This is a genomic window from Pseudomonas sp. R4-39-08, from assembly GCF_003852275.1.
GTDB lineage: Bacteria > Pseudomonadota > Gammaproteobacteria > Pseudomonadales > Pseudomonadaceae > Aquipseudomonas.
Genome location: NZ_CP027733.1, coordinates 3,142,678 through 3,250,792 on the forward strand (window position 1 = coordinate 3,142,678; position 108,115 = coordinate 3,250,792).

The window sequence follows — 108,115 nt, forward strand, 5'->3', positions numbered from 1 at the left end:
AAGCCAGGTTGAGGCTGATGTCGCCCAGGCTAAAAACGCGGCCATCGCCACTGAGGCTGGCGCTGGTCAGGCCGAGCCGTTCTCCGGCGATCAATGTACCGGCACTGTTGAGCAGCGCTTGGTCTGCGTTGATCGACACTTGCTTGCTCGACGAGATCAGGCCCGCACTGTTGTCCAACTGCCCGGTACTGTTGACGCTCAGCAACTGGTCGGCACGAATGGCACCCGAGCGGTTAAGCAACTGCGCCAGGTTCAGGGCTAACGACTGCCCCTCTACGCCCTGGTTGCTCCCTTGGGTCTGCTGGTTATCCAACTGTCCTGCATCGACCGTCAAGGTGCCCCCGGCACGCAGCAGGCCGCCGACGTTATCGAGGTGACCGCTGCCGATGTCCAGCCGCGCGTTCCCCAGGCTCTGCAGCTGGCCGCCGCGATTGCTCAGGCCGCCAGCGGTTAGCAGCAGGCTCTTTTCACTGCTGAGTACACCGGCGTCGAGGTTATCGACCTGCGCGGCATGGATCGCCACGTCGCCTTTACTGCCGATAAAGCCGGCGTTGTTGTTCAGGTTGCCGGAGCGCAGCGTGATACCGGCCTGCCCGAGGATGCCATTGGCGCTGCCCGAGTCAGTATTGGTCAACGTTTGCCCATGGGTGTCGAGTGTGATCGCACCGCTACCCTGGATAAGCCCGGCCTGGTTCTTGAGCTCACCACTGCGCAGGTCCACGGTGCCGCTGCCGATAATGGCGCCGCGCTGGTTTGACAGGCCTTGCCCGGCACTGTCGAGCAACAAGGCCGCGCCACTGATCAACCCATCGTCGTTATTCAGGCCCAGGCTGGTAATTGTCACGCCTTGCCGGGCCTGCACCACACCGCCGATGTTATCGAACGCGCCCTGGCTCACCGTCAGCACCAGCGGCCCGCCGACCGAACCCACGGTGCCCTGCCGGTTACGCAATGCGTCGGCGCTGACACTGAGTGCGCCGATGGCCGCCAGCGTGCCGTGGTCATTGTTCACCTGCCCGCCGGACAGCGTGAGGCTGTCGCCCGCAGTGATCTTGCCTTGCGCGTTGAGCAACTGCCCGGTACTCAACTGTGCGCCCTTGGCTGCGGCCAGCGTGCCTGCACTGTTGTCCAACAGCGTATGCGCGGTGACCTCGAGGTTGCCGGCCACCGCCGCCTGAACCGCGCCGCCTTGATTAAGCAAGCGATCAGCCGTCAGGCTGATATCACTGTCACTGGTCACTGTGGCGCCCGTGTTGTCCAGCAGGCCCATGGTGTTGATGCGCAACGTGCCCGCGCCGGTCTGCAGGATGTTCCCCTGCCGATTGGACAGTTGGTTGGTGTCGATTTGAATCTGCCGGGCTACGGTGGTGGCGCCGTCCAGTACCGCGTCGGCAACGGTGACTTGCAGTAGACCATTGCTCTGCAGGCTGCCTTGGGCACCTGTCAGCGCCTGGCCCTGAAGGGTCAGGCTGCCCGTGCCGGCATGCTCGATCCTGCCCTTGGCATTGGACAGGCGCGCCGCCGAAAGGCGTACGTCGGTCGCATTGCTGGCGATGCGTCCTTCGGTGTTATCCAGGCTGTCGGACACAGCAATCACCGTGGCGCCCTTGCCGACCTGGACGATTTCGCCTCGGCGGTTGGACAGGCTGCCGGCGGCCAATTGCACACCTTCGGTGTTGATTTTGGCACTGTCGGTGGTCAGGGTTTGTCGCACCGCTGTGCTCAACGTCCCTGTCGCGTCCAACGCTGCACCGCTTAAGTCAGCGCCGCCCGTGCGGGCAGTGAGCATGACATTGTGCGCAGCGGTCTTACTCGCATTGAGGTCAAGGTTCTCGGCGCTCAACTGCAGATCCCCGGCAGCAATCGCCGAGCCTTGGTGCTTGAGCGTCTGGCTGGCGCTGACGCGCAGTGCGCCATTGCCACTGACCGCGCCGTCAGTTGCCACACCTGCGCCCAATATCGACTTGCTGGCGTTGTCGATGGTTTGGGCAGTCAGGGTCAAGTCCTGCTGCGCAGCCACCACCCCTTGGTTGTTGATATCGCCACGACTGGACAGCGTCGCGGCGCCCTTGCTGTACAGCGAACCGCTGTTATCGATGCCCAGCTGGCTGTCCACCTGCAGGTTCTGACTGCTGCTGATTTGCCCGCTGTTGCCCAGGCGCCCGTCGGCGCTGATGACCACATCTCCGGCACTCGAACCTATTTGCCCGGCATTGCGCACGCCCAGGCCGGCTTCGGTACCCACCAACTTGATTTTGCCGGCATACATGCCACCCAGCTGCGCCACGTCAATGGCGACCTGGGGCTTATCGCCGGAACCGTTGATGACCGTCGCCTGGGTATTGTCGGCATTGACCTGGTTGGCGCCACTGGTCACCCGCAGGTCCTTGGCCCAGATACCGGCATTGACCTCGACCGAGCGTGCGATGACATCGGTAAAGTCGGTCTGCGATGCGTCCAGGCCCTTGCCGGAGATAACCACCTTGCCGCTTTCAACGCGGTAGCCTTGCAATTGGCCGTCCTGCAGCTGCGCACTGCCGCTGGTCAAGGTGGCACGGTTAGCGTTGATAAAACCACAGCCGTCACAGGCGATGCCCGACGGGTTGGCGATCACCACCTGGGCTCGGTCACCGGCGACTTCGATGTAACCACGCAATTGGCTGGGGTTGCTGCTGTTGACCTCATTAAGGATCACCCGCGCCGTACCGCCGGCCAAATGCGCATTGCCCTCGATCCAGCCACCCAGCTGAGTTTGGGTATTGGTGCGCGCATTGTTGAGGATCGCGCCTTGGGCATTAACGTCGAACTGGCTGTAGGTGTTACGTGACACCCCTTCCGCACTCGGGGCCTGAATGTTGACTTGGGGCACACCGTTTGCGGCGTTGATAATCACCGGTTGCTGGCCGGGCGCAGCGCCACGGTCAGCCACAATATCGCCCCAGGCCAGCGGCGAGGCCAATGTGATCAAGCCCAACGCCGCCATCAATGAGAACCGCAGGGGACGCAGTGTCAGCACAGTGTTCAAGACGACAGGGGCGACACCGATCCCGGTGCCTGAGTTTTTTTTGCTGCCCAGCACGTTTTCGGCCACTACCATCAGCAGGCCACGGGCTTTGTTAAAAACGATCCTGTAGAGGTGTTTGTTCATGACGATCCCTGTGTCTTGAAAGCTCTAAAATGCCGCAAGTACTACGATTGGCGGGCAACGGCCGCGATCGGCCACTTCAAGCGCGCCAGAGCAGCACCTTGAAACCGCTTGATCCGTAACCCGCGCTCGTTGCCCCGGTGATACAGAGCGCTGAACCGGTTGTCGGCAAACAAATGGCGCTGCACTAAGCGTGCAAGGCGGGCGCTGTGACCAAAAGGCGCCACCCAGTCCAGGAACCACAGTCGCTCGCCGCTGTTCCAGTCGTGCGCAGGCAGGCTGATGGCAGGATTTTGCACATAGCGCTGCTCGGCCTCGACGCTGAACCAACACCAGGCGGCGTAAAACACCGGGCGCCCCGATTCGTAGCCGATGATGAACTGGCGGTTGGCAATAGCTGGCAACAGCAGCGCGTTCAGGGTGTGCAGCGGCACATCGCGATGGCTCGCCGAATGCATCCACAGCCATACGGCGGCACCCAGCGCCTGGGCCTCGTTCCATGGCTTTTCGCTGAACGCCGGCGCGATCAGCTCAAGGTTATCGAGTTGCATGGCAAACCCTCACATCGACCACGTCAGGCTGAAACCTGCCGTGGTACTGGCAGTCTCGAAGCCCTTGGGTTTGCTGATCGGTTGACCGACAAACACGTCGTAAGACACTTGCCGGTAGCCACCGCGCAACCCCACCACGTACCCGGCCAGATGATCACCAATGAGGTATTGGCTTGAAGGCCCGCCCACCTTGCCGTAGTCAACACCCAGGTAGGTTTCCTGCCCGGAGTTGCCCAGCGCTAGGCCGAGGTCGTTACGCACCAGCCAACCACGGTCGGCCGACAAAATGTTTTCACCGTCAAACCCGCGCACGCTGTAGCGCCCGCCGATCGAGAAACGATCCTGCGGCACCAACGCCGTGCGGTTCCACTGCGCACGCCAGGCCGCGGTGTAACGCAAGCGCTGCGTGGCAAGGCCAAACGGTACGGAAAATTGCGCGTCGGCGTTGATGATCTGCGAACGCGAGGTCCCTTCGTCAAACGCCTCCTCAGGCGCAGCGATTGCGTTGCGCGCACCTGTGCCCCGGCGATAGCTGGTGCCCAGATCGAGCGTGGCGGTACCGATGAACTCCCGATGACTCAGCCCCAGCGCCCAGCCTGCCATGCGTCGGCGCTGAATTTCGATCTCGGTATCGTCGATATAGTTTTGCGAAGTGCGCGTCCAGCCACTGAGCTTGAGCGTGGTTTTGCGCACGGCATCGCGATACAGCAAGCGAGACGCGCTGATCTCATTGTTTTTGCTTTCTCCGGTGTACTTGTAAGTCTGGTTGGCCCCAGCGACCGTCTGGTGATAGTCATACTCGCTGGACGTGACGCCAAACAGCCAATAACCGTAGGGGACAGAGTAGTGCAAGGTATGGCCCTTGGAACCACGATTACCCGCGTCCCCCCGCCCAAGTCGTGGTTGAAGCTGGCGTAGAACAAATCGTTCAGGCTCAGCAGGTTGTCCAACGACACCGAAGCCGAACCCAGGTATTTACCTGTGGCGTCGGTTCCCGAATCATCTACCGACACGCTCAAACGCACGGGAAGTGCCTGTTTCCATGCGATAACCAAGTCACTGTCGCCCGGCTTTGCGTCCATCCCCTGGGCCGCGGCGATTTGGATATCCGCCTCAGCCGTGGGCACGCGTTTGAAGTTTTCCAACGCTTGCTCAAGATCACGCAGGTTCAGCAGGTCACCTGTTTTGGCAGGCACCGCGTTCCAGGCATTGGCTCGGGTAGAGGTGCCTTCGGCGAAGCGGATGGAATGAATGCGCCCCGGAATCAGGGTCAGTTGCAGCACACCGCTGTTTAAATCCTGAGGCGGTGCAAGCACGCGTGTCGTGACAAACCCGCGCTCGATGATTGCATTCTGGATTCGCTTCATCGTCAGGTTGATGCCTTGGGCACCCAGACATTGACCGGTGGCCGGGTCATTTTTGGGATCGGCGCTGCGCAGTGCCCATTGAAAATCTTCAGCCAACTCGCCGTTCAAGACGACCTGACGAATCAGGAAACAGGGGGATTCGCGCTTCTCGAGCAAAACCCCGGCGGAGGATGAGGGCGGCGCCTCAAGGCGCACATCCGGCGACGGCTCAAGTTGCTCGCGCAACGCTCGCTCGCGGTCCTGCTGCAATAGCAACTGTTGGGCAGGTGCGGGAGGGTCAGCGGCCTGCACGCCGAAACTGCTGATCAAACCGAACAACAATACGGCCACCGAATGAAGGGACGGTGGCAGTTTTCTAACAGGCAAGTACAACGTACCGAAACGGGCCAGGTACTCCTTAGGCCGGAAACATACTTTCATTTCGCATCCCTGTGAAATCTTCCTGCGGGTGCAGCATGCACCAGAACGGCACGTGATCTGCGAGAATTGCCTCTGACAGGCAACTCTCCTATGAACAACTGTTGCTCATTAAAGTTCAAGGGCGCGTGAGAAATTTCCTACACTTAAGTTCCCCCCGGTTTCTTAGACCCCTCTAAGAGACTACTCTTGGCCGGTGAGCGACCGTCGCTCTGATTAGCCATCCTTGTCTTTCCACACGTGGAGGACTTGTTATGAACATCATCGCTACCTGCGGCCGTCAGCCCTGGAACAAAGGAAAACTAGTCGGGCAGAAAGCCGCACTCCGACTGAGAGATATCTGGGCCATCCGAGTAAGGCTTCAAATTGCGGAAAGAACCCGGGATCTGGCTCTCTTCGATCTGGCCATCGACAGTAAGCTTCGAGCCTGCGACTTAACCAAGCTCCGCGTGCGCGATGTCGCCAATGGCGAACACGTATCATCACGAGCCATGGTGATGCAGCAGAAAACGCAGCGACCAGTGCAGTTTGAGATCACTGAGCAAACACGGTCAGCTCTCGTGGCATGGATACATCAGGCACAACTACGCAGCGAGGACTGCCTTTTTCCTAGTCGGCTACATACCTCAGACCATCTATCCACTCGTCAATACGCTCGTATCGTCAAAGGCTGGGTGAAAGCCGTAGGCCTTGATCCAGCCATGTATGGCACTCACACAATGAGACGTACGAAGGCATCACTAATCTATCGCAGAACGAAGAACCTACGGGCGGTTCAGTTGCTGCTCGGCCATACGAAGCTGGAGAGCACTGTTCGATATCTGGGGATTGAGGTCGATGACGCCCTGGAGATGGCGGAACAGACTGAGGTTTGATCATGCATAGCGACGGTCGAAGTCAGACCGTCGCTAACCGGCCAATTGATGCCTGTCGTGAACGACCGTTTAACCCCACGCCTGACTGGATTGCAAACTGCTGACACGCGTAGATTCTGTTTTCGATTCGTTTAATGCCGTCGTTGCCAGACCATGAGCAGAGAGGAAACAACCGCTCGAAAACTCGAACCGTAGACTCGAGGGCCAGTGGGTAGTCGGAGTCATATTCCTGCAACCATCAAATCCAGATTCTGCACCGCCGCTCCAGCGGCTCCCTTCCCAAGATTGTCAAATACCGCAGCCAACAAAACCTGCCCCGTCTCATCATTTTCAAACACCATCAATCGCAAACTATCAGTCCCGTTAAGCGCCTGAGGATCAAGGTGCGTCAACCCTTTAGCCTCCTGCATCGACATCACCTGTACATGGTCCGCATCGATGTAGTGCTGCATAAGACACGCATGCAACCGCACCGCATCCACGCCCGACGCCAACAACCGAAGTTGCAACGGTATGGTCAGCACGATCCCCTGCCGAAAAGCCCCATAGGCCGGCACAAACATCGGCCGCTCCATCAGACCGCTTTGCTGCTGAATCTCCGGAATATGTTTGTGTGCCAGCCCCAGACCATAAACCTGAAAAGACGGCGCCTGTGATGCGCCTTCTCCCTCATGCTCTTGCACTCCGACGCGCCCTTTTCCTGAATAGCCCGACACAGCATGAATGCTCGTCGGGAGGTCCCTGGGCAGCAGCCCGGCCTCCAGCAATGGGCGCAGCAGCCCTATCGCCCCCGTGGGATAGCAACCGGGATTGCTGACCCGCCGCGCCGTGGCGATGCGTTGGGCCTGCTGCGAGTTCATCTCCGCAAAACCATAGGTCCAGTCTGGATGAGTGCGGTGCGCCGAACTCGCATCGATCACCCGAACGGCGGGGTTTTCGATGCTCACTACAGCGTCGCGGGCGGCTTGATCGGGCAAGCAGAGAATCGCGATGTCGCAGGCGTTGATGATTTCGGCGCGACGTTGCGGATCCTTGCGGTGTTCGGGGCTGAGCGTGATGAGCCGCAGATCGGTCCGGTCGCTTAGACGTTGATGGATTTGCAACCCGGTTGTGCCTTGGTCGCCGTCGATGAATATAAGGGGACTTGCCATGGAATGCTCTCGGACATAGGAATCAGGAGTTCCAATCTTCAGTGCGGGGGCAAGATAGGAAAAGTTGAATTTACTAACGATGAAATTCAGTTTTTCTGAACAAGGAATGACTCATGCGCGAAATCAGCCTGGACCGTCTGCGCACGTTGGTGGCCATTGCCGACCTGGGTTCGTTTGCCGAGGCGGCCCGTGTGCTACACCTCGCACCACCTACGGTCAGTTTGCATATCGCCGACCTGGAGTCACGGGTTGGCGGCAAGCTGTTGTCGCGCACGCGTGGGCGCGTTCAGCCTTCGGCGATTGGGGAAACACTGGTGGAACGCGCGCGGCGCCTGTTGGCAGATGCAGAGCAGGCGCTTGAGGACGTGGAGCGTCAGGTGCAGGGCTTGGCCGGGCGTGTGCGGCTGGGTGCCTCCACAGGGGCTATCGCACAGTTGATGCCGCAAGCTTTGGAGACGTTGAGCCAGCGTCATCCCGCTATCGATGTGCAGGTCACGGTGCTCACGTCACAGGAAACTTTGAAGAAGCTTGCCGAGGGCTCTTTGGAGATCGGTCTGGTCGCGCTGCCACAGACCCCGGTGAAGGAATTGCGGATCGAGCCATGGCGGCGGGACCCGGTCATGGCCTTCTTGCCGGCACGCTGGGAATGCCCGGATGTCGTGACCCCCGGTTGGCTGGCAGCTCAGCCATTGATTCTGAATGACAACACTACTCGGCTTTCGCGCTTGATCTCGGAGTGGTTCGCCAGTGATGGACGGCAGCCCACGCCGCGTATTCAACTGAACTACAACGATGCGATCAAAAGCCTAGTGGCGGCCGGTTATGGTGCGACGTTGTTGCCGCATGAAGCCTCCACGCCATTGCCCGATATCAGGATCGTCATGCGGCCATTACAGCCCTTATTGTGGCGTCAACTCGGTATTGCCCACCGTGGTGGGGGCGTCGAGCGGCCGACGCAACATGTGCTGGATGTGTTGTGGGGGTTAAGTGCGGGCTAGTGCGATGTTGTCAGAGAAAGGCCGCTTTCGACCCAAAGCTGCCGGTCAGATCCCGTGGATGTCGGACAAATAGCCCAAACGCCTACGCATTCCCAGGCTGATATTTGAGAGGGTAAACTGAGCACTTTGCCATCTGTGTGGTACCGATATGGACATCAATCTACTGACCGAATCCATGCTTGGCCACTGGCGTGCTCCCTCTGGTGTCTGGCAATGCGAATTCCAGTTCGGCAGCCGATTGATTTACGTCCAGCACCACAATGACGAGCCACCTTACGCCAGGCTCGCCGCTGCGCAACGCGCGGTCAAGGCTACGTGGGATGATTTGCCCCAGGCACTGGCGTTTGCCGAACAGCACTGTAAAGCACAGATGCCCGAACTGATGCGGTTGTACGAAACCCACATGCCGTGGGAATCTCCGTTGTTCGTGTACTCGATCCACTTCGATCTCGACAAACCTTACCCTAGCTATACCATTTCCAAGAACCCTGACTTCGATTGGGATCGCATCCTGATCGACGAAGATGAACTGTGCCAGGAACACAGTGTTTGCATGGAGCAATATGAGCCAAAGGATAACTTTTGGGTTTACGTCAGGCGCGTGGGGTTTCAGCAATTCGAGCTTGGGATTAGCTTGGCAATCAACTATGTATAACCCCCCAGCCCCCGAATCACCGCTGATTAAGTAGACACTGGAGAGCGTCCGCTTCTGGCCGAAAGCGGCCAATCGCGAAGGCAGCTATCGGCCCGGAGCGGTCACTCCGCCCGCTGGCCCCTGGGCCACTCCTTCTTAAACATGTCCGTCGTCTGGACAAAATCGACGAAACGCTTGTTAGCGAAGGAAAGGTATTCGTTCGCCCGCCAGCACAAACTGAAACTCATGATTTGTGGGGGGTTGAAAGGCACGCCCAGAATGCCCGGCTCGCGCTCCTGAACAGAGCGCAATAAGGTGGAAATCCCCATACCATCGGCAGTGGCCTTGATGACGAGTGACACGAAGTTGCTTTGCAGTGCAATCCGGTAATTTGCGCTCCCCGCACCGCAGAAAGCGTCGAGTAAATGGCGTTGTAGGAATGTCTGGTCGAACACCACCATGGGCTCATCCTGCAAGTGTCGGGCTTCTAGAAAGGGTTCCTGGGCTAACGGGTTGTGTTCGTTCATGCATAGCACCATCTCGTCTGTTCCCAGTAGTACTGAGTCCCAACTCGATTGCACTCGCCGCGACTCCAACATCGCGACGTCGATGTCGCGGTCTTCAAGGCGCTGGCTGATGTCATCGGCGCTGCCTTCCAGCACGGTCATCACAATGCCCGGATAGTGGATCCGAAATGCGCTGAGCACCTCGGGGATATAGTTGAGACCGAACATCGGGGGCACGCCTACGCGGATCTCGCCGCTCTGCAATTGCATCATGTCGCGCAGCTCTTGCCGCGCCATGTCCAGCTCCAGTAACGCTACTTGCACACGTGTCAGAAAGCTTTGCCCTTCAGCGGTCACGGTGATTTTCCGGCCAGCGCGATTGAAGAGAGTGACACCCAGCTCCTCCTCCATCCGGCTTACCGCCATGCTCAGAGCAGGTTGCGCGATGTGCAGGCTCTCTGCAGCGTTGGTGAAGCTGCCTTGCCGGGCCACTTCGACGCAGCATCTAAGGGCTTTCAGGTTCATGGCAGATACGCTCGTGGTGGAAGTCACAGAATAACCATCTGTGATGAAAGTCATCACATCTTAATATTATTCGTGATGAATGTGAGTTACTAACATGCGCGCCAGTGACCGTGGTCCGCGCCTCTTGCGTGGCCCGAATATCGAGGCCGTCATGCTCAAGCTTCTTGTGTCCCCCTTACAACGCTGCTTGCTGGCGTGCTCGGCGGTGGTCTTGCCAGCCTGATTGGCTGGCCACTGCCTTGGGTGATTGGATCGTTGGCAATGGTGATGGTCGTGCGCTGCTGCGGTTGGTTGTTGCCAGAGATTCCCCATGGCCGTAAAGCAGGACAACTGATCGTCGCTACGGCAATCGGTTGCCACTTCACCTTGAGCGTCATGCACGAGGTGCTTTCAAATCTGGGGGTTGTGACAGTGGCAATTGCGCTCACTTTGGTGCTGGCATCGCTGGGTATCGTCATCCTGTGCCGTTGGGGCGTGCCTTATTCGACGGCTTACTTCGCACTGATGCCTGCCAATTCAACAGAGATGATCCACTTGGCACGCCAACGAGGCGCAGATGCCGGCTTTGTAGCGGCAGCGCATAGCGTCCGGCTGTTATTGATTCTGCTCGGCGTCCCGTTAGCCGCATCGTTTGCTGCACCTCACGCGGTGCAGGCTATTGCCCTGCCTGTAGTGTGGGGATGGCTATTGGCCGTTCTGCCATTGGGATTGGTCGCAGCATTGCTGTTCAAGCGTTTCGATTTGCCTAACCCCTGGACCTTTGGCCCATTTCTAGTGTGTGCCGTAGTTGTCCCAAGCGCCGATCTGCACATGAGCATGCCAGGTTGGCTAAGTGCCTGTGGGCAATTGATGGTTGGGTGCGCGCTTGCGATCAATTTTGATCGCGCATTCTTCCGTCGGGCACCGGCTTTCTTGTGCAAAATAATGTCGTTGCTCGCGGGTTCTGTGATAGCGACGGGGGCGGTCGCGTGGGTGCTTGGATGGCTGCTGGGCGTTTCTTGGCTTTCACTGGGACTCGGCATGATGCCTGGTAGCGCGCCCGAGATGAGCCTCACGGCTGAGGCGTTGAACCTGGCCGTCACGCTCGTGACGGCGATGCAGATCATCCGAATGATTTTGATACAAGCGGCCACGTTGCCCCTGTATAGGTGGATGGCTGCTCGCTTAAAAACCGGGCTGGTTAAAAATGCAGGTAGGCCCGAATGACCGATTCTGGCCGTTAGTGGACACTCAGATTCCTCAGTCTTGAACACAACCCCCCGCCCAATCTAAAAGACGCATACCAATAACAGCTCTCGAATTCCCCGAGGAAAAGGTAGGCTTGCGGATGCAATCCGAAAAATTGCGAAAGCAATAACCAAATCCCACCCAATAAAAAACCCCGCAGACGTAAATCTACGGGGTTTTCAAGAGTGGAGGCCGAGGTCGGAATCGAACCGGCGTAGGCGGATTTGCAATCCGTTAACGAGCCTCTATTTCATTGGGCGTCTACGACGGAGTGGCCGTATTTGCTGGGGTTGTGGCAAACATGCTGTATGCCCATACATAGATATATGGGACATCCAGTGTCCCAGGATTGTCCCACGCCATCCAGACGCCCACCCTCCCTAGCATCCAGCCGACGAACACCACTCCCCAAACCTGTCACACCTCGATTACTGTACGCACATACAGTATTTGAGATTTTGCTATGGACGTTGACATGTGCACCGACGACTGGCTTGGCTGCCCTACACCTTTGCAGATGTACAAGCACCAGTGCTCAATCCTCGTGGATGAGCTGATAGAAACCCAGCGGATGTTGCGCAGAGCTCGGGAGAATATTGCCGGTCTCGTCCATATGAATGAGCTGCTGGCCGACGGCAAATCCCAGGCAGAAGAGTCGCTCAAGGCAGCGATGGCAGAAATGGACCACCTGAAGGAACGAGCCTCCTTTGCTTCCGTGCAAAGCGTGCAGATTGTTACGGGCCAGCGCGACCACCTATTCCGGGAGAACCAGCGATTGCTGCTGGAGTTGGCTGTACTCAAGGGGCCACAGCCCTGACGTACGCCTGGCACGCCCGCAGCGCGATCACGGCGTTATCCCCGTCGTCGGTGATGGCGATAATTCGTTGCGCATGCGCTGGGTCAAGTTGGGCTCGACGGGCTGCATGAACCACGCCGGCGGCGCCGGGGGCGGAAGGCACGTCGCAGCCACTGGCTGTGTCCGTGGCGTCGAGAAGGACTGACAGCCGGACATCAGCAGTGGCAAGGCGATCGCGCAGAGCAGCTTGGTTACGTTGGGCATCGGAGAGTTCCTTGGAATGTTGTTGGTCCTGGCCGGCGAGCTGCTGCTCCAGGGCCAGGCGCTTGTCCTGCTCGGCTCGGGCCTGGGCGGCGGCGGCATTGCTGATCGCGGTCAAGTCGTCCTCGTGCAGGCCGGCCTGCTCGGCGAGCACCTTGCCCATCCGCCAGTCCTGCACCTGCCAGGCCGCACCAAAGCCGATGGCAAGCGCCAGCACGAATGCCAGCCCCAGGCCGATCAGCTTCTGGACGGGGGTCATCACGGCACATCCTTGAAGAAAATGTGGTGGCCGAGGCGCAGGGTCTCCTTGGCGACCGCCGCCCAGGCCGGTGGCTTCGGCATGGTCGTGGCGTAGTAATGCGTGGCGCCGCCGGTGGGATCTGGCAACGCACCGGACATCACCTGGTCAGCAGCTTGCTGCGCCTGGGCGAACTGCGCGGCTGGGATCGGCTTGGCGCCGCTGAGGTATGCGTAGTTCGGGTCGTTCTGGTTCCAGCAGCTGAACTGCCAGGGCTTCAGGCATACGCCGGCGTAGCCCTCCCCCCACCATGACTTGGCCTTGCCGTCGAACACACGGTTGCGGATAGTCCAGGCCACGGCGATCTGTCCGTCCAGGCCTTCGCCGCGGGCCTCCCCCCATAGTGTACGGGCCAGGATGTCCTGGTCTTTATCGAATGTGTTCATGCTTTCCTCCAGGCAATAAAAAACCCGCTCTGAGCGGGTGGCGGTGTTCGGCAGAAACCTAAGACGCTGATGGAGGGCTGAGCCGATTTATGGTTGCGCGGGCGGCTGTGCGCGCATCTTTGATATCGTCCGGGATCGGTTTGCCATCCTCAAGAAGGGAGAAAGCGTGCCAGTTGGTCTCATTCAGGTATGCCCAAGCTTGCTCGAGGTTAACTTCATCAACTACATCTTGCTCCGTCTTGATCGGTTCAAGTTTTGTCCAGTCCACCATCTTATTTCCCCTCCTGAGCTTCTGGCAGTTCGACCATGGGAAGTGTGGGCGCCGAGGTGTCAGGGAATGTGATCGGCCCATTCCTCGCATCGATCACGATTGGCTCTATTGGATTTCGATATTTGTCAGGGCTATCTGCTTGCACTGGGAGGCGCAAAGTTAAATGAATCGCCTGCCCTCTACGCTCAACGTAATCAACAAACCAATCGCTAGCAATTGCTGAAGACGGTAGCCTAAACCCTACTTTTAGAGGAGCAAAGTCGTAGCTATCTCCATTTAACGTCAAAACATCACCATTTACGGAACCTGAAACAGTATCGCTTGTTAGAAACGGCATCAGTTTAATCTTCATTTCCATTGACTCCATATAGTGATTCTGGGATTGAAAGATTGAGCAGTGCCCCCGTTTCTTATTGCCAAAGTAACCGACGTCGCAGTATCAGCAAATCCTGACACAATACCGTAATGATCATAACTGTTGCTTGGCTGAGCGAGTCCAGCTACGCATGCTTTAGCCAGATCCGGCCCGACAGAAACTGGCAAATTATAGCGCACCACTGTAGAGGTGTTGGCCGGCACGTTTCCGGAAGCCCCTAAACTACCACTTATTAACTGCAGGCCATTTAGAAACTTGCAGATATCCAGGCCCGAAACTGTTGTTCTTGATAACAACCCTCCGCCAGCGGGATCTAACAAAGCAGAGGCGCTATCAAACTTTGTTCCAAGCAGTGTGTATATTTCTGATGTCATCGAGTTAATCTTCACACCAGTGCTTCGGGTGGTATCTCCACCGACACCTGTTGGCGCTGTTCCTAAATTGATCTCTTGCCTTGCCATTGTGAAGCCCCCTATTGAATAGTCTTGCCGACCATAACGGTTAAACCCGTAGCAACTGTGTTACCGCTGTTTGTTATAAGTCCGATTTTTAACAGTCTTGCAGGATAATCCCACATCGCCGCTATTTCTCGGGTACCTACGCCAGAAGTGCCGGCGATAGCAGACATTACGAAATTATTAATCATGAAATATTCATCTTCTTCAAGATTAAATGGCGCGCTGAAATAGGTAATTGATAGTCCCTGCCCCGTTTGACCGCTTCCGGTATAGGTCCAAGTATTGCTAGACCTAACAAAGATAGCTGGCGGCGATGCAGAATCGAAGATCGGGCTTGCGGCTGCGCTCCAAAACCGAGCACCGTATGTAGCGAGTGGTTGAGTTACAAAGTTTGCGACAAACCAGCGACCAGCAGGCTGAATGGTGTAATCGTTGAACCGTCGAACCCTAAATCCCGTCCAACCTCCAGGCGCCCCCAATATCTCAAGGTTGCTCATCCCGATGATGCCGCTGGCGCTATTGGGGCGAATGAATACAAGAGGCTGCTCTTGAGTGGTAATTGCAGCAGGAAACAGGGTCAGTGAGGACGCACCACTTGATTCATTGGCGACGTAGGCGCCCTTGTACAAGGTAGACATCCGAGTGAACTCAGAATCAACTACCGTACGATTATCGTCACCGGCGGTAAAAAGAAACCCATAGGAATCAGCCATTACTTAAACCTCACCACTACCAGTCTCTGCTGAAAACTCGTAAGCGCAGAGTTGCCGTAGGGGTCACCCCGTATAGTCCTCCACACCCTAACAACCCCATTTAGAATCTCAGGCTCAACTTGTGCGTTATTGAATGTGCCCACAGCGCCGATTGGTGTTGGGAAAGCCGCAGAATTTTGAGGGGTTATTCCGGCGACAGCTATATCCATGTATTTAGCAGCGCCCCAAGTAGAAGGAGAGATTACAGCCGTATAAACAACTCGCATTGTGAAAGACGTTTCATCCAGCTGTATCCTGCCGGCGGCGTCCCACACTCGCATTCCAGAACTCATTCGGTGAGATCTCCGATTTGTACGCGTTTGACGTTATTTACGTCCCAGAAACGCAAAGACCGATTCGTCATGATCGATCGACCTTGACCAGGGACGACGCCGTTAATCTCGAAGGTGCCGTCCTTGTTTAGGATCCATCCCTGTTGGCCTGCGATGTAGTTCGTCGAGCTGATGTAAGCCCCGATCTTCTGGTTCGTAACCGTCCCGTCCTCGATGAACGCGGCCTTAATGAACGTCTGCCCGCCCTGTACAGCGAACGGCACCGTCCCGGCCTGGCCGATGGCAAACCTGTCGGCGTCGATGATGAACTGCGATTGCAGGCCCCCCGGACCGTTCTCCAGGCCGAGACCGATACCGGCGTACTTGTAGAGGCCGGTGGCGGATTCGTACTGCATCCGCACCGACCAGTTCGCCGTGATCTTGCCGTTCACCGTCTGGATGGCGGTCGTGTTGGTTTGGATCGCCAGCGTGTTGCCGCCCACCGACGTTTTTACCGTCTCGATGCTGGACGACAGAGCGCCGTCGGCATTGATGCGCGCGGTTTGCTCGGCGGCCACTGCGGCGGCGGTATTCGCAACACTCACCTCCACCACATCCGTGCGCTGGCCCTGCACCAGGTCGCCCTCGATCAGGGCGGACTGAGTAGACCAGACACCGACGTAGCTGGCCTCCGAGCCCATCAGGGCGCTGTCATCACCCTGGAGTGGCGGGTTGACCTGCAGGTAAATGCCGTCTACCCGCTGCGCCGTGGTGGTGACTTTGCCGTCGAGCGTTGTCACCGATGCCTTGAGGGTGCTGAGCCCGGTGGCCGTGGCGGTCACGCCGGTGACAGGATCGTTCACAGTAGCCTTCACCGCATTGAGCTGCGAAGCCTGGGCGGTGATGTCTTGGCCGTGCTGCGCGATCGTCGCCGAGTTCTGCTGAACCTGGGTCACCAGCGCGTTCACCGTCTGCACCACTGTGCCGATGTCCGTCCAGTAGGTCGCGTTCGGCGGCGGGTTGTTCGCCGGCACCGGGCCATTGGCCTGGTACAGGTGCTGCCCCACGCGCACGATGTCGTTGAGCACATATGCTTTCGTCGGCACGTATTCGAGCGCATCCACCACCTGGTCAATCAGTAGCTCCAGCTCGTCCTTGGCTGCCTCAATGCGACCGTTGACAGAGCCAGGGCCGTTACCGTCGATCAGGTTGATACGATCCTTCAGCAACTGACCCAGCGACGTCTCGCCTATCTGCCCCTTGATCTGCTCGAGGATAGCCCCAGCGTCCGAGCTGGACTGGCCCATGACCCCATTGACCACGGGATAGAACGGCCCGATGTTGCCGGTGCGGTCCACCAGGCGCGCCCAGAAGAACAGCGTTGCTCCCGCCAGCAACGATTGCATGCGGTAGTCGGCCTGCGGATATGCCAGGTCCGCCAACTTCGTTGCCGCCGGCAGGCTGTTCGCCGGGCCATACCACAGCTCGGTGCGCTGGGTGTCTTCGGCGCCAGCAGGGAAGCCCCACTTGATACTGATCCCGAACAGTTCGCTTTTGGTAGTGAGCGACGAAACCGCCGGCGGCAGACCGACCTTCCCTTGAAGGTTGGTAAGGATGGAGTTCTTCCACACCGACGAGATGTCGAAAGAACTTACCGCGCGCACGCGCGCCAAGTAGGCGCCCGAGTAGATGCCGGTGACGTCCACGCTCGTCGAACCCGTGCGCTGCACCTTTATCCAGTTCCCGTTGTCCTTGCGCCACTCGACGTCGTACGCGACGGCACCGGTAACGGCTGGCCACGAGATGTTCATGGTGCTGATGGCCAGGCCCTGGTCGATCGATACGTTCGATGTGACTGTGACACTGGCAGGCGCCGGAACTACCGTGATCGGAATCACGCTGATCGGGCGTTCTTCCAGGCGTGCGCCGGTGTCGATGCTGGGGAACTTGCTTGGCTCGTACTGCAAGGCGCTGATGTCGTAATCGCCCCCGGGCGTCCGTGCGGTCCTCATTACTCTATATAGAGGGATTGCCAGGTCGTCAGCGTCGATTGCCCACTGAAGCTGTGCTGCAGGCGCTTCGCTGTAGGCGACGGTGACAGTTACGTTCCGGCCACTCACGCTCTCCACGGTGCGCCCTTCTGCCCGCCCGCCGGGGAGGTTGATCACCAGCCGGTCGCCGGTCTTGGCCATGGTGTCGCGGTCCAAGGTAATGACCTTCCCCGCCGCCGCCGCGATGCGCCCGCCGATCTCCCGGCCCGCCAACAGCGAGTCGGCGACGGGAATAATGAAGCCTGGCAGAGGAATGCGGCCTTCCATGCCGGTCCTGAAGCTGATGGTGCGGTCCTGGTTGTTGCTCAGCACCAGCCACTTGGCGCGGCGCTGGGCTTCTGATGCCCGAGTGCAACCGATGGCGCTGATCTCCGTCGGCTTGTCGCCCAGTCGGCGCTGGAGCGGCAGGTCTGAATAAACCGTGACATCGGTGTCGTAGTTGTTCAGCGGGTTGTCGTAGCTGACCAAACAGCGAGTGAAGCGGGTCTTCGCCGATGCGCTGCCGTAGGAAATTTTGCCGTCGATGACGTTGGAACGGGTGAAGACATAGTCGATGTCCTGCGACCTGGGCATATCAGCCTGCATGACCAACTGGCCCTGGGCCCAGTAAGTCATGCCGCGGTAGATGCCGGCGATGTCGCGCAGCAGGGACCAGGCATCGGCCTTGCCTTGCAGGTTCATGTCGCACAGGAAGCGAGGCTCAACGCCGTCGGCACCGTTCGATACCAACTGATCGCAATACTGCGCGATTCGGTAAAGCTCCCACTTATCAACCATCCACGGCTTAATACGGCGGCCCAGGCCGAACCGGTCCTGAGTGCAGATGCCGTAAGTGATCCAGGCCGGGTTATTGGTCCAGGCTTCCTTCATCGTGCCGTCCCATGCGCCGGAGTACGTGCGGGCCACCGGGTCATAGTTGCTCGGCACCTGCCAGCGGCGGGCCTTGCACTTCACGGTAACGGCCGGGATGTTGGTGAACTGCTCGGCGTCGAACTCGACGAACAGCAGAGCGGTGTTCGGGTAGCGCAGCTTTGCGTCGATCACTTGGGTGTAGCCGGCGATGAAGAGGCTGTCTGCGATCTTATCGGTGTTCTGCGAGTTTGGCGTGAGGCGGCGGACGCGGATCAGCCAGCCGCTGGTAGCTGGTGGCAGATCAATACGCAGAGACCGCTCGTAGCGGGTGGTGGTCTTGCCGTCCATGGCGCCCACCAGAACTTCCTGATATGCGCCGCCGTCGGTAGCCACGTCTACCGCATACTCGATACGGTAGCCATTGATGTTGTTTTCGGCGTCCTGGCTCGCCAGTCGCGGCGTGGCCAGGCGGATGCGGGCCGCTGACAGTTGCAGGTTGGTCAGCGACTGAACCCACGGCGTGCCGCTGCGCAGCTCAATATTCAGCGAGGTCTCGTTGTCGACCGATGGGATACCAGGGATGTAGGTCTGCTCGACGGAGCCCGGCCGCCAGTCCCACTTCACGTTGGTGAAGTTGAAATTGCCGCTGGCATCCTGAATCGGAGTGTTGTCGAGGAAGATGTCGCGCGCGGTGGGCGTGCCGTCAAATTCACCCTCGCCTACGGCGATCAGGATCTTGGCCACGTTGGTCGAGCGCAGGCTGTCGGGCGCCTCTACTGGTGACTTTGGCTTGCTCTCGCCACCCTTTGCACCGCGAATATCCAGCTTTTGTGCTGCGCCCATACTTTCCTCCAGGCAATAAAAAACCGGCTCATGGCCGGCTTGTTTGGTGCGTTGCGTCTACGTTTTGTCCTCTGCATAAATCGACGCCGAGATGATTGCACCGCCCCACCGGCGCTCGCCTATGCAGATCGGGACGGGGTTGCCGCTGGCGGTGGTGTTCTTCGCTGAGCCGAACGCGTAGCTGGGCATGTTTTCTGGAGATGCGCTTTGCTTGAGGCCTGCCGCCTGCGGGCTGAGCATCTGCACAACGCCGCCGGCGGTCAGCGCAATGCCGGTTGCCAGCGTGGAGCCGCCGGTGAAATATGAGGCCGCAATGAGAACGACACCGATAATTGTCTGTAGCAGGCCGGCGCGCTTTGCTCCCTCCACTACCGGAACAATACGAACTTCCTTGGTTCCGCCCATCCCAAAAGCGTCAGATCCGACGTTTTTTCGGTTGCGGAAGATGGCGAAGCGCAGCCCGAGCCGATCAAGGCGACGGATCTCGGCTTCGAACCCGTCTATGGTGGCCTTCAGCGCTCGGAATACCTCCCAGGTGTCACCCGAGCCAACCTGGCGTCGGTGAAGCCTCCCGAACTTCTGAGCCAGCGAGCCGGACAGCTTAATGGTGGTCATCGGCGAGTAAACGATGGCGCTCATCGGGCCTCCTTGTGTCGAAGAATTAAACGGGTGCGCTGCAGCCAGGGCCCGCCGTAGACGATTACCTCTGACGGCCGGCCATACAGGTGGTGTAGAACGAAAGGCCCAGGTCCGAAAATGCCTGATTCCTCGCCAGGCAGCGTCGGATCAGTCCCCAGGTAGATCCCTGCATGGTTCGGGTGAGCTGTGCGGCCGACCTCCATCACGACCATGTCGCCGCGCTGAGGGCTGTCGACCTGCTCGAAGCCGGCGGCGGCGTAGTTCGCCTCGTACAGGCTGGTGCTGTCTGCGTTCTCCCACCAGCCATCGGCGCGCTGGAAGGCTTCGAATTGCAACCCCCACTCGCGCTGATACCAGGTAGCGCAGACTGACCAGCAATCCCAAACACCATGAACAAACGGGCGCTTTAGCAGCGGCGTGCTGCCGGTTGGCGCGATAGTCCTGAGATCTCCTTCCGGCCAGCTTAGTATGTGCCAGGGCAGCTCTGTGGCCTCGCACATCGCCAGATCACGCGAAGACGGCCTGCTGGTTGCGTCCGGGTGGGAGTGCACGATGCCGATCACCTGGCCGGCGTCTTCCGCTGCAGCGTAGTCCTCTGGATCAAGCCTGAACTCTTCGTTTGGCTCCGTGGCGATGTTCCGGCACGGGAAATACTTTTGCGCCCGGCCCACATCCAGTACCAGCCCGCAGCACTCTTTCGGGTACTCGCCGGCCGCATGCGCCTGGATGGCAGCAATGATGTGTTTGCGCATGGTCAGCTCCGAGCGATCAAAGAAACGGCGGGGAATCCGCCGAATGGCAAAGGGTTGCCATCGCCAAAACGGGGGATACAGCCCTTGCCCAAAGTGGCGTCGCACACATCCAGTTCAGGGTTGTCGGTAACGACCCCGTCCTTGGTGACGTAGGGCCCTGTGTAGCCGCAGTTGGGACCTCGGTAACCACCTGTGAGGCACCAGTGGCACAGCGTCGTCATCTGCCGCCCGATCGTCTCGCCGCCGACGTCGCCCGGGCTGGCCAAGTCCCAGCTGACCGTCTCGCCGTCCTCATTGGTCTTCTGGTCGACATACCAAACCTCGATCGATTCCTGAGTGGGGTCGGCCGTGGGGTTGCCGCCTTCGAAGTTCAGCGCGTCGAGAAACTCGGCCAGGGTATTGCGAATGGTCAGCTTGAACTCGAGCAGATCCTCAAAGGCCAAGCAGAGCGCGGTGATTCGCCCGTTGACGTTGCCGACCGACAACTTCGGCCGTACTGCGGTGCCGTCTCCGTTCGCCTCGCTGCCCTCGTACTGCATGGGCCAGGCGCCGTACTCTTCGCCCTTCCACCAGATCGACTTGGCCGGCAGCTGGTCAGCATTGCCGCCGGCGGCGATCAGTTCGGCAGGCGTATGCGGGATCGCATGACCGTGGAAGCGCAGAACATCGGCGCCGTAATCACTGCCGTCCAGCTCGAACAGCATGACTTCGTTGCCAGGCTCAAGAGTCTGGATAGCGTTGATCAGCAACATGGATTGACCTTTACGGGTGGAAGGCGCGCTCGAACGTCGCCGTCACTTTGAATACGCCACCACCCATAGGGGTTGGGGTTGGGTTTTTGCAGGTGAACAGGCCGAGCTGGCCCAGTGGCGTGGTCCACAAGAAGGCCTTCGCACCCTGATGCCGGTCGAAGAACTCCATTATCTTGAGCGCCGTGAATGTGGTACCGGTGTGCGTGACGGGGTAGGCATCTTCTTTGTTGTTTGGCCCGTCCCCGACCGTTTGCTTATATCCCCCCCGAATCGAGATTCTCGGGTCCTATATTCAAGTGTCGGGGCCTCCCCGTGCTGGGTGGCCCAGGTGAACGTTTCAATCGCCATTATTACCTCCCGTTGATGGCTCGCCAGATAGCCCCGCCAGGCTGAACGCCGCGCGCAATGGCTGCCTCAGCTTCCGCTTTGGTGGCCTGCTGGATGTTCCGACCGGCCTGCGTGGTGTCTTCCTGTGTCGCGTTTCCGCCCTCGCCAGCCGTTTGCACGGAGACCGAGACGGGGAAGTTGTAGGTGTTGCCACCGCCTCCTCCACCACCGCCACCACCGCCCAGCGCACGGACACCAAGCTCACCGCCGGCCGTTCTGGTTAGCGGCATGATTGCCTCCGGCCCAGCCTCGGCGAAGATGCCAGCGCCCTTCGCGAACGCGAACATCTGCGGCTTATCGTGCACCTGGTTGCTGAAGCTGGACAGGCTTGGCGAGTCGTAAACACCGCCCTTGGCGTTGGCGGTTATCGCGCCGCCGATGCTGGAGCCGAAGCTGCCAGCGCCGGTCGCCGCGCCGCCACCGAGGTACGCGCCCAGCGCACTACCTGCGATGCTCGAAAGCAAACCAGACGCTGCCTGCCGGGTGGCAATGCGTGCCATGTCGGCGATGATCGACTTGGTGAAGTCCGAGAACGAGAACTTGCCGGTGGTGGCGAAGTTGGCGACCGCATCTTCCATGGAGCTGAAGGCGTTGGTGAACAAGCTGCGAGTCTGCCCGGCCACATCCCGAGCCGAGTCCAAGTAGTTACTGAACGCAGAGGTCGCCCCGTTCCGCCAGTCGCTCTGGGCCACAGACATCTGCTCGTAGTTGCTCAGCGTGGTCTGCGTCAGGTCGCGCTCGCTGCGATTGATCGCCTCAAGCTTGGCCTGGTACTCATCTGCACTCATGTTGCGGGAAGCGTCGGCTTTGTCGCGTGCCAGATCCAGGCGTTGCTGGTTGGCGCGGTCTGAAATACCGTTCAGGTCACCGTTGATGGCGTTCTGGCGGTCACTCTGGCCCACACCTTCCGCTGCCCGGCTACCGGCGCGTTGCAACGCCGCGTTCTGTTGATCAAGCGCATCGGTGTACGACTTGATGGCTAGTTCCTGCTTCTTGAGCCGTCCCTGCTCATTGGTGGCGATCACTGCTAGTTCGCTGTCCGATTCCTGTTGAGCCTTGACCATCCCCTGCCGCGCATCGGCAATCTTCTGGTCGATCTGGATGCTTTGCGCCGCCGTCGTGGACTTCTTGCCCTTCGCCGCTTCCAGTGCGTCAATCTCAGCCTGGTATGCCGCCGTGACATCGTCCTTTTCCTGATTGATCAGGGCTGAGCGTTGCTTCGCATAGTCCGACAGCGATACCACGCCGGCTTTCTGCTGAGCCTCCAGTTCCTTCTGGGTATTCCGGTATTCATTGACGATGTCGGACAGGTTGTTTTTGGCGTTGTTGAAGCTGGTCAGGTCGACTTGAGAGCTGGCGGCCTTGGGGTCTTTGTTTTTGTCGTTGAGCCCTTTCAGCAAGGTGTCGTAAGCACCTCCTGAGAACTTTTTACCGTCAAAATCGACGCCATCCAGAAGTTTGGACTTTTGGCCCGTCCTCTCAGCGTTCTCGTAAAGCGTTCTGAATTTGTCGTTGAGCTTGTCCAGCCCCGCTGAGCGCTTGTTTAGAGGGTTAATCTCATCGAGCTGCGCATCCAGTTCTTTTTGGACCTTGATAGCTTTCTGGTTTGCGTCGGTGTTCTCGCCAGTGATGATTGCCAGATTGGCACTGGCTGCCTGCCTGGCCTTCAGGCTCGCGAGTTTCTTCTCCAGCGCCTCAGTGGAGTCGTCATGCTCGCCGGTACCCAAGCCTAGCGCAGTATTGAGCGAGCTCAGCCCGCTGGAGACTGCGCCGGCGAATCCGCCACCCTTGCGGGTATCCAGCACGCGCTGGGTAATCTCGATCTGCTTTGCGAGGTCTGGGAAAGCTTCCGACCTAATATATGAGTAAGCGCGTTTCGTAGCTTCACCGACGTCGTCCCAGTCTCGCTCAATATCGGATAGAGACCCGCGATAGGCCTTGAGTCGCTCTAACGCCGCCTCATTCAAATTGCCACTCAGGACATCAAGCGCGCGCTGATGATCGCCCTGGTCATCAATCCCCTTGATCACCTGGTACTGATCGAGGGTCAGTAGCCCATACTGGCTGCTGATCTTGCCCGCAGCCTCAGTAGCTGTATCACCGGCAGTGGCGAATGACTTTGCTAGCTCTGCAGCGCTCTGCCCCGTGATCTCGCTGATCGCTGCTGCAGCCTCAGCCAGGTTGCGCATCTGTGTACCACTGGTGGCGGCCCCCGAAGCAAGCGACACAACCGCTTCACGCGCGCCGGATAGATTTCCAGTGATTCGCCCGGCGCCGTCGGCCATATCCTTCAAGCTGGCAATTGTCTGGCCGGCGCCGTTGGTTCCGCCATTAATTGCGGCATTGAACTCGCGAGCCTGCTTCATTGCATCAAAATAGGCGTAGCCAAGCGACCCAAGAACGGCCACCAGCAGGCCGGCTGGAATTATCATCCCCGCCAGACTTCGCGCTGATTCGCCGGCACCAGCACCCAATTGTGCAATGGCTCGCGCACCGCTCCCCAGATCGCCCGACTGCAGGGCGTTGGCAAGCTGCATTACGTTCTCTTGGGCCTGGCGAGTGCCGAGCTTCAATTTGTCGAACGCAGTCTCCGTCGCGGTCAGCCCGGCACGGTCCTTACCGATCTTGGCCAGGGCATCCTGGTATCGTTCGGCATCTATCTGACCTGTTTTGTGCAGGTCGTTTAGCGCTTTCTCTTGGGTCTCTAACTTCGCTAGCTTGGCGGTCACCGGGTCAATCCCGTTGACGGTGCGTTTCAGCGCCTCAATCTGGCGGTTTTCGGCATCAATCAGCTTCTGTTTCTGCGCCAACTCCTTGGCTTCGGCCTTCTCTATTTTGTCGTAGGCCTTGCCCAGCTGATCTTGATACTTTGCCTGATCTTCGATAGTGACCAAGCCGCCTTTACGAGCGCGCTCCAACAAACCCTCTGCCCGCACTAAGGATTCAATGCTGTCGATATTGCCCGTCATCGCCTTGTCGAGTTGGCTGATAACGGTGATCTCTGCGGCGGCGCTTTCAGTCGCTTTGCGGTTTGCACCGGACCTGCGATCTATCGCGGCAGTGGACTTATCGACGCCCTGAGCTACCTCATTTTCTGCCTGAGTGATCTTCTTGCCCGTGCTGGCCAAGCCTTCACTAGTCTTGCCTAGGTCGTCGATCGCCTTCTGTGCACCTTCTGCCGAGTCGACCAATTTATCCAGGTCGTCAGCGGCCTTCGCTGCTTGTGAGGACTCGACTGCAATGCCCAGGGAGGCGAAGTTGGTGCTCATTAGTTTTCTCCGGGCAATAAAAAACCCGCCGGAACGGGTTTGTGAAGGTGTTTATTTAGTGCTGATTAAAATATCCGAAAGCCACAACAGCTATTCCCAACAACAAAACGAGAATAGTTCGGTGGCTTCTCATGGGCCCATACACAGCGTCGTGCGCAGCCTTTGCTTCAGCGTCAGTGATTGGCGTCAGATCGCTTCCGCAGTGCTTGCACTTGGACGCCTGCATTTTTACAAACTCTGAGCAGCTAGGGCACGCCCTCTCCCCGCTAGAGTTAACAAGAAGCCCATTTTTAATAGACGATGATTTTCCCGGGGATGGCTTGATTATTATGTAAATGACCATTCCAAGAACAGGAAAGAAAATCCCCACCAAAAACCCTTCGAAAGCCGACCTGTTCTTCGCGTGTGCCGCCACGGCCGTGAGTCCGGCAACAATGAGCCAACCCAAAACGATAACCTGTGACATATCAACTTCTCCTTAGATACTTAGAAGCTGCTCGGCTGCACGGCTATCGACCCACCACCAGCAGGAAGGAAAACCCTGAATTTCTTTTGCTGGCCCTGCTTCAAAACTACTGATGTTTCCATCCGTTCGGGGTTCGCTGCGCAAAGTGCTGAACCATCCAATGCGGCGCCTAACAACCACTCACCGGAAGGCACCTGGAAGACAGCCTTCTCGCCGGTGTCCAGCTTTGCCACGGGAGCACCATTTAGGAAGATGGTCGCGAAGCAGCCGCCGCCGAGAAACCCTGTGTCTCTCGTCACGATTAGCGAACTACCACCAGACACTGGCTTTTGGTAACCGCTTACCCTTTCGGATGGCGCTGGGCGAGCCTTGTCGGACGGAACCGGTGAAGTCGCACAACCAGCCAGCAACGCTACCGCCAGAGCACCTACGAATAATTTCATGTCGTTCCCTCGTTGAGTTATCGCGGGACTTTATCACCAACGAGACAGCAACACGAAAGCCCCGCATGTGCGGGGCCGACCTACAGCAGGTCTAATTTAAGCTGCGTGCCCAGGCTGAGCCATGGGAAATCGAACGCCCTTCCCATCGCTACGCTCGATCAGCATCTGTAGCGATTGAATGGTGTAGTGAGCGCCCTCGAGGTGATGCTTGAGTGCTTGCACCTCAAACCGGCATGCCTCCAGGTCATGCCCCTGCTTCTCAAGCTCGGAAATAGCCCTGAGGGCTGGAGAAACACTATCACCGCCGAACAGCATTTGAGGCGTGAGCATCATGTTGCCCCGCCCCTGCATCTCGGTCATTGTCCGCTGGACATATGCCGGAGACTCTTGGAGCCAACGCTGTGCGGACCACTTCACCTTGTCGGACGGCGAGATTTCTCTTCCGATCCATTCACCTTCCAGCGCGTAAGCCACTACAAAATTACAGGCGTCCGACAAATTCTCAGCCGGAATGAGCGCAGTGCGCTGCACATTGAAGCGCGAGCGAAGCCTACTCTTCATGGTGTGCTTGAAACTGCGCTGGAGTGAATGAGGAATTGGGGATGCCTTCTGGTCAATTACGCGATCAAGAACGTGTTCGCCGCTGGTGCCAATCACGGCCCCGACGAGATCCCCAACAATAGTTTCAGGGTTCATGCCCAGGCGCTTCGCCATATCATTGAAGGCATCAATGTAGCCTTCCTTGATAGAGGCGGCCGATTTTCCGGTGAAACCCATCACCAAGAACATGAAACCGTCCTTGGTCATTTCAAAAGCTTCGTAGGTGTTGCCGCGATGCTCAAATTGAACCGACGAAAAGTTGTCGGTTAAAAATTGATCAGAGCACTCCAGCGCTCGGACCTTCGCGAGAACGTGGTTATGAAGCTTTCCAAAGGCGAGAGCTACCTGGTGTGTCGTTGTGAAGGCCTTGCCATCTCTAGCCTCTACGAATTTGCGCATGTCAACAACTGTGGTAACATTCATCCCGTGATCTCCGTCGAAAGTTTTCACATCACAAGCCCTTCCGCCTGCCAGCGTTGGGGCTTTTTCATGCCTGCTGTTTTTCATGGTTCTGTTCCTGCTCAAGGGATTTTCTCAGCCGGAATACGATTTCGCCGCTGAGGCTGCGGCCGTTTTCAGCGGCCCTCATCTCAAGCGTCTCTCGCATTTCGCACAGCATTCGCACAGCGGTAGTGATTTTCAGGGCTTTCATAACGCCTCCTTGTTTGCGTTTTGTGAGTCTAATGCGTTTTGTGCGTCAGTCAAACAAATTTTGCTTTTTGTGCGTTTGTAGTACGCTTGCGCAATACAAGGTGGAACCATGACTGAAGAATTTGCGAACAACCTGATCTACCTCCGGGGCCTGAACAACCTTACGCAGCAAGAGCTCGGCGATGCCGTGGGCGTTTCTCCGTCTCAGATTTCCAGATACGAGGCGGGAGTTGCGAGGCCGCGCAAAACCGTGATGGCCAAGCTCGCTTCTGTACTTGGCGTATCGCCTCCCGAGGACCTAGAAAAGCCTATGTCCCGCGATCACTTCCCGGACACCACTCCACGGGACGATGACGTTGAACTCCTATTCGAAGTGACATTTAAGAAGCTTGGGCCGATCAGGTGCTCTCTTCACTTCACAAGAGACCAGCATAAAAAGATTACGCTGGATTACGCCCCTTTGAGCGAGGCCGAGAGAAACCAGTACCTCGGCAAGTTCATGATCAAGGCGCTGGTGAGTGCTGCGGAATCAGAAGGAAACCTCGAGCTTCTAGGAGATCCAGACGACGCAATTACTAACGCTTCGGCGCGTTTCTTCGCGCCCAAGGACTATTTGGATGAAATCCGCGACACGCCTCTTTATGACGCTTTTTCGGGCACATCCGAGGAGAAGAGCAAATAGGGCGAATCCAGTTATCACGATGATCGTGACAGCCGAATTGAATGACCAAGCCCGGACTGCCGGGCTTTTTCATGCCCCGATCCTGTCCAGGCATCCAGCGTGGATGGAATGCCAGTAACCGAGCACAGCCGCGCCGTAGTAGCGTTGCGCCTTCACGCAAGGATTTCCCAGTCCTACGCCTGCAAGCCCAAGGACTGGGATAGCGCCAATATCGGCGCGTTTATGACCTGGAGGTCAATGTGAGCAACTCAGCCCAAGATGCAATTAATTATACAGGCTCATCGATAATGACTCTGAGCTGCATAGTCTCTGGCCTTGCCAGTCAATTGAAAGCGGCACAGGGGACGGGAGCTGTTGAAGCCGCACAGGCCTACGCATTAAAAATCGCGGATTCCTATCCGACTGCAAAAGACGTAGCGCCTGATCGAAAAGCAATCGCAGCCTTCTTCAACTCCCACAAATAGGCCCGAGGCCAATCGTTTCTTCGATCCTTGAAAGCCGACGTTCAATCAGGTCGGCTTTCTCATGAGCATCCGCAGCAAGCTCATCTGGTAAACCAATGCCAATGCCAGCGAACCGGCCAGCATCAATAATGACTTCGCCGTTGATTCGGGGCTTACGGTCACTTACTTCAAAAGGCTGATTCATACACTGCTCCTGCGGCCATGCCGCGTCATGGTTGTTTTGCATTTCGGTGCCTGAGGATCAGGCGCCCCTCGCACTCTCCCGCTGCTCAGCCATCACCTGCAAGGCTTCAGCCTCCATCCGCCGGAAGTCGCTGAAAATGGTTTGTCGCTGACTGATCGGTACGCCACACATCCGAATCACACCGGAGAGAACGCTGTAGTCCATACCTGTTGCGCCGCACGCGCCTGTGCGCCACTGGGTGCTCATGGCTTCGAAGACTTTGAAGGCGTCCCAGTTATCGGGCCAGATGCCGACCTCCTTGTCGGGGATGTCCTGGCGAGACAATCCGAAGGCCATCAGATCAGCATCTGACGGCCCTGGCTCATACAGCGCGCGTGAGGCGCTTAGGAGTTTCCCAGGCGGGCCTCGCTGAAGGCTTCGGCGTACGCGTTCAGCACCGCCTTCGGCGCCGAGTTGATCGAATTGACGAGGATGCGCACGTTTTCAGGCGTGAACTTTTCCTCGATGTCCCAGCCGACGACCACGTCGAGAAGCTGATCGGCTTGCAGTTCGATCTGGGCGGCAGTGAACGCCTTAAGGTCCATATCGCCGACCAGCTTGCTCAGCTCGTCGTGTCGCTCGTTCCAGGTGGTATACAGCTCGGCCAACGCCGTTCGGTCCAGATACTTGAACTCGAACTCCACTTTTTCCGCGTTGTAACCCGCCCGCTGGATCATGACCGGCGCCTTGAAAGTCGGCTTTTGGATCAGCTTGAACTTGGCCATGGGTTACACCACTGCCGCGTAACGGGTTGGGCGACCGGTCAGAGCGATGCTGATAACACGGGTCATCAGGTTGTTGCGGGACATGGTCGGCGTCGAGGTGATCGACACATAGCCGTTGTAGATGATGCTGCTGCCGCCGGGCAGATTCAGGCGCAACAGACGGGCCTGCTTGTCGTCGTCAGCGGCCTCGCAGACCTCTACGTAGGGTTTGGAAGGATCATCGGCGACTGTGATGGTCAGCGTGATCGGGTTCTTGGTTGTTGGCATCTGACGATCATCGTCGTCGGCCAGGAAGCCAAAGGTCAGAAACTGCTGGTCGCCGCCGCTGGAATTCAGCTCGGTGATTTGCGAAATCTCAGTGAAACCCGTCACCTCACGCACCGAGCCAATGCCCGAGCCGGCCGGATACTGCTGGACGTTGAGGGTATTCACGTTTTCCAGCGCGAAAGTGCCGCTGGCGATCTCGCCGACACGAACACCACGCCCTTCAAGGCGAGTCCAGCCGGAGTTGACGGCGATGACATCGCCTTCGGCCAGGCCATGCGCTGCCGCGGTAGCGACGGCTGGATTGGCGTTCGTCAAGGTAGTGAATGGGATCGCGGGGCCGTAGGTGGCTGCAATCTCGAAGGTGGCGCCGTTGGGCATTTGGATGCCGGCCATGGGTGTTTCCTCTTTTCAGAAATGACAAAACCCGCACAGAGGCGGGTTTCAGGGTTTGCCCAACGGGCGTAATCAGATGGCGATGTCTGCTCGGTATTCGAACGAAACCGGCACGGTGAAAGTCGGTGGATCGGGGATGCCCGGGCCAGGGTCGACCGGTGACATCGTGACGACGGTGATGCCGGCCTTCGTGTCTCTCGCGTAAAGCGGAAACAGCGCGGTCAACTCAACCACAAGTGGGTTCGTCTTGGTCTTGCCGGTATTGGCCGGAGCCACAATGCTGACCTGGTAGACGCCGATGAATGCGCGGTGGTCGCCGGCAAGCGTGCTGCTTGCGGTGTCGCCTGGGAGCATGAACGCCCGCAGATAGGCCTCGCCGTCCGCCGGATCGTACTGAGTGTTTTCGAACACGACCTTGATGGGCTCTGCCCGCGCCTTGCTCCAGGCAAGTAACTTGGCCTCGTAGATCGACGCGATAATTGCGTGGCTCATACCTGGTTGTTCCTTGTGGCTTCGTCGACGATCTGCTGGAAGCGGGCCAGGGTGATCCGGACCATCCCGCCCGGCGCCTGGGTCGAATGCCCATACTCCAGCGGGATGCCATACGGAAGATTGTTCACGATGTAGGCTGTCTCGCCAGCCGTAAGTGCCTGGACCTGTAGTCGCAGCTTGGCCAGCGTCACACCACCAACCGGGTCGACTTGGTCAAGCGTGCCCTCCGCCGGCGTGCCGATGGAAAACTGCCAGTTCCCCCGAAACCGCCCGCCGACGTAGTCCCTGCCCGCGACCAGGCCGTTCACATTGAAGTTCTGGTCACGTTCGGTCTTGGTCAGGGGTTTGGCGTACTTCACGCCGCGCCGCAGCTTACCGGCCTTCGTGAAGTTTGATTCGTTGAGGTTGATCAGCGTGTTGCGCACGGCGACCTTGAAGTCATAGTCATCGGCGGCCCGGGTGTTCGCCTGGCGGTGCGCAACGTTCGCCGCCCAGATCTCTGTATTGCCCACAGGAGACATGCGGATGACGCTGCTGCCGATCTCGATAACGATCTCTCGGATGGTTGCGTCAATACCAGACTGGGCGCGCTCAGCGAAGTCGCGAATGTTCTCGGCAAAGCTGCCGTTCATGCTCGCGTACTTGTTCGCCATGTCATTTCCTCAGTTGCGCCGTCCACGTTGCATCAGCAGGGTCCGCAGACACGTTCATCACCCGCAGCCCGTTGACGATATCGCCAATGGCTGGGACAGCGGCTACCGCTGTCGGCACACCGTCCTCAGATATGAACAGCTCGTTTTGCAGCACAAGCAGCTTCTTGTCAGTGGTCTGGATGAGGGAGCCGTCGATTTCCTTGGACAGGTAGCTGCCCAAGACACCGCGCCCCACGTACGTGACGGTGGTCTCGGGCGTTTCGCCGCCCAGGTCAGGGTCATACTCGCCCGCAACCTTGCGCACGCCCGTGACGGGTTTAACCGCGTCGGCCAGACCATCGGGATCGTCGAACGCCTCGGCCAGTTCGGCTTGGATCTCTTCGCGCATGCCCATGATCAGATCCTTTTCAGCATCATCACGCCGGAGCGCTTGATCCAAGGCTCCAGCAAAGCCAGGGCGAAGTTCACACCAGCCGACTGATCGGTGGAACCGGAGACGTATGTCTTGCTCACTGACGTGCCGGACTGAGCCGAGACCGTCTTGCTCTGCACTTCCTTCTGGGTGGCCGTATACAGCTTGCCCGCCGCTGCTTCTTTGGCGACTTGGGCGCCGGCTGTTTTGATCTCGGCAGGGACCGGATCGGTAACAGCCCGCTTAATCTTGGCCGTGAGCCAGGCATTGGCCATGGTCACAGCAAGGACCGGATCACCGGTGCCGGCCCAGTCGGGACCGAGCTGGGCGTCAACATCGGCGACGGTGATGTAATCGGTCATGTGCTTGTCCTTATTCCGCTGGCACCAGGGCCTGCAGGTCTTCTTTCTTGGCGGACGGGCCGAAGGCAATGCCCTTCTCGGTCAGCCACTCTTTCAGCTCGGGGACCTTCATTTTCAGAGGGTCGGTTTCAGGGGCTCCCTTCTCGGCCTCCAGAGCCGCCGCGATTTCCTCGGCTGTGCTGCGAGACGCATACCCAGCTGGAGGGTAGTTGCTCGCCTTGTAACCGGACGCGATGAACTCTTCGACAGTTGGGCCGTCTTCGCGCAGGCCAGAGCCTGGAGTTGGAGATTGCTGTTCCTGCGCCTGCTTGACCAGTCGGTTGATCTGGGCAAGCGTCAGTTGCTCACCTGGCTTGATTTCGTCGTTTTCCATGATGTTCTCCCATCATCGCGAGGGCCGAAGCCCTCGCTTATCGGTCAGGCGCCTTTGATTTTCAGGAATGCGATAGGGACGTTTTTACGATCCACGACGCGGTTCCAGTTGGCGGCCTTGCGTAGGTCGGCGAGCAGCGGGGAAAACTCATCAACGGTCGTGTCCGCGCCGGTGCGGCCGCGCAGGTTCGCCCGATTGGTGATGTCGTCGCCGGTGAACTGGTAGCCGAACGGGTGCAGGATCCAGGTCTTGCGCTCCCACAAGGTCTCAACGCCGCCGCCATTGCCGGCCCGCGCCTGGCGCTCGATCTCGACCGGCATTTCTGGGTCGCCTTCGCCATAGCCGAACGCACCAGCACCGAACAGCACGGCGGTGGTGGTGATCGTCGCCGGGTCACCAGCGCTGATGGCCGGCATGGAGTCATCGACGATGACACGCTGGCCCATGAACGTCGGGATCGTCAGGTTGCCCTGGCTGTCCTTGATGTAGTCAATGTCGTCAGCGTCGACCATCTGCTTGTAGGCGAGGGAATGAACCGCGATTGCAGACAGCTGGCCGAAGGCATCGCCCAGGGTAAACACGGCGGAAGTGAAGGCTTTGCGCGACCAGAGCGCTGCGCTGCCATCGAAGACCATGTCGCCGCTGTCGTTGGCTACGTTGTCGGCGAGCACACCCACAGCGGACGCAATCACGCGACGCTGCCACTGGCGCTGCCAGTAGGTGCCGAATCGATTGCGGATGCGCTGCATCGGATCGGAGCCCGAAAGCTCAACTACCAAATCCGAGGCCGAATAGCCCTGGTTCAGGTAGCTGATGCGAGCCTTCTGCAGGCCAGAACCCAGCTTATTCGGCGAAGCCATGTCCGCCGGATCATCGTTCGATGCGTTTGGCTCAACCGATGCGTCAAGATCGCGCCAGAACGGAATCTGGATTTCCTGGCCGCCGGTCTTGGCTTTGGTGTCCAGCATCTCGTTGCGTACAACAACGCCGGATTCAAAAAACGCGGTTTTCTCCGGGGTGTTCTCTGCCTGGTAATCGGCATAGACCTCGGGGATTACTGCGTCGGAAAGGCGAGTAGTCGCCATAGTGTGTTACTCCTGTGTGGTGGCGTCGCGCAGTTGGCGATATTTCGCCGGATCCGCGTTGTAGAGTGCGGTGCGCTCGGTTTCGGTCATGTCGGAAAACTTCTTCGTGGCCTTGCCACCTTGATCGCCGGTCGGACCGGCACCCTGAGCCCTTGGCCACAGGTGTGTTGCTGTTTCACGCAGCGATTCCGCCCATTCGAGCGGCGACAGCGGGGTTTTCCCGTCCTTCCCGTAAACGACCTCGCCGTCACGGTCGGTGGCAATCGCCTCGCCGTCTTCACTGAGTTTGAAAGTGCCCCGGGCGCGCAGGATGATGTCCTCGGCAGCCTCGGGGAGTGCGCCGGCCTTGATGGCAGCAGCGCGGATGGAGTCGGCCAGCACCTTGTCGCTGTACTTGGCTGCAAATTGTTCGGCCTTATCGGCACGGGCCTTCTCGGCTGCCAGCTTGGTGTCGTAGTCGGTGCGCAGGCGCTCGGTACGGCGGGTGATGACCTCGTCCAGCTTGCCCTCGGCAATCAGCTTGGTCTCTTCATCCTGGCCAACCTTGGTCAGCAGACCTTTCACTGCGGCGATGTCCAGGCCTTCGAACTGGGATTTGAAGCCGTCCAGCTCGGTTTTGGTGGTCCGGAGCGAGCCAAGCAGCTCGGTGTTTTTGTTCTTGAGGCCCAGGGTCGCAGACTCGACAGCTGCAGCGATGGCGGCCTGAACTGCCGGGTCTTCAAGATCAATCTGGTTTTCGTCTGCCACTTGGTGCACCCCTTGGGTTTGGTCGGCCCGCTTTGCAGGCAATAAAAAACCGCCCATTGGGCGGTTTGGTGTGAATTCTGTGTTTTATCGGACTATCGAGAGCCCGCGCATGACAAGGTAATCGGCGAGCTGCGTCCTGCTCGGCGCGTATGGCGGCGGCCGCATGCGAAAGCCTGGCTTATCGCGGTTGAGCCGCGTGCGCCGGCCATTCGGCTCAGTGCAATGCGTTGGCTCTTCAATCTGGAAGCCTTCACCGGCTGCGTACAGCTCGACCGCCAGCCGGACTTGGCCCCATTCAAGCTCAAAGGGCACGAACGTCTCGGACAGCGTCTGGTATTCGATTTTGCAGTCGCGCCGGGGCCAGGCCATTGCCTGCTCAGGATTGGCCTTACGCCCTTTCCACTGGCGACCGTTGATGTCGGCCGCAGCGCGTAGCAGCAGTTCGACCTGGTCAACCTCAGCTTCAGGTATCCGGAACCCGTAGTAGTCGCGGTAGAAGGTCAGCTTCTCCAGCGGCACGAAGCTATTCGCGTCTGGCCTGCCCTTCCCGTCCTCAACGATGATGTGCATGTGCTATCTCAACCCGGTGGAGCGCCGAGTGTAACGCCTGCTCGGGTGAACATGTCAGGCTCCGCGTCCTTCAGCTGCGCCAAGGTCAGCGGCTTGAACGACTTATCGAGTTGCAGCTTGGCGAACTTCTCCGGCGTCAGCCCGCCATCGCGGAACAACTTGCCTCGGACCGGCCCGAGGGCGTGATCTTGGAAGCTCGCCGGTTGCGTTGCCAGCCACTCGTAATAGTTCAGCCCCGCCTCGACCTGCGCCCCGCCGTTGTCGCCCACCGAGGCGCGCGTTGCGTCCTTGGCAAACATCTCCGAAAGCCTGGTAGTCGGCACTGTGGTTGACCGGCATTTGATGTGCGCCGGCGGCAGCGGGCCTTTACCCAGGTCGAAGCGCATTCCATCCAGGCCCTTGCACTGCTGCGAGGTCTTGCGATCGAGCGTCGACACCCAGCGGTAGCCCAACACCACGTCACTGTTGGCCTTCAGTGTCTCCATTCGCGCCGTGGTGGCCACATGCTGGATTGCCGTCTGCACAACGGCAGCAGCGTTGCGATTGCTCACGGCCAGTATGCCGTCCGTGTAGTTCTGCGCTGCGGTACCGCGAATCGCCTGGATGATCTGGGCGTTGGTCTGGCCTTGACCGAAGCCAAGGCGGATGGTGTTCGTGACGCGCATCGTCTCGGTGCGTGTCCAGCCGCTGACGAAGCTCTTGAGCAGCTTGCCGCCGTCGATCCCCTTCACCTGCAGCGGATAGGAGAACACCGCCGCGCGGATCACCGCGTTGCTCGGCACCACGGCGTCGATGGACAGCGCATTGCTCAGGCTGTTGGCCTCGAAGGTCGACTCATACAGCGCGATATCGACTAGATCGGCCTGCACCAGGTCGCCGTAGGCCTTGTAGATGTCCAGCAGCTTGCCGTCCACCCGTGCCAGGAACTGCTCAAGGCGATCCCGGCTGTAGGTGGTCAGCTCTTTGCGGGTCAACTGCTCCCGCACAACAGTGTCGATCTGGCGCAGGTACTTCTCGAACTTCTTGACCTCGCCGGCCTTAAGCCGCTCCAGCATTACCGAGTGGCGCGTCGTCTGCTCCAGCAGTTGACTGTCCGCCTGCACCAGGTTTGTCGATGGCATCGTCTTTGTCCAAGTTGATGCCGGCCGACTCGCGTTCATCGCTGATCAGTTCGGCTTCGTCTTCGTATGGGCGTTCCGGCAGCTTACCGGTGGTGAGGTACTGCCAGTAGGTGTCGGCGCTGATCGTGCCGGCCATCACGCCTTTGAGCAGCTCGGCAAGCACCTGGGCGTCGACGACTGGGGTCACGAATTCGGGATTCACCTTGAATGTGACCTGCTTGGGGTCGTAGCCCTTCCAATCAGCTGCGTAACGCAGGCCTTGCTCTACCGCCTCGGCCACAGTGATGACGATGCTGTGCAATGTGGCGTGCTGGTCGTTCTGGCGTGTTTTACGCGCCTCGCCCGACTCGGTGCCGGCCACGTCCATGACTTTGGCGCCGGCCTCAAGCGCGGCGTTCTTCTGGTCGTCCATGGCCTTGCGATTGGCTTCAATGCCGGTGCCCTTGAACTCCAGATATTCAGCCTTGCCATTCGGACCAAGGTCCCAGGCCGCCGAAGGGCCGGTGACGCTCAGTTCCACTGCCTGATCCAGGCCGGAAACCCACGGCTGCGGGTGACTGGTCTGGTGGAGCGAGCTGAAGTAGTCAGCACTGATCTGATAGGACTTCAACGCGGCCCGCGCCATGGTCAGCAGCGGCACCTCGTCGACGTCCGGTGAATTGTCGGTCGAGCCGCAGTAGATTACGGGCAAATAGGCCAGACCTTTGACGAGACGGTTGTTGGTACCGGTAGTGCCCAGCGGCCGTTCATCGTCGATCAGTTCGCCAGCCTCGTTGCGCACGGCCGTGTAGCAGACCTCGCCCTGCATGAAGAACTCACGGAACACCGTGTCGCAGTCATGGCTATATCGGTCTCCGCCCTTCTTGCGGAATTCGCGGAACACCGAGAGGACCAGGTCTTGCCGGCCGCCTTGGTCAGCAGTGTCCCAGTTGATCGCGTTGCGCGTCGCGTAGGTCGAGAAGTACGGCTCGCCGCTATCGTCGATGTTCACCACCAGCGGCACCCTTCCGTGGGAGATAGCCTGACGCACCATGCGGAAGAACAGCTGCTTCAGGCCGAAGCCGTCAGAGGTGGCGTTATCCTCCAATCCCTTCAGCCCGGCAGGCAGTTCGATCTCCGGTATAAGCCGCGAGACCAATCCCATCATCGACCGCAACGAGTCGCGCACCCAATGCTCGTATTGAGCCCGGTTCGTGTAGTTTTCGTAGAGATACTTGTTGCCCGCGCCTTCGAGCTTTTCCGCCTCGACAATGCCGCTCGGCTTTGGCAGATTGCGCTCGTTGCGCTTCACCGCGCACTCACCCTCAAGCGCGTCGTCCATCATCTCCCACTCGGCGATGTGCGCGTCGTAGTCGGGGTTTGTCGATTGCACTGGCATCAGGCCAAGCCTCCAATTCGGCGTGTTCCGCCTGTGCGTTTGATGCACGGCCACTCAACGTCGATGCAATAGCCGATCGCTGTGGTGATGTGCTGGTAGTCGTTCTTCTGGTCTTCCTGAAAGGTCGAGCCCATTTGAAGCTGAACCGTACTCAAGCCCTTATGGCACCAGGGGGCGGTGACAGGGTTGATGAACAAGCTGGTTTCGCCTGAGGCAGTCAGGATCTTCGCCCGGACGGCGTTCTGCCGGTCCTTGATGGACGGGTGCGCTGGCTTGACCTTGCGCGTGTACGTCCAGCCATTAGCCTTGAGCACGCCCTCGATGTCGGTGTAGTCAGACGCGTGGCCGTGCTTCTCGCCCGCCTTGCCTGCCGGGTCGCCGTAGATCAGGACGTGTTTGTTCTTGTGATCCTTGAACTTGTCCACGAACTCAGCAGCCGACTGCTTCGATACCGCACTGATCAGCACGATCTCATCCAGCAGATAGAGGTCTTTGCCATCGTTGCGCCGGACACCGATCGCAGATGATAGAGGCGTGAAGTTCTGGTCATGCATCCACATCAGCTGCTCATGCGGCTCAATGGCTGCGCTCGTGGTGTTCGCCTTGCTGTAGTCCTCGTAGATCCGGCCCGACGCCGTTTCGAACGAAGCTTCGAATTCCTGCTTGAACTGCTTGGCCGACATGGCCCGCTTCATCGCGTCCATTACGTCAGCCGGAAGAATCTCGGCCGATTTCCAATGGAACACGCGGAAGTTCGGGTCATTGCCCGACTCCGCCTGCATGCACAGGTCGTAATAGTGGTTCAGGCCGTCCGGTACGCCGAGCAGCCAGCACCAGGCCCGGTAATCCGGCATGGTCGGGTTGACGGTATTGAGCGCCGGGAGAATGTTTGCCTCCCAGGCATCCGGCTTGATGTCGGCGAACTCGTCGATGCCGCCACCAGTCCACGGAATACCCTCGATCCGCTGCGGCTTGTCCAGGCCGATTACGTGAATCTCGCTACCGTTGTCCAGGTAGATGATCAGGTCCGACTCGGACGGCCGGCGGCTGTGCATGCAGCACAGTGTGAAGGCCTTGAGGTCATCCCAGAAGATCTTCTTGGCCTGGGCGTGCGTTGGTGCGGCGGCAAAGTACATGCCGGTGTACGCCGATGCCTGCTTCACCACGAAGCGCTTGAAACGCTCAGTCTTGCCGCTACGTCGACCAGCCGGCACCAATGGAAAACGAATGCCTTCCGACACGGCTGCCACCAGGGCGAGCTGCACCGGGTGATCCTTGAGCGGGTACCAACGAGACAACTGGCGATCCAGCATCAGGTTGCCGGTGTTCGCGATCATGACGGCAGCCTCGCGATCAAATCGGCCAGCAGTTGGGCGTTTGAGTTGCCGCCGCCCTTCTCTATCATCTTGAGCTCAGCCTTACGCTTCTCGATCTCAAGCCGTTTGATTTCTTCATCCAGCGATTTGTCAGGCTCAACGCGGCGATTGACGTAGACATCCCCGGTTTCCTTGGCTGCTTGCTCAATGATCTGAGTGGCAAGCGCCATATTCTTCATTGTCTCGGCCTTTTCGGCCATGCGGCCCAAGGCTCGGAGGCGATACGCGCGGTTTGCGATCGGTATCTCCGCTGTGTCTTCGCGGAAACGCTTTCGGGTATCGTGGAAAAGTGTCTGCCACTTAACGGCAAGCCCTTTGCCTGCCGCCTTGGTAGGGTTGTGCGTCTCAACCTGCTGGCGAGTCACGACGACCCCATACTCATTCTTGACGGCCTCCACCACCTGGGACGGTGTGTCAAAGCACGCCAGCGCCTGAACGATGAAGCTCTTCACCTCATTTTTCAGGTTCGCCATAGATTCTCATCCGTCTAGAGCCTGTCAAGAATCAGGCCAGCTTGAGCAGACAGGTTCCGCAAGCCCTCGATATGTTCAATTTCCCCACCTCGGCGGGTTTGTTTGCAGCATCCACCAACGCTTGAACGTCAGGGCTCGCGCCGTAGCGGCGGACCACACCGACGAACTCTTCGACGTCATGGCCACGCATCTCCAGCTTGGGCGCCCCCTCCTTGCTGAAGGCTGGCTGCCCGTACTTATCCATGGCGTGAGCGATGTGATACAGCTCATGCTCAACCAGCGCGCAAAAGTCGGTGTCGCTGCACTGGGCGCAGTAGTCAGCCGCCAGCGTGATGATGAAGCCCGGCACATCACCGAACCAATCACGCATCTGCTGCTCCATCCGGGCTTTCTGCCAGCCACCCGCGCGGAACGCTACCTGCTCGGCTTGGCCAAGGACAGTGCGCCCCTGCTTGTTGAAGCTCGACGACGCCCACATGATCCGGATGTCTGCATCCAGTAGATGGGCGTGGTCTTCGTTGTGAATGGTGCCGGTGTCGGCAAGGATCTCGGCTTGTAGCCAATCCCATACCTCAGGCGCAGGAACAAGGCGGATGCCGAAGTCGATCAGGTCGGATAGCTCAAGCAGTGACGCCGGGGGCATTGGTCTTTGCATCAGCCATACCCTCGTCAATAATCATCGTGCGGATCGTGCCGCCGGTGCTGGTGTCGCGCTTGGAAGCCATCTCCACCGCCTGAAAAGCAGTTGCGCCCATGTCCATTGCGGTGATGGCGTTGTCCGAACCGCTACCGATTGCGTATTCGTGGTCTACCGGGTATTTGAACAGTCGGCCCTCAGTCCAGATGATCTCTGTCACCCGTCCATCGTGTACGACTATCACCTGAGCATCACACTCCCCTTCAATCTTCGCACCAAAGAAGGCATCCATCAGGTTCAGAATGTCAGAGGTCGAACCAGAGCCGAAGAACACATGCCCATCGCGCTCGCGCTTCTTGTCTGCGCAGTCAGTGATGATCCTTCCATCGCATGTTCGGCGGGAGTCATAGGCGATCACGCCGTCTTTGTAGGCAATGGTCGTCATACGGTTACCATCTGATGTGTTTGTGCATGGGCATGCCCGTGGAGCAATCCAACGAGCAGGCCCTGGGGCAAACCGGCTGTCTTGGCGGCATCCACGGCGTCGGCAATAGCCTTGTCGAGTGCGCTTATCGCGGCGTTGATGTCCAAGCTCATTGGCAGCGCGTGGCGCAGGCGCGTTACGTTACTCACGATGCCTCCATGGTCAAAACGGTGATCTCACCCCATACAGGGTGGAAGTCGACATGCTCGCCATCGGATGACTTGATGGGCTGGTCGGCGACAACAGCGACACCGGCCTTCGTGTCGCACCAGATCACATGCGTGACGGGCTGGCCGTCGATGATCACTTCCCGGCGGCCCCGGCCATCATCCCAGTAGTGGACGTGTTCGCCTGATTGGTCGCTCATCACGCCGCCTCGTAGGTGGCCGCGAAGATGTCAGGCTTACATGGATAACGCTCACCCTGCACGCCAGTGATAACCCAGTCGCCAGGGCAGACGATGTGACCGCCTTCCAAGGTTTCGATCCAGCCGTGCACATGCATTTGCCGACCGCAGTGCTTGCACCCGCTCACACCGGCAACATCTGGATGCCGAAAGTAGCGAACGACCTTTCCTTCGAATTGCTTGTATTCGTCGTATTTGTCCAAGTCTGTACTGGAGGGTTTGGCGATGCCGATCGGATCATGATCCAGTGGGTGATCGCCATTCTTGAACCACTGGTCCGCTTCAATCACTACAGGTTTCTTACGAAATTTCATGGCGACTCCAGTCTCGCGCCACGATTTGGCGCATTCGAAAACGTGGCGCGGATTACTGCTTCCGGCGCTCTATACCTTCAGGCGCTTTCGGGCAGCTCATGCAGTGCTCGCAGTTCAGCGCTCGGCATAGCCAGGCCTTCACCCGCAACCAGCAGGTGACCATGAACATGTGCCGTACACCGGCCATGCAGAGTGCGACATGGAAAGTCACTCCAGCACTGGTCGGGCCGAAGAAGATGTTCTGGCTGCGGGTCATCACGACGAACCCGCTGATGGCAATGACCGAATAGATCAGCTTGCCCAGGATGCCGTCTCTCACCTTCCCGCTCAGTACGCACCAGGCAGCCCATAGGGCGATCAGGCCGCAGGCGATGGAGTTGATCAGTTCAAGATTCATGGTGGATTGCCTCCCCCGAACCGCTGGCGGATAAGAGCCCAGAGGTCAGCGGCTTTGATGGCTCGGTTGATTGCTGCCAGGAGCGAGCCGCCAAACGTGCCCAGCAAGAAGCCAATGCCGGCAACGATCTTCGGCTCAGTGACATTCAGGTAGGCGCTGACCATGCTCGTCAGATACAGCGAGCAGGCCACCCCAGTGACCAAGAACACCATCCAGGCGCGCCAGTCGGACAAGTCATCCTTGTGCCACCAGCTGGCAACAACGGCCCCAATCAGGCCCGCAATCAACAATTCGAACCTGTCGATCTTGTCGAGCAGGCGCTGTAGATACTCCATGCGCTCTACTCCGTGGGGCATGTTTGGGAATTGAATCAGCTCACACAGCACTCCCAGCTCGGGGCAATGGGTGTGGTGGAGCCGAAAACGAAAAGGCCTCGATCAATGCCGAGGCCTCAATAGGCCCTCAATGAGAACCCTTGATTGGCTGGCGAGAGTGGGATCGAACCACTGACCGATCGGTTAACAGCCGATTGCACTACCGCTGTGCTACTCGCCAATGTGGTGCCGCCACGAGGATTCGAACCCCGGGCCATTCGCTTACAAGGCGACTGCTCTACCACTGGAGCTATGGCGGCGAATTTAAGATAATAAAAAACCCGGCGCTCGGCCGGGCTTATGGTTTCGTGTGCGTTTCGCGTTACTTGTGCACTATGGGGAAAGTACCTCAAAAACCCCAACATGACAACATCTTTATGCCGCCACCTCTTCTTTTTCTGAGTGAATGACCTGCCATACCGGCTGCTGAACACGAATATCCACTTCTTCAATGGCGTCTCGCAGGAAATTCCACGCTTCTTTCCAGTCCCGATCCCATACCTTGGGCTCGATGTGGACGCCGTAAAGCGCATGCATGCCTTCAGCGATACGAGCGGGCCCCCACTGAGCGCCGTCGTGAGCCTCGACCTTGTAAGACTGCAGGGCCAAGGTGACAAGGCAATGCACCTTCGCCTCCTTGGCTTCGGTCAGGGTCGAAAAGTCCACGCAGTTCCAGATCAACTTCTCAGCGTTCAGGACGTGGGCCAGCGTCATGCATGGGTGATAGAGGTAGTGCCCAAACTGCTGCTCTTGAAATGGCAGAGTGCCGATGGCGCGGAGCACCTTGCCGATCGTGGCCAGGTGTGCGGCACGGGCCGTGGACTTGCCAGCCGAAGTGCGCCGGGTTTCGCTGATGCTGATCCGCTGTCCAGGCACGGAGAAGCGTCCGGCCTCCTCCCCTTTCTCGCTGCCCATGGCCGGGAACTGGGCGTCTCGCTTTCCAATGCGCCCCCCGGTCTTCACCGGTGCCGACTCAGCCCTGTCGATAGCCACAGCGCTGATCGACGCGTTAGATTCGTGTTGTGCTTCGGTCCATACCTGCCTTGCGTTGATCAGTTTCATGCCGCGCCCCCCTTTTTCAGTTCTCTGGTCTTTGCCCGGTATTCGGCGGTCATCGCCTTCAGCTCATCCACGGTGTACTTCTTGGGCTCATGAGGACTTTCCAGCCATTCCACGGCCTCGACGCCGATCTTCTTGATCAGCCCCGGCCGATAACCCAGCAGGTTTCCGGACTTGCCCATGTTGCAATTGCGATTGCACTGCAAGTGCACGTTGAGGGGTTCGAAGCGGAGCTCTGGGGCGGCAGCAGTCGTCCTGTAGTGCCCGGCGCAGTACTGAACGTCTGCGGTGGTCCCGCAGCTAATGCAGGGCTGGCCCGCGTCACGCGCCCGTACCCAGGCGTTGAATGCGTGCTGCGTGTCCTTGAGGTGGTCCGCCCTACTCTTCAGCTTCTCCTTGCGGACCTTGATCTCCCGGCGCCCCAGCTGGTCAAGAGCCTTCAAGGCTTTATCCAGATTCGCTTTGCTCTTGGTCGCGTCAGAAATCGCGCACGGGATGCTGCATACCGCCTGCCCCATCCGCGAAGGGATGAATGAGGCCCCGCACGCCTCGACGCGGCATTTCTTCGGCTTGGCCGGCTTACGTTCGATGGTCATAACCCCGGCCCCATCATGTGCTGGGCGAGAATGACCCAGGCCACCGGTGGAAGTACCGCGCATATGGCCGTCATCCAAAACCCTTTAACGAGAGCGATACCACACACCCAAGCAGTACCTCCAATCAGAAACACCATTGCCTCTCCGGTCTTCATACGGCCTCCTTGGCTTTCTGCTGCTCATGGGTGAAGTCGCCGCGCAGCGGAATCAGGCAGGAAGGTCCACACCAGCTAAAATTTACAGACTCAACTTCTCCAGAGAACTGGCACAGCGCTTTCAAACTGTCTGCCGCAACCCGAACTGGAAATTTGTCCATCACTGGACAGTCAACCTCAACCACCTCAACGCAACGGCCAATGTTTTCGGAACACTCGGGGAAGCTTTTAACGATCATCGCCAGGTCACCCGGCTTGAAGTTATGGCTCATGCGGCCTCCTGGCTAAGCAGGTCAGAGAAGTACCCGCCCTGCGGCTCAAAGCGCGCGACGATGCGGTCGGTGTACTGGACGCCCTGGGCGCGGTTGAACAGGCTGGTCACCGGGAAGCCGTCCGGCCCGAACAGGTGGCACTCGCCCATCATGTCCAGCTTCGTCTCGTACGGGAGGTGACGCATCACCCGGTACCACTCAGCCTGGAACCCAGCGTCCTCGTTCAGAAGGATCTGCACGCCTATGTGCAGCTTGCAGTACTTGCGAGCCTCCCCGGCGTCACCGATCTGTGTCATCTCGGCGATGCGCTTGTACATCGCGAACCATAAACGGTTCTGGTCCAGGGTGCGGTCCTTGCCAGGGCGAAGACTCACCACCACGAAGTGCTTGTCCTCGAACATCCTGGACATGCGCGTGATCGCCTCGGTGAGCATGGAGCGGCAGTTGACGCTGATCTTGTCGGTCATTGGGTAACCCCCGCATAAATCGCCATCCAAACCGCCACGGTCAACCCGATCAGGATCGAGGACAGAAGAACGAGGAGCGCGCAGTAGGCGAAGCGTTTAAGGGTTTTTGATACCGTCATGACTGCTCCTCCACGTCGCGGCACTCTTCGCAATAGGCAAGGCGCCCGGCATTTGTCAGGTAGTAACCCGATACGGTGCCCATGCGTTCGCTGCCGAGCTCCAGATAGCCAAACTCTTCCATCTCCACGGCAAGCTTGGATTTGGTCTGGTAAGGGAGACGGTTCTCAACTTCAGCCGCAAACACCTTTTCCAGCATGTTGAACACGCTCTTTGCCATACCGGTCATGACTGCTCTCCCTTGCCCATGGCGTCATCTACGGCGGCGTCCAGGACTTCTAGGCGAGGGGCTTCTCCCACAGCACGATCTGGGGCCAGTTGAGTCCACCGGGTTACGCTGATCTCAGGATCTTCTGCGCTTTCACGGCTTCGCAGCCACCGATATCTCTCGGCGTCATTACGCAGCGCCTCGTTCTCAGCCTTGAGCTCAGCATTCACCCGCGCGTAGGCTTCGTAGCCGGTGCGCAGGCCGGCGACTTCGGCGCGGAGCTGGTCGCGCTCACGCTCTGCCTTGCAGCACTGTTCGGTCGCGTCGACAAAAAACGTCCTCAACTGAGAGCCCGCATTGCGCAGTTCGTCGTTCTCGGCGATCAGGGCCAGGACTGCTGCGGGGTTGGCTGCGGCGATGAAATCGGCGTTGGCATACTGCTCGCCTTGCCTCATCCACTCAGCCCCGGTTGTCATAACGATCTGTTGCTGGCTTGAGCCGTTCGTGAATTGAACGGCGGGCCCGCCTTTGATTACGCCATGCTTCAAGTGGGTCCAGTCGCCCTGTGTTGCAGCTTCGGCCAGCCGCTTCAGTTCGGTGTAATTCATAGAGTGCACCCCGCATGCAGCTCGCGCTTAACGGCCAGATATGCTTCATGAGCCTTTTCCGGGGAATCGAAATAGCCGATAGCTCGCTTCTTTCCACCGTGGCTGATCTGGGCTTTCCACTTCTTTTCATTTTTCGCCCAGCTCACCCCAAGGAACCCCGAGGTGTTGTTTCGCTGTGGCCTGCGCTGGTTTTCGCAATTGCCCTTGCGGTTGACGTCGCGAAGATTGGCGATGCGGTTGTCGTCTTTGTTGCCGTTGATATGGTCAAGCTCGTTCGCAGGCCATTCGCCGTAATGGTGAAGCCAGGCAAGCCGATGGGCTTGGTAGCCAGCGCCAGCAATGCGGATAGATCGATATCCCGCCGAAGTGATGAACCCTGCAATCTCCCCGACAGATACGCCCCAGGATGGCTTTTCAATCCACTTGAACGAACCGGTCAGCGGTTCATAACTGAGCAATGATCGCACCGTCTCGACGGAAACTTCGTTTCTGTAAATTCGTTCGCTCATGGCTTCACCTTCAGGCCGACGGCTTCGATGGCTCGCGCGCAGGTTCGAATGGTGCTGTTTCGGCACCCGTGCCATTTCCGGTCATCATCTGGAGCCATGGTGTGCAGCTCAGGCAGCTCAATCACCAGCGCCTCGCGCGATGCCTTCCAACCCTTCTGGAAATAGAACCAGGCGGACGACTTCATCTGTGCATACTCGTGCTGGGCGTACAGCTCGCTTCCGTAGGTGTTCAGTTCGGGTATGAAGTGAACGCCTTGCGCCGCATCCACTTGCCCCCACTCGCGCTCAAACTCTTCACGCATCTTGTCGCTCATGTCCGTTGCTCCGCTGCGTCTGCGATCAATGCCATGCGCTCAAAGCGCTCAGCGGCCTGACTGGCGAGATTGGCCATGTCCGCCTCATCCACCACTGGCATGCACACGAAACGGATTCCGTGCTTGACCATGGTGTTAGCCATCTCAAGGGATTGGTGTAGCTGTGCTGGGTTTGCTCGTTTCATGCTGCCGCCCTCTGAGATTTGCGGAACTCCTGCCGATCTAAGAACCATTTCAGGCCGCGCTCGCAGGTTGATATTTCTCGGGTAATTGCTAATCGCTCTGAATTTGCTTCTTCGTGCGTGGAGCGAAGAACCTTCTCCATGTCGGACCGATCAGCCTGTTTGAGAAAAAACTCTTCAATGATGTGTCCGACCGGTCGAACCCAATCCATATCATCCGACTGCACCGCGGCCCTTATCAGGCCCCAAGCGGCAAGCCCTACATGGTCAAGAACGAGGCAGTGAAGGTCTGAAGGCGAAATATTGCTGTGCCAGCCGTTGGTGCCGCGGGCGTACATCCCGCAGTTGATAAGACTTTCCATGTCGGACTCAGGCTTGCCGCAAAGGAAAACTACCTCGCGACCTGTGCGCGCCATGACTGCATCTGCTTTGTGAACCTCTTCCTCAGTTGGCCAGTCGCCCTTCACTTCCACATAAATCCCGACATTCGGAAGCCAGAAGTCGGGTAAATAAAACCCGTCATCCACACGAATCAGGTCAGGCTCATAGAGGTAGAAAATGTCTGCCGCCTCAAGCACTCGCGCCCAAAGCAACTCCGTGTACGACCTAAGGCGATAACCTTGGTGGTGATAAACCGCTCTGCGCTCTCTCATCAGAAATTCACCTTCACGACGTTGTCTTGGCGGGCGTGGTTGGCCAGCGGCAGGAATCGGGACTTGGCGCCCTGGAAGGCTGTCGGCACAGTGCCGATCTCGCCATCACGGTTCTTGCGGATGATGATTTCGCCAATACCCTTGTCCTGGGTGTTTGGGTGGTAAACCTCATCGCGGTACACGAACATGACGATGTCGGCGTCCTGCTCGATAGCGCCGGACTCGCGCAGGTCGCTGAGTACCGGGCGCTTGTCTGGTCGGCCTTCACAGCCGCGGTTGAGCTGGGAAAGGATGATCACCGGGCAATCAAGCTCCCGGGCCAGGAGCTTGATCTGGCGAGACATGGCGGTAACATCCTCGGTCCTGCCCTTCCCTTCGCCCTCTACCAAGCCCAGATAGTCGATCACCACCAGGCCCAGCGAGCCCATGCGGTGCGACTGGCGACGGGAAATCGAACGGATGCGCGGCATAGTCATCACCGGGACGTCCGACACGGCAATCGGCGCGTCACGTAGGCGCATGACCGCCATGTTCAGCTCGGTGGCGTGATCATTGCTGCACTCACCAGTCTTCAGCGATGGGAGAGGAATCCCGCCTACGGCTGCAAGCAGACGATCCATCAGCTGGGTCTTGCTCATTTCCAGGCTGATGACTAGCACCGGTTTTTTCTGATTGATCGCCACGTCGGCGGCGATGTTCATGGCCAGGGTGGTCTTGCCCATCGCTGGCCGGCCGGCCACAACGACCATCTGACCGGACTTGAGCCCCTGCGTGTACGTATCCAGATCTGGAATGCCGGTACCCAGGCCGTCGATCACGATCCCGGCCGCGAACTTGTCCAGGCGATGCTGGAGAACTTCAACGTGCTCGATCAGGATGTCGCCGATCATCTGGCACTCGCCATCACTGCCAGTGCTGTCCAGACCAAGAACGATGGATTGAGCAAGGGAAATCTTGTCCTCGATGCTCGCCTCCTCGTGGGCAATCTCGTTGATGCGTGCGGCGGCGGCAGACATCAGGCGACACACGGCACGCTGACGAATGATCTTGGCGTAGACCTGAGCATTAGCAACGCTGGGCGTACTGGCCTGGATTTCGGCGGCGTAGGCAGCTACACGAACACCGCTCGACAGTTCGGCGCGGCGATCATGAAGCGTTACCACGTCAACCGGCTGGCCGTCTGCGTGCATTTCAAGGATCAGACGGTACAGCTCAGCGTTGTCTTCCCATGCGAAGGCATCGGCAGACAGGTCGTCGCTCAGTACGTCGATCAGGTGCGGCTGGCAGAGCATGGCGCCGATCACGCCGTGTTCCGCCTCGAGGCTATGGAGGTCCATCATTGGGCGGCCTCCGAGACTTCGCGGAAAACGGCCCGACTGACAAGTGATTCAAGTCGCGGCGCAACGTTGGCACCACGGAAGAACACCTGACTGCGGTTGTTCGCCTTCTGGAAGAACGTGAGCCAGAAGCCCTGGCCGCTCTGGTGCAGCGGTGACTCGTTCCAGCGTTCGGCGATCATGCTGCGCAGAACTCTATCGCTCGCCACGGTGACGGCCGGCAGATTCGGACAGATCTTGTGGTACAGATCGATGATCTTGTCCACCGGAACGCCGGCCTCGGAAGCGCCGCTTGGGTTCTTCTTGAACTCGCGGCCCAGCCAGTTGACCAGGAAGCGGCGCCAGTCCTTCTTCGGCTTGCTCCCGCTGGCCCAGGCGGCTGCACGCTTAATCTCGGCTTCAACGTCAATCGGTGAGTAGGCTTCTGCCCACTTGGTGATCAGGGTGGCGTCGACTTCAAAATCTTCGCCATCAAACGAAACCAGCGGTGCCGTTTTTTCGGTTCTGATTTCAGGGTGAGTAGGTTCCGCCCCTTGGGGGGCAGTAATCTGTTTCGTAGAAACAGTTACTAGGGGTTCTTTCTTTGTATAGAGAAGGGAGTCGTCGGATTTGGTCTGTCTCGCAATGCTGACGACTCGGCTTGAATGGTCTGAGTCGGACGATATGGTCTGAGTCGGACATTCTTTTTTTGTGTCGTAGAAGATCCATTCAGAAGGCTCGCTGATACCGATATCGCCACGCGCTCCGCCAACCCGATACAGGATGCGGCGCTTCAATAGGTGGCTGATGGCCTTGGAAGCCACGTCAGGATGAATGTTGGTCGCCTTGGATATCTCGGTAGCCTGGATGCGTGCTTCGGCCACCTGATAGCCTATGGTGGCTCTGGCAACGTACAGCGCAACCTTCAGTTCGCGCCCAGGCAGATCGACAACCATCAAGGCCTCGATGAGCTTGTTTTCCATCCGGGTGAAACCCCCGGTGATTTTGAGAGGAATGACATTGCTCATGGGCGGACGCCTTTCGACGAAGCCAGGAATGCTTGTAGTTGATCAAGACATTCACGCACGAGCTGATTCTTGGAGGGCTTGGAGTACTGGAAGCGAATCTGCTTCGCGGCGCTCATTGCGGCGTCGAGATGGAAATTACTGCGCGCCACGTTTTCAGATATAGAAAAACGTGGCGCGGGATCATTCAGGGCCTGTACATCAATATTAGAGGTGTGCATAATCGGCTCCAGACTGAAACGATATTTGCAAGCGCTGTGAAAAAGCCGGGATCGCACCCCGGCTTTTTTGTGCCTGCGATTTGGGGTTATGGGTTGAGGTCTTCATCAGGCCCTCCTTTTTCAGTCCCTATTCCGGGCTTCGGCGGGTCACGCCTTGTTGTTGGTAGATGCCGGATCTTCCCGGCGCCTTTTGGCCTGGTCTTCTCGAAAAAACGCTCCGCTCCAAGCTTTGCGGCGTATTCGTCAGGCGTCATGCCTGCTGCTTCCGCCAACCGTTCAAGCTTTTCGTAGAGGCGCCCATCGATCCCGTGGCAGATCGTGGTTTCAGGCACATAGCCTCCTTCAGGGCCTTCAGGCCTGCATGTGTTTACCGGTAGCATTCGGTTCAACGATGCTTTCCAACTTCTCCTCGACGCACATGCGCACGAACACAGCTAGCTGCAACTTGTGCAGCCTGGCCACGGCCTTTAACGCTTCGTAGGTTTCATCGTCGTAGCGGGATTTGATCTCCCGGTCTTTCAGGTGGCGCGTGTCGTCGTATGCCATTGGTGAGGCTCCTTGGTTGTTCGAAAGGGTTAAGCGGCTGATTTTTTTGGGTGCGCCTCGGCGAGCAGCCAGGCGGGTTCGAATGGCTTGCCGTTGGCAGCAGCCAGTTCTGCAATCTTTTTGGCGTATTGGGTTTCGCCGGTGTACTCGGTGCGCGGCAGCGCGTCGGCAACAAGCCACTTGTAGATAGCGCGCGGGGTCTTCCCGCAGGCCAAGGCCACAGACGGAACACCACCAGCATCGTCAATCGATTTCTTGAGCGGCCGCATATGGCCTCCGAGTCAAATATGAACTTACGGTACATCTTATGTCGGAACTGAAAGTACATGCAAGCGCGTGAGAACATGAACCCATGGTTCAAATAGAAGAAATCCGCAATTCTTTCGTAGCGCGCTTAAAGCAGTCCCTCGCCGAGGCCGGGATTCCTGAGTGGGGGGCGGGCGTGCGTCTCGCCAAAATGGCGAAGGTGACCCCAAAGGCATGTAGCAAGTGGCTCAACGGCGAATCGATGCCTGGCGGCGCGAAGATGCTCGCCTTGGCCTCGGCGCTTAATGTGAGGGTCGAGTGGCTGGAATACGGGCGTGGTGGAATGCGCGAGTCAGAGCCGACGATTGGTGAAGACCCCACTCCCCCGCGAAGCTTCGATCTGAACGATGAGCCTGGCTACACGGGCGTGCTGCAACTGACTGCGCGTGGCTCAACCGGCGACGGGGACGACAACCCGCACGTCGAGATCCGTGGCGTCATGGCGTTCAAATCGGCATGGCTGCGCGCAAACAACCTCAACCAGAAGCACCTGGACGTGATCTATGCCAGCGGCAACAGCATGGAGCCGACCATCAACGACGGCGACGTGCTGCTGGTGGACGAGTCGAGAGTGGAGCCGAAGGACGGCCAGATCTTCGCCATGCAGAGCGAGTCAAAAGGCACGATCGTAAAGCGCCTGGTGAAGTCGGACTTTGAAGGGTGGATTATTCGTAGCGACAACCCGGACAAGACGCGCTATGGCGATGAGACGCTGCGTGATGGGGAGATAAACGAAGTTCGCATTATTGGACGCGTGGTTTGGCGCGGCGGGATGCTTTAACCACAGGATTTTAGCCGGTCATTCAAGGACGCCCATGTCGGAAGAAACCGCAACACCTCACAAATATTCCGTATCAACTGCTGACTTCGTCAGATTTCTTCAGGCAAAGACTGCGGATTCGCCATGCCCTGGGTGCCAGAGCAATGTATGGACGGTCGTTGGATCTGCCTCAAATGGCATGTCTTACCGTTTGGTGACCAATTTGCGTGACGGACCTCAAGCCACACACTTTTCCACATTAGCAATTTATTGCAATGAATGTGGATACATACGTACGCATTGGGCTAGAAAGGTTCGAGAGTGGGTGGACGAAAATCCGCAGCAAGCAGAGATAGAGTTCGAAGAGGCGCCTGAAGATGACAGTGAGTAGATTTCAGTCGCCAGAAGACCTTAGAGGGCATTTCGACCAAGTCGTCTTATTCAATAGGCCTGTCCTGGCAGATGAAGAGACGCCTACAGACAATCAAAAAAACTTGAGCGATACTCGCTACATGAATGACATCACACGCGAAGAGCTCAGCCAAAACCTGTCCGCTATTGAAGAGCGGATGGATAAGCGCATCGACAGAATGGAGCGCTCGGAGGAACGACGCTCTGATGATTTTCGCAAGGAGCTTGCGCTTCGTGACACGCAGCTACAGCGCGAGCTCGATATTCGACAGGAGGCATTCAGGGCCGAGCAGGCAGCTCGAGACGCGGCCCTATCTGAAAAATTCGCTGGTTTTTTTGCGGCCCAGACAGAGCGCGACAAGGCGCTTGAGAAAATATCAGAATCTAGGTTTGAGCGAATAGAAAAAGATATTAGCAGTATCAAGGCGGATACAAAAAAGGTGGGAGAAGACGTTAATGGCATCAAAGTGACCATGGGCAAATACCTTGGTGGCGCCATCGTTATCGGCGCTATAGCCTCTGCACTGCTTGGTGTGGCGCTAAAGTTTGTCTTCTCCTTGGCTAGCTGACTTTTACATCCGCCTTAAGCCCGGCTCCACAGCCGGGCTTCTTGTTTCTGCCCTCCTGCTATTCTTTCGGCTCCCATTCTCGGAGCCTTTCAATGCCTGCACCCTACTCCCTTCCCGATATGCTCGAACGCATCTATGAGAACCAGCTCGCCCTAGAGGCAGCCATCATGGAACTGTCGATGTGGACCGTTAGCCAAGGCGGCACCCAGGCTGACGAGAATGTTCGGGGCGCCCTGGAGACGCTTGGCGAGAATGCCGGGCACATCAAGCAGGCGCTGGCCAGGTTAAAAGCCCAAGGCTCGGACTGACATATCGCACCATCCAAGCGGCCCGCCACTGAGCGGGCTTTTTTTTGCCTACGATAAAAATATGTACTTTTGGTACTTGACCAATATGAACCATTGGTACATATTCACTCCATCGAGTCACCCAACAGGGACTCGCCAGGGCCTCACAGCCCGCTCCATTACGGAGTCGCTCTTTACACAACCTGACGTGACCCAACGACGTACCGGCAACCCCGGTGGTGAGAAAGCTAAACCGTCGTCCATGCAGCCTCTGGTAGCTGCCGTACTCCCTCATGTGAGTACGCGAAACCACGCTTCCAAACCGGAACAGCATCGAACACGAAATGTGCGACGCCGGTGAGAGACGACTCGGAAGTGTTGCGTGGTGGAGAAGAAACACCCACAGATTTACTGATGCCGCTTCTACGAGGCGGCATTGGAAATCAACGGAGGAAGTGAAATGCCGAAGTACATGCTCGACTACATCCGGCTTTGCCGGGAGTGCAGCCTGGATCCGCGCACGATCGCAAACATGATCAGCATCGTGATTCCAGCTCTGCAGCGTGAGGCAGCAGGACTGCGCAGCGCGGTGAGCGAATTTGCCGGGGAATTCCCTGAGCTTGAGCACGACGCCGTACTTCTGGAATCGGCCATACGCGCCGGGCTCCAGCGCTGCACACCGCAGCCACATCAGCAAGAGCTGTTCGCAGCATGACGGACCTTTTCACTGATGCCCATCCAGAGCGGTGGGCATCGGGAAGACAACCCGGAGCATGACCATGCGAATCAACGTGTATAGCCAGGAGCTGACCAGTGAAGTGGTCGAGATCCAAAAACAATCCAACACGGGACTGACCTACAGCGCAGTGCAGATGATCTTGCACAGCAGCGAACGCCTTCACCACCCGCCAGAGGACGACGACCGTAGCGCCGTGACCTTCTGGCTTCCCAAGTCGAAGGCGCGCCGTGATGAGCTTGCGGCGACCTTCGAGCGGATGGCAATGCTGGTCCGCATAGCGCCATCCGAAACCGGCCTCGACTGAACAACCAGCGCCACGACAGCATGTCGTTAACTGCCCGATCCCTTGTGAGACGACGACCGGCACGAAAGTGAACGAGTGCGGAGGATCAAGGCCGCATCGGAGTGTGAACTGAGTACCGCCAGCCAGCGTGAGAGCAAAGGCAGACAAACGTCATGCAGCTCACACCCCAATGCGGAAGAAACTGCGGCCTATAACCGCCCACCTGCATCAAATCGCCTGACCGAGGGTGCACTTAAGTCAGGAGGAACTGGAGACGGCCGTGGAACTCGGCGCCGGAGACGTAACCGGTAACCCAAGGAAACCGTGGGCAACGGAACCAGCCAGAGCGTTACGGGGCAAATTTATCATTTCTTTATCTCCCCCGACCAGTTGACACGACCATGTGGGTGCCGCCAATGCGGATAAGCCTGTGTGAATCGACGATCTGGTGCGTGATCTGGCAACCCATTCCATAGGTGTCCACTGCCTTTCCAGTGAGCGAACAACAGGAGCTACCGCCATGAAGTAGATCAACGATTCACCTGCGTGGCGTTGCAAGCCTGAAGGCTTCGCCCATCACCCTAACAGGCAGCGGAAAGCAGGGTCGTCGATGTCACCGCGCATCAGCCGAAAGGTAGGCCCAACCAAAACGAAGACGAACACCGCAGGCGAGTCCGAGGGCATAGCTGGCCAGACTCGACACATCCCGGGCAGTGCCGGGCGCCTGCACCCTTCCCCACCTCTATTACGTCAGCACTCACCCCGCGCCCATCGGCAACCAGCGGGAGGCATGAGTGTTGACGAATACAGGTGAACCAAACAATTGGAGTCGACCATGAAAGCCGGCAACCGAATCCGAGTCGCTACGTACTGCTTTGGCCATCAATCAGGATTCGAAGACTTTACGGTCGAGGAATTCCGCTACTGCCTGGGCATATTCATGTCCCCGCAGCACAGGGAGGCCGGTCACTTCACGCCGCTCTCCGAACTTTTCGAACCTGGGCCTGATTCGCGCCGGGAGTACATCTCAAACTACGGCGAATACCACTCTGGAATGGTTCAGGGATGGTCTGATCTGCCCGCCTAACCGGGCGAACCAACGAATGGAGAGAGTTATGCCTGAGCAACGAGCGCCGTATCCACGGCAGGCGGGCAACGCCGATCAAATGAATTTGCCCGATGGCAAGACCTGCGGCGACTGCGTGCATTGCAAACGCTGCACCGCGATGTTCGGCCATATCCCAGCTGACGAGTCTTGCGACTGGAGCCCTTCGCGCTTTCGTGAAGCTGTCCCGGTCGCAGTCTCCGCCTAACCCCAAACACTGGAGGTCGCCATGAGCGCAACAGTTGAAGTGAGTTGCGCATGGTGCGCCGAAACGTTCACGGCACGAACTGCCGACCGAAAGCGAGGATGGGGCAAGTTTTGCTCCAAGTCGTGCAAGTCCAGTAAGCAGAAGTACGGCGCTACCAAAGCCTTTTGGGAAAAAGCCAACCCAGGCAATAAGCGCAGCAACATCGCCAAGTACGGTGAGCGCCTGTTGCGCGACAGCGGCGGATGCATCGACGACGACGTTGATATTTCCGATATGGACTGGGGCGCCAGCGATGGCGGCGGCTACGAAACCTATATCTGAACCTGGAGGCGACCATGAACGCAGCATTGAAGATATGCCAGGAGCGTTACGACGCTCAGTTGCCGCCTCCAGTGAGCGAGTCGGCGGTGGAGATTGCCCGCAGTGAGTGGCTGTACAACTCCACCGAGCAGCTGGTGCGGTTCGGCAGTGATGTCCTGTTCCAGCGCCACATGCGCAAATCGCAGGGTGTCACCATGCAGCAATTCGCCACGGCGGTGGATGAGCATGTGAACAGCCGGCTGGCTGATTGCGAGATCTCTTCTTCAGCCCTGGGCTGGCTGCTCATTTCGGCGAGCTACTGCGACCCGGATAAGAACGCTATCGCGGAGTTGCTCGGGCGCAGCGACCACGCCTTCGGCAAGCTTGGAGAAATTGCAGAGGGCCTACTGCGGCCGCTTGCTGACGACGCACTGGCCGCCCAGGCCGAGGATGACGAACTATGAACGCATCAGTCGCCCTGGCCCGCCTGGGCCTGGAAGTCGCGAAGATGTCCCGCTCCTGCACACCCGTGCCCGACCGGACCTTCGCCATGGGGATGATCGAAATGGCGGAGTTCGCCGAGATGATCGATACCCGAACCGCCAACCGCTACCGAGATGCGCTGGACGCCAAGTTCGTCGAGCGCAATACGCAGCTCAAGGAGGCGTCATGACCATCATCGCCGTATCATTCAAAGGTATCGCCGAGGCCCTGAGAAATCAGGGTTTCTTGTTTCTGGTAGACGTGAAATGGATCGAGCAGCCTTGCAAGTGTGCGGGCCGCTGGACTTGCAAGGTGAGCGTATGAACATTGATTGGAGCAAGGCGCCCGAGTGGGCGGATGCGCACGGTCTGCACGAAACTGGATTTGGCATCAAGGAGTTCTGGCTCGGCAAAACGCAACACCAAAACCTTGAACATGCGAAGTCATTCCCATATGGCGGCGGCGACCGTTCTTGCGCCTCGTTCCACAATTCGCGGCGCGAGTCTTTCAGTTACGTGACTCCTCGCCCTGCGCCATGGCCCGGTGAAGGCCTGCCGCCTGTTGGGACGGTGTGTGAGCACAAGCGCGTACATGAGTGGCAGAAGGTCGAGATCTTCGCGGTAAAGCCAAACTACAACGGCAGCCATACCGCGCTATTCACCTACGAGAATGGATGCTGGTGCGGCTGTGCCGAGCCAACGCTTTTCCGCCCCATCCGCACGCCCGAGCAGATCGCCGATGACGAGCGAAAAGCCGCAACTAAAGAGATGGCGAAACTTTTCAATGTGCCGCGCGACGGCTCGGCCGCGACAATATGGATTGTTGTTAACACCCTGTACGAAGCCGGCTACCGCAAGCAGGTGTAACCGTGACCTCCTACCAAAGAGCCAAGCGCTACTGCTTCTGGCGCGGGTCTGCCATAGCACTCGCATTCTTTACTTTCGTGATGTTGCTCGGCGCGCTCGCTGATCGAATTGCACCAGCTTTCTAAGCCACGGAGTATCTATGGCTCCCGCTCAAGAAAGACTGCTTGAACTTTTTAATTACGACCCCGAGACCGGGTCTTTCACTAGAAAGATTCAGGTCTCTAACCAGCCACCCGGAACAATAGTTGGTCACCCGCACGGACACCGCTACTTGGGGGTAAGCGTGGACGGAAAGCGATATTACTGCCATCGACTCGCTTGGCTCTATATGACTGGAAGCTTCCCGCCGCATGAGATTGACCACATAAATGGCAACGGTGAAGACAATCGGTGGGAAAATTTAAGGGTTGCTGATAGGCAGCAGAACTTAATGAACCGGAAGCACAAGCTCCCGCGATCTGGCGTTAAAGGTGTGCATCGTTTTTGGAATGACAGCGCTTGGTATGCCCAGGTTGGATACAAAGGAAAAACCTACAATTTAGGAACCTTCCGGTGCCTTGATGAAGCTGCTGAAGCAGTGAAGCAAGGCCGCGAAAAGCTACACGGCGAATTCTGCAACAACGACACCCTCCCGCACCAATAACCAACACCTTCAATCGCTGCGAGCATCGCGGCAAGGAACTCTCATGAACGAATGGATTGCATGCAGCGAACGGCTTCCAGAGCTTAATCAAGTGGTTGTCATGCTGAATACAGAAAGCTGGATGAACACCGGCAGTATCGACTGGCATTGCAATTGGCATGGCGCCGGCTACCTCTGTGAGTTCGGCCACCAGTATTGGACGATCTTCGGAGAGTCCAGGGCGATGAGCCTTGACGCTGTCACACACTGGATGCCGATTCCAGAATCGCCAGCCCAATAACCCCCTTCACAGCGCCCCTCTCCGGTGGCGCGGAGAGATAGTCATGTCCGATAAAAACATGCAGATCTGGAATCGCGTCGAGAAGACCGACACCCGTTACACCAAAGACGCCAAGGTCGGCGGCCAGCAGATCACCAGCCTGAACGGTACTGCGATGATCATGAAGGCCACGGAGATTTTCGGGCCGGTGGGCATTGGGTTTGGCTGGACGGTGCTGGAAGAACGCTTCGATAAGGGCGCCGAGATATTCGTCGGTGAAGGAGATAAGCGCGCCACGCTGGGGTTTGAGCTGAACCACACCGTGAAGATCCGCTTCTGGATCAAGCAGGACGGCGAACGCGGCGAGTTCGAGCAGTATGGCTGCACACCGTACCTCTACAAGAGCAAGTACGGCACAACGACCGATGGCGAGGCCCCGAAGAAGTCTCTGACCGACGCCATCAAGAAGTCCCTGTCGATGCTTGGGTTCAGTGCCGACGTGTTCCTGGGGATGTTCGACGACAAGGACTACGTAAACGCCCTGGCGGACGAGCAGGCCATCGAGCAGGCCGAAGACAAGGTCGCTGAGGAAGAACGCCAAAGGCTGGAGCGCCTGGAATACATCTCATCAGTCATTGAGTCCCTGAAAACAGCCAAGACCCCCAAGGAACTCAAGTCGTTCCATGACGTGGCCGTGCGCCGCCTGACGCTGCGCAACGACAACAAGGCCGTTACCCGGATTGTGCGCGAGTACGACGAGCAGAAAGCCCGATTCGAACAGGAGTCAGCAGCATGACCACGCTCTACACCATTGCCGAACAGTTCAAAGAACTGGCCGTCCTGGCCGAGACCGCCGACGAAGACCTGGCCGTCGCCCTGCGCGACACCATGGAAGGCATCGAAGGCGAGTTTCAGGAGAAGGGCAAGGCCATCGCCATGATCACCCTGAACATTGACGGCGACCTTGAGGCTATTCAGTCGCAGATTGACCGGCTCACCGAGCGCAAACGGATCATCAACAACCGCAAGGAAAGCCTCAAGGAGTACCTGCGCACGAACATGGACGCGGCCGGGATCACCAAGATCACCCACCCCCTGTTCACCATCACCTGCGGCAAGGGCAAGCCTATCGTGGTCATCGACGATGAAAAGGCCATCCCTGACGACTTCGTCAACGTAAAAGTAACCAGCGCACCGGACAAGGCAGCCATCGCCAAGGCTTTGAAGGATGGCCAGGAAGTCCCCGGCGCCCACTCTGAGATCGGCAAAAGCTCGATCAGCATCAAGTGAGGTCATCATGATCAGCATCCTACAGAACGAAGTAGAACGCCTTCGCGGCGCCTCGGACGAACTGGCTGCCCAGGTCGCCCAGTTTCTGGCGGCCGGCGGCGTCATCGAAGAAGGCCCATCCAGCGGCTATATCCCGAAGCCAATCACCTACAGCACTCAGATGCCGCCCGCCCCGAAAGCGTTTGTCCGGCGCCGGGTTGAAGCTGAGGCCCTTCCACTCGACAGGGACGACCTCCGCACCCAGGCCCGCCTCAAGCTGGTTGAGCAGATACGCCAGCTCGGCGTCACGCACACCCAGACCGAAGTCGCCGCCGCTCTGGGCGTAAGTCGGCGGCTGATCTACAACCACGCCGCCAGGCACGACATCACCTTCAAGGCGCCAACCCGAGGCGGTGCACGCAACCTCTTGCGCAAAGAAGTCGACGAAGGGCGAGACGCTAAGCTCGCTGAAAGGATTCGTGCCTTTCTTGAGTTGGGCATATCCCGGCGACAGTGCTGCGGGAAAATGGAAATCGGCAACAAGGCATTCGAGCGGATCATCGCCGCCCACGGCATCGACTACCCCAAAGCGCGCCAGGGCAGCACTTCATGCGATTCATAGCCCGCACCCAGCAACGCAAACGTCAAACCTGGCTCGCACTGCCGGCCAGCGGAATAGAAGAGGTAGGCCATGGCAGCCGCGCAGAAAGAACGATCGGCAAAGACTGCGGCGAGGCGAAAGACTCGCGGCGAGGCGAAAGACTCGCGGCGAGGAAGAATTGCGACTCCACACCATGGCCGGCACCCGCCAAGCCTTGGCTGACCTGATGGCGTGGCACGGCATCGAGGAACAGGGCGAGGCCATTACGCTGATGATTCACCACTTGCACAGCCTTGGCCCAACAGGATCAGCGCAGTTCCTCGCTCCGCCGCGACACAGTTATGAAATACCAGAAAACGTGTCGGCAAAACTTCAACTCGCCTACGCCCGCGAATCGCTGCGAATCTGCCACGACGAATAACCCACCCTACTCGCTGCATCCGGTAACCGGAGGGCGGCGCTTACCCGGAGTAACCCCATGACCAAGCAAGCACAGCAAACAGTACTCGCCGCAGAACTCCCTGAGCGCGGCCAACCTCTGGCCGGCGGTGTATTCGTCACCCGCTACTGGCTCAACGGCGTAGAGCGCGCCCTGATCCTGCTACCTGATGAGCTAAGCGGCCCTTGGGGCGAGTACGGCGTGAAAATCGAAGGCGCCGACAGCTACAGCGACGGCGAGGCGAATACCAGAGCTATGGCTGAGGCCGGCAGTGTGATTGCTATCAAGGCTCTGGAGTTGGGCGGGCACATCCCGTCCTGCCTGGAGGGGCAGCTGGTGATGGCAGCCAAGGCTGATGGCCTGGTGGAAATGAACGAAGAGCGATACCACCACCTGAGCACGCAGCGCTCCGCCAACCACGCCTACTCCATGGCCTTTGAAGATGGCTGGCTCAACCACAACGTCAAGCTCCTCGAGCGGCTCGCGCGCCCTGTCCGCCGTATTTACGTCACTTCCTGAGGATTGGATATGCCTGAAGAGCAATGGCGGCCGATATTGGACTGGCCCGGATACGAGGTCAGCGATCACGGACGGGTAAGGCGCGGACCTCACATAAAGAGCCACTACTTCGACAGGAAGGGGTATCCAAAGGTGAAGCTGTGGAACAGGCAGGTCTCCAAAGGCTTTCTGGTCCATCGCCTGGTCGCCATGCACTTTATCGGGCCGGTACCGGAAGGGAATATCTGTCGCCATCTGGACGGCGACAAAACCAACGGCCACGTTGGCAATCTCGCCTATGGCACGCCAATCCAGAACGAGGCTGACAAGAAGCTCCACGGAACTGACGGAACAGGTGAGCGACATCCGGCAGCCAAACTGACCGAGGCCCAAGTCGTCGAGATCAGGTCTCTGTTCAAGCCGCACAGCCGCGAGTTTGGTGGCGTCGTCCTGGCCAGGCGGTACGGTGTAACCCAGGCCCTGATCAGCGCGATTGTTTGCCGCCGGATCTGGAAGCACGTCGCATAGCAGCCAACAGCTACTTCGGCCTGCTCAGCCAGGCCAGCCACAGCGAGAGAGACCGGGCAGCACTCGCCCGTGTCGTTTTGAAGCGCGGCAATAGCGTCAACGCGGCGATGACGAAGACCTACCAGAAGAAATAACCAGAACCCATATCAACGAATCACGCCAGCCGGCGAGGATCCCCTATGCCTACTCACAACATCGTCAGCATGAGCGGCGGTAAAGACAGCACGGCTACGCTGCTGGTCGCCCGCGAGCTAGAGGTGCCGAACCTCAGCGCTGTAGTGGCTGACACCGGGCATGAGCATCCAGAGACGTACGACTATCTCCGCTACCTGGGCGAAGCCACGGGCATCCCCATCCGGTGGGTGAAGGCAGATTTCTCCAGGCAGATCGCCGGCAAGCGCAAGTTCATCGAGACCAAGTGGCGCGAAAAAGGTGTAGCGGAATCGGTGGTGCTGGGCGCCCTGGAAGTCCTTCACCCGACTGGCAACCCGTTCTTGGACCTGTGCCTGTGGAAAGGCCGATTCCCCAGCACCAAAGCGCGCTTCTGCACCGACGAGCTCAAGCGCAATCCAATCATCGAGCAGGTATACCTGCCGCTCATGGACGGCGAGAACATGCTGCTGTCCTGGCAAGGCGTTCGAGCTGATGAATCGCCGGCCCGCAGGTACCTTGCAGAGTGCGATGAGGTTGGAGGCGGCCTGTTCAACTATCGGCCAATCTTGAAGTGGACGGTTGATTCTGTCTTCGAGGCCCACCGAGCCGCCGGCATCAAGCCGAACCCGCTGTACTTGCAAGGCTGCAATCGTGTTGGCTGCATGCCCTGCATCATGTGCGCGAAAGACGAGCTCCGACAGATCGCGGCCAGGTGGCCAGAGGAAGTTGACCGGGTGCGTGAGTGGGAGCGACTGGTGAGCATCGCCAGCAAGCGCGGCGCGGCTACGTTCTTCGCCACCGTCACCGACCCCACCGTCCGGTCAGATGACAAGGTCAGCGCTGTCACGCACGGAATTGACAGGATCGTCGACTGGAGCAACACCGCTCGCGGCGGCCGCCAGTTCGACATGGTCGACCTGATCGCCCGTACCGACAGCCAGAACAGCTGCTCTTCAGCCTACGGGCTATGCGAATAACTCTCCCACTCCACCGCCCGGGCATGGCCCGGCAAGGACTCCCCGTGATCGACCTGTTCTGGCGCCTTGTCGCCAAGCTGCTTGCGCGCCCGGCGGTTGCCGCCTGGCTCATCGCCCGCGCCCAGCGCACCCCGTACCTGCACATCATGTCCGCCGACGGCACCGAGATGTACATGGGCCGCTGGTGGCTGTTCAACCCCTACTCCCGCGAAACGCACAAGCCCGCGCTGTGGTGGTGCCCGTGGTCGTTCCGCGTGCACCACATCATGCGGCCCGACGAAGACCGGGATCTGCACGACCATCCATGGAATGCACGGACGATCATTCTCGAGGGCTGGTACACCGAACAGCGCTTGCTCGACAGCGAAGACCCGGTGTTGTCCGGCCTGAACGTTCCAGCCGGAGCCCAGGCCACCGAATACATCGACCGGCACGCCGGCGACACCGCTCGGCTCAACCACGGCGAATACCACCGCATCGACGAGCTATCGCCCGGCGGCGTCTATACCCTCTTCATCACCAGCAAATGGCGCGGTGACTGGGGCTTTCTGGTCAACGGCGTGAAGGTGCCATGGCGCACCTACACCGGCACAGACAATTGAGGTTTTGAGTATGAGCAAGGTAATTCAAACGGTTGAAGAACTGGACGCCGTACTGCACTGGCGCCGAAAGCACGCCCAGGCAATCAGGGCGCTCGACGCAGGGAAAGATCGCGAGGCGGCCCTGCAACAGCGCCTGACCGCAGCGGATGAGCGGGCGGACGTGCTGATTACCGCACTCTCCCGCGTTCAGTTCCGGTGCCAGTCGTTCGCAGAGAGCGACTTAGCAATGGCTGTCGAGTCGGTCGAAGCAGTACTGAGCATCGCTGACGCCGCACTCAAGCCAGCAGAGGGTGGTGGCGATGCCTGCGAACACAGCGAAGGCAACAAACGTGGCTGCCCGGAGTGCGGCGAGGTATTCAAGCCATGACTCAACTCCCCGCCTACTGCTGGTGCCTGCTGGCACTGGCACAACTGATTTGATGAGGTGATTTATGCGTGAGTTAACCAAAAACGAATGGGGTTTGATCGCCGGCCTGGTCGCAAAGGAATACCAAAACGCGAACCGGGCCCAGTTGCGTGCAAGGACTCCGATTGCCAATGAGAAGGCCGGTGTCCGCGTTGAAATGATCGGGCGTTTATTGTTCGCCCTCGGATCGGAGCAGAAGAAGCCATGACCGCCAACCAAACGATTGACGGCGTGCCGCGTGAGGCAGCCGCTGCGCTCGAGAAGGCACGCGATGTACTACGAGCGATCATCATCGACAAGGCGGCTGGCGTTCACTACGCATCAGCCCAGTCCGCATGCCACCAGATCAACCACGTTCTTGAGTTGCGCGCCCTGCTGGATGCCAAGCCGGATTATCCCGAGTGCAGCGGTAACCCTGCGAGCTGCCCGGAAAATGAAGGCTTTGGCTGCTGCAAAGACATTCCATCTACGCCGGCCCCGTACGGATGGCACGTTGTATGGGCGGACTCTGGAGATAGCTATTTGTTCACGCAAGCAGAAAGGCGAATTGAAATTCTGCGGCTTGACACTGACGTTCGAGTCATCCCGCTCTACGCCGAGCAGCCCGCGCCGTTCCAGTCCCGCGTTGAGCCGTGGATGCTGGAGTGCTTTGGCGAAGTGATTGCCGCAGATCGCCAGGAGCGAAATCACCGTTTCCTGGAGGAAGCGCTTGAGGTGGTTCAGGCTTTCGGCTGTACCGCAAACGAGGCGAACCAGCTGGTTGACTACGTCTATGGCCGCCATGCCGGCGAGCCTTCGCAGGAAGTCGGCGGCGTAATGGTCACCCTGGCGGCCCTGTGCCTGGCCGGCGACCTGGACATGCATGCCGCTGGCGAGGCTGAGCTGGCCCGTATCTGGACCAAGGTCGATCAGATCCGCGCTAAGCAAGCTGCCAAACCAGCGATGTCTCCTCTGCCCGGCGCGTATCCTGATCGCGAGCAGCCCGCGCCGGTAGCGGCGGCACCCATCAATTACGGCGCGCTCGATCCGGTGGAGCGGCTGGCTGTGTGTCGGGGTAATACGGAGCCGGCAGCGTTAACGCCTGCGACGTTCGAGAAGGATCGCATCAAAGGCATGATTGAGACGGTTGGTGGCGAGTACGCAGTCATGATCGATCAGGCTAACAGGCACTACGGCTGGACCTTCAAGAAACATCCTGATGGGCAGTGGGTATCCGGACGCCTGGCTACAGAAGCGGAAATGAACGGCGCCCGCGCGCACGCCCAGATCACAAACCAGCTGTAACCCCTCCCCCTTCAAAGTCAGCCGCTATAGCGGCAAGGATCCCGGCATGCCCAAAACATTGCAGGATGAGTTCGAGGCCGACTACTGCGAGCACTCTCACCGCCTCCCAGCCCTGGTCAAAAACTGCCGCCTCTCAAACGGCAGCTACGGTGACCCGTGCATCGCCAAGGCGTGGCACTGGTTCAAGCGCTCCCGCGAGATGTTGGTGGTGGACCTGCCCGCCGTCGAGGCCTGGGACAACGACGGGCGACTCGACCGTGAGAAGGACGACACCGCCGATTGCGCCATGGGCCTGGTACCGGTCATCGATGTGCGCATTGCAATGACTGCCGCCGGCATAACCATCAAAGCAACAGCCTAACCCCAATCCCCCTACATGCCTGCCGGTGAGCGGCGGGCGCACGCCTGGAAGATAATTATGACCATCACCGCCCCGGTCATCCGGTACCACGGCGCCAAGTTCCGGCTTGCGCCGTGGGTGTTGCAACACTTCCCACCGCATACCTGCTACGTCGAGTCGTTCGGCGGCGCCGCAGGCGTACTGATGCAAAAGCCTCGATCGTATGCCGAGGTATACAACGACCTCGACGGCGACATCGTTAACCTTTTCCGAGTGTTGCAGGATCAGGATTCGCGATCAGGGCTTGTCGAGCGACTTGTGTTCACGCCCTACTCCCGCGAAGAGTTCGAACTGTCCTGGGAGCCGAGCGCCGAGCCGATCGAGCGTGCAAGGCGGACCATCATCAGGGCGCAAATGGGGTTCGGCTCCGCCGGCGCCACCAAGGGCGTGACCGGATTCCGCATCGACACCAAGCGCCAATACGGCGCAGCCCAGTCACTCTGGGCCTCCTATCCGGAGCAACTTGCCGAGGTTGGCCAGAGGCTGAGCGGCGTGTTGATCGAAAATAGACCCGCAATCGAGGTGATCAATGCGCATGACGGGCCGCAGACACTGCACTACGTCGACCCGCCATACGTGCACGACACCAGGTACAAGGGTGCGTCGAGCGGACGCTACTACAGGCACGAGATGGATGACGCAGCACATCGCGAACTGCTCGAGGCTTTGCTCGATCTAGAAGGAATGGTCGTGCTTTCGGGATACCCCAGCGACCTCTACGCGGAGCTGTTGCCAGGCTGGGCCAGCTACAGCACATCCGCCCGCATCAGCGCAGGGCGCGGCACCGCAAACCGAACCGAATGCATCTGGCTGAATCCAGCCTGCGTCGATCGCGTAAGCCAGATCGGTCTGGATCTCTGCGAAAGAGCATAACCCCAACCCACCTTCTGCCGCCCAGCGCGGCAAGGACACCCAAACAAACTATAAGCGCGCCAAGTTCATTGCTGCGCCAGGAGCCTGCTATGGAGCAAGAAATAATCCACATCCCGGAACTTGCAAAGCTGCTGGGCCGGTCTGAGTCATCAATCCGCAGCGCGCGCCAGGCCGGCGCATATTGGCTGCCACCCTTCTTCAAGCAAGGAAGCCGGATCTGCTGGAGGGTCAGCACGGTGCGCCGGTTTCTGCAGGAATGCGAGGAAGGCCGGCATTCGCCAGCTCGACCTGGGCGTAAGCGTCAGACACCGCCGACACTCGCCCGTGTCGGTTAACCGAGCTTGTCGGCCAGCGTATCGGGGCATAAATGGGTGTATCGCTTGAGCATGCTCATGGTTTTATGCCCAGTAATGCTGGCCGCCTCCATGATCGAAAGCCCCTTCTCAAACAATCGTGATGTGCCTTCATGGCGCAGGTCGTGGAAGTGGAGGTCCTGCACCTTAGCGGCCCTGCATGCGCGGAGGAAATACTGGCTGACAGAGTGCGGCGCTAGGGAGAACACCTGGCCATCGATGCGCGCTGGCAACGACTCAAGCAGCGCGCGGGCCCGGATCGACAGCGGCACAAGTCGGCGACTGCCGTTCTTGGTATCTTCCAGCAACGCATGCTTGCCCTTGATGTCGGCACGCCGGAGCGTTAGCAGTTCGCCACGACGCATTGCTGTCTCTACGGCAATCTCGATGATCACCGGCATTTCCGCATGGATTTCGCCTGCAGCCTTGATGACGGCCTTCAGCTCTGCGGCCGTCGGCCGGCGATCACGCTCCCTGCTACCCTTGGGCATGCGAAGTTTTGCAACAGGATTGCTCAACCCCTCTATCCCCCAGTCCTTGATTGCGACGGTGTACAGGTGGCTGATGAGGGCCAGCGACAGCCGAATGGTATTTGTTGACGCGCCGGCGGCCAGTCGCGCATCGCGGTACTCGGCCAGGTCAGACGACCGCAGTTCGGCCATAGATTTGCTGCCGTACTTGCTGTCGGACCACGTCTTTATCCGGGTCAGCTCCTGGCGGGCACCCTTCTTCTGCGCAGATACTTCCCGCGCATAGCGCTCCAACGCCTTCGCAACAGTGGTGGCTTCAGCCTCCCTGGTATCGACGAAGCGCTTGCGCGACATATCCCCCTCGATTTCAGAAGCCCACCGCTGCGCCTCCGCCTTCGTGTCAAACGAAGCAGAAAGTGCCGGGTATCCTTTTTTGCGGATCTTGGTCCGCCATGTCCCATTGGGACGCTGCTCGATAGTCGCCATGCAGCGGATTTTGCCGATGGTCCTTGGGACATGCAAATTATCTCAGTGTCCCAGGATTGTCCCAATTGCCAGACCGAGCAAAATCCGCAGGCATAAAAAAAGCCCCGCAACCTAATGGCTGCGGGGCTTTTAAGAGTGGAGGCCGAGGTCGGAATCGAACCGGCGTAGGCGGATTTGCAATCCGCTGCATAACCATTTTGCTACTCGGCCTCAAACGATCAATGCCTGTGTTGCTGGCATTCATCGCATACAAACTTGAGTGGGCTACGTGAAGCGCGCCTCTACTCTAACTCATTGAATACATTGAAGTTTTTAATGCTTCATTGCGTTCGATGGGCGCCATTATGTACTCATTTGCTTTTGCCTGCAACCCCTTGATTTCAAAAATATTTCGCATTGGCATCAAGGGGCTGCGTGCCTGCCCTACTCCTGGATGCGTTGCTCTTGGTACTGCGGGTCGGCTTTGATCTGGGCGTCGGTGAATGGCAGTGGGCGCAGCTTTTTCTCGGAGAATGCCTGGGTCTGGTCCTTGGAGTAGTTTGACTCAGGGTTGCTGGACTCGGAGAACGCCAGTACGCCGACCGCCTGGGGCCCTTTGTCGTCGAAGGTGACGATTTGCAAATAGCTGGTGCCGCTGACGACTTCGCGTTTGCCGTCGGCGCGGGGTACGGTTTGCATGGCGTTGTAGGTGCCCAACTCCTGCGGGCCGCCGTGGATCGGGGTTTGGCCGGAGACTTGGATGTCGCCCCAGCGGCTGACGCCGAGTTTGTCTACTGCGGTGCTCGAGGCCAGCATGGCTTCGCGCAGGGCTTTGGCCACGGGTGCGCGGTCGATGGCCAGGCCGCTGGGGGTGGTCAGCGGGTGGGCCGGGTCGAAGGCGACACGCCAGGCATCGGGTATTTGCTGCAGGTGTTCCACCAGGTTGATGAAGTGCACCAGGCCCAGGCCGCTGTCGAGGTTGGCGCGTTGGTCCCAGTTTTTCAGGCTGGTGCACAGCGGCTCAAGCGCGGCAGCATCGTTGCCCAGGTGTTTGGCGCAGAACTGCAGCAGGTCGGGCATGACTTGCCCGGCGAGGTACACCTCGTTGTCCATGACCATGTTTTGCAGGGCGCTGACGGTGATGGGTTGTTTCTCCAGGGATTGCAGGCGTTGCAGGGCGAATCGGGCGCGGGGGCCGAGGCCGATGTTGTCCTGGCTGATCACCGGGGAGAAGCCGGTAAGCGGCGCCTTGGGGTTGGCCATCCACGCGGAGTCGTTGGAATGCTGCACATAGTCCGTGCGTTGCAGTTGCGGCAATTGGGCGGCGGCGAAAATGCCGGCCTGGGCGGCCCGTGGGTCAATGTCCCAGGCGCAGGCGCTGCGGCTGCCGTCGAGCATGATCATTTGCAGGCCGGCGCGCGGGTCGCTGCATTGCGCCAGTTTGGCAGCGCTGACGTTGGGCACCACCGACAGGTTCATGTACAGGCTCTGGCCCTGATCATCGGCGGCCAGGGTGTTGACCCAGGGGATGCCTTGCAGGGTGTGCACCGAAGTTTGCAACTCCGCGAGGCTGCCGGCGCGGTTCATGGCGTACCACTGCTGCAGCACGCGGTCGTTGCCGAGGTTGGCGTCGCGCAGACTGAAGGCATAATGGTTGTCCCAATCCAGCTTGCCGGGCCACTGCACCACCGGGCCGAATTGTGAACTGTAGACCGTATGGGTGACGTCCTTGACGCTGCCATCGGCCTGCTTGATCTGCAGCGTCAGCGTGGTTTTATCCAGGGGCACGGACTTGCCATCGAGCAGGTAGCGCGTGGAGTCCTTGGGGTCGAGCGTCAGGCGATACAGGGTGAAATGCTTGGAGGTGTCCACCGTATGGGTCCAGGCCACGTGCTGGTTGAAGCCGATGTTCACCACCGGCAACCCAGGCAGCGCCGCGCCCATCACATCCAGTTGGCCGGGGATCGTCAGGTGCATCTCGTAAAAACGCATGCCGCCCACCCACGGGAAATGCGGGTTGGCCAGCAACATGCCACGCCCATTGAAGGAACGGTCGCGGCCCACCGCCACGGCATTACTGCCCCGGTCAAGGGTGAAGCGCTGTTGATTGGCAGCGGCCACTTCGAATGCCTTGGCGTCGGGCTGCACGGCGGCGGTGGCCTGGGGTGGCGTCGCGCCCACCAAGGCTTCGGCGAATTGGCCGACACCGCCTTCTACCAGCAGCCTACGGGTCAACTTGATCAGGTCTTCCTTGACCAGCGGCCGCACCCACGCCGCCTGACACTGCGCCGGCGCGCCCTGCTCTTTCAGATAACGGTTGTAACCGGCCACATAGCCTTCGATACGTTGGCGGATCTGCGGCGTTTGCGCCTTCCAGAACGCCTCCACCGCGTCGGGTGTGTTGAGCCAGGTAAAGAACACATCGCTGGCCAGGTTGTTGCGTTCCTCCAGGGTTGCCTGCTCGGGGCCGAAGAACCGGGCGCGCTGGCCGTTCACCGTGATCACTTCATTGGCCAGCAGGCACAGGTTGTCCTGGGCATACGCATAGCCGATGCCGAAACCCAGGCCGCGCTCATCATTGGCGCGGATATGCGGCACGCCGTAGGTGGTACGCCGAATCTCTGTGGACGCCTGCACCACCGGCTCCCGCGCCGATGCCGCCAGGCTCATTCCCAGCAACAGCCCTGCCACGCATACCCTGGACAACCCGTTGAAAATAATCACGCCGACTCCACAGTCAAATTGAACACCCTCGGTAGGGACAACTCCCCCACCGTAAGGACGCAGCCAACCGAAAATAATTTAATGGCGTGGGCGGTTTATTCCGGGCGCTCGCACTGTGACAAACCCGATACCGACAAAATTTCTACATCCTGCACTTCATGATTTTGCGCGTTCGTTCGTCTTATTGAATAAGAGCACCATCATTTTCCTGATCAGGCTCTGATAAGGAGTTTTTGCATGTACAACCCGCAAGTGCCCACGGATGGACATTCATCGACCGCCGAGGCCAATGTCGGCAACACCCCCCATGGGTTCGGCAAAACGCCCGAACAGCAGGGCAACCAGCGTATTCGCCATTTGCTCAAGTGCTTCGGTCTGCGCACCAGCCTGATCCGACTGAAGGTCATCGACGCCCTGCTCACCGCTGCCGGCAACCAGCGCACCCTCGGCGTGCGCGGTGTGCACAGCCATTTGCTGGAGCTGGGCATCCCGTTGTCGTTTCTCAGCGTGCGCGAGGTTCTCAAGCGCCTGTGCAGCGAGGGCGTGATCACCCTCAATGCCGACAAGAGCTACAGCCTCCATGAAGAGGCCGCCAAAGTGCTCGAGGGACGCGCCTGAATCACGCGCGCATCAGAAGTTTGGCTTGACCTTGCGACGCATGACGCCGTTGATCACGACCACCACCACGGCGATCGCAATGGCCAGGTACTGGAAGGTTTTTTCGCTGATGGCGCCAATGTTCTGCAGGTAGGACAGGCCGAACATCGAGGCCAGGACGGCCAGGGCAATCAGAATCGAGTATTTCAAGCGTTGTTTCTGGGTCATGACGAGTTCCTGAACCTTAAAGAATGTATCCAGTGTGTATCGCCGCAGATGCCAAGCACATACCCGAAAACGGGGATGGACGCAGGGCGGCAAGGTCTCATGTTACAGGCGATGAAAAGCTTTGGCTCGTTCCGCGCCCGATTGACCTTGTGAGTCCCTGGAGGATTGCCCAAATGCTGCGTCGCATCACCCTGCTGATTCCCTTGCTGATCATGTTGACCCTGAGCGGCTGTTTCTTTTTCCCACGAGGTGGCGGCGGCTGGCATGACCATCGCTACGGCGGTGGCCCAGGCTACGAGCACCGCTGAATGAACGAGCGTCTCGCTGCCAGCGAGACGCTCACCCTGGAAAAACCGCTACCCGCCATGCACCCAGCGCTGATGCAGCCACCGCGCCAACGTATCCAGCGCAAACCCCAGCAGCCCGATCAGCAACACCATCGCCATAAGTTCCGAATACGCCAGCCGGTCACGGGTATCGAGGATGTAATACCCAAGCCCCGCACTGACCCCAAGCATCTCGCACGGCACCAGCACAATCCACAGAATGCCGATGGCCAGGCGCACGCCCGTCAACACATGCCCCACCACGCCCGGAATGATCACCCGTCGCAACGTCTCCCAGCGCGTCGCGCTCAAGCTCTTGCTCAATTGCAGCCAGCGCGGGTCGAGCTGGCGCACGCCCGCCGCCGTGTTGAGCATGATCGGCCACACGGCGGCGAACGCCAGCAGGAAATAGATCGGTTGGTCCCCTACCCCCATCAGCATCACCACGATGGGCATCCAGGACAAGGGCGAGATCATCCGCAAAAACTGGAAGGCCGGCGTGGTCGCCGCCTCCAGGTTGCGTGAACTGCCCACCAGCAGACCCAGCGGAACTCCAACCAGCAAGGCCAGGAACAGCCCGACGAAGATGCGCTTGAGGCTCACCGCGATGTGCACATACAGCTCACCGCGCCCGAGCAATTCCCACAGGCTGCTGAAGGTCGCCGCCAGGGAAAAGCGCGCCGACAGGCCGTCCGCCACGCCAAACAGTTCTACCCCCAGCCACCACAACACCAACAATCCGGCCAGGCCGCCGAACCCGAGCAACCAGCCCGGCCACGCGCCGGTTTTTCCGTTGTTCAAACGCCAATCTCCTCATGCCGCGCGTAACCGTCGGGCAAGCCGAAAGTCTGCATGCCGCCGACGGCCTCGATGGCGTTGCGCACAAAGCGGTCGTCCACCAAGTCTTTGGCGACAAAGGCCGGGTCGAGGTCGGCGAGAAATCGCTTGTCGCCTTCGATCAAGGTGTCTTTGAGGCGGCGCACCAGTTCTTCGGTGTAGCTGGGGAACGGGTAAGGTTGGAAGTCGATGCGGTGCTCGTCCCAGTTGGCGTGCTGGATCGCGCCATCGGCCAGGTACCCGGCGCGATCGGCGGCGGCAGGCGCGAGCACCTTGCTCAACACCGGTTCGGCATGCGGCGTGTAGCGGTTCGGGCCGTCCTTGGACAGCAGCTTCACCGCCTCTTCGCGATGGTCACGGGTCCAGACCTGGGCCTTGACGATGGCGTTCACCACTTTCTGCGACCATTCAGGGCGGTTGGTCAGGTCATGCTCGTGCATGAACACCACGCAGCAGGCATGGTTGCGCCATATGTCGCCGGTAAAGCGCTGCACCCGGCCGACCTTGAGGTTCTCGGCCAGGGCGTTGAATGGCTCGGCGACGATGTAACCGTCGATGCGCTTGCTGGCCAATGCCGGCGGCATGTCCGACGGCGGCAGCACGATCAGGTTGACTTCATTGGCGCCAATCGCACCGCCCGCCGCGCGTGCCACCGGCGTCAGCCCGTTATCGCGGAACAACTGCTGCACCACCACGTTATGAATCGAATACCAGAACGGAATCGCCACCGACTTGCCGCCCAGCTGCTTCACGTCGGTGATCCCCGGCGCCACGGTCAGGCCCGAACCACCAACGTGGTTCCATGCCACCACTTTGGCCGGCACCTTGCTGCCGTAGCGCGCCCACACGGTCATCGGCGACAACAGGTGAATCACGTTGACCTGGCCCGAGATGAACGCTTCGATCACCTGGGCCCAGCTGCGCAGCAACACCGGGCGTTCAGCCTTGATGCCTTCGGCTTCGAACAGCCCATTATTGTGCGCGACCAACAGCGGCGTGGCGTCGGTGATCGGCAGGTAGCCGATGCGCACCGGCGCGTCGGGCTCACTGGCGGCGCGCGCCTGCAGGCTGCTCAGCAACGGCAAGGCGCCAGCGGCACTGAGCACCGCCGAGAGTTTGAGAAAGTCGCGACGCGAGTGGGTCAGGTCATCCAGACACATGGCTAAGCTCCAGCAGATCAAGGGGGTTGGGTTGAGGGCGGCTCGCCTGCCGCAGGGTTTTAAGAATGTCGATGCGCAGCGCGCCAATGGCTTCGACCTGGTCCTCACGCGGTTGCGGCAAGTCGATTTGCCACTCGCCCAAGGTGCGCGCAGGGCGGTTCCCCAGCAGCAGGATGCGGTCAGACAGCAGCAAGGCTTCGTCGATGTCGTGGGTGATCAGCACTGCCGCCGAGCCCTGTTCGCGATTGACCTTGAGCAGCAGGTGCTGCATGTCCGCGCGGGTCACTTCGTCGAGGGCGCCGAAGGGCTCGTCCAGCAGTAACACCTGTGGCTGGCGGGCCAGGCAGCGGGCCAATGCGGTGCGCTGGGCCATGCCGCCGGACAGCTGCGCGGGAAATTGGTGGCGGGCGTGTTCCAGGCCGACAGCGGCGATCGCATGGTCCACACGCTGGCGGCGCTCTTCATTGCCCAGGTGCGGTTGCCGGGCGAAATCCAGGCCGAAGGCGACGTTCTTTTCCAGGTTCAGCCACGGCAGCAGGCTCGGGTCCTGAAACGCCACCGCCACCCGAGGATGCGGGCCGTTCAAAGGCTCACCCAGCACGCGTACGCTGCCGCCCTGGGGCGCCTGCAAACCGGCCAGCACACGTAACAGACTGGACTTGCCCACGCCGCTGGGGCCGAGGATCGACACCACTTCGCCAGGCTGCAACTGCAGGTCGAAGCCTTCCAACACCGGGCCACTGGCATACCCCAGGCAAACGCCCTGCGCCGTCAATACCGCGAGGCTCATAGGTTGGCCTGGCGGTGCAGCTCGGTGCGCAGCTGCACCAGGCTGGGCGTGACGATGGGCACAAACGCCGATTCCCGCCAGCGCCGGGCAAAGCCGCTGCCGTGGGCGGTGAGGTAGGCCTTGCCGCCGCTGGCCTGCAATTCCAGCTGCACAGCGCTGGCGGCGGTTTCCGCCAGGGCGATGCGCAATTTGAACAACGGCACCGGTTCAGCGGCGAATCGCCCGGCCAGCAGGCCGTTCTTGAGTTCGTTGCCCAAGTGATCGAGGGTCACGCGCAGCGCTTCGAGTTCTTCGCGCAGCACGGTGCGCGAAGCGCCCAAATGATGAGCCACCTCCGCCAGGGAGCGGCGCGCCAGCCCGATCGACAGGCCGCATTGCAAACCCAGGAACGCCGGGCGCACGGCGGGCAGGAACTGGCGCGCGTCCTCATGCAATAACCAGTCGCGGCTCAGCTCCACGCCTTCCAGGCCGAGGGCGGCGGTATTGCTCGACTGCAGCCCGAGCAACTCCAGGTCACGAGAGCGCAGCAAGCCGGCCACCGAATCCGGAATCGCCAGGATAAACGGCGCGCCGCCAGCCGCGTGTTCAACGGCCGCTGCGGCGACGAAGCCGCTCTTGCGCAGGTTGGTCACCCAATGCAGGCGACCATTGAGGGTCCAGCCGTGATCGTTGGGTTCGGCGCTGATCTGCAGCGTCTCGATGCCGGACAGGAACTTCATCGCATTCGACAGCCCGGTGGCGCCGGCCAGCTTGCCGCTGAGCAAGTCCGGCAGCAGTTGCTCGCGCAGCGGCGCGTTGGGGCTCTGCAGCAGGTATTCGATAAACGAGCGTTGGCCCCAGCAAACGAACGCGGCCGCCAGGGAATGGCTGGCGATATTGGCGATGGCCTCCACGGCCCCGGCCACGTCGCCGCCCAGGCCACCCAGGGCTTTGGGCACGCCAACGCGCAACACATTGGCCTCTGCCAGCCGTGGCAGCACTTCCTGTGGATCGCAACTGCCCACGTCCAGGGCCTGCGCTTGAACATCGAGCCAACGGCTCAAGATTGGGTCAAGCATGTACGTTTCTCCTTGTTCCTACAGGTGGACCATCGCCGGTTCAGCTTGCCGGTTTTTCCCAACGGTATTGCGCCAGCTCCGGGTTCAGCGGCGTGCGCGCAAACACATTAGCGAAATTGCACAGCGTGGCCAGGCTGACGCCCAGGATCACTTCCAGCGCATGCCCGTCGCTGTAGCCGGCGGCGCGGAACGCGTCATAGCCTGCATCGCTGACATCGCCACGGGTAGCGATCACTTCGCGGGTGAACGCGGCGAGTGTCTCATAGCGTGCATTGGGCAATTCGCCGCGCTGGCGCAGCGCGTCAATCACGTCTTCGGGCAGTTTGGCTTTGTTACGCGCGACGGCGGTGTGCCCGGCCACGCAAAAATCGCAACCATGCTGGGTGGCAGCGATCAGTTGCACCACTTCGCGGTCAGCCAGGCTCAGTTCCGACTTGGCATTCAGGCCGGAAACGGTGATGTAGGTTTCCAACGCGGCCGGAGCATTGGCCAGCACGGCGAGCAGATTGGGAATGAACCCTGAGCCTTTCAGCGCGTTTTCCAGAAAGGGCCTGGCAGCTTGCGGCGCGGTTTCAGGGGTGAGCAGCGGTACGCGGGACATGGAGTGGTCTCCTCATGGGTGAATGACTCCAGTCTGTTGGTTATAAAAAAACCGCTCAATAGGCTAAAGTAGCGATTACTTGCTCTAGAGTCTTTTCATTAGATGAATTCGTCCAGCGCACTCGTCGATTGGTTATTAGACAGCCTCGAACTCAACACTAGTCTGTTCCATGTCGGCCGCTATTGTGGCGACTGGCATGCGAGTACCCATGGCCTGGCCAGGGCGAGTTTTCATCTGATTGTGCAAGGCGAATGCTGGCTGCACATCCACGGCCAGCCGGCGCAGTACCTGAACAACGGCGATGCGGTATTCCTGCTGCGCGACTTGGAATATCTGCTGTCCGGTGCAGACACCGCAGCGGGCGCGCAGGAATGCCCGCGCCGCCCGATGCTGGCGCTCGACAACAACGCCACGGACGGTGTGGGCCTGGTCTGCGGCTTCTTTCATTTCCAGTCCGGGCTGTCGGCGATGATCGTCGACAACCTGCCCGCCTGGATCATCCTGCGCGCCGGCGACCCGTCGTTGACTGCCGCGCGCAATCTGTTCGAACTGATCCTGCAAGAGTGCGAGCGCCAGCCGGCGCCCTCCTCGGCCCTGCTCGAACGCCTCTGTCATTTGCTGTTTCTATATGTGCTGCGCCAACAAGTGCTCGACAACGCCGAATTGGGCGGCCTGGCGGCACTCGCTCGGCACCCGGCATTTTCCAATTTGTTGGAACAGCTGATTGCACGCCCGGCCGAAAACTGGACGCTGGAGAGCATGGCCGCCTGCACCGGGCTGTCACGCTCGGCGTTTTTCAAACGCTTCAATGAACTGTGCGGACAATCACCCGGCCAGGTGTTGTTGATGATGCGCATGCGCCACGCCTGCCAGTTGTTCAAGGCGGACCAGACCGTGGCGGATGTATCGCTGGCGGTGGGCTATCAATCAGTGGCAGCGTTTACCCGCGCCTTCCATAAAGTCACCGGGCAACAACCGGGCGCCTACCGCCGCGCGCAAAGCTAGCGCCGCAAGCCATTGCTCGGCGCGGCGCACAGCTGCACCAGCCAATCGACAAACACGCGCACCCGCAGGGACAGCTGACGATGCGGCGGGTACAGCGCAGTCAGCGCCATGGTCGGCACCGCCACTTGCGGCAATACCTCCACCAACGTGCCCTCGGCCAGTTGCTCCATGGCGTGATAATGCGGCGCCTGGATCAGCCCGTAGCCGGCTTCACAGGCGGCGAAATACCCATCGGAGCTGTTTACCGCGACCAGCTTCGCCAAGTTGACCGTGCGCAGTTCGGTGCCGAGCTGGAATTCAAGGCCAAAGCGCTTGCCGCTGGCGCTGGAGACGTACTCGATCATCTGATGCCGGGCCAGGTCGTCCAGGCTGGTGGGCACACCCATGCGCTGCAGGTACGCGGGGCTGGCCAGGGTCAACTGGTCCATCATCGCCAGCGGTCGCGCCACCAGCGATTCGTCCAACGCCAGGCCACCGCGCAGCACGCAATCGACCCCTTCGCGGATCAAGTCCACCGGGCGATCATTGAGTCCGATATCCAGCTCGATCTGCGGGTACAGCGCGGTGAACGTCGGCAGCGCCGGAATCACGATCAGACGGCCAATGCCCGACGGCATATCGATGCTCAGCCTGCCTCGCGGGTTTTGCCGGCGCGAGGAAAACACCGCCTCGGTTTCCTCCAGGTCCGTGAGCAACTGCACGCAGCGCTCGTAGTACGCCGCACCGTCGAGGGTCGGGTTGACCTGGCGCGTGGTGCGTTGCAGCAGTTGCACACCGAGGTGTGCCTCCAGTTGCTTGATCAGCACGGTCACCGAGGCGCGCGGCAGTTGCAGGCTGTCCGCCGCCTTGGCGAACCCGCCCAACTCCACAATCCGGGTGAAAACGCGCATGGCATTGAAACGGTCCACGGTGAGCCTCTGAGGATTATTAAGAATTTCCAAATAGTGATAGTGCTTTTAGCCGGTTTATCCAGGTTTTGTCGAGGGCGACAATAGGCGCCTTCATCCAAGGAGCTGAACCATGCGCACTCGTCAACTCGGTAAGAACGGCCCACACGTCTCCGCCATCGGCCTCGGCTGCATGGGCATGAGCGACTTCTATACCCCCGGCCTCGACACCACGCAAGCCATCGCCACCCTGCACCGCGCCCTTGAACTGGGGGTCAACTTCCTCGATACCGCCGACATGTACGGCCCCCACACCAACGAACAGTTGATCGGCAGGGCCATCGCCGGCAAGCGCGATCAGGTGTTCCTGGCCAGCAAGTTCGGCATCCTGCGCGATCCGGCGAACCCGGCGCTGCGCGGTGTGAATGGGCGCCCCGAGTACGTTCGCACGTCCATCGACGGCACGCTGCAACGCCTGGGCATTGAAACCCTGGACCTGTACTACCAGCACCGCATCGATCCCGAGGTGGCCATCGAAGAAACCGTCGGCGCCATGGCCGAGTTGGTGCAACAGGGCAAGGTGCGCTACCTGGGCCTGAGCGAAGCGTCTGCCGCCACGTTGGAACGGGCGCATAAGGTCCACCCCATCAGCGCCTTGCAAAGCGAATACTCACTGTGGAGCCGCGAGCAGGAAGACAACGGCTGCCTCGCCGCCTGCCAACGGCTGGGCATCGCCTTCGTGCCTTACAGCCCGTTGGGCCGGGGCTTTCTGACCGGCGCACTGAAAAGCCCGGAAGATTTCGGCGCTGACGACTACCGGCGATTCAACCCGCGTTTCCAGGGCGAGAATTTTTCGAAAAACCTGCAACTGGTCAAACAGGTGCAGGCGCTGGCGGCGGATAAAGGCATCACGGCGGGCCAACTGGCGCTGGCCTGGGTATTGGCGCAGGGCGACTACATCGTACCGATCCCAGGCACCAAGCAGCGCAAATACCTGGAAGAGAACGTGGCGGCCGTGTCGATCAGCCTGACGCCGACCGAAGTGTCGGCGCTGGCAGCGATCTTCCCGGCGCACGCAACCGCCGGCATGCGTTACCCCGAGGACGTGATGTCGATGCTCAATATCTGACCTGGCGGCGCCGCTCGACGGCGTCGGCACTTTCTTACACACACCTACCTAAAGCTCCTACCGTCCAAGCCGATAGCCCTACGAAGCTCTAACAAAGCCGCGCCGACAATAACGCTTCGTAAGGACGATCCCATGCCCCCACTGCGCTCCATCCAAGCTCGCTATACCCTGTTCCTGGTGCTGTTCGTCCTGGTGTTATTGGTGTTGACTGTCGTGGGTATCGGCCAGTTGGTCGCGCCCAAGCTGCAATACACCGAAGAACAGGTGGTACTCAATCGCATCGGCGAAGTGGCCGAACAGATCCAGGGCGAACTGAACAAGGTTCAGGCCCAGCAACGCACCATCACTCAAACGATTCCGCTGCTCGACAGCGACGCCATCGACAAGGTCCTGCCCGGCCTGGTGGATCAGTACGGCGAGCTGAAAGTATTCGGCGGCGGTATCTGGCCGCTGCCCAACCAGCGCACGCCTGGGCGTAACAAACACAGCACGTTCTGGCACCGTGACGCCTCGGGCAAGTTGGCGGTCAACACCTTCTGGAACAGTGACCCCGCGCCCAACTATTACGACCAGAGCTGGTACAAGGGCGGCCTCGCCTCGCCCCGTGGCCAATGCGCCTGGGCCGCCGCCTACAAGGACGACGCCAGTCAGGAGCCGCGCACCAACTGCGCCATGGCGATCCAGCGTGACGGCGCCGCCTATGGCGTGGCGACCATCGACGTGACCCTGGGCTTCTTCAATGACCTGGTGGCCAGCAAGGAAAAAGACATCAGCGGGCAAATGCTGATCGTCGAAGGCGACGGCAAGATCATCAGCAACAGCTCGCGCATCAGCAGCCCGGTGGTGTTGAAGAACATCAGCGAACTGACCGGCACCTCGGCCTTTGCCGCCCAGGTCAGCAAAGCCCTGGCCCATCGTGACCAGGCCTTGCAACGCAGCGAGTTTGACAACCAGGGCGTGGCCAGCACGTTCTACATGCGTCCGATCGAGGGCACCCCGTGGTTCCTGGCGACCGCCCTGCCCACCTCGCTGATCACCGCCCAGCGCAATGACGTGCTCGGCAGCCTGGCGTTGCTGCAAATCCCGATGGTGATCCTGCTGGTGCTGCTCGCGGCGTATGCCATTCGCCAGTTGGTACAGCGCATGAAAGCGCTCAAGGGCAATATCGACGCGCTGTCCGCCGGCGACGCCGACCTCACGCGGCGCATCACCATCCGCGCCGAAGACGAACTGGGCGCCATCGGTCACTCGGTGAACCACTTTATCGTCTACCTGCAAAACATGATCGGCGAAGTGACCCAGGCCACCGGCGCCATGGCCTCGGGCCTTGCGCAGCTGCAGCAGACCTCCGCGCACACCAACCAGATCCTGGTGCGCCACGCTTCAGAAACCGACCAGACGGTGACCGCCATCACCGAAATGAGCTCCACCGCCGACACCGTCGCGCAAAACGCCGCTGAAACCGCAGCGTTCACCCAGCGCGCCAACGAACACGCCGATCGTTCCCGGGTGGTGGTGGGCGAAGCGTCCACCAGTGTCAGCGCCTTGATCGGTGAAGTCGCCAGCGCGACCCACACCGTTGAGAACATGCGCCAGGACGCCGCACGTATCACCGAAACCCTCGGCGTGATCGGCGCCATCGCCGGTCAGACCAACCTGTTGGCGCTCAACGCCGCAATTGAAGCGGCGCGGGCCGGCGAACAAGGCCGCGGTTTTGCCGTGGTGGCCGATGAAGTGCGCGCACTCGCCGCACGCACCCAGGCCAGCACGTCGCAGATCAACGAGATGCTGGCGCGCTTGACCACCGGCGTAAGCTCATCGGTCACCGCCATGGAAAACACCCAGGCCAGCTGCCAGTCGGCGGCGGATGCCACCGCGCGGGTGAACAGCGGGCTCGATGAAATGGCCGGTTCGGTCAGCCATATCAACAACCTCAGCACCCAGATCGCGACGGCCGCCGAGCAACAGAGCGCGGTGACCGAAGAGATCAACCGCAGCATGGTACAGATCCGACATATGGTAGAAGAGCTGGTCGAAAGCGGCCATGCCACTGAAACCAATACCCACAGCCTGCTGGAAGCGAATGGCCGAGTGATTGCCTTGATGGGGCGCTTCAAAGTGCGTTGATCCACGCCTGAATACTCCCGTGCAAAGCGCGGGAGTCGGACTATTCTCACAGCTCCTGGTTTAAAACCCGCCACACAGGAGGTGTGTCATGCACGCTATCGAGCATCCGATCCGCGTGGAGCGAATCAGCCAGGAACGGTTCATCCACGCCCCGGTCGAGGCCGTCTACGACTACGTGACCCAACCCGACCGCTGGCACGAATGGCACCCCACCTCCCTCAGCGCCGACACCGGCACCCACGGCTCCCTGCCGACCGGTGCGCGTTTTACCGAAATCATCGACCTGCTGGGTATCCGCGTGCCGCTGAGCTACCGCGTACACATTGCGCGCTGCCCCTTTGAGTTCATGACCGTGTTCACCTCAGTGGTGGTCGACGGTTCCCTGCATTATTGCCTACAGACACAGCCTGGCGGCACGCTGTTTACGCGGGTACTGACCTATGAGACCGAACTGCAACTGATGACCTTGCATGAGCGCATGATCGAGCTCTCGCGTATCGCGCTGGACCGGCTCAAGCATCGGTTGGAACACGCCAGCGGCTCGACGCAGTAACCCTGCAGCGGGTGTGTTAATCCCCCGTTAATCCCCCCCAAACAGCATTCGGAGCATCTTTTCCCGGAGTTGATGCCCATGCCTTCCATCCGTGACTTATGCGTCGCCGGCCTGCTTACCGCCAGCGCCGCGCCTGTGTTCGCCGCCACCTACGGCCCTGAACTCCAAGGCTTCCAATACCCCTACCCGGTTGAACGCTTCAACTTCGAGTCCCAAGGTAAAAGCCTGCAGATGGGCTATATGGACGTCCCGGCCAAAGGTAAAGCCAACGGCCGCAGCGTGGTGCTGATGCACGGCAAGAACTTCTGCGGCGCCACTTGGGAAGACTCGATCAAAGCCTTGAGCGACGCGGGTTACCGGGTGATCGCGCCGGACCAGATCGGCTTTTGCACCTCCAGCAAGCCTGAGCACTACCAGTACAGCTTCCAGCAACTGGCGCTCAACACCCACCAGTTACTGGAAAAGCTCGGCATTCAAAAAGCCACGCTGCTCGGCCACTCCACCGGCGGTATGCTCGCCACGCGCTATGCCTTGATGTACCCCGAACAAACCGAACAACTGGCACTGGTCAACCCGATCGGCCTGGAAGACTGGAAGGCCTTGGGCGTGCCCCACCAAAGCGTTGACCAGTGGTATCAGCGCGAGCTGAAACTGAACGCCGACGGCGTGCGCAAGTACGAGCGCGACACCTATTACGTGGGCCGCTGGAAGCCCGAATACGAGCGATGGGTGGACATGCTCGTCGGCCTCAACCAAGGACCGGGGCATACCCTGGTGGCCTGGAACTCGGCATTGATTTACGACATGATCTTCACCCAACCGGTGTACTACGAGTTCAAGGACGTGCAAGCGCCCACCCTGCTGCTGATCGGCACCAGCGACACCACCGCCATCGGCAAAGACCTGGCGCCACCGGACGTGAAGGCCAGGGTCGGCAACTACCAGGTGCTGGGCAAGCAGGTGGCCAAGCTGATTCCCCATGCGACCTTGGTGGAGTTCGACGGCTTGGGCCATGCGCCGCAGATGGAAGAACCGGCGCGGTTTCATCAAGCGCTGTTGCAGGGTTTGAAGGCCCTTTAACCTGAGTGAGGCACGCGTGCATGTCGCTACAGATCGCAGTCATTGATGATTGGCAGCAGGTGGCCAGCAGCGTGGTGGATTGGTCGGTGCTGGCGCCCTTGGGCCAGGTGCATTTTCTTCATGACTACCCCGACGATACCGCCACGATGGCCGTGCGTTTGCAGGCGTTCGACGTTATTTGCGTGATGCGCGAGCGCTCCCTCTTCGACCAGGCCTTACTGCAAGGGCTGCCCAGGCTCAAATTGCTGGTGACCGGTGGCATGCGCAACGCCGCCATCGACATCGCCGCCGCCAAGGCATTGGGTATCCAGGTGTGCGGCACCGACAGCTATAAGCAGGCCGCGCCGGAGCTGACCTGGGCGCTGATCATGGCCTCGACACGCAACCTGCTGGCCGAGGCCAATTCCCTGCGCGCAGGCGGTTGGCAAGTCGGCCTGGGCGGCGATCTGTATGGCAAGACCCTGGGCATCCTCGGGCTGGGCAGCATCGGGCAAAAAGTCGCACAGTTCGCCCAGGTCTTCGGCATGCGCGTGATTGCCTGGAGCGAAAACCTCACGCCGCAACGGGCGGCTGAGTCCGGCGTGACCTGGGTGAGCAAGCGCGAGCTGTTCGAACAGGCTGACATTCTGACCATTCACCTGGTACTCAGCGAGCGTAGTCGCGGCCTGGTCGATGCGCAGGCGTTGAGCTGGATGAAACCCACTGCCCGGCTGGTGAACACGGCACGCGGGCCGATTGTGGATGAACAGGCGCTGGTTGAGGCATTGAGCAGCGGGCGACTGGCCGGCGCGGCGCTGGACGTATATAGCCAAGAGCCACTACCGCTTGAACATCCCTTCCGCTCCCTGCCGAATGTGCTGGCAACGCCCCATGTCGGTTATGTGAGCGAACAGAACTACCGGCAGTTCTATCAGCAGATGATCGAAGACATCCAGGCCTGGACGAACGGCGTGCCCATTCGGGTGCTCGGCTGACGCACCATTTCAGTGCAGGCGCCCACTTGTGGCGAGGGAGCTTGCTCCCGCTGGGGCACGCAGCGCCCCCAAAATAAGGGAGCGCTACGCACTCCAGCGGGAGCAAGCTCCCTCGCCACACTGTTTAAGCCTGCTTAATCTTATAAGTTTTTGTCCTACAATTTCCCCGAATAAACCCTGCAGGCGCTGGAATCTGTCCTAGACTGATGACCGATGGGTCCGTTCCAAAACAAAAACCCCGCAAAAAATCGAAACTTTCGAACTCTGCCGCAGGTCCAGTTTTAGGTAAGGCGAACATATCCGGTTCAGGCCGCATGCCCGCCCATCCAAACTATTTCAGCTAACCGTGCAACTGGCATACGCCTTGCCAGTTTGTATTGCGCTTGTGCGCCTGGCCGCAGGATGCGGTCAATCGGAGCTGATGGCAGCGGGCCATTAGCCGACCAACGAAACAAGGGGAGTGCATTATGATCAGTGCCGCAGTAGTAACTCAGGGAGAGCGTTTTAGTCAGCCGGCAGGGGGGCCTACATCGTTGGCCGACCTGCCCAACACTGTGCGGCCGATCGTGAGTAAGAACCCGAATCGAAAGAAAGTGCTGTTTGTCACCTCCGAGTTTGCCGACTTGGTGAAGACCGGTGGCCTGGGCGACGTCTCCGCCGCCCTGCCCCGCGCCATGGCGCACCTGCACGATGTGCGGGTGCTGATTCCCGGTTACCCGCAGGTGATGGAGAGCGACAACCCGATCCATATCGTCGGTGAGCTGGGCGGCCACGCGGCACTGCCACCGTGCAAGATCGGGCGCATGGACCTCAAGGACGGCCTGGTCATCTATGTACTGATCTGCCCTGAGCTGTACGAGCGTGAAGGCACGCCCTACGGCGCCAACAATGGCCGCGACTGGCCGGACAACCACATCCGCTTCGCCCGCCTGGGCCTGGCCGCCGCCGACATGGCCGCCAACCTGGCGCAGATTCACTGGTGCCCGGACCTGGTGCACGCCCACGACTGGCCCGCTGGCCTGGCCCCGGCGTATATGCACTGGCGTGGTTCACGCACACCGACCCTGTTCACCATTCATAACCTCGCCTACCAGGGCGTGGTGAGCCTGGGCTGCACCCCCGAACTGGGTATTCCGCCCCATGCCCTGCAACAGGAAGGCATGGAGTTCTACGGCAAGATGTCGTTCCTCAAGGCCGGCATGGCTTATTCCAGCCACATCACCACGGTCAGCGCCACCTATGCCGAGGAAATCACCACGCCGGAATTCGGCTGTGGCCTCGATGGCTTCCTGGCCAGTAAAACCCAGCAAGGCCTGCTCAGCGGGATTCCCAACGGCATTGACGAAAGCTGGGAAACGTCGACCGACCCCCATCTGACCCATAATTTCAATATTGGTGACTGGGAAGGCAAGGCCATCAACGCCGCCCAAGTGCGCGAGCTGTTCGGCCTGCATGATTCCACCGGCCCGTTGTTCGCCGTGGTGTCGCGCCTGGTCTACCAGAAAGGCCTGGACCTCACCGAAGCGGTCGCCAGCTTCATCGTTGAAAACGGTGGCCAGATCGCGATCATCGGGCGTGGCGAGCCGGAAGAAGAACAGGCCATGCGTGAGCTGGCGCTGCGCTTCCCGGGCCAGGTTGGCGTGCGCATCGGCTTCAACGAGACCGACGCCCGCCGCATGTTCGCCGGCAGCGACTTCCTGCTGATGCCATCGCGCTATGAGCCCTGCGGCCTGAGCCAGATGTATGCCCAGCGTTTCGGCTCGTTGCCGGTAGCGCGCAACACTGGCGGCCTGGCCGACACTATTGAAGACGGCGTCACCGGATTCCTGTTCAACGAATCCACCGTCGACAGCTACAAAGCAGCCCTGGAGCGCGCGTTCAAAGTGTTTTCGTTCCCAGGCCTGCTCAACGCCATGCGCAGCCGCGCCATGACCCAACCCTTCAACTGGTCACAGGCGGTGGAACCCTACGCCGAGCTGTACGAACAACTGGTGGTTAAAGCACTGGGGAAATCGACTAAATAATCAAGAGAGGTCTTCATAGATGCCGTTACGGACTCTGGAAACCTGGCCCCACGGCGCACTGATGCTGGACGCGCAACACACGCGTTTTGCCTTGTGGGCGCCAGACGCGTTTTATGTCAGCGTTGAATTGCAGGACGGGAAATCCATCGCCATGTTGCCCCAGGCAAATGGCTGGTTCGAAGTAGAAGTGGCCTGCCCTGCCGGAACGCTTTACCGCTTCAATATCGACGGCGAACGGGATGTTCCCGACCCCGCCTCCAGGGCCCAGGCGCTGGACGTGCACGGTTGGAGCCGCGTCGTCGACCCGCTTGCGTATGAGTGGCGGCACAGCCACTGGCAAGGCCGCCCCTGGCACGAAGCGGTTATCTACGAACTGCATGTCGGCGCCATGGGCGGTTACGCCGAAGTCGAGAAGCAGCTGCCGCGCCTGGCCGAGCTGGGTGTGACCGCCATCGAACTGATGCCCCTGGCGCAATTCCCCGGTGAGCGCAACTGGGGCTACGACGGGGTACTGCCTTACGCACCCCACTCTACCTACGGCACACCCGAACAACTCAAGCACTTGATCGACAGTGCCCACGGGCATGGCCTGGCGGTGATCCTCGACGTGGTCTACAACCACTTCGGCCCGGATGGCAATTACCTGGGCCAGTACGCCAAGGGCTTCTTCCAGGAAGACGTGCACACCCCATGGGGCGCGGGGATTGATTTCGAACGCCGTGAAGTACGGGATTTCTTCCTGGATAACGCATTGATGTGGCTGCTTGAATACCGCTTCGACGGCCTGCGCCTGGATGCCGTACACGCCATCGACAACCCCGAGTTCCTGCGGGAGCTGGCGCAGCGGGTGCGCCAGCAGGTCGACACCGGCCGCCACGTGTGGCTGATGCTGGAGAACGAGCTGAACCAGGCCAGCCTGCTCGAACAGGATTTCGACGCGCAATGGAACGATGACTTCCATAACGTGCTGCACGTACTGCTCACCGGCGAAACCGATGCCTACTACAGCGATTTCGCCGAGCAGCCTACCGTCAAACTGGCACGTTGCCTGGGTGAAGGCTTTATCTACCAGGGCCAGCCCACCCGCCACGGCCATGCACGCGGCGAACCCAGTGCGGAGCTGCCGCCGACCGCTTTCGTAGCGTTCCTGCAGAACCACGACCAGATCGGCAACCGTGCCCTGGGCGAACGCTTGCATCAACTGTGCCCGCCCCAGGCGTTGAAGGCAGCGACCGCGCTGTTGCTGCTGTCGCCGATGATCCCGCTGATGTTCATGGGCGATGAAGTCAATGCCGCGCAGCCGTTCCTGTTTTTTACCGACCATCACGGTGAACTGGCGCAGGCCGTCCGTGAGGGCCGACGTAACGAGTTCGCCGATTTCGCCGCGTTTCATGACCCCGAGCAGCGCGAACGGATTCCCGATCCCAACGCATTGACGACCTTCCTGCAATCGAAGCCGTCCCTGGTCGAAAACGAGCATGCCCAGCTCTATCGCCACTTGCTGGGCCTGCGCCATCAATATGTGGTGCCCCATCTGCCCGGCAGCGTGGCCTTGGGTGCGCAGGTGCTGGCGGACAGCGCCGTGACTGCGCGCTGGCGCCTGGGCGACGGCAGCGTGTTGCAAATCGACCTGAACCTGAGCGCCGAGCCTATCGACGAGCCCGCCTCGCCACATGTGATCTTTCAAACGCCTGCCGAGCCCGTGGCGCACCTGCCGCCCCTCAGCGCACGCGTGTCCTTATTCCCCGTCGGAGAAGAGTTTTGAGCGAAGCGAACCTGGAACTACTCGCCAGCCGCGCGGGCCTGGCCGTCGATTGGATCGATGCCAACGGTCGCCCGCAACATGTGCAGCCCGACGCCCTGCGCGCCGTGCTCAAAGGGCTGGGGCACCCGGCCGATACCGAGGCCGAGATCGACGCCAGCCTGCGAGAACTGGAGCAGGCCCAGCAGGACAAGCATCTGCCGCCACTGCTGACCGTCGACAGCGGCGAGGGCTTGGACCTGGCGCGTTTTTTTGAAGCGGACACGCCCTGCCGTGTCCATCTGGAAAACGGTGAAGTCCTGGAACTGCGTCTGGACGGTGATGCTGTGCTGCCCGGCGTCATCGCCACGGGCTACCATCAAGCGCATATCGACGGCCAGACGTTTACCCTCGCGGTTGCACCCGCCCAATGCTATAGCGTGGCCGAAGCGGTCGACACCAACCCCGCCCGCGCCTGGGGCCTGAGCGCGCAGCTCTACTCGTTGCGCCGCCTGGGCGACGGCGGTTTCGGCGACACCCTGGCCCTGGAGCACCTGGCCCGCTCAGCCGCCGAGCGCGGGGCCGACGCCCTGGCGATCAGCCCGATGCATGCCATGTTCAGCGCCGACGCCGAGCGCTACAGCCCTTATTCGCCTTCCAGCCGGCTGTTTCTCAACAGCCTGTATGCCTCGCCGGCCTGCATTTTGGGTGAGCGTGAAGTGCGCAATGCCATCGAAACCGCAGGCCTCGCCGAGGAGCTGCATGAGCTGGAACAGCTCACGCTGATCGACTGGCCCGCCGCCGCCAAGGCCAAGCAACGTCTGCTGCGCGCCCTGTATGAAGATTTCCGCCACGGCCACCATCCGCAACACGCCGATTTCCAGAGCTTCCGCCAGACTGGCGGCGAAGCCCTGGAAAACCACTGCCGTTTCGAAGCCGTGCAAGCGTTGCGCACCGCCGCCGGCGAAGAACTCGATTGGCGCCACTGGCCGCAAGACTGGCGTACACCGCAGAGCCCGGCGCTGGTGCAGTTCGCCGAGGAACACCGCGAGGAGATCGGCTATTTCGCCTTCACCCAATGGCTGATCGCGCGCAGCCTGCAACGTGCGCAGCAGGCAGCGCGTGGCAGCGGCATGGGCATCGGCCTGATCGCCGATCTGGCGGTGGGCGCGGACGGTGCCGGCAGCCAGGCCTGGAGTCGCCAGGACGAATTGCTCGCCGACCTGACCGTCGGCGCGCCGCCGGACATTCTCAACCGTGCGGGCCAGGGCTGGGGCATTTCCGCGTTTTCCCCCGAGGGGCTCAAACGCAACGGTTTCCGCGCGTTCATTGAAATGCTGCGGGCCAATTTCGCCCATGCGGGCGGCCTGCGTATCGACCATGTGATGGGCCTGCAACGCCTGTGGGTGATCCCGAACGGCGCATCGCCGCGCGAAGGCGCCTATTTGTATTACCCGGTGGACGACATGCTGCGCCTGTTGGCCCTGGAATCCCATCGTCACCAGGCCATTGTGCTCGGTGAAGACTTGGGCACCGTGCCCGACGGCCTGCGCGAAAAACTCAGCAGCCGGGCGATCCTCGGCATGCGCGTGTTGTTGTTCGAGCAAAACCATGAGGGCCAGTTCAGGCCTATCCTCGACTGGCCCGACAACGCCCTGGCCACCACCAGCACCCACGACTTGCCGACCCTCAACGGCTGGTGGCACAGCCGCGACATCGAATGGAATATTCAGCTGGGCCTGATCGACGCGCCAACCGTGGACCAATGGAGCGAACACCGCCTGCGCGAACGTCAGGCCCTGCGCCAGGCCTTGAGCCAGGACCCGCAGAACTTCGTCGATGAAATCCGCAACGACACCGACCATATGATTGATGCCAGCGTGCGCTACCTCGGCCACACCCGTGCGCCGCTAGTCTTGCTGCCGCTGGAGGATGCCCTGGGCTTGGAGGAACAACCCAACCTGCCCGGCACCACCGACACCCACCCCAATTGGCGCCGCCGCCTGCCAGGCGAAGCGTCCAGCCTGCTCGACAATGTGGGCGCTGCGCGCCGCCTCGAGCTGCTGGCCGTCGCGCGCAACCAAGCTTATGAGCGTGACCGATGAAAGCACTGCCCTTGCGCGCTACCCAGCGCCTGCAATTTCATAAAGGCTTCACCCTGGATGACGCGGTGCCATTGGTGCCGTATTTCGCCCGACTGGGCATCAGCCACCTGTATGCCTCGCCCCTGCTCAAAGCACGTGCCGGTTCGATGCACGGCTACGACGTGGTCGACCCCACCCGCGTCAACCCGGAACTGGGCGGCGAGGCGGCACTGCAGCGCCTGGTGGCCGCGTTGCGCGAACACGACATGGGCCTGATCCTCGACATCGTCTCCAACCATATGGCCGTCGGCGGCGCCGACAACCCCTGGTGGCTGGACCTGCTGGAATGGGGGCGCTTGAGCCCCTACAGCGAATTCTTCGATATTCAATGGCACTCCCCGGACCCGCTGCTCAAGGGCCAATTGCTGATGCCGTTCCTTGGCAGCGATTACGGCGAAGCGTTGCAGAGCGGCAGCCTGGTGCTGAAGTTTGATGCGGCGCAGGGCGCATTTTACGTCGAGCACTACGAACACCGTTTCCCGATCTGCCCACGGGATTACGCCCTGGTGCTTGGCGGCGACGAGGGGCTCAAGCCCTTGGCCGATCGCTTCGCCACCCTGGCTTATCAGGATGACGCCTACGCCGAAGCCGCTCTGCTCAAACAGGCCTTGGCCGAGCGCGCCAGCGAACTGCTGCCCGCCATCGAACAGCGCCTCGCCGCGTTCGACGGGCGTACACCGGATGGCTTTGCGCGCCTGCATCAACTGCTGGAACAACAAAGCTACCGCCTGGCCAGTTGGCGCACGGCGGCGGACGACATCAACTGGCGCCGTTTCTTCGATGTGAACGAGCTGGGCGGCCTGCGCGTGGAGCGCACGGCGGTGTTCGAGGCCACCCACGGCAAGATTTTCGAGTTGATCAGCGCAGGCTTGATCGACGGCCTGCGCATCGACCATATCGACGGGCTGGCCGATCCGCGCGGTTACTGCCGCAAGCTGCGGCGCCGGGTGGATGCGCTGTCGCCGCAGCGGCATTTGCCGATCTTCGTGGAGAAGATCCTCGGTGAAGGCGAAACCCTGCGCGAAGACTGGCAAGTGGACGGCACCACCGGGTACGAATTCATGAACCAACTGTCGTTGCTGCAACACCATCCGGACGGTTTCGCGCCGCTGGCCGAGTTGTGGTCACGCCACAGCGAACGGCCCTCAGGATTTATCGAAGAGGCCCGACTGGCGCGCCAGCAGATTCTCAATGGCTCGTTGGGCGGCGATTTCGAAAGCGTGGCCCAGGCGCTGTTGCAAGTGGCGCGTGACGACGTAATGACCCGCGACCTGACCCTGGGCGCGATCCGTCGCGCCTTGCAGGAACTGATCGTGCACTTCCCGGTGTACCGCACCTATATCAGTGCACGCGGGCGCAGCGCGGCTGACGACAAAGTGTTCCAGCAGGCCATGGACGGCGCGCGCAGCACCCTGAGCGAAGGTGACTGGCCGGTGCTCGATCACCTGGAAAAATGGCTCGGTGGGCAACCCTGGCGCAATCGCCCGGTGGGCCGCGAGCGCAAGATGCTCAAGCATGCCTGCGTGCGCTTCCAGCAACTGACCTCGCCCGCCGCCGCCAAGGCCGTGGAAGACACGGCGTTCTACCGTTCGGCGGTGCTGTTGTCGCGTAACGATGTGGGCTTCAGCACCGAGCAGTTCAGCGCGCCGTTGGCCGATTTTCACGCGGTCAACCAGCAGCGGCTGCAGTGCTTTCCGCACAACCTGCTGGCCACCGCCACCCACGACCATAAACGCGGCGAAGATACCCGCGCCCGTCTGGCGGTGCTGAGTGAATGCGCTTCCTGGTATGCCGAGCAGGTCGAACACTGGCGCAGCCTGGCCGCGCCGCTGCGCGACAGCGCCGACAGCCCTTCGGCAGGCGATGAACTGATCCTGTATCAGGTGCTGCTCGGCAGCTGGCCGCTGGAGCCGAACCCTGACCTTGAGGCCTATCAGCAACGCCTGTGGCAATGGCAGCAAAAAGCCCTGCGCGAAGCCAAGCTGCAGAGCAGTTGGAGCGCGCCCAACGAGGCCTACGAACAGGGCGTCGAAGCGTTCCTCAAGCGCGTGTTGCTCAGTGAGGCCGGCGCCCCGCTGCGCAGCGCCCTTACCGCTGCAGCCGAGGCGATTGCACCCGCTGGTGCCTTGAACGGGCTGGCGCAGTCTTTGCTTCACCTGAGCGTGCCGGGCGTGCCGGATGTCTATCAAGGCGATGAGTTCTGGGACTTCAGCCTGGTAGACCCGGACAACCGCCGCCCGGTGGACTTCCAGGCGCGGCAACGCGCTTTGGAGGCGCCAGTGGACACCGCTGAACTGTTGGCCAACTGGCGCGACGGGCGTATCAAACAGGCGCTGATCGCACAGGTACTGACCTTGCGCAAGGCTAACCTCGAGCTGTTCAGCGACGGTGCCTACACTGCCCTGGAGGTGGTTGGGCAACAGGCCGAGCACGTCGTCGCCTTCTGCCGCGAACACCAAGGCAACCATGTGCTGGTGGTGGTGCCACGCTGGTCCCGGCGCTTGCTCGAAAATGCGCTGCAGCCGTTGATTCCTGCGCAGGTTTGGGGCGATACGCGGGTGAAATTACCGTTCGCCGCCGCAACGCAAAACTGGAAGGGACTTTTTCAGACGAGCGTAGTCACACCAGACAAGGAGCTGTTGATCAGCGCTGCCCTGGGGGATTTCCCGGTCAATGTCTTTATCAATTCCGATAGTCAAGAAAGCTGAACATTTTCTCTGAGGAGTGTGTGATGAGTAATGAAGACAAACGCATCCGCGAACTAGCGCATCAGATCTGGGAGTCCGAAGGCAAGCCCCACGGTGAAGATGCCCGTCACTGGGAAATGGCGCGCAAGCTCGCCGAAGCCGAGGCGCTGACGCCAAGCAAGCCCAAGCCGGCCACCAAGCCGAAGACGGCCCCAAAGGCAGCGGCCAAAGCCAAGCCGGCTGAGCCTGCCGCCGCCAAACCGGCGCCAAAGAAGCCCGCCGCGCCGAAAAAGCCCAAACCTCCCGCTCATTGATCGCCGCGCCCCCTGACTGCCTTGCTGTCGGGGGAGCTTTTATCTCTTTACGTCATACGCTGAATAACTGTCAGTACGGCCGCGTTCGGCCCGAAAAAAAGAATCCCTGCAGGAGCAACACCATGAGCAAGCCCGAAAAAGCCTCAACGACGCCGGACCACGAGCCGTCGCGGATTCGTGAAGGTTTGCCCTTCCCTCTTGGCGCCACCTGGGACGGCCTGGGCGTCAACTTCGCGCTGTTTTCGGCCAACGCCACCAAGGTCGAACTGTGCCTGTTCGATGATGCTGGCGAGGTGGAACTGGAGCGCATCGAACTGCCCGAATACACCGACGAGATCTTCCACGGCTACCTGCCCGACGCCCACCCCGGGCTGATCTACGGCTACCGTGTGTATGGTCCCTACGACCCGGCCAACGGCCATCGTTTCAACCATAACAAATTGCTGATTGACCCCTATGCCAAGCAACTGGTGGGCGAACTCAAATGGTCCGAAGCCCTGTTCGGCTACACCATCGGCCACCCCGACGACGACCTCAGCTTCGACGAGCGCGACAGTGCGCCCTTCGTGCCTAAATGCAAAGTCATCGACCCGGCGCACACCTGGGGCAATGACCAGCCGGTGCGCGTGCCGTGGGACCGCACCATTATTTACGAGACCCACCTGCGCGGCATCAGCATGCGCCACCCTTCGGTCGGCGAATCCGTGCGCGGTACCTGCGCCGGGCTGATGGAAGATGACGTGCTCAAACACATCCGCCAGTTGGGGGTCTCTTCGGTCGAGCTGTTGCCGGTCCACGCCTTCGTCAACGACCAGCATTTGCTGGAAAAAGGCATGACCAACTACTGGGGCTACAACAGCATCGCGTTTTTTGCGCCCGACCCGCGCTACCTGGCCAGCGGCAAGATCGCCGAGTTCAAGGAGATGGTCGCGCACCTGCATGAGCAGAAGCTCGAAGTGATCCTCGATGTGGTCTACAACCACACTGCCGAAGGCAACGAGCGCGGCCCTACCCTGTCGATGCGCGGCATCGACAACGCCTCGTACTACCGATTGATGCCCGATGACAAGCGCTTCTACATCAATGATTCCGGCACCGGCAACACCCTGGACCTGAGTCACCCCTGCGTGCTGCAGATGGTCACCGACTCCCTGCGTTACTGGGCCACCGAGATGCACGTCGACGGCTTCCGCTTCGACCTTGCGACGATTCTGGGTCGCTACCGCGACGGCTTTGACGAACGTCACAGCTTCCTCGTGGCGTGCCGCCAGGACCCGATCCTGCGCCAGCTCAAATTGATCGCCGAACCCTGGGACTGCGGGCCCGGCGGCTATCAGGTGGGCAATTTCCCACCTGGCTGGGCAGAGTGGAACGACCGTTTCCGCGATACCGTGCGTGCATTCTGGAAAGGCGACGACGGCCAGCTGGCGGACTTCGCCGGGCGCATGACGGCATCGGGCGAGATGTTCAACCACCGTGGGCGCCGACCTTACAGCTCGGTGAACTTCATCACCGCCCACGATGGTTTTACCCTGCACGACCTGGTGTCGTACAACGACAAGCACAACGAAGCCAACGACGAAAACAACCAGGACGGCAGCAACAACAACCTGTCGTGGAACCATGGCGTCGAAGGCCCTACCGACGATCCGGAAATCAACGAACTGCGCCTGCGCCAGATGCGCAACTTCTTCGCCACCCTGCTGCTGGCCCAAGGCACGCCGATGATCGTGGCCGGTGATGAATTCGCCCGCACCCAGCACGGCAACAACAATGCCTACTGCCAGGACAGCGAAATCGGTTGGGTCAACTGGGACCTGGACGACGACGGCAAGGCGCTGCTCAAGTTCGTCAAACGCTTGATCAAGTTGCGCCTGGCGTACCCGATCCTGCGTCGTGGGCGCTTCCTGGTCGGCGACTACAACGAAGACATCGGCGTGAAGGACGTCACCTGGCTGGCGCCGGATGGCAATGAAATGACCACTGAGCAGTGGGAAGACAGCAACGGTCGTTGCCTGGGCATGCTGATGGATGGCCGCGCCCAAGAGACCGGGATTCGGCGTGCCGGTGCCGATGCCACTCTGTTGCTGGTGGTGAATGCCCATCACGACATGGTCAATTTCCGCCTGCCACCGGTACCCCAGGGCGAGTTCTGGAATTGCCTGCTCGATACCAACGACCCTGCGGTGCGTGGCCAGGAGCGCTTTGACTTCGAACACGAGTACGCTGCCACCGGCCGCTCGCTGCTCCTGTTTGAGCTGCAACACGACGACGAGGTGTGAGATGGCGTTGCACGGATTCCTTTCCGGCTACCGGGGCTATGCGGACACGCAAGCCCTGGGCAAGGCCTTGAAGGACCTTCAGGAAGAAGGCCTGGACCAACTGCCGTTGCCCGGCAGCGGCCAGACGCTTTCGCGCTATAGCGGGCTGGCGCAAGTCGCCGGCCATGACCTGCGCCTGTGCAAGCTGTTCGAAGGCCACACCGATGCGCTGGCGATCATTGCTGAACTCGACAGCCCGCTGCCGCCTTTGGGCAGCACCTGGGGGATGTGGGCCGCCGAGCCGCCGAGCGCCAAGGTGCGCGTGCGGCGCGACGGCCAGCGCTTGATCGTCGACGGGCGTAAAGCCTGGTGTTCCGGTGCGTCTGTGGTCTCGCACGGGTTGTTGACTGCGTGGGACGAGGAGGACCGTCAGCAACTGGTGGCCGTGGAAATGGACCAGCCGGGCGTCACGGTAACGGATGAAGGTTGGGATGCGGTGGGCATGGCCGCCACCGGCAGTGTCGAGATCGTCTTCAGCGAGGCCAGGGGCCTCGCAGTCGGCGGGCCGGGCGACTATCTGGCGCGTCCGGGGTTCTGGCATGGCGGCATTGGCATTGCGGCGTGCTGGTATGGCGCGGCGCAGCGCCTGGCCGAAGTGCTGCGCGAGCAGTGCAGCAAGCACCCTGAGCCGCATGCCCCGGCCCACCTCGGCGCGGTGGACAGTGCATTGAACAGCGCAGCCTGCGTGCTGCGCGCCAGTGCCGAGCAGATCGACCGGGCACCGACCGCCGATGCCCGGTTGCTGGCCCAGCAAGTGCGCGCGTGCGTCGAGGAAACCGTCGAGCAGGTGATCCAGCATGTCGGCCGTGGTGTAGGCGCGGGGCCTTACTGCAAGGACCCGCACTTCGCCCAATTGATGGCGGACTTGCCGGTGTACGTGCGCCAAAGCCACGCCGAACGCGACTTGGCCGCCCTGGGCATGCAGGTCGCCGGCGAACCTTCAGGGAGGTGGCAGTTATGAAACCCAACCCGATTGTCGGCCAAGGCACCTCCCTACATTACTGGCAAACCTCGTCGCGCCTGGCTGAACTGCCGCATATCAGCGTTGAGCAACTGGTACCGGAGGGGCACCGTGCGGTCATCATCGCCCCGCACCCGGACGATGAAGTGCTCGGCTGCGGCGGTTTGCTGCAAGGCCTGGCCGATCTGGGCCGGCCCATTCAGTTGATCTCGGTCACCAACGGCAGCGCCAGCCATCCAGGCTCGCAACGCTGGCCGGTGCAACGTTTGAGCGTGGTGCGCCCTCAGGAGTCGGCCCAGGCCCTGCATCGCCTGGGCTTGCCGATGCACAGTCTGAAGTGGCTGCGCGCCGGGTTCAGCGACAGCAAAGTTGCCGAGCGCGAGGAAGAACTGGCCGTGTTCATCCAGCGCCACCTCAAACCCGACGACGTGGTATTCGCCACCTGGCGCGAAGACGGCCATTGCGACCATGAGGCTGTCGGCCGCGCCAGTGCGAAAGCCGCCCAGGCCGTGGGCGCCACCTTGTACGAACTGCCCGTGTGGACCTGGCACTGGGCGACCGCCGAAGACGGCATGGTGCCGTGGCACCGTGCGCGCAAGATCCCTTTGACGCCCGAGAGGGTGGCGCGCAAACGCCATGCCATCCACGCCTTCGCCAGCCAGCTGGAGGGCGACCCCCAGATCGGCCTCCCCCCCGTACTGGCGCCCTATGTGGTGGAGCGCTTGCTGCAACCTTTTGAAGTGGTGTTCGTTTGAGTGTGACAACCCCTTATTTCGACCAGATGTTCGCCGGCAACGACGAGCCGTTGATGCGTAACCGGGAACGTTGCGGCGCTTCCATCGCCTGGAGCCACAGCCCGCAAGTGATCACCAGCGCACGCCTGGAGTGTCGCGCCCAGGGTGGTTTCGGTGACTATTTGAAGAGCCTGATGCAGGTTTCTTAAAAAGAACCACATTTCTTGTCTATGCTTATAACCTATCGCACAGCGCTCCAGGATCGGAGCGCCGCGCACTCACCGCAGCGGAGCCTGGGGTGAACACACACGCTTGAACCGACAAGGATGTGACACTCGATGAAAACCGCCTCGTTAAGCGAGGGCCGTCGCGGCCCCGCGCAAATCTGGAACAGCGCGCCGCAGTTGGCGCATATTCCCGCTATCTCGCTGACCAGCCTGGTACCGCCCGGCGCCCGGGTGGTGGTGATTGCCCCTCACCCCGGCGATGAAGTGCTCGCCTGCGGGGGCCTGCTGCAGCTGCTCAGCACCCGCGCGCACCCGTTGAAATTAATTTCCATCACCGATGGCAGCGCCAGCCACCCTGGCTCCCAGGTCTGGTCGGCCAACCGCCTGAGCGCGGTGCGCCCCCAGGAAAGCGCCGAGGCCCTGCGCCGCTTGGGCGTGCCACTGCACAGCCTGAAATGGATTCGTGGCGGGTTTCGCGATAACGCCCTGGCCAGCCATGAACAACCGATCAGCCAGTTCATCGCCCGCTACCTGCAGCCAGGTGACGTGGTATTCACCACCTGGCGCCATGATGGCAACGATGACCACGAAGCCGTCGGCCGTGCCAGCGCCAACGCGTGCAAATTGGTGGGCGCGCAACTCTATGAACTGCCGATGTGGGCCTGGCACTGGCCGGCACGCGAAGGCTCGGTGATGCCTTGGCAACGCGCGCGCAAGTTGTGCCTCGACACTTGGAGCGTGGCGCACAAGCTGCACGCCGTGCACGCCTACGCCAGCCAGCTGATGGGCGACCCCGCGATCGGCCTTGCGCCAATGCTTGCCCAGGTGTTGCTGGAGCGCATGCGCGAGCCCTACGAAATTGTGTTCATCTAGGCAAAGGTGGCAAAACGCCGGTGCCCAGCGCATGAAAATTTCGTTAACTGATTCATCTCGTAGGCTTTTTCCCACAGACTCAATCTGCCACACTGATGCGAATAATTATCAACAGATTTATTATTCGCTAAGGATGGCGTTCCGGGAGAGCTACATTCATGTCTGTGCGACACCATGGCGGCAAAGGGTTTTCACCGAGTTCGATAGCAATGGCTATCTGCCTGACCACCACCCAGGCGACCTTCGCGGCCGAAGCCGACGCCCCGCCCACTACCATTGAGCTCGGTGCTACCGAGGTATCGGGGCACCAGCTTGGCGAAACCACTGAAGGCAGCGAGTCGTACACCACCGGTTCGATGAAAACCGCAACCAAACTGCCCCTGACCCTGCGTGAAACCCCACAGGCCGTCACCGTGATTACTCGTCAACGCATGGATGACCAGGCGATGACCAGCATCAACGACGTGGTCAACGCCACGCCAGGACTGTTCCTCAACTACTCCAGCGGCCCCGGCCGGCAGGGCTACACCGCACGTGGTTTCAACGTCGACAACCTCATGTACGACGGCATTCCCAGTGGCTATGACGGCGTTAACGTCGGTGCCCAGCCGAACCTGGCGATGTTCGATCGCGTCGAGGTGGTTCGCGGTGCCACTGGCCTGGTGACCGGCGCCGGTAACCCCTCGGCGGCGATCAACCTGATTCGCAAGCGGCCCCTGGCCGAGCAGAAAGTCACCTTGACCGGCGCCGCCGGCAGTTGGGACGACTACCGTGGCGAACTCGACGCGTCCAGCCCGCTCAATGACAGCGGCACCTGGCGTGGCCGAGTGGTCACCTCTTACCGCGACGCCAACAGTTTCATCGACAAGGCCGAGCAGGATCACGGTTTGTTCTACGCCGTGACCGAAGCCGACCTGAGCGAAGACACCCGCCTGACCCTCGGCTACTCCAACCAGAAAGACAAGACCAACTACTTCTGGGGCTCGTCGATGATCGGCCTGGACGGTCATCACCTCGACCTGTCGCGTTCGTACAATCCCGGCACCGACTGGGAGAATAAAGACCAGGAGATCAACACCGTCTTCGTCGAACTGCGCCAGCAGCTGGCCAATGATTGGGCGCTGCAGGTCAACGCCAACTACGCCGTACAAGACGCATTGTTCTCCGGCTCCTACCAGTCGCGCTGGACCGACAACACCCTGGCCCGCACCGTGTACCAGTCCGCCGCCGATGAAAAGCAGGCCGGGTTCGACGCCTTTGCCAGCGGCCCGTTCCAGGCGTTCGGGCGCACCCATGAGCTGGTCGTGGGCACCAGCAAGCGCATCTACGACCTGACCACCCGCAACTACAGCCCGTACGATCTGAATTGGCCGATCAATGCCGGCAAACCGAACTTTACCCACACCAACAACCAGCGCGATGTCACCACTCAGGACGGTGTGTACGTCACCACCCGCCTGAGCCTGGCCGACCCGCTCAAGCTGATCCTCGGCGGGCGCCTGGACTGGTATGACTACGACAACCGCGATGGCGACGGCGACTATAAAGTCACCCGTAACCTCACCCGCTACGCGGGCCTGATCTACGACCTGGACGACCAGCACTCGGTGTATGCCAGCTACAGCGACATCTTCACGCCGCAACGTGAAAAAAGCACCGGCGCCACCCCGCTCAAGCCCATCGTCGGCAAAAACTATGAAGTCGGCATCAAGGGCGAATACCTGGGCGGCGCGCTGAATGCCAGCGTGGCGCTGTTCCGGGTCGACCAGGAAAACCGCGCCGTGCAGATCGTCGTGCCGGACTGCCCGCAGGCCTCCTGCTACCAGGCCTCGGGCGAGATTCGCAGCCAGGGTATCGACTTCGAACTGCAGGGCGCCTTGACCGAGAACTGGCAGGTCGGCGGTGGCTACACCTATGCGCGCACCCACACCATCAAGGACGCCGCCAACCCGCAGAAGGTCAACAAGCAGTTCGACACCGACACCCCGGAGCACCTGTTCAAGGTCACCACCCGCTACAACTTCCAGGGCCCGCTGGAAAAACTCCGCGTGGGCGGCAACATCTCCTGGCAGAGCCGCATGTACAACGACATCCAGCTGGCGGACGGCAGCACCTATCGCCTCAAACAAGGCGGGTACGCCGTCACCGACCTGATGGCCGGCTACCGGGTCAACCAGAATCTGGACCTGCAGCTCAACGCCAACAATATCTTTGATCGGCACTACTACCAGTCCATCTCCGAAGCCGTTACCTATGGCGGCGATTCCTACGGCAGCCCACGCAACATGATGCTGACGGCCAAGTACAGCTTCTGATCGTCATCCGCGGCTGCCCGCTCGGGCGGCCGTGCTTAAAGTCCCCCACCGGCCTGCCGATAACCGTCTGTCGGATCTTGTCCGGCCCCCTTCGCCACACCTGCTTTTCCTGCGGCCAGCGTGGCACGCCGCATGCTTGGTTCCTGGCCAAACCACATGGAGTACACGTGAATGCTCAACCGCACACGCTTTATGGAGCACTACCGCAAGGCCGACCGCATCATGCTGGCGTTGATCTGGCTGATGTTCCTGTTCTCCTTGGGCCTGGCGTTCTGGCATGACACCTTCACCCAGGCGCTGATCGTCGGGGGCGGCACCGGCGTGGTGCTGACCGCGCTCTACCGCGCCATTGGCGGCACCCGTGTAATGCGGTGTGTGCTTGGTGCCGGCCTGATGGTGATGGCAGCCTTGCACATCAATCAGGCGCAGGGGGTGATCGAAGCGCACTTCGGTATTTTCGCGCTGCTGGCGGTGCTGACGTTCTACCGTGACTGGCTGCCGATCCTGGTGGCGGCGCTGACCATCGCCGTGCATCACCTGGTATTCCATGCCCTGCAGCATCAAGGCCTGCCCGTGTTTGTGATGGCGCATCACGGCGGCTGGACGATGATTTTCGTGCACGCGTTCTACGTAGTGATGGAAACGGTCGCCCTGCTCTACCTCGCCGTGCACAGCCACGCCGAGGCGGTCGAAAGCCAGGAAATGCTCGAAAAAATGCTCGCCGTCACCTCGCAGTTCGACGCAGAAACCGCCAAGGGTGAAGACAAGGTGCGTGTGTCCCTCGCCAAGCGCTTCGACCACTTCCTGCAGCAACTCACCCACCTGATCGACGGCGTCGCACGCGACTCCCATGGCCTCGGCCAACTCGGCCAGGAACTGGCCACGGCCAGCGGCACCCTGGAAACGGGCGCGCGGCATCAACTGGCACAGATCAATGAGATGACCGGCTCGATGCAGCGCATGGAAGACTCCATGGGCCACATCACCCTGCACGTCGAACAAGCCGTGGAACACGCCGGCCAAGCCAGCCGGCAGATCGTGCGCGGCCAGGAAAGCGTCGGCCGCGCCCAGCATGAAATCACCCAACTGGCCTCGCGCATCAATGGCACGCAATCCACCGTACAGTCGTTGGCGGTGCAGGCCGAGCAAATCGGCTCGGTGCTGGAGGTGATCAGCAGCATCGCCAACCAGACCAACCTGCTCGCCCTCAATGCCGCCATTGAGGCCGCCCGCGCCGGCGAGCAAGGCCGTGGCTTTGCAGTGGTCGCCGACGAAGTGCGCAGCCTGGCCCAACGCACCGCCCTCTCCACCCAGGAAATCAAGACCATCATCGAAGGCCTGCAGCAAGGCAGCCGCCAGGCCGTCGAAGCCATGCATGACAGTCGCCAGGGTGTGGAGCGGTGCGTGGAAGACAGCCAGATGGCCGTCGACATGCTACGCGCCGTGGGCGAAGACATCGCGCATATCGACCAACTCAACGGCCGCATCGTCACCACCACCCGCGAGCAGACCTCTGCGAACCTGGAAATTGTCGAGCGCCTGCAATCGGTGCAGCACATCGCGCAAAACACCGCCGACGACGTGGAAACCCTGGCCCGCAGCAGCGAACGCCTGCCACCAATCGCCGTGCGCCTGGATGCGCTGGGGCGCAGGTTTCATCCGTGATTCACGCCATCGGGGCAGCCGCCGAAGCCTCTCTAACTGATGCCCCGCGCTCCAAATGTGGGAGGGGGCTTGCTCTAATGCCCGCCAGTTAAGGCGACACCGGACCTGTGGCGAGGGAGCTTGCTCCCGCTGGACTGCGCAGCAGTCCCATTGTTTGGGGCCGCTTCGCGCCCCAGCGGGAGCAAGCTCCCTCGCCACAAGTTAGTTCTCGCTCCTGCTACTTCTTAACTGACCGGCATTAGGGCTCGCCCCCGATGGCGGCCTGCGCTAGGGCGAACAACTGTACTTGTGGAACTGCAAGTCATCGCCTCCCGCTCGCGCACTACGAAACTCCTGAACCTTCCGCCGGTCGATGCTTTCAAGAGGCCGACAGTGCCTCGGGTGCTTTGTGTGTGTAGTGAATGCCTGCGGAGACGGCCATGAAAGAAGCCATTAGCGATTTGCCCGGCCCTATAAAACGACAGGCTGACCGAATTTTGCGTGAGATCGAACTGGCAGGGTCGATGATCCTGGCCGTCAAAAGCGGTGCCAAAGCCCAGGGGTTCGTGCTGGGCATTACCTGCTGTGAAGGGCTGACTTCGGAGCGCTGCGAGCAGTTGGCAAGCCATTTCGACAGCGTGGTGGAACAGAGGCTGAGGGCCCTGACATTGGGCCTGTAAGGTCAGGCGCATGACCGCTGTGCGCGCGTAGATTGGATCCACGGCAGCCCCGGCACCGGCCGCCCTTTAAAAGCGGCGAACAACCTCCTACACTGCCGGGAATTTCCCTTCATCTGCGCAGCCTCGCTCTTCTGCCCGACTCGCATCAGGATTTACAGACATGCGCCTGCCCGATTTCATCCTGGAAAACCTCGAGCCAATTCTGCAAGCCTGGGAAGATTTCGCCAGAACCATTGAGACACCGGGCGAGGAACTCGACAGTGTCGGGCTGCGCGACCATGCCGAGCAGATGTTGCGGGCCATCGTCAGCGACCTGCGAACCAAGCAGACCCGCCAGGAACAAATAGCCAAGGCCCAGGGCCAGGCACCGACGGACGATCAGGAAACCGCGGCGGAAACCCATGCCATGACGCGGCTGATGGCGGGTTTCACCATCGATCAGATGGTCTCGGAATACCGCGCGCTGCGCACCAGCGTGGTCAGCCAGTGGATGCGCCAGATCAAGGACGGCACCCCGATCAATGTCGACGACATGACCCGCTTCCACGAAGCCATCGATCAGGCCCTGGCCGAGTCCGTCGCCAGCTACTCCCGCGCGGTCGAGGCGTCACGCAATATGTTCCTGGGCATCCTTGGCCACGACTTGCGCACCCCACTCGGCGCGATCCTGCTGGGGTCCGACGTGCTACGCCGCTCACAGGACGCCGGCGCCCGCGCGACCAAAATCGCCAACCAGATCTACACCAGCGTACGCCGCGCGAGCCAGATCGTCGGCGACCTGCTCGACCTGACCCGCTGCCAGATGGGGCCGGGCATCCCGGTCAAAACCGCCGATATCGACCTTTCACCGCTGTGCCAACGCGTCATAGAAGAAATCCGCACCTTTCATCCTGAAGCTATCGTGATGTTCGACGCCAAAACGCCAGTTGCAGGGCAATTCGACGGCCCGCGCATGGAGCAGGTCTTCTCGAACATCGTCAGCAATGCGGTGCAGCATGGGGACACCACCCGGCCGATCCAAGTCGAGCTGGGCATACGCGAGGACTTCGCGGTCTTCACCGTGCACAACAGCGGTGAAGCGATCCCCGAGGACGTCCTCCCGTTCATCTTCAACCCCATGGGCCGCTTCTCCCAGCGTACCGCGATCAATCACGGCCCCACGGAGGGGTTGGGTTTGGGCCTGTTCATTGCCTCGGAAATCGTGGCGTCTCATGGTGGGGCGATTGAGGTGAGTTCTGATACGGAACAGGGCACGGTGTTTAGTGTGCGAGTGCCGATCGATAAACCAGAGAACAGCGTTGCCTGAGAAACGAGCGGCGCCCCGATTCGCGAGAGGGGTAACCACTATGGAATACGACGAAAAGCTGATAGGAAGCCGTGCTGGCCCTGCTGACAGTCTTCAGCACCGATGACGGAAACTCATGGAAGGGGCACGATTTCCAGATAATGAACCGATTACATGAACAGGGTTTTATCGATAACCCGGTAAACAAGAACAAATCGGTTTGGCTGACGACACAAGGGCTGGAGCGCGGTCGGGAACTGGCTGATCGGCTGTTTGGGACGAAGGCTTAGGTCAGGACAACCTGTACCTTAGTCGACATAACGCGGCCGCGATTGCCGCACCGCCCCCACTCCCCTTATCCTCGACGCTCCCGTCCGACCCACTCCGGAGCCGCCATGGACCTCGCCACCCTCGCCCTCTTCCTGCCCGCCTGCTTCGCCCTGAACATGGCGCCCGGCCCCAACAACCTGCTGTCGGTGAGCAACGCCACCCGCTACGGCTACCGCACCTCCTGCCTCGCCGGCCTCGGCCGTTTGCTGGCCTTCGCCGGCATGATCGCCCTCGCCTCCGTCGGGTTGGCGGTGGTGCTGCAAACCTCGGAGTTGTTGTTCTACGGGATCAAGCTGCTTGGTGCGGCTTATCTGTTTTACCTGGCCTATCAGCTGTGGCGCGCAGACCCGCGGGCAGAAGCGGAAATAGCCGCCAACAAGGTGGGCTTATGGGCCCTGGCACGGCAAGAGTTTCTGGTGGCGGCAGGCAACCCCAAAGCCATCCTGATCTTCACCGCCTTCCTCCCGCAGTTCGTGGTGCCCGGCCAACCTATTAACGCGCAATTCGCTTTGTTGGGCGCAATGTTCCTGGCCCTGGAATGGATCGCCATCAGCGCATACGCCTATATGGGCCTGCATATGCGCCGCTGGTTTGCCGAGCCGAGAGGCAAACGGATCTTCAATCGATGCTGCGCGGGGTTGTTGTCGGCGGCCGCAACGGTGTTGTTGACGGCACGCCGGACGTAACTCCCGCGCCGGCCCGTGGAAGCAGTGCAGGCGCCCCTACCCCTTGGTCAAATCAACCAACGGCGTCTGCCGCACCTCAGTCTCGCGCCCGGCCTGAATCTCGCTGACCTGCTTCAAGGCCTTGTCCACAGCCGCCTTATCCGCCAACAAGCTGTAGCTGATGCGGAACTGCTTGTGTTCCTTGGGCCCAATGGTGGGTACCAGGTTCAGTGGCCGCTGATAACGGCGGTTGTAGGAAAAACTTGTCCCCGGCTCCAGCCCCGTGACATAGCCCTGCCCTTGAGTATCGGTGTTCTTCCAAAGGGAAAACACCGGTAACGTCTGCGTATTGAACCCGACCGACACGCCCAGGCTGCCAGCTTTGTTATGCAGCACGGTCAAGGTATCGCCCTTGGCATCGGCATAGGGCACCACGTTGTAGACCGTTTCGTCGTAGTCCTTGGTGGGTGCGCGGTAGGTTTGCCAGTCGGCCAATTCGCCCTTGGCCTTGTCGTTGAACGGCGACACCTGCTTCACCGGTGCGGCAAAACGCGCGCCCTGCTCCAGGAACGGGGTGCTGAAATTACTGTGATACAGCGCCTGGTATTCCTTCGGATAGTCGCCGTTGTTGGTCAGGGTGTCGTTAAGAGCAAACACGACACTGCCGGGCTCGGTGACCAGTTCGGTCGCCACGGAAAAATCGACCTTCTTGAACGCCTGCTCTTTCAGTTCGCCGCGCAGGGTGATGGCGTACGGCGGCTTTTCATCGATGTGCAGGGTGACTTTGTTCGCAGGAATATTCGCGGCCCTGCCATGCAGCGTCAGCAATTCACCGTTGTCGATGCCAGGGTGACCGACCCATTCATAGCCGCAACGGGTGACCAGCTCATTGAAACCTTCCAACCAGCCCAGCCCGCCGCGACCATTGAGTTCGATGAAGGAAGGATTGACCACTTCCTTGACCGGCGAATCCCACCCCATGCGCACATCGCCGACCGAAGCCTGCAACACGTTCATACCGCGAGTCGGCACCACCGAGAGCTTCATCGTGCCGTTATCGATGTCGACAATGCTCACCCCCTCCTGCCGACCGCCGTGCAGCGTGCGCAGGGTAACGCTGAAGGGTTTGTCGGTTTGCACGCCAAGTTGCTGGCTGGTGACCTGCCAGTTCTGCGCGGCTTTGTCGGTGTCGAGGAGCACATAGTCCCAGGCCATGGCGTGGGAGGCGGCGGAGAGTGCGGTGAGGGCAACAAAGAATTTTAGGGGGGTCATGGCGGTAGCCTTTCTTGGAGTTGTGGCGGTTTTATAGACTCGATTAAACGTTTCAGCAAGTGTAAAAGGCGGTATTACGTGGGCAAGTGCCAAAAAGGGGTTGAAGTGAAGTTGGAAAATCGAGTCGGTGCCATCGCAGGCAAGTGCGACCTAAAGAAGCGGGTTGAGCGGTGGGAGCTTCGGCATATTCGTGTTGAGAACATTGCCTTTTGAGGGGAGGTGAAACGGGCTGCGTCGTGGTTTCGGGAGCTGCGCAGTTGCTGGCGATACCGTTATGGGATGAGTGTTATCGAGCGAATTGGGCGAGGAGCTTTCGGAGGTAGAGGTTGCGTCTGGCGATCAGTAACTTAGTGGAGAGTCTTCGTGAGCCGGAATCAAAAAGGTCAGTGCGTGGAGATAGAGTGGTGTTCGTCTCATCGGCTGCAATCGGCCAGATGCGGATTGTAGACAGGTAGCCGCTGAGGTCTCTACGCTGCTCGATCTGGTGACAGCACAGCACTAAAAAGGAGAAGTTATGTTGGTAGTTCCCATTGATCGGGATAGCGTCCATGCGGGGGATGATCTGGAAAGCCATGCAATGTCGATCACGCTCGATCCATTAGCAACACTGCGGACCTTAATCGAAGTGATACAACATATGGACTACCTACCTCGTATCAGTGGAGGCAAGGCCACTTGGGTTGTTTATTCGTCTGGCAAACCATTAGGTGTTTTAGCCCAGCAATGGCCCAAACCTAAATTGACCGTGCCCCCCGAGAGCATCGTGGATCAATATTTCGGAAATATCGAGCCTCGCCTATTGTTCAGATATTGGTGTCAGGCAGATCCAGATCAGGTGTTTTCGGATATTAAGGCCGGAAATGAGCTGCCATCACAATTTTGAGATTGGCAGGTGGCATTGCCGTCGATCAATGCGGTTCAGATGAACGCTATGGGTCGAATGCAGCCAATCACTTGGTGGGAAAGCGCTTGAGTCGGCGTGAGTCGCGAACAGGTTATCGCCAGGTCCAACGCTTGCTGAAGGGCAACCGCACGGTAAGCGGCGAGTTCCAATAGCGGACGTCAAACCTTGGCATTTTTTTTACGTGTCGTAGCTAGCCGATGCGAGAGGTGTTCCAATCACGGAATTTCCGGAAATGATAGATAGGTACCCAGCAATGCCAGATGCCGCCGATAAAGCATTCTATGATCGTGCAGATGCGCATATAAACCTGTCTAACGAGCAGCTTAGGGAGTTCAGAGACCTTGGCAAGGTAAGCGCGTCGATGATGTTTGGCACCACTCGATTCAATGCTTGGGTGAGCACTCGCAACTTCAAATCAGGCGAGGAAATGGCGCAGGCTCGCGAAGCGATGTTGAAGTATTTTTGTGAGCAGTACCGGATGATGCTTGAGGATAATCTCGACGACCATATCAACAACTTCAGCAAGTACATGACTGCGAAAGACGCCTGATTGATCTTGGTTGCTCTCGGTGATTGACTGATTTTGGTCGTCGGCAGTCGATCTCGATGGGCCGCTATCGACCAGAAGCATGCTGACCGCAAGTTATCTTAATCGAAGGAGCGTTTTAGTGAGCGGCCATAACCACAATTTGAGGACCGACTTCATAGAGGCACTCAGGGAAATCACTGCGCTGATGTACATTGCATACGAACAAACCGGACCTGTACCGGATGACCATGCGTTAGCTCAAGCAAGTTTAGAGAATGGTGGTGAAATCGTTCTGGATTATGTCGATCACAACGAGGCCGGGATAGCGTTCGAACACCTGCTTTACATGATTAATGAGCCACCGCTCATTGTTTCTGAAGAATGCACAAAGATATTGGCCCGAATCGCGAAGACCCTGGAGATGCCGTTTACCGGGGACGAAAGCAGCCGCCTATGAGGGGCAGCTATCGGCCGATACCCGACAAATTCAAAGGTTTGTGATCTGCACGAAATGGCTCGCATGAGTGTCTTCCGTTCGAATAAAGCCGCAGCTCAGGTAAAAAATGTCCCCCTCGATAGTGTCGGTATAGAGGCGCACACGTTCAAAATGCAATGCGGCGTGAGCAAGCAATGCGCTAGCCAATCTGCGGCCGACCTGTTGCCCGCGTGACGCAGGCGCCACGTACATGCGTCGCAGCCTTCCTGTACGGTCATGGGTGAACGGATCAACAGACAGACCTCCAATGCCTACAAGCTGCTGGTTCAGATACGCTGCCATAAGGCATTCGCCAGGCGCATCGAAGCGATTGGTGCCTGACTCCCAGTCTGTAGTCAGTCGGGTGAGAAACCTGAAGCCTTCTGCAACTGCCGCTTTTTCCAGGTCGAGGATTTGGGGCGGCAGATGGGTGATCCGTTGAATCTCCATTGAGGTCAATCCTCTCTGATCGGGGGCGAGCCCGGCTTTTCACCAAGCCCCTAGGCGCGGTTGCCGATTTTCCTTTACACCCTAATGAGGAACTCATACACCCTAAACGGCCGCTGCAGCATGTGTCCAACTGTCCGTCGTATTCCTTCAACTCGATCAAGGGCTAATTAGTAAGTGCAAACCTTAGCTTCGCGGCCTCCAACAGCTGTGCGGCTTATTTCTCCAGAATCTTCATTTTTGGTGATTTTTTCAATTGTGATGTAACACAGCCCTGAGTTAGATTCATAGTCAGCGCCGACCTCAGGTAAAAAGTGCACACTTGTAAAACATTGATACCTCCCGCTTGCTGGTGTACCTGCATACACTAGAGTTATCGGCTTGCCCGGCTCAATATATACTTCTGAGCTATTCTTAATCCCGTCACTACCCGGTATTCCCAGCATGCGATCATTGAACGTCCGATCATTTGCAATAGCAAATGATCTTGAGTTCACCATTCCAACGCCGGGAAGTTCCCAGTCGACACAGGTGCTACCTGGAACCAGGCGTACAGTTTGATTGGTGATAACTCTGAGCCTGCTTGATGTAGGACTAGGCGGCTCAATATATGCAGTCGTAAAAGATTTTAGGTTATCTATCGTAGAACAACCTGACAACATTAAAACGGGTACAAATATTAAGTATTTTAAATATTTCATACTTTAAATTCTCCATAAGCTCTGCGTGATTTTTAGAGACTTCAACTCTTGCACAATATGCAGTTAAGAGACCTTCCTATCTGGTCTGCTCAGACGCCTTCTCGCTCTTGAAAATCGGTTACACAAGGCGGCCCTATACGCCCTTTCGGATCGCAGCTTGAAGACTCACGAGCGCTTGAATTGGGTCAGTCATATCCATACGGGTTTCCCTGCTCGCCCTCATACTGGATTAGCCCAACGTTGACGGCTGGGCTTGTGATGGACTTGGCCGGGGCATGAGGTACGCGTGGTTACGGTGCAGTTGCCGGCAACTCCTGGCACCATTTGATAGAACGCAGCGCTTCCTCAGCAGGCACAAGCGCATAGCGTGAGTAAAACATTGTTCCACCGAAACGACCCTCGTCGATTTCGCCCAAGGTCTGTCCGTCCTTGTAAGCAGATGTGCTGAGTTGGTCTGCGATGTAATACACCTTTCCATTCTCGACGGTGATATCGAAACGCTTGTTAACCATACCGCTTATTATGGGTGGCGAGGTGGAGGCGACGCTGTGCTTGCCGGCGGGAATGTCGGCTTTGAAAAAACTACCGGAGGGCAAGCTGCC

General features: G+C 59.7%; 133 protein-coding genes, 3 tRNA genes and 4 pseudogenes (2 of these 140 running past the window's edge). 62 read left to right on the forward strand and 78 right to left on the reverse strand.

Annotated elements, in window-relative coordinates; translation table 11 throughout:
• From C4J88_RS14330 to C4J88_RS27745, 4 genes and pseudogenes are all read right to left on the reverse strand, one after another.
• On the reverse strand, positions 1-3,148 hold the beginning of the coding sequence (locus C4J88_RS14330) for a hemagglutinin repeat-containing protein (protein WP_124407307.1). 5,087 nt of this gene lie to the left of the window's left edge; only the first 3,148 of its 8,235 coding nucleotides appear in the window; its start codon is at positions 3,146-3,148; its stop codon lies beyond the left edge, outside the window.
• Positions 3,149-3,189: 41 nt separating this feature from the next.
• Positions 3,190-3,696, reverse strand: a complete 507-nt coding sequence (locus tag C4J88_RS14335; protein ID WP_124407308.1) for a toxin-activating lysine-acyltransferase — start codon at positions 3,694-3,696, stop codon at positions 3,190-3,192.
• Between the two features lie 9 nt (positions 3,697-3,705).
• Positions 3,706-4,548, reverse strand: coding sequence for a ShlB/FhaC/HecB family hemolysin secretion/activation protein (locus C4J88_RS27740; protein ID WP_256659028.1), 843 nt, complete (start codon positions 4,546-4,548; stop codon positions 3,706-3,708).
• A 95-nt stretch (positions 4,549-4,643) separates the two neighbouring features.
• Positions 4,644-5,483, reverse strand: a pseudogene (locus tag C4J88_RS27745) (POTRA domain-containing protein); the annotation flags it as partial.
• A 251-nt stretch (positions 5,484-5,734) separates the two neighbouring features.
• On the opposite strand from C4J88_RS27745, the gene C4J88_RS14345 reads away from it, so the two are divergent.
• Positions 5,735-6,355, forward strand: coding sequence for a tyrosine-type recombinase/integrase (locus C4J88_RS14345; RefSeq protein ID WP_124407309.1), 621 nt, complete (start codon positions 5,735-5,737; stop codon positions 6,353-6,355).
• A 221-nt stretch (positions 6,356-6,576) separates the two neighbouring features.
• Here the strand turns inward: C4J88_RS14345 and argC are convergent, their stop codons facing one another.
• A complete protein-coding gene (argC, locus tag C4J88_RS14350; protein WP_124407310.1) occupies positions 6,577-7,506 on the reverse strand; it encodes an N-acetyl-gamma-glutamyl-phosphate reductase in 930 nt (309 codons plus the stop codon).
• Positions 7,507-7,619: 113 nt separating this feature from the next.
• Here argC and C4J88_RS14355 point away from each other — a divergent pair, with 113 nt between their 5' ends.
• Both C4J88_RS14355 and C4J88_RS14360 read left to right on the forward strand, forming a co-directional pair.
• Positions 7,620-8,504, forward strand: coding sequence for a LysR family transcriptional regulator (locus C4J88_RS14355; RefSeq protein ID WP_124407311.1), 885 nt, complete (start codon positions 7,620-7,622; stop codon positions 8,502-8,504).
• 148 nt (positions 8,505-8,652) lie between these two features.
• Positions 8,653-9,159 (forward strand): hypothetical protein, encoded by a 507-nt coding sequence (locus tag C4J88_RS14360; protein WP_124407312.1) that lies wholly within the window; start codon positions 8,653-8,655, stop codon positions 9,157-9,159.
• 101 nt (positions 9,160-9,260) lie between these two features.
• Here C4J88_RS14360 and C4J88_RS14365 read toward each other — a convergent pair whose 3' ends face one another.
• The gene (locus C4J88_RS14365) at positions 9,261-10,169 is read right to left on the reverse strand and encodes a LysR family transcriptional regulator (protein ID WP_124407313.1); all 909 of its coding nucleotides are present in this window, start codon (positions 10,167-10,169) and stop codon (positions 9,261-9,263) included.
• A 183-nt stretch (positions 10,170-10,352) separates the two neighbouring features.
• On the opposite strand from C4J88_RS14365, the gene C4J88_RS14370 reads away from it, so the two are divergent.
• Positions 10,353-11,375, forward strand: coding sequence for an AbrB family transcriptional regulator (locus C4J88_RS14370; protein ID WP_124407314.1), 1,023 nt, complete (start codon positions 10,353-10,355; stop codon positions 11,373-11,375).
• 484 nt (positions 11,376-11,859) lie between these two features.
• Entirely contained in the window at positions 11,860-12,213 is a 354-nt protein-coding gene (locus C4J88_RS14375; RefSeq protein WP_124407315.1) for a hypothetical protein, read from the forward strand.
• Here the strand turns inward: C4J88_RS14375 and C4J88_RS14380 are convergent.
• The 16 genes and pseudogenes from C4J88_RS14380 to C4J88_RS14455 all read right to left on the reverse strand — a co-directional run bounded on the left by C4J88_RS14380 (position 12,194) and on the right by C4J88_RS14455 (position 26,972).
• A complete protein-coding gene (locus C4J88_RS14380; RefSeq protein WP_124407316.1) occupies positions 12,194-12,712 on the reverse strand; it encodes a lysis system i-spanin subunit Rz in 519 nt (172 codons plus the stop codon). The two genes, C4J88_RS14375 and C4J88_RS14380, sit on opposite strands and share 20 nt — an antisense overlap.
• Entirely contained in the window at positions 12,712-13,137 is a 426-nt protein-coding gene (locus tag C4J88_RS14385) for a cell wall hydrolase (protein WP_124407317.1), read from the reverse strand. Before C4J88_RS14385 ends, C4J88_RS14380 begins: the two co-directional genes overlap by 1 nt.
• Positions 13,138-13,195: 58 nt before the next feature.
• A complete protein-coding gene (locus C4J88_RS14390; protein WP_124407318.1) occupies positions 13,196-13,408 on the reverse strand; it encodes a hypothetical protein in 213 nt (70 codons plus the stop codon).
• A 1-nt stretch (position 13,409) separates the two neighbouring features.
• Positions 13,410-13,760 carry a hypothetical protein gene (locus C4J88_RS14395; RefSeq protein WP_124407319.1) on the reverse strand — a complete coding sequence of 117 codons (351 nt, stop codon included), beginning with the start codon at positions 13,758-13,760 and terminating at the stop codon, positions 13,410-13,412.
• The gene (locus C4J88_RS14400; RefSeq protein ID WP_124407320.1) at positions 13,757-14,245 is read right to left on the reverse strand and encodes a hypothetical protein; all 489 of its coding nucleotides are present in this window, start codon (positions 14,243-14,245) and stop codon (positions 13,757-13,759) included. Before C4J88_RS14400 ends, C4J88_RS14395 begins: the two co-directional genes overlap by 4 nt.
• 11 nt (positions 14,246-14,256) lie before the next feature.
• Positions 14,257-14,955: a hypothetical protein gene (locus C4J88_RS14405; RefSeq protein WP_124407321.1), complete on the reverse strand. Its 699-nt coding sequence runs from the start codon at positions 14,953-14,955 to the stop codon at positions 14,257-14,259.
• A 328-nt stretch (positions 14,956-15,283) separates the two neighbouring features.
• Entirely contained in the window at positions 15,284-19,012 is a 3,729-nt protein-coding gene (locus tag C4J88_RS14410; protein ID WP_124407322.1) for a DUF1983 domain-containing protein, read from the reverse strand.
• Positions 19,013-19,069: 57 nt separating this feature from the next.
• Complete coding sequence (locus C4J88_RS14415) at positions 19,070-19,651, reverse strand: tail assembly protein (protein WP_124407323.1); 582 nt, start codon at positions 19,649-19,651, stop codon at positions 19,070-19,072.
• Complete coding sequence (locus C4J88_RS14420; RefSeq protein WP_124407324.1) at positions 19,648-20,403, reverse strand: C40 family peptidase; 756 nt, start codon at positions 20,401-20,403, stop codon at positions 19,648-19,650. The genes C4J88_RS14415 and C4J88_RS14420 overlap by 4 nt, the downstream gene beginning before the upstream one ends.
• A gap of 2 nt (positions 20,404-20,405) precedes the next feature.
• On the reverse strand, positions 20,406-21,155 hold the full coding sequence (locus C4J88_RS14425; protein WP_124407325.1) for a phage minor tail protein L: 750 nt from the start codon (positions 21,153-21,155) through the stop codon (positions 20,406-20,408).
• A gap of 10 nt (positions 21,156-21,165) precedes the next feature.
• A pseudogene (locus tag C4J88_RS14430) lies at positions 21,166-21,503 on the reverse strand (phage tail protein).
• A gap of 2 nt (positions 21,504-21,505) precedes the next feature.
• A complete protein-coding gene (locus C4J88_RS14435) occupies positions 21,506-24,811 on the reverse strand; it encodes a phage tail tape measure protein (RefSeq protein WP_124407326.1) in 3,306 nt (1,101 codons plus the stop codon).
• A 55-nt stretch (positions 24,812-24,866) separates the two neighbouring features.
• A complete protein-coding gene (locus tag C4J88_RS14440; protein WP_124407327.1) occupies positions 24,867-25,277 on the reverse strand; it encodes a zinc ribbon domain-containing protein in 411 nt (136 codons plus the stop codon).
• Between the two features lie 20 nt (positions 25,278-25,297).
• Entirely contained in the window at positions 25,298-25,720 is a 423-nt protein-coding gene (locus C4J88_RS14445; protein WP_124407328.1) for a hypothetical protein, read from the reverse strand.
• 96 nt (positions 25,721-25,816) lie between these two features.
• A complete protein-coding gene (locus tag C4J88_RS27750) occupies positions 25,817-26,827 on the reverse strand; it encodes a Rha family transcriptional regulator (RefSeq protein WP_256659029.1) in 1,011 nt (336 codons plus the stop codon).
• On the reverse strand, positions 26,808-26,972 hold the full coding sequence (locus tag C4J88_RS14455) for an Arc family DNA-binding protein (RefSeq protein WP_124407329.1): 165 nt from the start codon (positions 26,970-26,972) through the stop codon (positions 26,808-26,810). Before C4J88_RS14455 ends, C4J88_RS27750 begins: the two co-directional genes overlap by 20 nt.
• Before the next feature lie 108 nt (positions 26,973-27,080).
• On the opposite strand from C4J88_RS14455, the gene C4J88_RS14460 reads away from it, so the two are divergent.
• Positions 27,081-27,653 carry a helix-turn-helix transcriptional regulator gene (locus tag C4J88_RS14460; RefSeq protein WP_256659030.1) on the forward strand — a complete coding sequence of 191 codons (573 nt, stop codon included), beginning with the start codon at positions 27,081-27,083 and terminating at the stop codon, positions 27,651-27,653.
• A gap of 447 nt (positions 27,654-28,100) precedes the next feature.
• Here C4J88_RS14460 and C4J88_RS14465 read toward each other — a convergent pair whose 3' ends face one another.
• The 42 genes from C4J88_RS14465 to C4J88_RS14665 form a co-directional block, all read right to left on the reverse strand.
• The gene (locus tag C4J88_RS14465) at positions 28,101-28,301 is read right to left on the reverse strand and encodes a hypothetical protein (protein ID WP_124407330.1); all 201 of its coding nucleotides are present in this window, start codon (positions 28,299-28,301) and stop codon (positions 28,101-28,103) included.
• A 57-nt stretch (positions 28,302-28,358) separates the two neighbouring features.
• Positions 28,359-28,637, reverse strand: a complete 279-nt coding sequence (locus C4J88_RS14470) for a DUF1799 domain-containing protein (protein WP_124407331.1) — start codon at positions 28,635-28,637, stop codon at positions 28,359-28,361.
• Between the two features lie 47 nt (positions 28,638-28,684).
• A complete protein-coding gene (locus C4J88_RS14475) occupies positions 28,685-29,065 on the reverse strand; it encodes a phage tail assembly chaperone (protein ID WP_124407332.1) in 381 nt (126 codons plus the stop codon).
• Positions 29,066-29,068: 3 nt separating this feature from the next.
• On the reverse strand, positions 29,069-29,725 hold the full coding sequence (locus C4J88_RS14480) for a phage tail protein (protein WP_124407333.1): 657 nt from the start codon (positions 29,723-29,725) through the stop codon (positions 29,069-29,071).
• A gap of 72 nt (positions 29,726-29,797) precedes the next feature.
• Entirely contained in the window at positions 29,798-30,217 is a 420-nt protein-coding gene (locus C4J88_RS14485) for a phage tail terminator-like protein (protein ID WP_124407334.1), read from the reverse strand.
• Complete coding sequence (locus C4J88_RS14490; RefSeq protein ID WP_124407335.1) at positions 30,214-30,870, reverse strand: hypothetical protein; 657 nt, start codon at positions 30,868-30,870, stop codon at positions 30,214-30,216. The genes C4J88_RS14485 and C4J88_RS14490 overlap by 4 nt, the downstream gene beginning before the upstream one ends.
• 1 nt (position 30,871) lies before the next feature.
• On the reverse strand, positions 30,872-31,264 hold the full coding sequence (locus tag C4J88_RS14495; RefSeq protein WP_124407336.1) for a hypothetical protein: 393 nt from the start codon (positions 31,262-31,264) through the stop codon (positions 30,872-30,874).
• 2 nt (positions 31,265-31,266) lie between these two features.
• On the reverse strand, positions 31,267-31,644 hold the full coding sequence (locus C4J88_RS14500; RefSeq protein ID WP_124407337.1) for a hypothetical protein: 378 nt from the start codon (positions 31,642-31,644) through the stop codon (positions 31,267-31,269).
• Between the two features lie 10 nt (positions 31,645-31,654).
• Positions 31,655-32,017 carry a HeH/LEM domain-containing protein gene (locus C4J88_RS27755; RefSeq protein ID WP_256659031.1) on the reverse strand — a complete coding sequence of 121 codons (363 nt, stop codon included), beginning with the start codon at positions 32,015-32,017 and terminating at the stop codon, positions 31,655-31,657.
• Positions 32,018-32,061: 44 nt separating this feature from the next.
• Positions 32,062-33,102 carry a phage coat protein gene (locus tag C4J88_RS14510; RefSeq protein WP_124407338.1) on the reverse strand — a complete coding sequence of 347 codons (1,041 nt, stop codon included), beginning with the start codon at positions 33,100-33,102 and terminating at the stop codon, positions 32,062-32,064.
• 6 nt (positions 33,103-33,108) lie between these two features.
• Positions 33,109-33,849 carry a hypothetical protein gene (locus C4J88_RS14515; protein WP_164487716.1) on the reverse strand — a complete coding sequence of 247 codons (741 nt, stop codon included), beginning with the start codon at positions 33,847-33,849 and terminating at the stop codon, positions 33,109-33,111.
• 84 nt (positions 33,850-33,933) lie between these two features.
• Positions 33,934-34,419: a DnaT-like ssDNA-binding protein gene (locus tag C4J88_RS14520; protein WP_124407340.1), complete on the reverse strand. Its 486-nt coding sequence runs from the start codon at positions 34,417-34,419 to the stop codon at positions 33,934-33,936.
• An 8-nt stretch (positions 34,420-34,427) separates the two neighbouring features.
• Positions 34,428-35,540 (reverse strand): minor capsid protein, encoded by a 1,113-nt coding sequence (locus tag C4J88_RS14525; protein WP_372237990.1) that lies wholly within the window; start codon positions 35,538-35,540, stop codon positions 34,428-34,430.
• Positions 35,458-36,918: a DUF4055 domain-containing protein gene (locus tag C4J88_RS14530; protein WP_124407341.1), complete on the reverse strand. Its 1,461-nt coding sequence runs from the start codon at positions 36,916-36,918 to the stop codon at positions 35,458-35,460. Before C4J88_RS14530 ends, C4J88_RS14525 begins: the two co-directional genes overlap by 83 nt.
• Positions 36,918-38,255: a hypothetical protein gene (locus C4J88_RS14535; RefSeq protein ID WP_124407342.1), complete on the reverse strand. Its 1,338-nt coding sequence runs from the start codon at positions 38,253-38,255 to the stop codon at positions 36,918-36,920. Before C4J88_RS14535 ends, C4J88_RS14530 begins: the two co-directional genes overlap by 1 nt.
• Positions 38,252-38,767, reverse strand: a complete 516-nt coding sequence (locus C4J88_RS14540) for a DUF2280 domain-containing protein (protein WP_124407343.1) — start codon at positions 38,765-38,767, stop codon at positions 38,252-38,254. The genes C4J88_RS14535 and C4J88_RS14540 overlap by 4 nt, the downstream gene beginning before the upstream one ends.
• A gap of 31 nt (positions 38,768-38,798) precedes the next feature.
• Positions 38,799-39,422 carry a putative metallopeptidase gene (locus C4J88_RS14545; RefSeq protein ID WP_124407344.1) on the reverse strand — a complete coding sequence of 208 codons (624 nt, stop codon included), beginning with the start codon at positions 39,420-39,422 and terminating at the stop codon, positions 38,799-38,801.
• A complete protein-coding gene (locus C4J88_RS14550; protein WP_124407345.1) occupies positions 39,388-39,849 on the reverse strand; it encodes a proteasome subunit beta in 462 nt (153 codons plus the stop codon). Before C4J88_RS14550 ends, C4J88_RS14545 begins: the two co-directional genes overlap by 35 nt.
• Positions 39,846-40,037, reverse strand: coding sequence for a hypothetical protein (locus tag C4J88_RS14555; protein WP_124407346.1), 192 nt, complete (start codon positions 40,035-40,037; stop codon positions 39,846-39,848). Before C4J88_RS14555 ends, C4J88_RS14550 begins: the two co-directional genes overlap by 4 nt.
• On the reverse strand, positions 40,034-40,255 hold the full coding sequence (locus tag C4J88_RS14560; protein ID WP_124407347.1) for a hypothetical protein: 222 nt from the start codon (positions 40,253-40,255) through the stop codon (positions 40,034-40,036). Before C4J88_RS14560 ends, C4J88_RS14555 begins: the two co-directional genes overlap by 4 nt.
• Positions 40,255-40,608 (reverse strand): hypothetical protein, encoded by a 354-nt coding sequence (locus C4J88_RS14565; protein WP_124407348.1) that lies wholly within the window; start codon positions 40,606-40,608, stop codon positions 40,255-40,257. Before C4J88_RS14565 ends, C4J88_RS14560 begins: the two co-directional genes overlap by 1 nt.
• A gap of 52 nt (positions 40,609-40,660) precedes the next feature.
• Positions 40,661-41,005, reverse strand: coding sequence for a hypothetical protein (locus C4J88_RS14570; protein WP_124407349.1), 345 nt, complete (start codon positions 41,003-41,005; stop codon positions 40,661-40,663).
• Positions 41,002-41,340: a hypothetical protein gene (locus C4J88_RS14575; RefSeq protein ID WP_003175039.1), complete on the reverse strand. Its 339-nt coding sequence runs from the start codon at positions 41,338-41,340 to the stop codon at positions 41,002-41,004. The genes C4J88_RS14570 and C4J88_RS14575 overlap by 4 nt, the downstream gene beginning before the upstream one ends.
• Positions 41,341-41,485: 145 nt before the next feature.
• A tRNA-Asn gene (locus C4J88_RS14580) sits at positions 41,486-41,560 on the reverse strand.
• A 3-nt stretch (positions 41,561-41,563) separates the two neighbouring features.
• A tRNA-Thr gene (locus tag C4J88_RS14585) sits at positions 41,564-41,639 on the reverse strand.
• Between the two features lie 115 nt (positions 41,640-41,754).
• Positions 41,755-42,441 carry a hypothetical protein gene (locus tag C4J88_RS14590; RefSeq protein ID WP_124407350.1) on the reverse strand — a complete coding sequence of 229 codons (687 nt, stop codon included), beginning with the start codon at positions 42,439-42,441 and terminating at the stop codon, positions 41,755-41,757.
• Entirely contained in the window at positions 42,438-43,034 is a 597-nt protein-coding gene (locus C4J88_RS14595) for a recombination protein NinG (protein WP_124407351.1), read from the reverse strand. The genes C4J88_RS14590 and C4J88_RS14595 overlap by 4 nt, the downstream gene beginning before the upstream one ends.
• Before the next feature lie 151 nt (positions 43,035-43,185).
• Positions 43,186-43,461, reverse strand: a complete 276-nt coding sequence (locus tag C4J88_RS14600) for a hypothetical protein (RefSeq protein WP_124407352.1) — start codon at positions 43,459-43,461, stop codon at positions 43,186-43,188.
• The gene (locus C4J88_RS14605; RefSeq protein WP_124407353.1) at positions 43,458-43,928 is read right to left on the reverse strand and encodes a hypothetical protein; all 471 of its coding nucleotides are present in this window, start codon (positions 43,926-43,928) and stop codon (positions 43,458-43,460) included. Before C4J88_RS14605 ends, C4J88_RS14600 begins: the two co-directional genes overlap by 4 nt.
• Positions 43,925-44,047: a hypothetical protein gene (locus C4J88_RS27760; RefSeq protein WP_256659032.1), complete on the reverse strand. Its 123-nt coding sequence runs from the start codon at positions 44,045-44,047 to the stop codon at positions 43,925-43,927. Before C4J88_RS27760 ends, C4J88_RS14605 begins: the two co-directional genes overlap by 4 nt.
• Positions 44,044-44,274, reverse strand: a complete 231-nt coding sequence (locus C4J88_RS14610; RefSeq protein WP_124407354.1) for a hypothetical protein — start codon at positions 44,272-44,274, stop codon at positions 44,044-44,046. The genes C4J88_RS27760 and C4J88_RS14610 overlap by 4 nt, the downstream gene beginning before the upstream one ends.
• Positions 44,271-44,861 carry an ead/Ea22-like family protein gene (locus tag C4J88_RS14615; protein ID WP_124407355.1) on the reverse strand — a complete coding sequence of 197 codons (591 nt, stop codon included), beginning with the start codon at positions 44,859-44,861 and terminating at the stop codon, positions 44,271-44,273. The genes C4J88_RS14610 and C4J88_RS14615 overlap by 4 nt, the downstream gene beginning before the upstream one ends.
• Positions 44,858-45,370, reverse strand: a complete 513-nt coding sequence (locus C4J88_RS14620; RefSeq protein WP_164487717.1) for an HNH endonuclease signature motif containing protein — start codon at positions 45,368-45,370, stop codon at positions 44,858-44,860. The genes C4J88_RS14615 and C4J88_RS14620 overlap by 4 nt, the downstream gene beginning before the upstream one ends.
• Complete coding sequence (locus tag C4J88_RS14625) at positions 45,367-45,684, reverse strand: hypothetical protein (RefSeq protein WP_124407357.1); 318 nt, start codon at positions 45,682-45,684, stop codon at positions 45,367-45,369. Before C4J88_RS14625 ends, C4J88_RS14620 begins: the two co-directional genes overlap by 4 nt.
• Positions 45,681-45,815: a DUF1382 family protein gene (locus tag C4J88_RS14630; RefSeq protein ID WP_256659033.1), complete on the reverse strand. Its 135-nt coding sequence runs from the start codon at positions 45,813-45,815 to the stop codon at positions 45,681-45,683. The genes C4J88_RS14625 and C4J88_RS14630 overlap by 4 nt, the downstream gene beginning before the upstream one ends.
• 50 nt (positions 45,816-45,865) lie before the next feature.
• On the reverse strand, positions 45,866-46,519 hold the full coding sequence (locus C4J88_RS14635) for a hypothetical protein (protein WP_124407359.1): 654 nt from the start codon (positions 46,517-46,519) through the stop codon (positions 45,866-45,868).
• A complete protein-coding gene (dnaB, locus tag C4J88_RS14640) occupies positions 46,519-47,859 on the reverse strand; it encodes a replicative DNA helicase (protein WP_124407360.1) in 1,341 nt (446 codons plus the stop codon). Before dnaB ends, C4J88_RS14635 begins: the two co-directional genes overlap by 1 nt.
• A complete protein-coding gene (locus C4J88_RS14645) occupies positions 47,856-48,863 on the reverse strand; it encodes a replication protein (protein WP_124407361.1) in 1,008 nt (335 codons plus the stop codon). The genes dnaB and C4J88_RS14645 overlap by 4 nt, the downstream gene beginning before the upstream one ends.
• A complete protein-coding gene (locus C4J88_RS14650) occupies positions 48,860-49,081 on the reverse strand; it encodes a hypothetical protein (protein WP_124407362.1) in 222 nt (73 codons plus the stop codon). Before C4J88_RS14650 ends, C4J88_RS14645 begins: the two co-directional genes overlap by 4 nt.
• Before the next feature lie 86 nt (positions 49,082-49,167).
• On the reverse strand, positions 49,168-49,413 hold the full coding sequence (locus C4J88_RS14655) for a hypothetical protein (protein ID WP_124407363.1): 246 nt from the start codon (positions 49,411-49,413) through the stop codon (positions 49,168-49,170).
• Positions 49,414-49,432: 19 nt separating this feature from the next.
• Positions 49,433-49,627, reverse strand: a complete 195-nt coding sequence (locus C4J88_RS14660) for a hypothetical protein (protein WP_040267807.1) — start codon at positions 49,625-49,627, stop codon at positions 49,433-49,435.
• Between the two features lie 29 nt (positions 49,628-49,656).
• Complete coding sequence (locus tag C4J88_RS14665; protein WP_065950843.1) at positions 49,657-49,896, reverse strand: hypothetical protein; 240 nt, start codon at positions 49,894-49,896, stop codon at positions 49,657-49,659.
• A gap of 83 nt (positions 49,897-49,979) precedes the next feature.
• On the opposite strand from C4J88_RS14665, the gene C4J88_RS14670 reads away from it, so the two are divergent.
• The 29 genes and pseudogenes from C4J88_RS14670 to C4J88_RS14810 all read left to right on the forward strand — a co-directional run bounded on the left by C4J88_RS14670 (position 49,980) and on the right by C4J88_RS14810 (position 65,211).
• Complete coding sequence (locus C4J88_RS14670) at positions 49,980-50,714, forward strand: S24 family peptidase (protein WP_124407364.1); 735 nt, start codon at positions 49,980-49,982, stop codon at positions 50,712-50,714.
• 491 nt (positions 50,715-51,205) lie between these two features.
• Entirely contained in the window at positions 51,206-51,673 is a 468-nt protein-coding gene (locus C4J88_RS14680; protein WP_124407366.1) for an OmpH family outer membrane protein, read from the forward strand.
• Positions 51,674-51,765: 92 nt separating this feature from the next.
• Positions 51,766-51,981, forward strand: a complete 216-nt coding sequence (locus C4J88_RS14685) for a hypothetical protein (RefSeq protein WP_124407367.1) — start codon at positions 51,766-51,768, stop codon at positions 51,979-51,981.
• A gap of 439 nt (positions 51,982-52,420) precedes the next feature.
• Positions 52,421-52,675, forward strand: a complete 255-nt coding sequence (locus C4J88_RS14690) for a hypothetical protein (RefSeq protein WP_124407368.1) — start codon at positions 52,421-52,423, stop codon at positions 52,673-52,675.
• Between the two features lie 64 nt (positions 52,676-52,739).
• Positions 52,740-53,003 (forward strand): hypothetical protein, encoded by a 264-nt coding sequence (locus tag C4J88_RS14695; protein ID WP_124407369.1) that lies wholly within the window; start codon positions 52,740-52,742, stop codon positions 53,001-53,003.
• Between the two features lie 814 nt (positions 53,004-53,817).
• The gene (locus tag C4J88_RS14700) at positions 53,818-54,069 is read left to right on the forward strand and encodes a hypothetical protein (RefSeq protein WP_124407370.1); all 252 of its coding nucleotides are present in this window, start codon (positions 53,818-53,820) and stop codon (positions 54,067-54,069) included.
• A 28-nt stretch (positions 54,070-54,097) separates the two neighbouring features.
• On the forward strand, positions 54,098-54,295 hold the full coding sequence (locus C4J88_RS14705; RefSeq protein ID WP_124407371.1) for a hypothetical protein: 198 nt from the start codon (positions 54,098-54,100) through the stop codon (positions 54,293-54,295).
• A 21-nt stretch (positions 54,296-54,316) separates the two neighbouring features.
• Entirely contained in the window at positions 54,317-54,616 is a 300-nt protein-coding gene (locus C4J88_RS14710) for a hypothetical protein (RefSeq protein WP_124407372.1), read from the forward strand.
• 14 nt (positions 54,617-54,630) lie between these two features.
• The gene (locus tag C4J88_RS14715; RefSeq protein ID WP_124407373.1) at positions 54,631-55,059 is read left to right on the forward strand and encodes a hypothetical protein; all 429 of its coding nucleotides are present in this window, start codon (positions 54,631-54,633) and stop codon (positions 55,057-55,059) included.
• Complete coding sequence (locus tag C4J88_RS14720; RefSeq protein ID WP_124407374.1) at positions 55,056-55,268, forward strand: hypothetical protein; 213 nt, start codon at positions 55,056-55,058, stop codon at positions 55,266-55,268. Before C4J88_RS14715 ends, C4J88_RS14720 begins: the two co-directional genes overlap by 4 nt.
• Positions 55,265-55,402, forward strand: a complete 138-nt coding sequence (locus tag C4J88_RS27425) for a hypothetical protein (RefSeq protein ID WP_164487718.1) — start codon at positions 55,265-55,267, stop codon at positions 55,400-55,402. Before C4J88_RS14720 ends, C4J88_RS27425 begins: the two co-directional genes overlap by 4 nt.
• Entirely contained in the window at positions 55,399-55,944 is a 546-nt protein-coding gene (locus tag C4J88_RS14725; protein ID WP_124407375.1) for a hypothetical protein, read from the forward strand. The genes C4J88_RS27425 and C4J88_RS14725 overlap by 4 nt, the downstream gene beginning before the upstream one ends.
• Positions 55,945-56,083: 139 nt before the next feature.
• Positions 56,084-56,587, forward strand: a complete 504-nt coding sequence (locus C4J88_RS14730) for an HNH endonuclease (RefSeq protein WP_124407376.1) — start codon at positions 56,084-56,086, stop codon at positions 56,585-56,587.
• Between the two features lie 43 nt (positions 56,588-56,630).
• Complete coding sequence (locus C4J88_RS14735; RefSeq protein WP_124407377.1) at positions 56,631-56,867, forward strand: DUF551 domain-containing protein; 237 nt, start codon at positions 56,631-56,633, stop codon at positions 56,865-56,867.
• Between the two features lie 43 nt (positions 56,868-56,910).
• Positions 56,911-57,642 (forward strand): hypothetical protein, encoded by a 732-nt coding sequence (locus C4J88_RS14740; protein WP_124407378.1) that lies wholly within the window; start codon positions 56,911-56,913, stop codon positions 57,640-57,642.
• Complete coding sequence (locus C4J88_RS14745) at positions 57,639-58,136, forward strand: siphovirus Gp157 family protein (RefSeq protein WP_124407379.1); 498 nt, start codon at positions 57,639-57,641, stop codon at positions 58,134-58,136. Before C4J88_RS14740 ends, C4J88_RS14745 begins: the two co-directional genes overlap by 4 nt.
• 7 nt (positions 58,137-58,143) lie before the next feature.
• Entirely contained in the window at positions 58,144-58,737 is a 594-nt protein-coding gene (locus tag C4J88_RS14750) for a hypothetical protein (protein ID WP_124407380.1), read from the forward strand.
• A 172-nt stretch (positions 58,738-58,909) separates the two neighbouring features.
• On the forward strand, positions 58,910-59,137 hold the full coding sequence (locus C4J88_RS14755) for a hypothetical protein (RefSeq protein WP_124407381.1): 228 nt from the start codon (positions 58,910-58,912) through the stop codon (positions 59,135-59,137).
• Between the two features lie 57 nt (positions 59,138-59,194).
• A complete protein-coding gene (locus C4J88_RS14760; RefSeq protein ID WP_124407382.1) occupies positions 59,195-59,674 on the forward strand; it encodes a hypothetical protein in 480 nt (159 codons plus the stop codon).
• Between the two features lie 9 nt (positions 59,675-59,683).
• Positions 59,684-60,181 (forward strand): HNH endonuclease, encoded by a 498-nt coding sequence (locus C4J88_RS14765; RefSeq protein WP_124407383.1) that lies wholly within the window; start codon positions 59,684-59,686, stop codon positions 60,179-60,181.
• Positions 60,166-60,315, forward strand: a pseudogene (locus tag C4J88_RS27765) (reverse transcriptase); the annotation flags it as partial. The gene C4J88_RS14765 and the pseudogene C4J88_RS27765, both read left to right, overlap by 16 nt.
• A gap of 45 nt (positions 60,316-60,360) precedes the next feature.
• A complete protein-coding gene (locus tag C4J88_RS14775; protein ID WP_124407384.1) occupies positions 60,361-61,311 on the forward strand; it encodes a phosphoadenosine phosphosulfate reductase family protein in 951 nt (316 codons plus the stop codon).
• Positions 61,312-61,355: 44 nt separating this feature from the next.
• Positions 61,356-61,913, forward strand: a complete 558-nt coding sequence (locus C4J88_RS14780; RefSeq protein ID WP_124408628.1) for a hypothetical protein — start codon at positions 61,356-61,358, stop codon at positions 61,911-61,913.
• A 10-nt stretch (positions 61,914-61,923) separates the two neighbouring features.
• The gene (locus tag C4J88_RS14785) at positions 61,924-62,280 is read left to right on the forward strand and encodes a hypothetical protein (RefSeq protein WP_124407385.1); all 357 of its coding nucleotides are present in this window, start codon (positions 61,924-61,926) and stop codon (positions 62,278-62,280) included.
• 64 nt (positions 62,281-62,344) lie between these two features.
• Positions 62,345-62,527: a hypothetical protein gene (locus tag C4J88_RS14790; RefSeq protein WP_124407386.1), complete on the forward strand. Its 183-nt coding sequence runs from the start codon at positions 62,345-62,347 to the stop codon at positions 62,525-62,527.
• Entirely contained in the window at positions 62,524-63,603 is a 1,080-nt protein-coding gene (locus tag C4J88_RS27540) for a hypothetical protein (RefSeq protein WP_218567100.1), read from the forward strand. The genes C4J88_RS14790 and C4J88_RS27540 overlap by 4 nt, the downstream gene beginning before the upstream one ends.
• Positions 63,604-63,649: 46 nt before the next feature.
• On the forward strand, positions 63,650-63,964 hold the full coding sequence (locus tag C4J88_RS14800; protein WP_124407387.1) for a hypothetical protein: 315 nt from the start codon (positions 63,650-63,652) through the stop codon (positions 63,962-63,964).
• Between the two features lie 57 nt (positions 63,965-64,021).
• The gene (locus tag C4J88_RS14805) at positions 64,022-64,876 is read left to right on the forward strand and encodes a DNA adenine methylase (protein WP_124407388.1); all 855 of its coding nucleotides are present in this window, start codon (positions 64,022-64,024) and stop codon (positions 64,874-64,876) included.
• Positions 64,877-64,965: 89 nt separating this feature from the next.
• Positions 64,966-65,211 carry an AlpA family transcriptional regulator gene (locus C4J88_RS14810; protein ID WP_124407389.1) on the forward strand — a complete coding sequence of 82 codons (246 nt, stop codon included), beginning with the start codon at positions 64,966-64,968 and terminating at the stop codon, positions 65,209-65,211.
• On the opposite strand, the gene C4J88_RS14815 is transcribed toward C4J88_RS14810, so the two are convergent.
• From C4J88_RS14815 to C4J88_RS14825, 3 genes are all read right to left on the reverse strand, one after another.
• The gene (locus tag C4J88_RS14815; protein ID WP_124407390.1) at positions 65,208-66,185 is read right to left on the reverse strand and encodes a site-specific integrase; all 978 of its coding nucleotides are present in this window, start codon (positions 66,183-66,185) and stop codon (positions 65,208-65,210) included. The genes C4J88_RS14810 and C4J88_RS14815 overlap by 4 nt on opposite strands.
• A gap of 136 nt (positions 66,186-66,321) precedes the next feature.
• Positions 66,322-66,395, reverse strand: a tRNA-Cys gene (locus C4J88_RS14820).
• Positions 66,396-66,608: 213 nt separating this feature from the next.
• Positions 66,609-68,888, reverse strand: coding sequence for an acylase (locus tag C4J88_RS14825; RefSeq protein WP_124407391.1), 2,280 nt, complete (start codon positions 68,886-68,888; stop codon positions 66,609-66,611).
• A gap of 237 nt (positions 68,889-69,125) precedes the next feature.
• Between C4J88_RS14825 and C4J88_RS14830 the strand changes: the two genes are divergently transcribed.
• Positions 69,126-69,506: a fe2+ zn2+ uptake regulation protein gene (locus C4J88_RS14830; RefSeq protein ID WP_124370842.1), complete on the forward strand. Its 381-nt coding sequence runs from the start codon at positions 69,126-69,128 to the stop codon at positions 69,504-69,506.
• A gap of 12 nt (positions 69,507-69,518) precedes the next feature.
• Here C4J88_RS14830 and C4J88_RS14835 read toward each other — a convergent pair whose 3' ends face one another.
• Entirely contained in the window at positions 69,519-69,713 is a 195-nt protein-coding gene (locus C4J88_RS14835) for a hypothetical protein (RefSeq protein WP_124407392.1), read from the reverse strand.
• Positions 69,714-69,886: 173 nt separating this feature from the next.
• On the opposite strand from C4J88_RS14835, the gene C4J88_RS27770 reads away from it, so the two are divergent.
• On the forward strand, positions 69,887-70,021 hold the full coding sequence (locus tag C4J88_RS27770; RefSeq protein WP_256657411.1) for a hypothetical protein: 135 nt from the start codon (positions 69,887-69,889) through the stop codon (positions 70,019-70,021).
• A 48-nt stretch (positions 70,022-70,069) separates the two neighbouring features.
• On the opposite strand, the gene C4J88_RS14840 is transcribed toward C4J88_RS27770, so the two are convergent.
• Genes C4J88_RS14840 through C4J88_RS14860 form a run of 5 tightly spaced genes read right to left on the reverse strand, consistent with a single transcriptional unit; the run spans position 70,070 to position 74,485 of the window.
• Positions 70,070-70,840, reverse strand: coding sequence for an ABC transporter permease (locus C4J88_RS14840; protein WP_124407393.1), 771 nt, complete (start codon positions 70,838-70,840; stop codon positions 70,070-70,072).
• Positions 70,837-72,036 (reverse strand): ABC transporter substrate-binding protein, encoded by a 1,200-nt coding sequence (locus tag C4J88_RS14845; RefSeq protein WP_124407394.1) that lies wholly within the window; start codon positions 72,034-72,036, stop codon positions 70,837-70,839. Before C4J88_RS14845 ends, C4J88_RS14840 begins: the two co-directional genes overlap by 4 nt.
• Positions 72,023-72,826 carry an ABC transporter ATP-binding protein gene (locus tag C4J88_RS14850; protein WP_124407395.1) on the reverse strand — a complete coding sequence of 268 codons (804 nt, stop codon included), beginning with the start codon at positions 72,824-72,826 and terminating at the stop codon, positions 72,023-72,025. The genes C4J88_RS14845 and C4J88_RS14850 overlap by 14 nt, the downstream gene beginning before the upstream one ends.
• Positions 72,823-73,884 carry an acyl-CoA dehydrogenase family protein gene (locus tag C4J88_RS14855; protein WP_124367190.1) on the reverse strand — a complete coding sequence of 354 codons (1,062 nt, stop codon included), beginning with the start codon at positions 73,882-73,884 and terminating at the stop codon, positions 72,823-72,825. Before C4J88_RS14855 ends, C4J88_RS14850 begins: the two co-directional genes overlap by 4 nt.
• Positions 73,885-73,924: 40 nt before the next feature.
• The gene (locus C4J88_RS14860) at positions 73,925-74,485 is read right to left on the reverse strand and encodes a carboxymuconolactone decarboxylase family protein (RefSeq protein WP_124367191.1); all 561 of its coding nucleotides are present in this window, start codon (positions 74,483-74,485) and stop codon (positions 73,925-73,927) included.
• Between the two features lie 102 nt (positions 74,486-74,587).
• Here C4J88_RS14860 and C4J88_RS14865 point away from each other — a divergent pair, with 102 nt between their 5' ends.
• Positions 74,588-75,490, forward strand: coding sequence for an AraC family transcriptional regulator (locus C4J88_RS14865; RefSeq protein ID WP_124407396.1), 903 nt, complete (start codon positions 74,588-74,590; stop codon positions 75,488-75,490).
• Here the strand turns inward: C4J88_RS14865 and C4J88_RS14870 are convergent.
• Entirely contained in the window at positions 75,487-76,398 is a 912-nt protein-coding gene (locus C4J88_RS14870; RefSeq protein WP_124407397.1) for a LysR family transcriptional regulator, read from the reverse strand. The genes C4J88_RS14865 and C4J88_RS14870 overlap by 4 nt on opposite strands.
• A 112-nt stretch (positions 76,399-76,510) precedes the next feature.
• Here C4J88_RS14870 and C4J88_RS14875 point away from each other — a divergent pair, with 112 nt between their 5' ends.
• From C4J88_RS14875 to C4J88_RS14980, 21 genes and pseudogenes are all read left to right on the forward strand, one after another.
• Positions 76,511-77,506, forward strand: a complete 996-nt coding sequence (locus tag C4J88_RS14875) for an aldo/keto reductase (protein WP_124370849.1) — start codon at positions 76,511-76,513, stop codon at positions 77,504-77,506.
• A gap of 132 nt (positions 77,507-77,638) precedes the next feature.
• Positions 77,639-79,633: a methyl-accepting chemotaxis protein gene (locus C4J88_RS14880; RefSeq protein WP_124407398.1), complete on the forward strand. Its 1,995-nt coding sequence runs from the start codon at positions 77,639-77,641 to the stop codon at positions 79,631-79,633.
• Positions 79,634-79,721: 88 nt separating this feature from the next.
• Entirely contained in the window at positions 79,722-80,186 is a 465-nt protein-coding gene (locus C4J88_RS14885; RefSeq protein WP_124367196.1) for an SRPBCC family protein, read from the forward strand.
• A 78-nt stretch (positions 80,187-80,264) separates the two neighbouring features.
• The gene (locus C4J88_RS14890) at positions 80,265-81,266 is read left to right on the forward strand and encodes an alpha/beta fold hydrolase (protein WP_124367197.1); all 1,002 of its coding nucleotides are present in this window, start codon (positions 80,265-80,267) and stop codon (positions 81,264-81,266) included.
• A gap of 20 nt (positions 81,267-81,286) precedes the next feature.
• Positions 81,287-82,240, forward strand: coding sequence for a D-2-hydroxyacid dehydrogenase family protein (locus C4J88_RS14895; RefSeq protein WP_124407399.1), 954 nt, complete (start codon positions 81,287-81,289; stop codon positions 82,238-82,240).
• A 467-nt stretch (positions 82,241-82,707) separates the two neighbouring features.
• A complete protein-coding gene (glgA, locus tag C4J88_RS14905; protein ID WP_124367199.1) occupies positions 82,708-84,264 on the forward strand; it encodes a glycogen synthase GlgA in 1,557 nt (518 codons plus the stop codon).
• Between the two features lie 19 nt (positions 84,265-84,283).
• Complete coding sequence (gene treZ, locus C4J88_RS14910) at positions 84,284-86,029, forward strand: malto-oligosyltrehalose trehalohydrolase (RefSeq protein WP_124407400.1); 1,746 nt, start codon at positions 84,284-84,286, stop codon at positions 86,027-86,029.
• The gene (malQ, locus tag C4J88_RS14915; RefSeq protein WP_124407401.1) at positions 86,026-88,110 is read left to right on the forward strand and encodes a 4-alpha-glucanotransferase; all 2,085 of its coding nucleotides are present in this window, start codon (positions 86,026-86,028) and stop codon (positions 88,108-88,110) included. The genes treZ and malQ overlap by 4 nt, the downstream gene beginning before the upstream one ends.
• Positions 88,107-90,857: a malto-oligosyltrehalose synthase gene (locus tag C4J88_RS14920; protein ID WP_124407402.1), complete on the forward strand. Its 2,751-nt coding sequence runs from the start codon at positions 88,107-88,109 to the stop codon at positions 90,855-90,857. Before malQ ends, C4J88_RS14920 begins: the two co-directional genes overlap by 4 nt.
• Before the next feature lie 23 nt (positions 90,858-90,880).
• Positions 90,881-91,150: a DUF2934 domain-containing protein gene (locus C4J88_RS14925; protein WP_124407403.1), complete on the forward strand. Its 270-nt coding sequence runs from the start codon at positions 90,881-90,883 to the stop codon at positions 91,148-91,150.
• A 122-nt stretch (positions 91,151-91,272) separates the two neighbouring features.
• Positions 91,273-93,432, forward strand: coding sequence for a glycogen debranching protein GlgX (gene glgX, locus C4J88_RS14930; RefSeq protein WP_124363041.1), 2,160 nt, complete (start codon positions 91,273-91,275; stop codon positions 93,430-93,432).
• Between the two features lies 1 nt (position 93,433).
• Positions 93,434-94,432 carry an acyl-CoA dehydrogenase family protein gene (locus C4J88_RS14935; protein WP_124367204.1) on the forward strand — a complete coding sequence of 333 codons (999 nt, stop codon included), beginning with the start codon at positions 93,434-93,436 and terminating at the stop codon, positions 94,430-94,432.
• Entirely contained in the window at positions 94,429-95,187 is a 759-nt protein-coding gene (locus C4J88_RS14940) for a PIG-L deacetylase family protein (RefSeq protein WP_124367205.1), read from the forward strand. Before C4J88_RS14935 ends, C4J88_RS14940 begins: the two co-directional genes overlap by 4 nt.
• A 56-nt stretch (positions 95,188-95,243) precedes the next feature.
• Positions 95,244-95,375 (forward strand): annotated as a pseudogene (locus tag C4J88_RS14945) (glycosyltransferase family 2 protein); the annotation flags it as partial.
• Positions 95,376-95,504: 129 nt separating this feature from the next.
• Positions 95,505-96,266: a PIG-L deacetylase family protein gene (locus tag C4J88_RS14950; RefSeq protein ID WP_124367206.1), complete on the forward strand. Its 762-nt coding sequence runs from the start codon at positions 95,505-95,507 to the stop codon at positions 96,264-96,266.
• Positions 96,267-96,424: 158 nt separating this feature from the next.
• Complete coding sequence (locus C4J88_RS14955; RefSeq protein ID WP_124407404.1) at positions 96,425-98,581, forward strand: TonB-dependent siderophore receptor; 2,157 nt, start codon at positions 96,425-96,427, stop codon at positions 98,579-98,581.
• 972 nt (positions 98,582-99,553) lie between these two features.
• Entirely contained in the window at positions 99,554-100,246 is a 693-nt protein-coding gene (locus C4J88_RS28120) for a methyl-accepting chemotaxis protein (protein WP_256657503.1), read from the forward strand.
• A gap of 419 nt (positions 100,247-100,665) precedes the next feature.
• A complete protein-coding gene (locus tag C4J88_RS14965) occupies positions 100,666-100,905 on the forward strand; it encodes a hypothetical protein (RefSeq protein WP_124363049.1) in 240 nt (79 codons plus the stop codon).
• Between the two features lie 160 nt (positions 100,906-101,065).
• Positions 101,066-102,211 (forward strand): sensor histidine kinase, encoded by a 1,146-nt coding sequence (locus C4J88_RS14970; protein ID WP_124404347.1) that lies wholly within the window; start codon positions 101,066-101,068, stop codon positions 102,209-102,211.
• Positions 102,212-102,351: 140 nt separating this feature from the next.
• Positions 102,352-102,480 carry a DUF6429 family protein gene (locus tag C4J88_RS27780; RefSeq protein WP_256659136.1) on the forward strand — a complete coding sequence of 43 codons (129 nt, stop codon included), beginning with the start codon at positions 102,352-102,354 and terminating at the stop codon, positions 102,478-102,480.
• Positions 102,481-102,585: 105 nt separating this feature from the next.
• Positions 102,586-103,206, forward strand: coding sequence for a LysE family translocator (locus tag C4J88_RS14980; RefSeq protein WP_124407406.1), 621 nt, complete (start codon positions 102,586-102,588; stop codon positions 103,204-103,206).
• 36 nt (positions 103,207-103,242) lie between these two features.
• On the opposite strand, the gene C4J88_RS14985 is transcribed toward C4J88_RS14980, so the two are convergent.
• Positions 103,243-104,457, reverse strand: a complete 1,215-nt coding sequence (locus tag C4J88_RS14985) for an aldose 1-epimerase family protein (RefSeq protein WP_124407407.1) — start codon at positions 104,455-104,457, stop codon at positions 103,243-103,245.
• A gap of 514 nt (positions 104,458-104,971) precedes the next feature.
• On the opposite strand from C4J88_RS14985, the gene C4J88_RS14990 reads away from it, so the two are divergent.
• The 3 genes from C4J88_RS14990 to C4J88_RS15000 all read left to right on the forward strand — a co-directional run bounded on the left by C4J88_RS14990 (position 104,972) and on the right by C4J88_RS15000 (position 106,347).
• Positions 104,972-105,340 (forward strand): hypothetical protein, encoded by a 369-nt coding sequence (locus C4J88_RS14990; protein ID WP_124407408.1) that lies wholly within the window; start codon positions 104,972-104,974, stop codon positions 105,338-105,340.
• 274 nt (positions 105,341-105,614) lie between these two features.
• Positions 105,615-105,911, forward strand: a complete 297-nt coding sequence (locus tag C4J88_RS14995; protein WP_124407409.1) for a DUF3144 domain-containing protein — start codon at positions 105,615-105,617, stop codon at positions 105,909-105,911.
• Positions 105,912-105,990: 79 nt separating this feature from the next.
• A complete protein-coding gene (locus C4J88_RS15000) occupies positions 105,991-106,347 on the forward strand; it encodes a hypothetical protein (RefSeq protein ID WP_372237991.1) in 357 nt (118 codons plus the stop codon).
• A gap of 30 nt (positions 106,348-106,377) precedes the next feature.
• Here C4J88_RS15000 and C4J88_RS15005 read toward each other — a convergent pair whose 3' ends face one another.
• From C4J88_RS15005 to C4J88_RS15015, 3 genes are all read right to left on the reverse strand, one after another.
• Entirely contained in the window at positions 106,378-106,815 is a 438-nt protein-coding gene (locus C4J88_RS15005; RefSeq protein WP_372237992.1) for a GNAT family N-acetyltransferase, read from the reverse strand.
• A gap of 167 nt (positions 106,816-106,982) precedes the next feature.
• Positions 106,983-107,513 carry a hypothetical protein gene (locus C4J88_RS15010; protein WP_124407412.1) on the reverse strand — a complete coding sequence of 177 codons (531 nt, stop codon included), beginning with the start codon at positions 107,511-107,513 and terminating at the stop codon, positions 106,983-106,985.
• Between the two features lie 290 nt (positions 107,514-107,803).
• Positions 107,804-108,115: the 3' portion of a DUF2846 domain-containing protein gene (locus C4J88_RS15015; RefSeq protein ID WP_124363056.1), read on the reverse strand. The gene runs 210 nt beyond the window's last position; 312 of the gene's 522 nt are visible here — the last part of the coding sequence; its start codon lies beyond the right edge, outside the window; its stop codon occupies positions 107,804-107,806.

Bases quoted from the DNA above. Each gene is read 5' to 3' on its own strand.
- C4J88_RS14345 (WP_124407309.1), top strand. From the start codon at position 5,735: ATGAACATCATCGCTACCTGCGGCCGTCAGCCCTGGAACAAAGGAAAA.
- C4J88_RS14620 (WP_164487717.1), bottom strand. From the start codon at position 45,370: ATGAGCGAACGAATTTACAGAAACGAAGTTTCCGTCGAGACGGTGCGA.
- C4J88_RS14410 (WP_124407322.1), bottom strand. From the start codon at position 19,012: ATGGGCGCAGCACAAAAGCTGGATATTCGCGGTGCAAAGGGTGGCGAG.
- C4J88_RS14670 (WP_124407364.1), top strand. From the start codon at position 49,980: ATGGTTCAAATAGAAGAAATCCGCAATTCTTTCGTAGCGCGCTTAAAG.
- C4J88_RS27540 (WP_218567100.1), top strand. From the start codon at position 62,524: ATGACCGCCAACCAAACGATTGACGGCGTGCCGCGTGAGGCAGCCGCT.
- C4J88_RS14475 (WP_124407332.1), bottom strand. From the start codon at position 29,065: ATGGCCAAGTTCAAGCTGATCCAAAAGCCGACTTTCAAGGCGCCGGTC.
- C4J88_RS14705 (WP_124407371.1), top strand. From the start codon at position 54,098: ATGCCTGAGCAACGAGCGCCGTATCCACGGCAGGCGGGCAACGCCGAT.
- C4J88_RS14940 (WP_124367205.1), top strand. From the start codon at position 94,429: ATGAAACCCAACCCGATTGTCGGCCAAGGCACCTCCCTACATTACTGG.
- C4J88_RS14545 (WP_124407344.1), bottom strand. From the start codon at position 39,422: ATGCAAAGACCAATGCCCCCGGCGTCACTGCTTGAGCTATCCGACCTG.
- C4J88_RS14735 (WP_124407377.1), top strand. From the start codon at position 56,631: ATGAACGAATGGATTGCATGCAGCGAACGGCTTCCAGAGCTTAATCAA.
- C4J88_RS15000 (WP_372237991.1), top strand. From the start codon at position 105,991: ATGCTGACCGCAAGTTATCTTAATCGAAGGAGCGTTTTAGTGAGCGGC.
- C4J88_RS14565 (WP_124407348.1), bottom strand. From the start codon at position 40,608: ATGAAATTTCGTAAGAAACCTGTAGTGATTGAAGCGGACCAGTGGTTC.
- C4J88_RS14995 (WP_124407409.1), top strand. From the start codon at position 105,615: ATGCCAGATGCCGCCGATAAAGCATTCTATGATCGTGCAGATGCGCAT.
- C4J88_RS14510 (WP_124407338.1), bottom strand. From the start codon at position 33,102: ATGGCGACTACTCGCCTTTCCGACGCAGTAATCCCCGAGGTCTATGCC.
- C4J88_RS14390 (WP_124407318.1), bottom strand. From the start codon at position 13,408: ATGGTGGACTGGACAAAACTTGAACCGATCAAGACGGAGCAAGATGTA.
- C4J88_RS14590 (WP_124407350.1), bottom strand. From the start codon at position 42,441: ATGAAACTGATCAACGCAAGGCAGGTATGGACCGAAGCACAACACGAA.
- C4J88_RS14755 (WP_124407381.1), top strand. From the start codon at position 58,910: ATGGCCGGCACCCGCCAAGCCTTGGCTGACCTGATGGCGTGGCACGGC.
- C4J88_RS15005 (WP_372237992.1), bottom strand. From the start codon at position 106,815: ATGGAGATTCAACGGATCACCCATCTGCCGCCCCAAATCCTCGACCTG.
- C4J88_RS14855 (WP_124367190.1), bottom strand. From the start codon at position 73,884: ATGCTTGACCCAATCTTGAGCCGTTGGCTCGATGTTCAAGCGCAGGCC.
- C4J88_RS14720 (WP_124407374.1), top strand. From the start codon at position 55,056: ATGAACGCATCAGTCGCCCTGGCCCGCCTGGGCCTGGAAGTCGCGAAG.
- C4J88_RS14950 (WP_124367206.1), top strand. From the start codon at position 95,505: ATGAAAACCGCCTCGTTAAGCGAGGGCCGTCGCGGCCCCGCGCAAATC.
- C4J88_RS14480 (WP_124407333.1), bottom strand. From the start codon at position 29,725: ATGGCCGGCATCCAAATGCCCAACGGCGCCACCTTCGAGATTGCAGCC.
- C4J88_RS14935 (WP_124367204.1), top strand. From the start codon at position 93,434: ATGGCGTTGCACGGATTCCTTTCCGGCTACCGGGGCTATGCGGACACG.
- C4J88_RS14850 (WP_124407395.1), bottom strand. From the start codon at position 72,826: ATGAGCCTCGCGGTATTGACGGCGCAGGGCGTTTGCCTGGGGTATGCC.
- glgA (WP_124367199.1), top strand. From the start codon at position 82,708: ATGATCAGTGCCGCAGTAGTAACTCAGGGAGAGCGTTTTAGTCAGCCG.
- C4J88_RS14785 (WP_124407385.1), top strand. From the start codon at position 61,924: ATGAGCAAGGTAATTCAAACGGTTGAAGAACTGGACGCCGTACTGCAC.
- C4J88_RS14710 (WP_124407372.1), top strand. From the start codon at position 54,317: ATGAGCGCAACAGTTGAAGTGAGTTGCGCATGGTGCGCCGAAACGTTC.
- C4J88_RS14535 (WP_124407342.1), bottom strand. From the start codon at position 38,255: ATGATCGCGAACACCGGCAACCTGATGCTGGATCGCCAGTTGTCTCGT.
- C4J88_RS27750 (WP_256659029.1), bottom strand. From the start codon at position 26,827: ATGAAAAACAGCAGGCATGAAAAAGCCCCAACGCTGGCAGGCGGAAGG.
- C4J88_RS14790 (WP_124407386.1), top strand. From the start codon at position 62,345: ATGCGTGAGTTAACCAAAAACGAATGGGGTTTGATCGCCGGCCTGGTC.
- C4J88_RS14540 (WP_124407343.1), bottom strand. From the start codon at position 38,767: ATGGCGAACCTGAAAAATGAGGTGAAGAGCTTCATCGTTCAGGCGCTG.
- C4J88_RS14965 (WP_124363049.1), top strand. From the start codon at position 100,666: ATGAAAGAAGCCATTAGCGATTTGCCCGGCCCTATAAAACGACAGGCT.
- C4J88_RS14470 (WP_124407331.1), bottom strand. From the start codon at position 28,637: ATGGCCTTCGGATTGTCTCGCCAGGACATCCCCGACAAGGAGGTCGGC.
- C4J88_RS14690 (WP_124407368.1), top strand. From the start codon at position 52,421: ATGCCGAAGTACATGCTCGACTACATCCGGCTTTGCCGGGAGTGCAGC.
- C4J88_RS14485 (WP_124407334.1), bottom strand. From the start codon at position 30,217: ATGAGCCACGCAATTATCGCGTCGATCTACGAGGCCAAGTTACTTGCC.
- C4J88_RS14405 (WP_124407321.1), bottom strand. From the start codon at position 14,955: ATGGCTGATTCCTATGGGTTTCTTTTTACCGCCGGTGACGATAATCGT.
- C4J88_RS14630 (WP_256659033.1), bottom strand. From the start codon at position 45,815: ATGGTCAAGCACGGAATCCGTTTCGTGTGCATGCCAGTGGTGGATGAG.
- C4J88_RS14740 (WP_124407378.1), top strand. From the start codon at position 56,911: ATGTCCGATAAAAACATGCAGATCTGGAATCGCGTCGAGAAGACCGAC.
- C4J88_RS14685 (WP_124407367.1), top strand. From the start codon at position 51,766: ATGCCTGCACCCTACTCCCTTCCCGATATGCTCGAACGCATCTATGAG.
- C4J88_RS14810 (WP_124407389.1), top strand. From the start codon at position 64,966: ATGGAGCAAGAAATAATCCACATCCCGGAACTTGCAAAGCTGCTGGGC.
- C4J88_RS14925 (WP_124407403.1), top strand. From the start codon at position 90,881: ATGAGTAATGAAGACAAACGCATCCGCGAACTAGCGCATCAGATCTGG.
- C4J88_RS14355 (WP_124407311.1), top strand. From the start codon at position 7,620: ATGCGCGAAATCAGCCTGGACCGTCTGCGCACGTTGGTGGCCATTGCC.
- C4J88_RS27760 (WP_256659032.1), bottom strand. From the start codon at position 44,047: ATGACGGTATCAAAAACCCTTAAACGCTTCGCCTACTGCGCGCTCCTC.
- C4J88_RS14885 (WP_124367196.1), top strand. From the start codon at position 79,722: ATGCACGCTATCGAGCATCCGATCCGCGTGGAGCGAATCAGCCAGGAA.
- C4J88_RS14920 (WP_124407402.1), top strand. From the start codon at position 88,107: ATGAAAGCACTGCCCTTGCGCGCTACCCAGCGCCTGCAATTTCATAAA.
- C4J88_RS14890 (WP_124367197.1), top strand. From the start codon at position 80,265: ATGCCTTCCATCCGTGACTTATGCGTCGCCGGCCTGCTTACCGCCAGC.
- C4J88_RS14985 (WP_124407407.1), bottom strand. From the start codon at position 104,457: ATGACCCCCCTAAAATTCTTTGTTGCCCTCACCGCACTCTCCGCCGCC.
- C4J88_RS14865 (WP_124407396.1), top strand. From the start codon at position 74,588: ATGAATTCGTCCAGCGCACTCGTCGATTGGTTATTAGACAGCCTCGAA.
- C4J88_RS14400 (WP_124407320.1), bottom strand. From the start codon at position 14,245: ATGGCAAGGCAAGAGATCAATTTAGGAACAGCGCCAACAGGTGTCGGT.
- C4J88_RS14600 (WP_124407352.1), bottom strand. From the start codon at position 43,461: ATGAGCCATAACTTCAAGCCGGGTGACCTGGCGATGATCGTTAAAAGC.
- argC (WP_124407310.1), bottom strand. From the start codon at position 7,506: ATGGCAAGTCCCCTTATATTCATCGACGGCGACCAAGGCACAACCGGG.
- C4J88_RS14955 (WP_124407404.1), top strand. From the start codon at position 96,425: ATGTCTGTGCGACACCATGGCGGCAAAGGGTTTTCACCGAGTTCGATA.
- C4J88_RS14805 (WP_124407388.1), top strand. From the start codon at position 64,022: ATGACCATCACCGCCCCGGTCATCCGGTACCACGGCGCCAAGTTCCGG.
- C4J88_RS14625 (WP_124407357.1), bottom strand. From the start codon at position 45,684: ATGAGCGACAAGATGCGTGAAGAGTTTGAGCGCGAGTGGGGGCAAGTG.
- C4J88_RS14575 (WP_003175039.1), bottom strand. From the start codon at position 41,340: ATGGAGTATCTACAGCGCCTGCTCGACAAGATCGACAGGTTCGAATTG.
- C4J88_RS14835 (WP_124407392.1), bottom strand. From the start codon at position 69,713: ATGACCCAGAAACAACGCTTGAAATACTCGATTCTGATTGCCCTGGCC.
- C4J88_RS14595 (WP_124407351.1), bottom strand. From the start codon at position 43,034: ATGACCATCGAACGTAAGCCGGCCAAGCCGAAGAAATGCCGCGTCGAG.
- C4J88_RS14365 (WP_124407313.1), bottom strand. From the start codon at position 10,169: ATGAACCTGAAAGCCCTTAGATGCTGCGTCGAAGTGGCCCGGCAAGGC.
- C4J88_RS14970 (WP_124404347.1), top strand. From the start codon at position 101,066: ATGCGCCTGCCCGATTTCATCCTGGAAAACCTCGAGCCAATTCTGCAA.
- C4J88_RS14380 (WP_124407316.1), bottom strand. From the start codon at position 12,712: ATGACCCCCGTCCAGAAGCTGATCGGCCTGGGGCTGGCATTCGTGCTG.
- treZ (WP_124407400.1), top strand. From the start codon at position 84,284: ATGCCGTTACGGACTCTGGAAACCTGGCCCCACGGCGCACTGATGCTG.
- C4J88_RS14550 (WP_124407345.1), bottom strand. From the start codon at position 39,849: ATGACGACCATTGCCTACAAAGACGGCGTGATCGCCTATGACTCCCGC.
- C4J88_RS14645 (WP_124407361.1), bottom strand. From the start codon at position 48,863: ATGAGCAATGTCATTCCTCTCAAAATCACCGGGGGTTTCACCCGGATG.
- C4J88_RS14650 (WP_124407362.1), bottom strand. From the start codon at position 49,081: ATGCACACCTCTAATATTGATGTACAGGCCCTGAATGATCCCGCGCCA.
- C4J88_RS14605 (WP_124407353.1), bottom strand. From the start codon at position 43,928: ATGACCGACAAGATCAGCGTCAACTGCCGCTCCATGCTCACCGAGGCG.
- C4J88_RS14730 (WP_124407376.1), top strand. From the start codon at position 56,084: ATGGCTCCCGCTCAAGAAAGACTGCTTGAACTTTTTAATTACGACCCC.
- C4J88_RS14460 (WP_256659030.1), top strand. From the start codon at position 27,081: ATGACTGAAGAATTTGCGAACAACCTGATCTACCTCCGGGGCCTGAAC.
- C4J88_RS14760 (WP_124407382.1), top strand. From the start codon at position 59,195: ATGACCAAGCAAGCACAGCAAACAGTACTCGCCGCAGAACTCCCTGAG.
- C4J88_RS14445 (WP_124407328.1), bottom strand. From the start codon at position 25,720: ATGAAATTATTCGTAGGTGCTCTGGCGGTAGCGTTGCTGGCTGGTTGT.
- C4J88_RS14420 (WP_124407324.1), bottom strand. From the start codon at position 20,403: ATGCGCAAACACATCATTGCTGCCATCCAGGCGCATGCGGCCGGCGAG.
- C4J88_RS14845 (WP_124407394.1), bottom strand. From the start codon at position 72,036: ATGTGTCTGGATGACCTGACCCACTCGCGTCGCGACTTTCTCAAACTC.
- C4J88_RS14745 (WP_124407379.1), top strand. From the start codon at position 57,639: ATGACCACGCTCTACACCATTGCCGAACAGTTCAAAGAACTGGCCGTC.
- C4J88_RS14490 (WP_124407335.1), bottom strand. From the start codon at position 30,870: ATGGCGAACAAGTACGCGAGCATGAACGGCAGCTTTGCCGAGAACATT.
- C4J88_RS14635 (WP_124407359.1), bottom strand. From the start codon at position 46,519: ATGAGAGAGCGCAGAGCGGTTTATCACCACCAAGGTTATCGCCTTAGG.
- C4J88_RS14695 (WP_124407369.1), top strand. From the start codon at position 52,740: ATGCGAATCAACGTGTATAGCCAGGAGCTGACCAGTGAAGTGGTCGAG.
- C4J88_RS14335 (WP_124407308.1), bottom strand. From the start codon at position 3,696: ATGCAACTCGATAACCTTGAGCTGATCGCGCCGGCGTTCAGCGAAAAG.
- dnaB (WP_124407360.1), bottom strand. From the start codon at position 47,859: ATGATGGACCTCCATAGCCTCGAGGCGGAACACGGCGTGATCGGCGCC.
- C4J88_RS27755 (WP_256659031.1), bottom strand. From the start codon at position 32,017: ATGGAAAACGACGAAATCAAGCCAGGTGAGCAACTGACGCTTGCCCAG.
- glgX (WP_124363041.1), top strand. From the start codon at position 91,273: ATGAGCAAGCCCGAAAAAGCCTCAACGACGCCGGACCACGAGCCGTCG.
- C4J88_RS27770 (WP_256657411.1), top strand. From the start codon at position 69,887: ATGCTGCGTCGCATCACCCTGCTGATTCCCTTGCTGATCATGTTGACC.
- C4J88_RS14800 (WP_124407387.1), top strand. From the start codon at position 63,650: ATGCCCAAAACATTGCAGGATGAGTTCGAGGCCGACTACTGCGAGCAC.
- C4J88_RS14660 (WP_040267807.1), bottom strand. From the start codon at position 49,627: ATGGCATACGACGACACGCGCCACCTGAAAGACCGGGAGATCAAATCC.
- C4J88_RS14385 (WP_124407317.1), bottom strand. From the start codon at position 13,137: ATGAACACATTCGATAAAGACCAGGACATCCTGGCCCGTACACTATGG.
- C4J88_RS14860 (WP_124367191.1), bottom strand. From the start codon at position 74,485: ATGTCCCGCGTACCGCTGCTCACCCCTGAAACCGCGCCGCAAGCTGCC.
- C4J88_RS14765 (WP_124407383.1), top strand. From the start codon at position 59,684: ATGCCTGAAGAGCAATGGCGGCCGATATTGGACTGGCCCGGATACGAG.
- C4J88_RS14615 (WP_124407355.1), bottom strand. From the start codon at position 44,861: ATGAATTACACCGAACTGAAGCGGCTGGCCGAAGCTGCAACACAGGGC.
- C4J88_RS14815 (WP_124407390.1), bottom strand. From the start codon at position 66,185: ATGGCGACTATCGAGCAGCGTCCCAATGGGACATGGCGGACCAAGATC.
- C4J88_RS27780 (WP_256659136.1), top strand. From the start codon at position 102,352: ATGAACCGATTACATGAACAGGGTTTTATCGATAACCCGGTAAACAAG.
- C4J88_RS14375 (WP_124407315.1), top strand. From the start codon at position 11,860: ATGGACGTTGACATGTGCACCGACGACTGGCTTGGCTGCCCTACACCT.
- C4J88_RS14830 (WP_124370842.1), top strand. From the start codon at position 69,126: ATGTACAACCCGCAAGTGCCCACGGATGGACATTCATCGACCGCCGAG.
- C4J88_RS14665 (WP_065950843.1), bottom strand. From the start codon at position 49,896: ATGCGGCCGCTCAAGAAATCGATTGACGATGCTGGTGGTGTTCCGTCT.
- C4J88_RS14700 (WP_124407370.1), top strand. From the start codon at position 53,818: ATGAAAGCCGGCAACCGAATCCGAGTCGCTACGTACTGCTTTGGCCAT.
- C4J88_RS14495 (WP_124407336.1), bottom strand. From the start codon at position 31,264: ATGGGCATGCGCGAAGAGATCCAAGCCGAACTGGCCGAGGCGTTCGAC.
- C4J88_RS14725 (WP_124407375.1), top strand. From the start codon at position 55,399: ATGAACATTGATTGGAGCAAGGCGCCCGAGTGGGCGGATGCGCACGGT.
- C4J88_RS14990 (WP_124407408.1), top strand. From the start codon at position 104,972: ATGTTGGTAGTTCCCATTGATCGGGATAGCGTCCATGCGGGGGATGAT.
- C4J88_RS14525 (WP_372237990.1), bottom strand. From the start codon at position 35,540: ATGCCATCGACAAACCTGGTGCAGGCGGACAGTCAACTGCTGGAGCAG.
- C4J88_RS14895 (WP_124407399.1), top strand. From the start codon at position 81,287: ATGTCGCTACAGATCGCAGTCATTGATGATTGGCAGCAGGTGGCCAGC.
- C4J88_RS14775 (WP_124407384.1), top strand. From the start codon at position 60,361: ATGCCTACTCACAACATCGTCAGCATGAGCGGCGGTAAAGACAGCACG.
- C4J88_RS14520 (WP_124407340.1), bottom strand. From the start codon at position 34,419: ATGCACATCATCGTTGAGGACGGGAAGGGCAGGCCAGACGCGAATAGC.
- C4J88_RS14750 (WP_124407380.1), top strand. From the start codon at position 58,144: ATGATCAGCATCCTACAGAACGAAGTAGAACGCCTTCGCGGCGCCTCG.
- C4J88_RS15010 (WP_124407412.1), bottom strand. From the start codon at position 107,513: ATGAAATATTTAAAATACTTAATATTTGTACCCGTTTTAATGTTGTCA.
- C4J88_RS14875 (WP_124370849.1), top strand. From the start codon at position 76,511: ATGCGCACTCGTCAACTCGGTAAGAACGGCCCACACGTCTCCGCCATC.
- C4J88_RS14570 (WP_124407349.1), bottom strand. From the start codon at position 41,005: ATGAATCTTGAACTGATCAACTCCATCGCCTGCGGCCTGATCGCCCTA.
- C4J88_RS14395 (WP_124407319.1), bottom strand. From the start codon at position 13,760: ATGAAGATTAAACTGATGCCGTTTCTAACAAGCGATACTGTTTCAGGT.
- C4J88_RS14680 (WP_124407366.1), top strand. From the start codon at position 51,206: ATGAATGACATCACACGCGAAGAGCTCAGCCAAAACCTGTCCGCTATT.
- C4J88_RS14980 (WP_124407406.1), top strand. From the start codon at position 102,586: ATGGACCTCGCCACCCTCGCCCTCTTCCTGCCCGCCTGCTTCGCCCTG.
- C4J88_RS14880 (WP_124407398.1), top strand. From the start codon at position 77,639: ATGCCCCCACTGCGCTCCATCCAAGCTCGCTATACCCTGTTCCTGGTG.
- C4J88_RS14455 (WP_124407329.1), bottom strand. From the start codon at position 26,972: ATGAAAGCCCTGAAAATCACTACCGCTGTGCGAATGCTGTGCGAAATG.
- C4J88_RS14360 (WP_124407312.1), top strand. From the start codon at position 8,653: ATGGACATCAATCTACTGACCGAATCCATGCTTGGCCACTGGCGTGCT.
- C4J88_RS14465 (WP_124407330.1), bottom strand. From the start codon at position 28,301: ATGAATCAGCCTTTTGAAGTAAGTGACCGTAAGCCCCGAATCAACGGC.
- C4J88_RS14610 (WP_124407354.1), bottom strand. From the start codon at position 44,274: ATGACCGGTATGGCAAAGAGCGTGTTCAACATGCTGGAAAAGGTGTTT.
- C4J88_RS14440 (WP_124407327.1), bottom strand. From the start codon at position 25,277: ATGTCACAGGTTATCGTTTTGGGTTGGCTCATTGTTGCCGGACTCACG.
- C4J88_RS14425 (WP_124407325.1), bottom strand. From the start codon at position 21,155: ATGTTGCTGATCAACGCTATCCAGACTCTTGAGCCTGGCAACGAAGTC.
- C4J88_RS14415 (WP_124407323.1), bottom strand. From the start codon at position 19,651: ATGAGCGCCATCGTTTACTCGCCGATGACCACCATTAAGCTGTCCGGC.
- C4J88_RS14500 (WP_124407337.1), bottom strand. From the start codon at position 31,644: ATGACCGATTACATCACCGTCGCCGATGTTGACGCCCAGCTCGGTCCC.
- C4J88_RS28120 (WP_256657503.1), top strand. From the start codon at position 99,554: ATGGGCCACATCACCCTGCACGTCGAACAAGCCGTGGAACACGCCGGC.
- C4J88_RS14530 (WP_124407341.1), bottom strand. From the start codon at position 36,918: ATGCCAGTGCAATCGACAAACCCCGACTACGACGCGCACATCGCCGAG.
- C4J88_RS14435 (WP_124407326.1), bottom strand. From the start codon at position 24,811: ATGAGCACCAACTTCGCCTCCCTGGGCATTGCAGTCGAGTCCTCACAA.
- C4J88_RS14560 (WP_124407347.1), bottom strand. From the start codon at position 40,255: ATGAGCGACCAATCAGGCGAACACGTCCACTACTGGGATGATGGCCGG.
- C4J88_RS14715 (WP_124407373.1), top strand. From the start codon at position 54,631: ATGAACGCAGCATTGAAGATATGCCAGGAGCGTTACGACGCTCAGTTG.
- C4J88_RS27425 (WP_164487718.1), top strand. From the start codon at position 55,265: ATGACCATCATCGCCGTATCATTCAAAGGTATCGCCGAGGCCCTGAGA.